This window comes from Peribacillus sp. NPDC097895 (assembly GCF_050277555.1).
Taxonomy (GTDB): domain Bacteria; phylum Bacillota; class Bacilli; order Bacillales; family DSM-1321; genus Peribacillus.
The window spans coordinates 1-115,343 of sequence record NZ_JBNNSH010000007.1; the positions used below are offsets into that span (position 1 = coordinate 1).

The window sequence follows — 115,343 nt, forward strand, 5'->3', positions numbered from 1 at the left end:
AAATGTTTGACTTGCTCATTTGCTTTTTTAATAGTGTGTGCTCACTTAAAATTTAACGTTGGCGCTTTGTTTTGTTCAGTTTTCAAAGAGCAATTGTTGTTGTTTTTTTCAACATATTCATCTTAACATAACGTTTGAACAGTTGTCAACTTCTACGAAGTATTTCTTTTGTTAAAATCGCTCATTAATTAGGCGACTTTATTATCATACTTCTATTTTACTTTAGTGTCAACATTTAATCCGCAAAATAAGAATCTCTAATAACACATCCTCTTGAAACCATCTTGTTAATGAATACAAAAAAACCACCGTACATGTTTCATCAACAAAACTCAGGCTTTGGCTATTCGCCCTTCCCTCTTTAACTGCTTCAAAGTAAATAGATAAATAACATTTCTATATTATTTCCTTAAAATTCATCTATATTTGATATTTGTTTAATCTCACATTGAGATATATAATGAAAAAAAGAAATCGCTTTCAAAATTTAAATACTTCGTTACTTCTCATACTATAAGGAGGATTTAAGATGAGCCAAGTAGAAAGAAATTCCAAAGTGCAGAAATTAATTGAGCAACAAAAATTCAATGAGAAAGACATTTCCAAGATGACAGATTCACAGATTGAATATTATCACTGGCTCTATTTTGATGACTCTGTTTATGATTATATGTAACTCAAATATAAAATGATAAAAAGCGGGAAAAACATTGATATTTCAGGGTTTCCCGCTTTTACTTTTATCACATTCAGAAATAATTTCTTACAAACCCTCTTTTTGGTAATAAGTATTTTGTACATGCAATTTTAAAAACCAGCTACCTTCATACGAGAAGATAAGCTGGGTTTCTTCATTCTTACTAATATGATTAGCTATATATAACAGTAAACCAAAACCCCCACCAACAAGTACCTTAAAACCTGAATCAGCAGCTACCCACTCCAAGGCGTAAAAAACTATCACACCGAGAAGAACATATGAAAAAACTGTATCAATCTTAATCAAAATCCAACCTTCTTCCTTTATTTAACTTACAATATAAATTCTATCTCAAATGCATTATCCCTTGTTGAACTAATCTGCCCCGTTAGTTCCATAAGAAAAGCTGCCTTAAAGGAAGATCCGACCTTCAGCTAAGGTAACCGTTAATTCATTAAGAATTGCAATTTACATAGAAGGAAGATACACTCTCCATTCTTTCCAAGCTTTAAGATAGCCACTTAAGTCATGCGGGTGAACTCTAATACAAACGCCTATACGTGTGTATAATTGAAAAAGAACTTCATCCAAAAGCCTTTCTGTATTAAAGGGGACATCTTGAGTCAATAATGAGAAAGATTGCAATAGTGTCCTTAAATTTAAATTGTCTGGAGAAGAGCAAAATGCATAAGTAAAATCATAAATCTTTGGACCGATTAAAGGCGAAGGGTCTATAACCCCATTTAATTTATTGCCCATATATACAAAATTATGAACACCAGCATCTCCATGTAAGTAATACTTTTCTTTTTGATGTTCGTAAGTTTTCAATTTATTAACCAATAACTCTACTTTTTTATGATCCTCACTTGGTAATAAATCGCCTATATCCTCTTTGGCAAATTCCAAACTACTTAGATTGAAGTCCGCCCAAGAATTTCTATGTATTCCATTTACTCTTCCCCAGTTATATTTGTTTACTTTTTTGTATTTATTTAATAGTTCCTCAATTAAAATAGTCATCCATTCTAATTTAGATCCACGATTAAAATGAGTTTCTCCAGAAATATAAGAGTATACAATAAATTCTTTTTTCTCGTCTGTATAAAGTACATTAGGCAACAAATTTACATCTTTATAAGTAAGGAGAAAATCCTCTGTTGTAGCTATAATTTTAGGTTGGTCTATTTTTATTACATATTTCGGTATTTCATTATTATGTAGAGTATATAAAATTCCATTTGTAGTACTACTTTTTAATTTTGTGAAGTCTGTATCCTCACTTTTTATTATGCCTTGGTTTACAAGACTATAAATAATTTCATTTATTTTCTCCATTTATTTAGTCCTCTCGATTAATCTTGGTAAGTCTTTATAAATATGTAAGTTCGCTCTTTTTATTGAACTAACCTGCCCCGATAGTTCCATAAGAAAAAGCTGCCTTACAGACAGCTCCGATCTTAAGCTAACGCACCCGTTAGTTCAACAAAACTGGGTCTTTGCCGTGTATTATGTTCTCTAAAAATCAGTTTATAGCTGCTTTTCTGCTTTTATGACAGCTCCGGTTTACCACTAGTGAGAAATCCGTTAGTTCCTTAACGCTTTTCTGACTTTCCTTGCAAAAACTAATGGGTCATCAACAGCTTCAATATTAACGTAAATCAAATTCGGATTATCAAAAAGCCACTCATTGTGTATGGAAGAAACTATTATTCCTTGTTTAAGAATGGAAGCAACAAAATTCTCAACTTCTTTTTGCAAGAGTGCTACCCTACCTAGACACAATGCTCGTCCAGTCTTATTATCTCTTGATTCAAATGAGAAAGAAGAGGTCACTCTAAAACGTTTTCCTGAAATTTTTGCTTCTATGTCATTTCGATTTATGGTTGTCACACATTTTCCACCCGCAAATCCTTCTTGGCCGCCGATAATTCTTGCAAACTCTTGACAAATTAATTCATCATTAGATGCCATCTATTCATCTCCTCCCTAGTATTAATAGGATATGAATTAATGAATAGATCCGAAACGGATACGCATCTATTTTGAAATAAAAATTATGAAAGTTATTTATATCTTATTCAAACTATCCTGCTCCCGTTAGCTCTATAAGAAAGGAACTGATCGTCACAGCTCTTTAAAGAACTAACGCACCCGTTAGTTTAAGTATTGCACTTCACAAACCAGTAACTGGTTTACCTGCTTGTTGAAAAAGACGATGAAACTATTATCTTTATCGATGGTCATCGTGAGTAGGTTTAAACAAGTCTTCATTTGAATTTCTAACAAGTGAAAAATTGTCTACATTATAGTGTCCGTGAAGAGTTTCATTGTGATGACGAATTATTTGCTCCGCAGATAAAATTTCCGAGTCTGATGTTGAATGTCCATCTCCAACTAGTGTTACATCAAAGTGATTAACAGTTGCAGTCCTAACGGCTGTATCAATACAATGTTCGGTCTTACATCCCATTATTACAATATGGTCTACATTGTTTTTACTTAAATGTTCGTGTAATGGAGTGCCATAAAACGAATTTGTGGCAGCTTTATCAAATATGATAGCAGTTGATGGTATTTTAATATCCCTGTGTATCTGGAATCCAGGTCCTTCTCCATTTGAAACATCTAAATCTCTTATAAAAACAACGGAGATACTTTCATTTATCGCTTTTTCAATTACAGTATTAATGTTATTAACGATTTTTTCTTTCTCAAAGACTCCTTGTTCTTCTTTATTACCTTCTATTAATTCCTGTTGAGCATCGATTATCAGTAATGTTTGTTTCAATATTTTCCCCCCTAAAGTTATTAGCAGTTAGTTTTTTCCTGTTTTTTATTAAATATCAGATAGTATTTAAGCACTTCTTACTAAGCTCTTTATATTTTCGTCAAAAGATTTACTAATACCTTCTTGAACTATCCTGCCCCTATAGTTGCATAAGAAAAGGAGCTGCTGATCAGCTCCTGATAATGAAGTAAAGCACCTGTTAAGTTGAACGAGACTATTATAATCTTCCATAGCTAACCAATCTTTCACCCACCTTGTCCTTGGAAAATTGATCTTTCTATTAGTAATGTTATGGTTTTACCTTGAACAAAAGGTAATGTGTAAATACTGCAATTATCACTCCATTTAAAATTCCCTCAACTACATCTAAAGGATAGTGAACACCTCCCCATATTCTTGAGAAAGCTACTATTATCGCAAGAATAAACCATGTATGTTTAAAACGATGCTTAAGCTATAATTAATTCTATTTAAATTTTAATAATGGTCTACTGGTGCTCCTAGGTTATCCAAGTCTTGTGAAATATTAAGAATGATTAAATATCTCCATTCGTTTTTAAGTTTCCTAAATCCACAACTTGATGAACCTCTACTTCATCATTTTCATACTCTTTACTAGTCCCGCAAATCTCAGATAAACTTTCTACTAACTCTGTATTATCCCAATTCCTTACGTCTAACTGTACGAACTTTTGGCTTTTTTTTATTTTCATTTTCCTCACTCCTAGTTTTTAAAGGATAAGGGATATTGAGTACTCCAAGTTGATTTAGTTTTGTTAATTACAACCCTATGGTTTTTTGTTGATGTATCCTTAGTGCTAATATTTGAATTCAGAACCGAACTAATACATATACAAACTAAAAATACGAATAAAACCATAATAAATGATTCCAAGTAATCCTGCCCCCCCAACAGTTTCACTTTATATTTTAACATAAAAACCCAATTCCTTTATGGAACTCTCCTGCCCCGTTAGTTCCATAAGAAAAAGCTGCCTTAAAGACAGCTCCGATCTTCAGCTAACGCACCCGTTAGTTCATTAAGAACACAGTAAAAAAAGTCCCTTATTGGGCTGTTTTTATTTAGATAATATTAAATTAAATAAAAGCCTATGACCAAAACAAAAAGGTAAATAAACATAGAGTATAGAGTTAAGATATAGTCCTTTTTTTCTCTTTTATATTTCCATTCCATGAAAGCACGAAAACTTAATGAAATAAGGAAGTAGCCAATAAGAAAGGGGATAGTATTATCAACAAACCATATTAAGATAAGAAAGGCGCTACCCCAATAACCTGTTAGCTTACCAAGTTAAAGAGATAACGCCTTTTGTTAAACTTTGTCCGATTATGTATAAAAGATACTAGCATTTACTAGTTGAATCCAGTGGACGTAGAGTTTATAATAGGTGTATCAAACTTAGCCCTGGTTGAGACAGGGCTAAAACTTTAACCAGTGGTGAGAACACTAGGTTATAGAAGAAGTCATTTCCGTTAGTGCCTGAGAAACGCTAACATATGGGAATGGCTTTTTTGTTGTCCGTTCGTATTAAGTGACCTTTATTTTAATCCTATCAATCTACATTAGCAATATATATTACTAGATTCTGCAAAGATTCTGAATGGTTAACGCTATACCGTAAAAAAGTCCAGCCCATTACAGGTTAAACTCCCCTTATTTTTTCAATATATCTTATTTCATTTGTAAAATTAATTCATATAAATATTTTTCTTAAAAGAACACTAAATATAATTTGATATTTAAATATTAGGAAAATTTTCTAAACTTGTAATGTTATAGTTTGAGTGACATAATTATATTATATTTACATAATTTAAATATATTTAGTTTTTTTATTATAAATATTGACATTTTGCACCCCCCCCTTATGGTTATAATTGTGTAATTTTACATGGTAAAAATAGGGAGGTTTTAATTTAAAAATACAATTTTGGTAGGTGAAAGAGATTGAATAAAAGATCAGAAGATATATTGAAAATATGGTTGAAAATACCTAGATGGTTCAGACTTTTCATAATTCAAGCTATTACAATTTATTTGATTTGTATTGCTTTATTTAAAGGAATACAAGTTTTATTTGATTTAGGATCTCTGGGATTAAAGGAATTGTTTATTTGTTTAATAGCATCGTTAATTATATTAATTGCATTTACGAAACTTTCTAAAAAGACATAAAGACATGTAATGCTATGTTAAAAATGAAATTTACAGTTTTTGCCCCGAGGGACTCTACCTATCTATCTGTATTTCTCATTATTTTTTTAGATAAGAAAGTATAATAGCCCTGCTGAAACGGCCATAGTTTTTTACTTCTAAGGCAGTAATAAATTAATTTATTTAAAAAGATTTTTTAAAGGGAGTTTGTCATATGAAAAAGAAAATGATTAAAGGCAGCCTTGTACTTTTATCTTCTGTCATTGTATTTACTGGAGTATCTCCTAGTATAACTAGTGCAGCAAGTACTAATTCACAAAGTAGTGTATCCCAGTCTCAATATCCTAGTGTTGGACAACTTACACCTGAGGAAGTAGAAATGTTTTTAAATAACGGGGCTACTTACGTAGATAGAAGTCAACAACCAGGTCAAATATCTACTCGAAACGTAGTGACTAGTATTGCAAAAAAATTGGCGGTTCAAGGTTTACGAAAATCTGGTACATATTTAGAGGGACCACTTTCTAAAGTAATTGGAAAGAACTATGCAAAAAAAGCTCATAATTCGTTTTATAAAATTGCTGATTATATTGAAAAAGTTCAGAATGTACAAGAGAAAGGTATTGCTACTATATTAATCTCTGGTGGATTACCACCAGACATTGCAATGGAAACAGCTAAATGGATTGTTCTATTCTTCGGGCTGTAAACAAATAAAAAAAGAGAGGGTGGCTTAAATGCCACCCTCCCTTTTTTGTTCGTGTTGTTACTTCTTCTTCTCTTCTTCATGATTAGTAAGAGGCCCCGCCAACATTTTGCAGAAAACATACGGCTAACACTATTAAAGTGTCGCCTCTTTCGCTTTAGCGTAAATAGTGGAACGTGGAACACCTGTCATTTTAGCTATCTCATTTACACTTAATCCATTAGATTCTCTTTCTTGATACAGCTTCAAAGCCTTTTTAACGGTCTTCTCGTCCTTTCCTTTACGTCCCATATGAGTGCCTTTAGCTTTTGCCCTTTCACGTCCCTCAGTGGTTCTATCCTTGATTAAATCACGTTCAAACTCAGCAATAGCACCCAGCATAGTAAACATTAGCTTTCCTGATGGGGTACTAAAATCAATCTGTTCTTTGATGAATACTAAAGCTATTCCACGTTCTTCTAAATCCTTAGCAATCTTTTGTAGGTCAAAAGTGGAACGTGCTAATCTATCCAGCTTGTAGACCACCAGTTTGTCACCTTCTCTTAAATAGTCCAATGCCTTAGCAAGTTCTTCCCTATCAGGTTTAGCACCACTCTGTTTCTCCATAAATATCTTCTCGCAACCATACTCTTTTAACTTCTCTTCCTGTAAAGCCAAGTCCTGATCTTTAGTTGAAGCACGTCCATATCCAATAATAGCCATTATGTATAACCTCTATTCATTTGTCTAAAAGTTAAATAACTTTTGTATTTAAATTTTAGACTAACTTTCGGATTCTGCAAAGGGTTATTTTGAGTGGGAAATGAGGTGTTTTTTCAATTCTCCAGAACTTATAACTTTAAGACACCCGATTTTAGGGTAGCGTCAGGAAAATGCGGATTTACAACGCTAAGGAAATGTCACCTATAAAAAAAGCCGATTTCCATCTCAAGGAATCGACTTTTTTAGTTATTCTTATTAAACTAACGCACCCGTTTGTTTAAGTGATTTCATTCACAATATTTCAGTGGAAAATTGAAATTCTTATATATTACTACTTCAAAACAAATGCGATAATCCCAATAATAATACACAGAATTCCACTCAAAAATTGCCCTAATCCTGAAGCTTCTCCCATTAGCAGTAAATTGAATATGTTTTTACTTTTTCGGTTTTTTCCAAATAAGCCATCATCTGTTTTCATACGATAAATACCCCAAACTAGTAAAACAGTCCCGAAAATAAATAATACAATAAGCATTTATTTTCCTCCGTTGTTTGTTTAATATGTGCATCCTGGTGAAATGTCTTATTAGTTATCCTCATCAAAAATAAAAGTTTCTTCAATTGATAAATTAAAAACTGAAGCTATTTTATACGCAAGTAGCACAGATGGATTATACTTTTGTTTTTCTAATGAGATGATTGTTCTAGAAGATACACTTACTTTATCAGCTAATTGTTGTTGCGTTATTCCATTCTCTATTCGCAATTCTTTTACTCTATTTTTCATAAATCCTCCGAATTAAAGGACAAGATTGTAATACTTTCTAGACCCAATTTGACTAATCATTAATGATACTACGACAACAAATAATGCAGTATTTGTTGGGATAACGACAAAATTAGTTATAAACATAAGAATAAAAATTTCGCACATCAGAATATGCAAGGAAAAGCGAGCAACTTTCCCATCAATTAAAGCATCTCTTTCGTCGTACTCCTTCGATAATTCCTCTTCTAGTGATTTATTCTTACGGGATGTAATGTAAGAAATTGTTGAGTACAACAAAATTATTCCACCTAGGAATACTATGATATAACCAAAATTAAATCTTAGTGATGTATCGAGAATTATTTGAATGATTCCCAATATAATTATCACAGTTGAGACTAAAAAACGCTGTATGAATAGATTTTTCAATCATACCTCTCCTAACCAATTTATTCACCTGGAGTGAAGTTTATTTAACGTGAAGTTAACTTCACATGAAGTTGATTTCATACTAGTCTTTTTCGAAACAAATGTCAATGGTATATAAAGATACTAGAAGTAGTAAAATATTTCATCATTTAAATAATTTTAGTTTTAATAGTGTTCAACTAACCTGCCCCGTTAGTTCCATAAAGAAAAAGCTGCCTTAAAGAGAGCTCCGATCTTCAGCTAACGCACCCGTTAGTTTAAGTAGAAACCCTCACACTCTCTTATGTGTATCATAAAAAAGGATGGAACCAATCCGATTCCATCCTAAAAATCTTTATTGGTTGTGTTGCTTTTCCTCTTGTTGTTTTTGTTTCTTCTCCTCTTGTTTTTGTTTCTTTTCCTCTTGTTGTTTATGCTTCTCTTCCTTTTGTTTGTGTTGCTTTTCCTCTTGTTGTTTAGGCTTCTCTTCCTCTTGTTTATGTTTTTTACCCTCTTTATTTCCACCAATATCCAATGATTTTTCTTTATTATTTTTTGTAACTGGTGGAGCTTCTTCAGGATTTGCACCTTTAATGAACAGTTCATTATTCACCCGGTATACATCACTAGGCTGCTGGAAGCTACTTTGGTCTGTTCCAAACGCTTCCAGCATGGCCTTAAACATTTGGTGCGAGATTTTAGTTGAATTTCCATCCATATAATTACCTGGACCATTTTTAGTATATCCAGTCCAAACCGCCATAGTGTATTGCGGTGTATAACCAGCGAACCAACTATCATTTACCGCACCGGGTGGATATCCATATTGTGCTCTGGTTTTACTGTCAAAATTGGTTGTGCCAGTTTTTCCAGCTACATCTAGTCCAAGGACATTTGCTGTTTTTCCTGTACCAGATTTTACGACTGTCCGTAACATATCCGTCACCAAATAAGCTGTGTAATCATGCATAGCACGTTTTGGCTTTGGAGTTAAATTAACAACTCTGCCATCAGGATAGGCAACTTTACGAACAAAATGTGGTGTATTGAATTCACCGTTATTTCCAAAAGCACTATATGCCCCTGCCAACTCTAATGGATTAACCGTATTACTTCCAATCGCATATGATTCGTACACCTTATTATTATTAAAAGTAATACCCAGATTTTCTGCAAAGTTTTGTGCTTTATCCATCCCTACATCTTGAAGGGAAAGAAGTGCTGGAATATTGTATGACCATTGAAGTGCTGTTCTAATCGACATCATTCCGTGATATTGATGATCCCAGTTAGAAATAGACTGACCATTTGAGTAGGTTATCTCATGATCATTAATTTGGTGTGCTGTAGACCATTTTGAATTTTCAATAGCCGGACCATAATCAAAGACTGGCTTGAAAGTAGATCCTGGCTGACGTTTAATATCAACCGCAAAGTTGTTGCCTCGGAAGGAAGCTTTATATTGGTTTCGACCGCTTCCAATAGCTCGAACTTCTCCTGTTTTTGTATCTGAAAATACGAAGGCTCCTTGAAAATTGTCATTTGGATAAGAAATAATCGTATCGGTGTTCATTATTTTGTCCGCAAAGGTCTGAGCTTTTGGGTCTAGCGTCGTATAAATAGATAATCCATCCGAACTGATATCTACATTTTTCAGCTTTCTTTCAACTTCTTTTACAACAGCGTCCAAAAACGCCTCGTACGGCATTCCTTGCTGTTTCGTTTTTGGAACAAGTCCTGCTGTAACTGAAACCTTCTTTGCATCCTCCAATTGCTTTTTCGTAATATACCCTTGTTTATACATAGCTTCTAAAACAATATTACGACGATTTGTTGCAGCCTTCACATGTTCGGGTTCAGTGGGATCGTAATTACTTGGACTCTGTGGGAGCCCCGCCAACATAGCGGCCTCCGGAAGCGTTAATTTATTTAGATGATCGGCATCGATTCCGTAGTAATTTTTGGCGGCAGCTGCTACACCATATGTCCCGTCTCCAAGGTATATCTTATTTAAATACATCATTAAGATTTGATGTTTGGAATACTTTTGCTCAAGCTGATAGGCCAAGCTCCATTCCTGTACCTTCCGCTTTATTGTTTTCTGAGGTGACAAAAAGGAGTTTTTAATGACCTGCTGTGTAATGGTACTTCCGCCTTGAGATCCGAAATCCCCTTTTAGGTTCTTGAAGATTGCTCTCGCAGTTCCTTTTATATCAATGCCATTGTGTTCATAAAAATGTGCATCCTCCGTGGCAATGAAAGCATGTTCCAACATTTTTGGAACTTGAGAATACTCAATTTTTGTCCGCTTTTCTTTACCATATTCGTAAAGGAAATTCCCGTTTTTATCGTATAATTTGGTAGAAAGCGGATCGACTAGTTTTGAAGCATCTATTTTAGGTGCATCCTTAATCATTGCTGCAACCGTAACTGCCCCTATTCCAATTGAAACAACACCTAACAGTAAAAACCAAAGTAAAACTTTATTCAAGAAAGACCTTCTTTTAGGGGGATTTTTATCTTTTTTTTGATCTTGTTTTGTTTTTTCCACTTGTTTTCGTTCCTGACGAGAACGATACATTTCTGACATTAATCTTCTCTCCCATATTCAAGTTATTCAACAAAATTTTAGAAAACTATGCAAAGAAATAACCTTTTATTTACTCACTAGTCATTGATGGTCAGTATGGTATTTATAACAATGCATTTCATGCAAAACCTGTATATAACGAATTAAGGAAGAATTTATCCTATACTCTCCTTGGTCGGTTTTCGCAATAAAGTAATCACTTCGTACTATCTCATCTAATGCATCTTGTAGAACGTATTCCTTCTTTACATCAGGCCCTTTTAATATTTTTTCTCGTTTAATATCATTATCCAAGGTGTAACAAACAATGACATATAGTGAACAAATAAAAAAAGACAGTGTACCACTCTGCCTCTTGTTGTATGGGTTAAAGAAAACAAAGAATTATTTAATCTTATCTAGTGAACAATTATTCTATGTTTTAATTCTGAATTCATATCTAAAACACCTATCACAATTTGATTATCTTCCGTCAATGTTATGTATCTGAAATAATCATCATCAGAAATCAACAAATCGGTGTCATTCGTCGTTTTTTCCATTTTGGCAAATACATCTACTGTGTACTCAAGGTGAAAAAAATCATCAAATCCCTTGCTTGAACTACCTACCCAGGTATACAGAAAATCTTTCAGTGTGTTTTGTTCAATCACCGATAATTGTTTCTTGAACTTTAACTTATCTACTGTGACGCTTATCATTTTTCAACACTCCTTAACGAGGATTAATTATATACAATGAATTCTCCTCCAACAATGCTATTTGTATAACAATCCGTTTACAGTTTAGTTACTATAGGGGTACCGCCACATCGCCATCAAGCTAAGTAAAAGGGTTATCCCCAAAACGAAAAAATATGCTATTCTTTGTAGACTAGTATCATCATTATCGATGACCATCAGCTTTTCCGTGAAGGCGTTAAGCGTATATTAGATTTTGAATCATCCTTTGATGTTGTTGCCGAAGGAGATGACGGAAGCGAGGCTATGGATCTTGTTAAAACACATAAACCAGATGTCGTTATCCTGGATATCAACATGCAGAGTATGAGTATGAACGGTGTCGAAGCAACTAAAATGCTTGTAAACCGTTCCCCTGAAACGAAAGTCATCATTTTATCGATTCATGATGATGAAAACTATGTACAGCATGCATTGAAAACAGGAGCACAAGGTTATCTGTTGAAAGAAATGGACGCAGATGCGTTAATTGATGCTGTTCGTGTAGTTGCAGAAGGTGGCTCATACCTTCATCCGAAGGTGACACATAATCTAGTCAAAGAATATCGCCGTTTAGCTACTGATCGTGATTCAGTGCATGCTGTAGAGATCAGAAGACCGCTTCACCTATTGACTTGACGCGAGTGTAAAGTTCTTCAAATTTCAGCATATGGAAAAAGCAACCGTGCCATCGGCGAAACTTTATACATCAGTGAAAAAACAGTAAAAAACCATGTGACTAACATTCTTCAAAAAATGATTGTAAACGACCGTACACAAGCTGTTGTTCTAGCTATTAAAAACGGATGGGTAGAAGTAAAATAATTTCAACTTATGTTAAGTCCGGCTCTTCAGTTTTCGCAATGCGTGCTGAAGAGGCGGGCTTTTCTCACGAAACGATCCTTAGAAACAAGAACTAGCAAAATATATAGAATACTATAAACACAAACGAATCAAGGCAAATTAAAAGGCATGAGCCCGGTACAATACCGAGCTCATGCCCAACGGGCTGCCTAACGAAATAACCTGTCTAACTTTATGGGGTCAGTTCAACGTTAAGGAATCGACTTTTTTTACTTTTTCTTAAGGAACTAACGCACCCGTTAGTTGATTAAGGATATTTTATTTTTTAACTGATTATTTAAAAATAAAAGAAATACTCTTTGAGATTTTTCCCTTTTTATAATTCTTTTTACACGCATTGTTTTTTGTAAATACTGCCTAACAGTTCTATTTACAAAAAACAATCGATGATATTTTTCATCTTCGTATATATCTTTAAACCAATTATGATTCTTCAGCATTTCTATATTTCGATCAATTTTTCGAGTATCCAAAGAATAATCACCGAATCCTGCGGAAAAAATGCCTAAAAGAAAATCTATCATAGCTTAATTATCCCCCTGTTATTGAAGTAAAGCACCCTAGTAAAGTTCTATTCAAATAATGTTACTTTTGGGTCTATCCCATAACAATGAACAAGCATAGAGTGTAATTGCCCTCTGTGATGATAAACGTGAGCTACGATCTCTAACAACCATTCATATCGTGAGTATGTAACACCCCAGTAAGAAGTAATTTCCTCTTGAAGTTCGACTTCTGTAAAATTCATAAATTTATCTTCTAAAAATTGATGATTTTTTATCAATGCTTCTTTCATCTCACTTAGACTCTTACATGAAACATTTGAATAAAATTTATTCATCGTGTCTTGAGATACCCCATCCGAAATAAGCGAATCAGCTTCACAAATAATAGCAATGTGTTCTAACAGCTCTCCTATGGAATGCTTATTGGGTGTAGGTCTTTTTTGCAAGTCATTTTCTGCTAACTTTTCTATCATCTCAACAATTGTCGTTACAGCGACTTTAATTTGATGCAATGCACTCTTACAATATGTATTCATCTTATCCTCCTTTACTTCAAATAAATAAGAATATAAATTCGTATTTCATTTTAGCTTAATCCTTAGTCAACTATCCTGCCCCGTTAGTTCCATAAGAAAAGAGCTGCCTTAAAGACAGCTCTTATCTCAGCTAACGCACCCGTTAGCTAGAAGGGCAGTTACGTACAATAGGAAGATGATATAAAGTGCATGGAATCAGAAAAGTTAGTTGTCAAATCTGTTTTCAACTCCAATTTAAAAGAATCATTCAGACACTTCCAATTTATCATGTCGTTAATATGAATTGTTAATAACCCCCTGTGCAGCAAGTTTTGCGCTGATCATTGCCGCATCGGCCAGCCGGCCTTCTAAGCCGACCCAATCCCCAGCAACATAAAGCCCATTTACTTCGGGAACGAATACACCCGGAGCCGAACCAGCTCCATCGTGGTGAATCGTACGCGAATCGTGGGCAACCATTATTTTAGGTAAGAAACGTATAGAGGCAACTTCCTTATCCCATCCAGGCTGTAAAAGATCCAGTAGATTAGTCAATTGCTTCTTGTCCTCTTTTGGATCTGTCTGACTCCGATTATCGTTATACTTCATGACATGAAGTACATGCGCTCCATTTTCACTTAATTTAGTCGATAGCGACTGAATCGAAAAATAGAATGGTTGATCCAAGCCAAGGGCGAAAGCTCTTTCCGAATTTGGCAGACGATTCAATGCTACATCTAGACATGCTGCATATAGGGGACGAGATTCATTCTTCCACCTTCCAAGCGACATATGATCTGCTCCCTCAACAAGCCGGCAAGCTTCATTTGGTCCTGCAGTAATGACAACTGAAGACGTTAAGACTGTATTACCATCTGATAGCGATAAGGCACGAACAGTACCAGAACTATGCAGAATTTGATTCACTTTACATCCGGTGGCAAAGGTTACCCCAGCTTTCACGGCTAGTCCATGCAGATCATCCACAACGGTTTGCCAGCCTCCATCAATATATTTGACACCCTGTCCAGCTAGCTGTCCTTGCTTGATCACAAAACCAGCACTTAAAACACTAGGATTGTCACAATACGACCATTGCCTGCACATTGCTAGAAAAAATAGACGGACACGATCATAAAATATGTGGTTTTGTGCCCAATCTATTAAGTTAATCGATCGAATCGAATCTGTATCGACTTGACCTAAACCACTCATGAGTTTACTCCACTCCATATTTTCTTCTTGAGACAAATCTGTTGGAATTTGGACCATACCCTCTTGCAAAATCCCAATTAATCTACCTTTGGAAGCATACCCTCCCTTTGGAATGCAGTTGAGTTCGTTAAGGATTTGAAGCGCTCCGCCTCCTTCATACATAGCATGCGGACCAAAGTTGAATAGGGCACCATATATATTTGTTGTTTGAGCCATTCCGCCCAGTTTTCTTGCTTTTTCAAAAACAATGACCGATTTGCCTGCCTTTGCTAGATAAATAGCCGCAGTCAATCCTGACAATCCTCCTCCAATTACGGCAGCATCATACTTTTTCTTTTCCAATGTCATTTACACCATCTCCATGTACCTTAATGTAATCCCATTAAACATATATTCCTCCAAGTGTTTTTTGAGCTAATACTTTGTTAATGGTCTTTCCAAACTACCGTATTGTCTATTGTTTTACTGTTGGGATTGATATTGATGCTGCTCTAACTAACGTTCCAATTGTTTATGTATTCTGTTTTGTCATCAGAAATCCTCTTGTTAAATTGACCGTTTTTTCTTGAACGACATGGGTCATTTTATAAAATTATCGAGTGAAGTCGATAGTCGTACTACTTTCAATGTATACATGCTCAGCCAATTATACGATATCACCTCAATTTCTTATTTGTTACAATGGAAATGAATAATAAGAATTTTCACAAAAAACAAGGAGGAACTTACTAATGTTTCCAGGAACTCTATATGAAACACATGTTCAAACAAAAAATTTAGAAGCAGCAATAGAATTTTATAATAAACTAAGATTAGATCTAGCTCATTATATTGAAGAACGCCGTGTAGCATTTTTTTGGTTTGATAAAAATAAAAAGAGAGAACAAATGCTGGGCGTTTGGGAGGTTTCAGAAGAAGAATTTCATAAAAGCCACTTTGCATTCAAGATTAACTATGAAGATATAATTAATGCAAGAGAATGGCTACTCAATAAAGGTATAAGTCCAAGATCGGCTTTTGGTCTTGAACCTACTGAGCCCATGGTACAAACCTGGACACCTACTGCTAATCTTTATTTTTACGATCCTGACGGCAATTCATTAGAGTTCCTTTGTTTACTTCCTGAAAAGAAAAAAAATGTGGTACAAGATGTCATGTATTTAAGTGAGTGGGAAAAGCTGTAAAACAAGGAATAAATTTGGTTTTTGACTTAGGGTGTTACTAGCAAAATAACTAAAGAACACTTTTACTGCTCCTTTACCATATTTCGATATTCCGCAATCGGACGCGATTGTTGAATAATTCCCAACTTCTCAGTGATATAAATGAGAAATTGGGAATTTTAATACTGGAATATACCTAACGTTGTAAATCCGCATTTTCCTGACGCTACCCCTTAATGAACTAACGCACCCGTTAGTTCATTAAGAAAATCGATTCTTATTAAAGAATTGCGCCCGATTGTTGAAGATCGTTATTAAAGTAAAGCACCCGATATTTCAATGAAATTTTTACCACTTGAAATGAAGTTAGGAATTCCCTTACCGAGCTCACATACTTATTTTTTTAGTTGGTTGTTTTCAATAATAGGATTAGAATAACGTTTCTTGCTACTTCAATCATGGCTTTTCCCAATTGTTCAGATGTAATGACACTGTTCAGTTTCAATTGTAATGGATTCAAAGGCTTCATTACATCATAAAAAAATTGGTACAATTTTGTTTTTGATTTCACACCATGCAATGGAATGATGACACTTGGACGAAACATAAGCCGACTTAAATGGAATAAGAGCTTTTTTGCATGCTTAGTTCCTCTAATGACTATTCAAGAAAGGCTGTGCAGGCTTTTTTTGAATAATCTACGAGACGGGGATAAGATAATTCCATAGGTTTTACCTTAATACTATTTATTATGGTAACTGAAACGCCTAATAGATACTATAAAATATACCAACAAAAATATCTCTATCTATTATTTTGAAAAGATTTCTTTTGCATTGTCCATGGCCATTTTATTTCCTAGTGCTGAATAGTCAAGCCATGGCTGATCCGGAACTACGTAAACATGTTTTCCTTTAACTGCTTTCAACCCTTTCCAAATGGGTGTATCTTCTAACTGTTTAAAAGCTGTCTGAGACTCATCGTCACTGTTGACAATGACAAATATAGCATCTGCATCGAAATCTGGAAGAACTTCTTGAGATATGACTTCGTAAGGCAGATTTTTATCAATGTCTTCAATACCATTGGCAGGTTTAAAACCTAAATCCTGAAATAAGATAGGTCCCATTGGTCGTTTTGTACTAAATACTCGTAACTCCTTTGCCGTAACGCGTATTGCCATTACTTTACTGTCTTCACCAAGTTTATTTTCAATCAAATATTTCACTTCTTTTGTTTGTTTTTCATAATCTAAAATGAATTTTTCTGCTTGCTGTTGACGATCGACAAGTTTACCTACGGACTTTAAATGATCTCTCCATGTTCCTTCATCAAGATTAAATACATGAGTCGGTGCAATTTTTTCATATTTTGATACATCTTGTCCTGAAAATTCCTTATCAAGATAAATCACAGAAGGGCTTAGTTCAATCAACGCTTCCATATCTGGATCTTTTACTGGCCCAAGCTTTTGCGTATCTTTTAATTGATCCTTCACATGTGGCAGAAAATCTTTTAAGTCTCCACCAATAACAGAACCAACTGGAGTTATACCTAATGCAAGTAAATCATTTGTTAGGTGGATGGAAAGTGAAGCGATTCTAGGTTCTTCACTGTCAGATTTATTTTTGTGTGCTGATTTATTATCATTTGAAGAAGTTTGTCCGCAAGCCGACAAAATAAGAATTAACATAATACTAAATAAAATAGTAAGTTTCTTGTTCATTTTTTCTCCTTATTGAAAAATTCATTTTGTTTTTGTGAGTAAATAAAGAAAATATGGAGCTCCTATAGCAGCGACTACTATACCAGCTGGAATAGCATTTGGCTGAAATATAGATCGACCAATGGTATCCGCAAGCACCAAAATAATGAGCCCTATAAGTCCTGCAACAGGAAGGAAATGTTGGTACATTGGGCCAACAAGGCGACGGGCAAGATGAGGGGCGACAAGACCAATAAATCCAATACCACCGGCCATCGCTACACTCGCACATGACAAACCCACAGCAGTTACCAGCATCAGCAAACGTTGTTTTTGAACAGAAGTACCAAGTCCAGCTGCTACGTCATCACCAAGTGATAAGGCATTTAATGTGTTAGATTGGAACCAAGCATAAGGTGCCAAAATAAGGATCCAAGGAAAAAGGGCAATAACATGAATCCAATCTCTTCCCCATACATTTCCAACTAACCATCTTGAAGCAAATGAGTAGGTTTCTTCATCAAGACGAAGAGACAGAAAAAGGGTAATAGCACTAAAACCAGCAGAAATTGCAATTCCAATGAGAATAAGTCGAATGGGCAGCATGCCTTTATAACGATCATAGGCAAGTAAAACAATAAGAAAAGCAGTTAAGACTCCGCCTAAAAAGGTAAATAACGGTATAAGAATTGACGCTTTTTCATCTAATGAATGAAAATATGTAACAAAGATAATGAGGCCAAAGGACGCACCTGCATGTAAGCCTAAAATTCCTGGATCTGCCAAAGGGTTACGTGATAATCCTTGTAAGATTGCACCAGAAATTCCTAATCCAACTCCCGCCAACATGGTAATCAAGATTCGTGGCATACGGTAATCAAACAGCACAGTTGAACTTTTAAAATCACCGTAGCCAAAAAGCGTTTGGATTACTTTAAAAGGTGAAAGTCGTAGTGTACCTGTATTCAAGCTTATTAATACTGCAACTATACTAATTAAAATAAATACCATAGTAACTGTATATGCCCTCTTGTTGTCTGCATTCATATGATATTTCACCTATAAGTCCCTCCCTACTTTACGAGCAATATAGAGAAAAAAAGGAACTCCGACAAGGGCTACCATTATACCAATAGCCAGCTCTCTAGGTGGGTTCAACGTTCGAGCTCCCAGATCAGCCAGTATTAACAGTATCGAACCCAAGAATGCTGACATTGGAATGATGAGCTGATAATATCCTCCAACCAATTTTCGTGAAATATGTGGGATTACAAGTCCAACGAAACCTATTGAACCAACGGCCGAAACAGAAACTCCTGCCAGAATAACGGCTATTATCATTCCAAGTATTCTAATACGAGTCGTATTCACACCAAGATTGGTGGCAATATCATTTCCCATCGAAATGAGTGACACAGATCGCCCTAACGATATTGCCCAAATAATTGCGATAAGAATAATAGGAACTAACACTTTCAAATGATTCCACTTTATCCCTGCAACACCTCCCGCATACCAAAATGCTAAATCTTGACTCAAATCATAATAAATAGCCACTCCTGAACTAAGTGAATGTAAGAGCGCTGCTATCACTGCACCTGAGATTGTTAGCCGTATAGGTGTTAATCCTCCCGGCACAGATGAGCCAATTATAAAAATGAATAATGTACTCAATACAGCTCCTATAAATGAAAAAACCATCAAGATAGAATATGGAATGTTTGGAAAGAAAGCAAAACTAAGGGCTACCACAAACATTGACCCTGCGTTAATACCAAGTATTCCTGCGTCAGCTAAGGGATTGTGGGTTACTCCTTGCATTAAAGCCCCTGCAACTGCAAAAGCTGCTCCTACTAATGCAGCGCCAATCACCCTTGGAAGCCGTAGTTCGTGGATAATCTGTTGCTGTGTCAGTGTAGGATCATAATTAAAAATCGCTGACCACACCGTATTGAAGGTAACCTCTTTCGCCCCAAATGTTACAGCCAAAAATAGGCACACCACTAATCCAAGAATCACCAGAATGAATAAACACATTAGCAGAAAAACATTTGAACGATTTTTGAGTCCCTTTAGAGAGGGATTATGTAACATTCTTAATTCATCCTTTACTTTTCAATAAATGAAATTGATAATCATTATCATGATGATTATATCTTTACTCTTTGTTGAAATCAATCTATTTTTTAATACGTTAATTTGAGAAGCGTAACGATGAGGAAGAACCTGAGAGGTATATAGATTTTGAGTAAACAAGGAAGTAAATACCTGTCGTAAGAGCTTGACAGCCGAATGATTAAATAGTTGATTGAGTCCTTTAGGACCTATCAAGACTCCCGTTGTAGATTCTAGAAAACTACATAACTCTGTTAGGGAAGTACTCACTACTTTTTGGCTAGCTCTTGGAGAGCTTGTGGAGATAAGATCGTTGTAGTTCCTGTGAAAAGAGGGTAAGTTCGTCTGAAATCTCGCGACACATAAAAAAACACCAGCATTTCCATGATATTACAGGAATAATAGCATTTTTTGCGTTTTGGAGGTAATGATTTGCCCTAGCTTGATGGGTATGTGGCGGGTACCCCTTATACAACTATCCTGCCCCTTTAGTTCCATAAGAAAAAGCTGCCTTAAAGACAGCTCCGATCTTCAGCTAACGCACCCGTTAGTTTACCCATTTATGAATTTCCCTAATGAATAAACCAATAAAATTAATAATTGATAAATAGTAAAGGGGATTAGTGTAAGGAATGGGATGTACTTCATCTTATGTTGTTCTTTCCTTATCACAGCGATAATCATACATATAATAGAAACACCATACAGGCTCAAACTACTAATTAGTAATATATCACTAAACTTAATTATTTCAATTGCAGCACATAAAAGTAATGGAGCCATAACTCCAACTATGGCTGACGTAAAACTAAACATATTTTTCTTCATTTCAATTTCCATCCTCAATTCATTTGATAATGGTGGTGGCAGCCACACATCTTGAACTAGAGCACAAGTTAGCTTAATAAAATTATCTCTGTTAATCACTCTTTTTTTCAATAATAGATTTATTTAATCCTACTTGTCTTATTCAACTAACCTGCCCCGTTAGTTCCATAAGAAAAAGCTGCCTTAAAGGCAGCTCCGATCTTCAGCTATCGCACCCGTTAATTTAAGTACATTTCTTCACAAACTTGTTCTGTATGAAAAAGTTCAAAAATTTCTATTGCTGATATGCCACTTGAATACATGGAAATCCGAAAAAATCATTGCATATGCAAAAATGAAATTAGGAAAGAATTTAAACGACTAAACAATCTTGTTGAAAATTATCAACACCAATTGCTCGAACTTTACCTTCTCGATAAAATTCTTCCATAGCCCGCCAAGCACCATAGTAATCATTATATGGTTGGTGAATCACATATAAATCAATATAATCTAGTCCTAAACGTCCAATGAATTTTGAAAACCTCTTTTTGCCCCTGCATAATTAGTATCTGTTATCACTAACTTAGTAGTAATGAATAACTCTTCATGTGGCACACTACTTCTTTTAATCGCCCTTCCCACGGTTTCTCTTTTTTTAGACAACAATAAATAGGCAGCCCAATTTTTTTGTCCATATAGGACACTAACCCCTCTTTGTACATAGCCTGAAAGGGTAAACAAAAAGGGAGGATCTCTTGAATGTATAACTATAATTACGCTTTTAACCCTTATAATGTGCCTTATTATATAGACGGAGAACGAATACCGGGCCCTGGCGGTGGTCAATGGGATGGACATGGCGGTGGTCAATGGGACGGACATGGCGGTGGTCAATGGGACGGACATGGCGGTGGTCAATGGGACGGACACGGTGGTGGTCATGGTGGCGGACATGGGGATGGACACGGTGGTGGTCATGGCGGTGGTCAATGGGACGGACACGGTGGTGGTCATGGCGGTGGTCATGGTGGCGGACATTGGGAACACGGGCAATGGGTTCCCCGCTGTAGGAGAGTATGGGTTCATGGATTTGGTTGGACTTGGATTTGTAGGTGGTGAAAAAAAGACAGCATATTGCTGTCTCTTTTTTTTCGCTTTTTCTTCGTATTGTACATTTCTTAAACCAACTCTAATTACCAGTAAATTTACATTTATTGAAGTGTTAAAATTATTATGAGGTGTTTTGAAATGTTTATATCACAAATGTTATTACAGAAATCTAATCATCCTTTCGATGATGATTCATATATAACGGTTATAGATATAAAATTAGTTGGTCGAAATTAATTTGTGCTTGTGCCTTGCAGGTTATTTTATATTTCGCCCATATCATCGTGGTCAAAATTATTATTTTTCTATCTGCAGACACACATTTCAAAGACATATATGTTCGCTATGAAATCCATTTGAGTTATTTCAGACGTTAAGTGAAAATAAAGTTTTTTCATTACTTATTAAGACCTAAATTGTAAAAAGTCATAAAAAATAAAGGGCGATACATATTAGACATAACTAATATGTATCGCCCTTTTACACAATATTCAACAATCGCGCCCTTTAATAGAATAACTAAAATATGGCCTCAGTCCTAAAATCACTTAATTCCTATTTCACTAACGGACCCGTTAGTTTAAGTACAATATATCACAATCTCTTCAGTAAAATATGCAAATAGAATATCTTCATAATAAAATTAGTCACCGTTAGACATTTTAAAATGCCTCTTTATTACATTGTATTTTGCATCTATTAACTATTCGTTTGATTCTGGAATATTGTTATAGCGTTTTTATTAATTATGACAAAAGATATCTTTGTTGTTTGGAAATCATCTCCCTATCGAATCCAGCTCATTTTGTTTAGTATCATTGGAGTGATACGCTTACAATATACCTTTTTAGGTGCAATTGAAGAGAGTAATTCAGTTGTTGCTACGTTATTCCAAATTTATACTTAACTTGTTTGGAATTGCTTCATAGTCCGAAATTAAACAGGCTACGTAGACTCTATGTCTCTATTAAATGATTATTACACCAGAACCAAAGTAAGCGTTATCAAAAAGGTCATAATTAAAAACACGATCAAAGTAGTGACTAAAGAGAACGATTACAATTTTAGTTTTATCTACACCGTAGTGTTCCTTTTTGATAATAAGGTAGACCTTTATGAATAATGTTAAATTTACTAGCTGACTTCTTTATCTGTTAATATTAAGTGTTTATTTTTTTTATAGTCAAATTGTTTCTCCCATTTGGTCATTACTACTACAGCTAGTGCATTTCCTACTACATTTACAGTAGCACGCCCCATATTTAATAGAAAATCAACCCCTGCGATAAATGCAAAGCCTTCAAGTGGTAGACCAGCAGCTCCTAAAGTGGCTAAAAGTACAACAAAAGATGCGCCAGCAATCCCAGCAATCCCTTTAGATGTCACCATAAGAAGTAAAACTAAAGTAATTTGTTCAGTTAAAGGCATATCAATTCCATAAAGTTGAGCAATAAATATTGCAGCAATTGCTTGGTATAAAGTAGAGCCGTCTAGATTGAAAGAATATCCTATTGGGACAACAAAAGAAACAATTGATTTCGGACATCCGAATCTCTCCATTTTTTCCATTAGTTTTGGAAGCACAGTTTCAGAACTAGCTGTAGAGAACACAAGGATTAATTCGTCCTTAAGAAATTTTAGCATCTTAATAAAATCAATTTTAAATAGCTTTGCTACTAAACCCAAACAAACTATAACAAAGAAGAACATGGCTCCATAAGTAACAAGAATCAATTTCCCCAAGGGGATAAGTGAACTGATACCAAATTTAGAAACAGTTACACCTATTAATCCAAAAACTCCAAATGGGGCTACTTTCATGACAAGACCCACTACATGAAACATTGCATGTGAAACACTTGTAAAGAAATGTAATACTGGTTCTCCTTTTTCACCGATAGCTGCGACTCCTAATCCAAATAATAAAGAAAAGAAGATAATAGATAATAACTGTCCGTTTGCCATAGCATCAAAAATATTGGTAGGAACTATATTAATTATAAAGTCTAAATTTCCACCTTGTTCAATTGTCTTTTCTGCTTCTACATAGCTTGAAATATCGCCTTTTGTAAGTTCGCTTAAATTGATGCCCGTCCCAGGCTGAAAGATGTTTGCAAAAAGGATTCCGAAAACTATGGCCAAAGTGGTAATGATTTCAAAGTAGAGTATGGTTTTAAAACCAAGGCTTCCAAGCTTTTTCGCATCACCAAATCCAGCTACCCCAACAATAATACTAGAAATAACAATGGGAACAACAACCATTTTAATTAAGTGTAGAAAGATATCACCTAAAGGTTTTAAATACGTTTCAACTCCAGGATTTTTATAGAAAACAGCACCTACAATAATACCCGAAAGAAGACCAGTTAAGATCTGGAGTGGCAATCCGAGTTTTTTCATTTTATTTTTTCCTCCCATTCCTACTCACTCGTATAGGGAACACTGAAACGACTGAACGAGAAATACAGATCCCGCCCAAACTCCTGCACTGATTTTTTTATGAAAATTTGCTATCCGCCCTTTCTTACCACAATATAAATAGGGGGGGTATGCCCCTATTTATATTCCATCCCCGTTAATCCTCTATTTGCTTAGCCGAACCAATCTTCTTCATAACTACTTTTCCATGGTAATTAAACACCTTTTCATCATTTATCTAGTGAGTTGGTAAGCTCCGCTAGCTTTCTTCTTAAATTTAACCGGACCGGAATCTGTTAATTCCGTCCCTAATATGTTGAGTTTTCAATTAAATGATTTCTCGAACGCATCGTGTAGAACGTCATGAATCTCTTAATGCAATCAACAACTCAGTCTCAATAGTTGCATTTCCAGGTAACGACTGGACTCCAATCGCACTTCTTGTATGCTGTCCTTTTTCACCAAAAACATCAATCAAGAGACTTGAGGCAGCATCAAGGATTTTTGGCATGTCCGGAAAGCTACCGACACAATTTACATAACCTACCAATTTAATGATCTGATCTACCTGATCTAGATTCTCAAGATGATTTCGTACAATACTAAGATGATTTAAAGTACATAATTGAGCTGCTTGTTGGGCATCCTCAATCGTTACTTGTTCTCCCAATTTTCCAGTCAGCATAAGTTGACCATTCATCTTACAAGTAACTCCACTCATATACAATAAATTCCCATATTTTTTTGCAAGGACATAATTACCTGCACTTTTCACCTGTTGAGGAAGGGTAAAACCTAACTCTTCTAATCTTTGCTCTATCTGACCTTTAGCCAAATTCATCTTCCCACCTCATTCAATACTTTTTCGCGCTTTTCCCTTATAGGGTTAGCGTCAGGATTTTGACAATTTACAACGTTAAGGTGAAACTCTTGTATCAATATTGTCTAATCTATTGATTTAGAATCAATTTCGTAAAATAAGGCTAGTCAGTGTTCCATCTGATGTCCCCAAATTTTTATCGTTATTAAGTCAGTAACAAAAATAGGCATTAATTTTGAACGGTCTTGTCGATCATTATCGTTTTATCTGATTCTATTACTGCTTGACCCATAATTTGAGTTTTTATTATTTCACTACCTTGTACGAAACTTTCCGCATAAATCACACTTGGCTTTTTCATTGAAAAACCTTGATTGATTTGCACTTTATGCCAACCAGATTCTTTTTCTTTGAAAACATGGTGCTCGACTAAATAAGATCCTAGTGCACAGGCAGCTACACCCGTTGCAGAATCTTCATTGTACCCGGCTCGCTTAGGAAATTGTCTTGCAGAAACTATTGGACTTTCTTCCCGGTGTTCAATGGAAAAAGGATAAAAACCAGTCGTTTCATATTGGTCACAAATTTCCCAAAGATATTCAAAATCAGGATTTAGACTGTTCAATACTTCCGAATCTTTTAGAGGTACCATAAGCTTAGCTCTGGATGTTGAGACTGACTGGACTGGTCCAACAGTAATATCTATATCGGAAACATTAATACCCAACGCTTTTGCCACTTGAGAAATGCTCGGATTATCCTGGGAAAACCGAGGAGGAAACTGCTCAACTATAATATTAAGAAGATTATCGGAAGACGTTTCAGAATTGGCAGAGATAATTCCCAGTGGTGTTTCTATTTGGACTGTAGTCTTGTTAAGAAACCCCTTCTGAATTAAAACAGTTGTACAACCTACTGTTGCATGAACACACATCTCCATTTCATGGTTTGGTACAAAATAACGTAATCGCACATCAGAACCATCGTTTTGAGGGCTACATACAAACACAGTTTCCTGCATGAACTGGGCTGCAATTGTGCACATTTCCTGCGAAGTGAGCTGGTCTGCATTAAATACAACCGGGCATGGATTTCCTCCGTAGGGAGAAGCAGAAAATACTCTTGTGTGAGTGACGGGTAAAATGATTTTTTTCATATTCATCTTGTTAATCCTCCTCTTTGGAATACTCAAATACATTTTTACTATACGTTCTTTTTGGTATTAAGTATAATGAACATAAAAGATACCAGATATCGATTTTACCAATACCAAAACACCAACAGGAGGTACTTTCTTTGGATATTCAGGATTTGAGAATTTTCCGTACCGTTGCTCATCAGGGAAGTATATCTAAAGCTGCATCTTTATTGAGCTATGTACAATCTAGCGTAACTACCCGGATTCAGCATCTGGAAAAAGAACTTCATACACCATTGCTTCACCGTCACAATAGAGGTATTTCTCTAACTTCAGCAGGACGAACTTTGCTTTCGTACGCCGATAAAATTCTTCCTTTATTTGACGAAGCTCAAAGGGCTTTCGAATATACTTCAACCCCTAGTGGTTCTTTAATAATTGGTGCAATTGAATCCACCGCAACCGTTCGACTTCCTCTCCTTTTTTCTACTTATCATGAGGAATACCCAGATGTAGACATAACCTTAGTAACAGACACAAGCGAAGAACTAATGCGAGCTTTGTTAAAATGCGAAATTGATTGCGCTTTTGTAGCCGGTAATGTAGATCATCCGGAAATTGTTCAAGAAACAGTTTTTCATGAACAACTTGTTTTTGTCACCCATCCACTTCACCCCCCGATAAAAGAGTTGAAGGATTTGTATGATTCGAAGTTGTATTTGTATCGGCCAGGCTGTTATTATCGATTAAAGTTTGAGTCCTGGTTACAAGATGAAGGAATTATTCCTACAAAAATTAATGAACTTGGAAACTTAGATATTATACTGAATTGTGTAAGAGCAGGGTTAGGTATTGCTTTAATGGTCAAAACCTATGCTGAACCATATGAGGCAAATGGATTGGTTCGTTGTCACCCTATTCCGAAAAAAGACGCTACTGTAACTACTTCATTCATCTATAGAAGAGATAACATTATGGAACCCATGCTAAAATTACTTGAGGATACAATAAAACATGAAGGTATAGAAAGTCAGCATTAATTTATTATATGAACTGAGGAAAAGCATAGCAGAATTTTGAGAAACACAAAGAATAAATCATGAAATTGAAACAGAGAAAGTCTCTTCACTACTTGAAAATCTATTGGTTAATTAGCAACCTGTTGGCCTGATGACAGGGTAGCTGTTTCTGGCTTGAGCCATCTTCTTTGGAAAACATGGAGAACTAAGAACGTGCTCTACAGGAACAATTGCAACGTGCGAGTGCTTTGAACATTTTGATTAATGCAATTAGTGTATGGAATACCGTTTATCTAAGCAAAGCTACCGAATTACTACAGAGTAATGGAATGTTACGAGTGGATTTATTAAAACATATATCACCATTAGGATGGGAACAAATCAACTTCCTTGGAGAATATCGCTTTGATCAAAAAGAAGTTACCGACTAAGAAACATTGAGGTCTTTAAATCAAGAATAGTTCTAAAGCCGATTACATCCTTAACATGGTGAAAATCGGCTTTTTTTGTATCCAGATCCCCTTAACGTTGAAAATCCGCGTTTTGCTGGCGGTACCCCTTATAGAACTATCCTGCCCCGTTAGTTCCATAAGAAAAAGCTGCCTTAGAGACAGCTCCGATCTTCAGCTAACGCACCCGTTAGTTCTATAAGCCTTTTTCTTTTCTTCCGGTCTGTCACTTAATTCGTTAAATTCTGAACTACCTCAAGTATTGATGATTTTTTTGCTAACTTACCAAAACTATGATCTTATCCCATTTTTCTAGTTTCCACGGTACTGTAAAAAAGCCCCGAAGTGGCTCCCTGGGGGCTTTTGTTTATATCCCAATCTTATGTATAACAAACGCAACAAAAAAGGCCTGGTAATCCCAGGACTCCTTCATATCCCATTTGATCCGTATTCCTGATGAATCCACGTTTGATACGATCCCTTTATTTACTCAACTACCTTTTGGATTTATCTTTTATAGTTTTTGCTATGGCTAAAAAAATGATGAATCCAAAAATACCCACGAAACCTAATATATTAATTATAGTAGACAATTTAATTCTTCCTTTCAATTCCCTTTGTTTACAAGTGCAGCTAAAAGGTCAATAAGATCTCCAAAGTATGTATATACCTGGTAAGCGATAACCCAAAGGCTTACTGCACAAACAACTAAAGCACCAACCTTAATTTGCTCGAGTAATTCGGGATCAATATCTAATTTCTTCAGTTTCTTCAACAAAACCATCTCCCTGTTTCCTATATTTATACATATTAACAAAAATTAGGAATAAATTCGTTAAAAAAGAGATTGGGGCCAGCCTTATACTTCGGCCAACCGTTCAACCTCAATCGTTTATGCGAATAAATCTACTTCTTCTGTTCCTTCTTGTTTTTCTTCAACTATCCTGCCCCGATAGTTGCATAAGAAAGGGCTGCCTTAAAGACAGCTCTGATCTTCAGCTAACGCACCCGTTAGTTCTATAAGAAGAATTAGAGATACAAAAAATATGAACTAATAACAAACAGAGCAAAAGTAATAGCTATTTTAATCCTTGTTATTTTATTGCTTATCCCTGCTTTTTTTCTAAGTAATATATGTAACTAATAGTTAAAGTAAAACCCAAGTATGTAAATATGTATCCTTCAAAATCAAAATCAGAAACGATTACTTGATACCTCAAAGCTCCTAATCCTACAAGGACTATACCTACCGTTCCAAAAAACATATATAAATACAAAATCTTATTTTCTTTAAACAATTTTTCTCTTTCCCCCTATTAAGTTCTGTACAATTTCTTATTTAATCATATCATTTAACACCTTTTCATTTGTGCGAAAACTGGAAGTTCCTTGTTGAACTAAACTGCCCCGTTAGTTCCATAAGAAAAAGCTGCCTTAAAGACAGCTCCGATCTTCAGCTAACGCACCCGTTTTGATTAAGGAACTTTATTTCATTTCAGGCTTAATTCTTTGTTCAAATTCCTCTTTGGTAATTTCCCAAACTTCATATTCTTCTCCAAATTTTTCTCTAACGTCCATAGACATTAAATCGGAAATTACGTTGTAGTCATCATTTATATCTTCGCTGAGAATTCCTTTTACTGTGTTCCACTTAATAAAATTATCATCATAAGGGCTAATAATGTAAAAATACCGGGTTTCAAACTTTGTTATCATTGTTTCCTCCAGGATGAATTTTGGTTTCAAATCTAAATTCCAGTTTACAATACAAGTTATGTCCTCCTAAACTATCCTGCCCCTTTAGTTCCATAAGAAAAAGCTGCCTTAAAGACAGCTCTGATTTTAAGATAACACACCTGTTGGTTCAATAAGAAAAGCGTCGTAGCTACTTTCTTAAGTAGAAAAAAACTGTCCAATTTTGGGACGGTTCTAAAATGAAATTAGAAATATAACTTTATGTTTCCTAAGTGAACTATAAAAATTTATTTATTTTTGAGAATTGAATTAATAAGGTTGATGTTTTCATTTTTGATTCCTTTATGGATTGAGAACCAAGAAGAAACAAACAATCGCTGCAGCAATCCTCGATACCCGTACAAGTAGCGATTCTTTCTTTCTTTTCATCCGTCCCTACCAAAGGATTCACATGGCGTTGAGTAGAGTGACAGTAAGCTATCCATCGTTTTACTATGTAGAGTTCTTCGCCCATCCTGCCATTCTTTCTCTCTTAATTTCGTCTTTAACTTAGTAACAGATTAACAGTCATTCCATACCCAGTTCTTTATTAAGTTAAACGCATTAAAAGCGACAGCCTTCGCACCCCCCAAAAGAAGGGGAAAGGTTTGTTTTAACAACTTTATTACTTTCCTCTTGATCGCCTTGTTCGTTAAACGAATGCAAGGCGATATACTGTGACCATAAGCCATACCCAAAATAAAAAAGCATGGACTTCCAGTCTTCCGAATCAGGAAAACCTACATTTGGATAAAACATAAGACGAAAACCTATCAACACTCCATTTAAAAATGAAAGTGTGGAAGCTACTATAAAAATCCCTTTGACTATTCTCTTACTCATTCCAATACCACCTTTTAATGCTAGGGGACAGCCATATGAAACAGGTCACCCCCAAAACGAAAAATGTTATAAGAAGTCAGTGTGCATAAAATTTAAAATTGAAGCGATATGGCGGTACCCGCATTAAGTAAAAGTCAATCGCCCCATAATCGTCACCAGCACCACGTTATTTTACGAAGAAGAACCACCACTTTTAGAAGAACTAGAAGAATTGGCTGATACTGCAACCGCACCACTTGAACTTGACCCACTAGAACTACTTGAAGAACCAGTAGAACTACTTCCTGAATCAACATTAGAAGAACTGGAACCATTGGTTGCTGTTGAATCCTCACCTGTACTACTTGAAATTGACTCAGATGAAACATCAGAACTACCTGAACCTATATTATGAGAGTTCGTTTTCTGTTTATCCTCCGACTTATATAGTAACCAACATACTAAAACAATAAATCCTATTCCAATTAAGAGTAATACTGCAAAACCGAATCCCGTATTTAAGAATTTCTGATAAAAAGCTGTATCATACATTTCATCACCCTTTTTAGTTTGTGTAAAACATGCATTAAAAATAGATGTAAAAATGTGTAAATTATTTATGGAGATTCATCGTGTATTTAAACCTTACTTGCTTGGGTTTTACGTTAAAATGTTGGATACTCCCTTAACATATGTTTTCCAAAAGTTTTGCTGGTAGGATCCCTTAAAGGGCTATGTAGCTTTGAAACAAAGTTTGGTCAAATTAATACAAGAAACCCTGATAAATGAATAAATAAAAGGGCATGTTTTGAAAAAAATTAATCAAAAATGCCCTTTTAATATATATTTGGATTAACCTTTTATAAAAAATATTGATCATTTTTGTGTTCCTTAATGATCTAACGCACCCGTTAGTTCATTAAGAAAAGCGAAAAAGCGAAATTTCTTTAAGAATCGCGCCCTTTAGTTGAAGAAGTTACATGACATTCTCTATTTCTTTTTTCTTAAATATGCCTACCAGTAGCATAATAAGTCCTATGATGAAACCGATTGGGAACAAGTACCACATAACCAAAGTTGCCCAAGGATCCTCAACAATAAATGCGTATGATAAACCAATCGCAAAAGATAAGAATGGTGAAATTGCCAACATAAGAGCGATGCCCCAAACAATACATTTCCCTTTTTTTCGACTTGCCTTTGCTAAGTTGATAAGCTACAAGTACTCCTATAAATGCAATTCCATACCCTACGGCAAATGCCATCTTTTGTTACTCCCCTTCCTAAATTTCACAGCTGATTTAGATTGATGTATACCTCCCTTATTTTAACATAAATTTCCAAGCGTCTTTAAGAAGTATCTTTAACAAACTGGCCCAATTGTTGAATAAAGATCAACAGCACTCTTCAACTAACCTGCCCCGATGGTTGTATAAGAAAAAGCTGCCTTAAGACAGCTCTAATCTTCAGCTAACGCACCCGTTAGTTTAAGTGTTATACTTCACAAATTATTAAAAAATATTTAATTCTAGAAATTCATCAGTTTCCATAAAACCAAACTTCTTATACACAGGTCTACCCATTTTTGAAGCCCCAAGCCATATTTGTGAAATACCTGAAATCTTAACTTCATCAACTAATTTAGTTAACAGCTTTGTTGCGATTCCTTGCCCACGATAATTTTCATTAGTATACATATTTGTGATATAAGCCTTTTTTCCAGTCTTATTGGTGTAACAAGGTGGAAATTCATAAAAAATTACTGCACCACAAGCTATAATTTCTTCATTATCTTCCACTAGCCATTGAATTAAAGTACCATCACTTAGTTTATTTTTAAAGAAAACATATAGTTCTCTATCAATATCTATATTAGGTTCTATCCCCTCATCAACTAATTGCTTTTTTCTTAACTCGACCAATTTATCAATATCATCGATATTTGCTTTACGATATTTCAACTTCTCACAACTCCTTTATAAAATTACAACTGACCAGCCCCATAGCATACCTTTTATATGTTGATCCAAAGAAAGTAACTGAATTATTGGTTTAAATCCATATGTTATTTTCAGCAGTTAGTTTTAAATTAGTTTCACCAGTGTTGACTACACCTTTAGGCTCTACCAGCATTATATGGCATTCCTTTTCAGCATAAGGCTTATGCTCCACACCTTTTGGTATCACATACATTTCTCCTTTGGAAAGTTTAACCTCTCCATCGCGGAATGCGATGGACATCTCACCGTCTATCACGATGAATGCCTCATCGGTGTCTTTATGATCGTGCCATACAAAATCCCCCAGAATCTTAACTAACTTAAACTGATAGTCATTCATTTCACCAATGACTTTGGGCGACCAGTGTTCACTGAATTTGGACAGTTTCTTGCTTAGATTAATAGCATTATAATTGATATAAATCCCCCCAGAACTATTCTTACCTTTATTTTACAACTTCGATAGATTAATTACTATTTTGATTAAGATCTCAAAATTTCTGCTGTCTTCCAAAAAAATGGCCCAATTGTTGAGCAAGATCAAACAGCACTCTTGAACTAAACTGCCCCTTTAGTTCCATAAGAAAAAGGCTGCCGCAGCACCCCCTGTTAATGAACTAAAGCACCCGTTAGTTCTATAAGAAAAGCGAAACTTCTTCAAGAATCGCTCCCTTTAATTAGCATTACAGCTGCAATCGATTTTATAGATTGAGCTTTATACAAACCCCATTTATTCACAGAGACTGACATGATTGATAAAACTGGAATTTTGATAAATTTATTTTAATAATGATAATATCATCGCTACAGAATTATCTACAAATGAACGCTCTGGACGGGATTTCATCAACACGGTAAGTCCGATTAATGAAACGACTAGTGTTTGTGCTAAAACTTTAGCATTAAGGCTGCTTTCGAGCTCACCTGAGCGAATACCTCGGACAATCGTTTCTTGAAATATGATCGAAAGATACATCTGATGCTCCCTTGTAAGGATTTCAAATTTTTCATCGTGAGGGGCAAGTTCCACCATTGTATTAATGCAAAAACATCCCTTGTTCGGACTTTCTTTATATTCCTCTTCCACCAAATCTTCAAAAAATGTGTGAAATGCTTCCTTTACAGATAGATTGTTTTGAAGTTTTGTTCGAATATGGGAAGCATGTATCTTTGTATATTTGCGTAATGCAGCCTCAAACAATTTCTCTTTGTCTCCAAAAGCTGAGTATAAGCTTGGTCGTTGTATCCCCATTTTGGCAGTCAAATCGCTTAGCGAAGTAGCCTTGTACCCCTTCTCCCAAAAAAGCAACATAGCACTATCCAACGCTTTTTCCTCATCAAATTCACGTTGTCGAACCATAATAAATCCCTCATTTCAAAAAACAAAATTTCTTCACTAGATTATTAATCTTGTTCTTGATTCTTTTTTATTTGCTCAATGATTCCGAATCTGTCCACTTGAATCCAGTATTCCACTATTTTTCGATCCTCTAATAGGTATACGGCACTACCTATTTCAATAACCTCTTTATTTGTAGGCAGATAACCCTCATACTCTCCAATATGCATTCCTGTCTGCTTCCATCTGACATGAACTTTTTGATTTTGAGAAATTAATTCTTGAATTTCAATTTTAAATTTCCCCCATGAATCTATCATTTCTCTTATATGATCAGCATAATTCTCAGGTGACCTTTTAATTGTCACCATGCTTTCTGAATTCACTTGATGTGCTCTTACCTCTTTCGCCATAAAAAACTTAGCTTGTTCGGGATTGCAACCTGATCTGACAACTTCAAAGAAGCTTTTTATAATTTGTTCGTTTGTCTGTAGGAATTTTGGAGATGGTGAATCGCCCCCAGATAATTCAGTTAATTCGTTATTCCCCGGTATTTGATTCATGGATAATTAATCCTCCTTTTAATACCAATCGGTATATTATGATTTTATTTAATTAAAGTTCTATTGTCAAATTGTGATGATTCTTTCAAGGACAGCATTCAAATAACTGCATAACTAACTTGACATCAAAACGTTTTGTTGGTTATCCTTATAAGGAATTATTTCATACCGAACGATATATTATACTGTTAAGTACAAAAGGGGATGTAAGTAATGGTAAAGGTGAAGGTTAAAGAAAAAACAACAATAAAAGTTGAAGATCATGATACGAAAACGGTTCAGTTACAAATAGTATCCGGATCAACCATGACTCGCTATATGGCACTATTGTTTGCAACAGCCTGTGGGATGGCTGTCGCCAACATATACTATGCACAACCGTTGCTAGACTCTCTGGCGACCGAGTTCGGTATCGCCCATTCATCCATCGGCATTGTCATTACCATTACTCAGCTTTGTTACGCGCTAGGACTGCTACTGCTGGTACCACTCGGTGATCTACTGAATCGTCGTCGGCTAATCATCGGTCAGATGCTTTTATCCGTGTTGTCTCTGATTGTGGTTGGCATTGCCCCCATCATCACAGTGCTTTTCACGGGGTTAGCTGCGGTCGGACTGCTTGCTGTGGTGACTCAGGTGCTCGTAGCGTTCGCGTCGACTTTGGCTGCCCCAGCCGAGCGTGGACGTATAGTCGGCTTGGTGCAAAGTGGAGTCGTGATTGGCATTCTGCTCGCACGAACATTCGCTGGTGTACTAACCGATCTCGCCGGTTGGCGTTCGGTCTATCTAGTTTCTGCAGCCATGATGCTCATCATGACTGGCGTGTTATTCCGAGTCCTCCCGCGTGATGAAAGCGAAAGAGAGTCACTATCCTATCCGCAGCTCCTTCGTTCGGTGCTCACATTGTTCATGCAAGAACGAATCCTACGCATCCGCGGAGTATTGGCTCTGCTGATTTTTACCTCGTTTAGTACATTGTGGACTTCGTTGGTGCTTCCTCTCAGTGCTCCACCATACTCTCTTTCACATACCGCTATTGGAGCGTTTGGTCTTGCTGGAGTTGCCGGAGCATTAGCTGCTGCTCGTGCTGGGGGTCTGGCTGATCGAGGTTTAGGGCAGCGAACAACCTGCATAGCCCTAGTTTTATTGCTAGCATCATGGTTCCTAATCAGCTATACCGAACACTCACTAATCGCATTAGTTATTGGTGTTATCTTTCTTGACCTCGCTGTGCAAGCAGTACATGTCACCAATCAGAGTATGATTTTCACAGTGCGTCCTGAAGCGAGAAGCCGACTTACTGCTGCTTACATGATTTTTTATTCCATCGGCAGTGCCATGGGTTCAATTGTTTCAACCAATATATACGCAAACTATGGATGGATCGGAGTATGTCTATTTGGTGCCTCTGTCAGCGCTTTGGCCCTTTTGTATTGGGTAATAACCTACCGTCTAACGGAGGAGATTAGAGAGAAATAATACCGATTTTTATGTTGGTTTGAAATTTTTCAAGACCTAAAATCATACAAAGTTACAAAAAGGGATGATACATATTAGTCATGTATAATATGTATCACCCCTTTTACTTCTTGTTCAACAAACGCACGCTTATATACAGAGTTTTTTCAAAGCAGTGCAGCTTTATTTCAAATATACACTTATTCGATTTAATGGCCCAATTGTTGAACAAAGATCAAACAGCGCTCTTAAACTAAACTGCCCCGTTAGTTTAAGTACAAATCTTCACAATTTAACAAGTTCAGGATTTAGAGGACCATTCATCACTTTTTTACTTTTATTTCCTCGGGTATAGTGGTCCAGAACTTTGGGTCTTCTAAGCCGAGCCGCCAAATCCCGATTCCCCGCAAGTTATATTTTTTTACTAGGTTTAACTTAAACCGCAGACTATCGCTATTCTCAAACCAAACTTGGTGGCTATGATGATTATGATCAACGTAACTGAAATGAGGTGTTTGCGAACGGGATTCCCATATAACTTTAGCTTTATATTTTGTTCTCTGATCCATTAACTGTGCGTAGGAGCTATACAAGGCTTTATCTGCTGTCGTATCCCAGTCCCATCCATACCCAGCGATACCGAGTAAAATTTTTGATGGTGGTACGCCATGTTTCAAAGCATAACGAATCGTTGCTTCTGTCCAATTGACTGATGCTGTTGACCCGGGTTTTGTTCTTGGGTTGTGTTCATCGTATGTCATAATCATTAACCCATCTGAATATAGACCAAGCTTTTCGTAATCAAACCACCGTGACCAGGGATTAGCACGGGAATCACCTGTGTTTGCAGGGACTGAAACCGTAACTACTTTTCCATCACGATGCACAGCATCAGACAATTTTTTTATCAGCAGACTAAAGGAATCTCGGTCAGTCAAATACAAATTTTCCATGTCAATATTAATACCGTCATATTCTAACTGATTCATTTCATTGCGTAAGTTCTGAATGAAAACATTGCGGTTCTTATCGTTTTCGAGTACATTACTCGCTACCTGCTTGCCCTTCTCCACGGTTTCATAGAAGAGGTTATGTACAACCATATATACCTTCAGGTGTTTTTTATGAGCACTCTGAATAACCTTTATCTTATGATCTTCTGTAACGGAAACTATAAGACTGCCTGGACGTTTATCATCAAGCTTATACCAAAAGGGTGCAATGATGCTTAAACTGGTGAATTGCGAGTTAACTGTAGGTTGAGACCCTGGATACGTTCCTTCCTGTTCTGTGTAGAAACCTAAAACTTCACGAGGAGTTTTATTCTTATTGTATTCCTCTTTTCGTTGTAATTGACTACAGGATGACATTATTAATAACGCCATGCTTAAAGAAATGATGGTGAATAACCGATAACAATTTTTCGCCATAATACACCTTCTTCTAATTTGTATATACCTTAAGTTGATAAGAAAATTTGTAACTTATTCACGAATTAACTTTCCCCCATATAAAAGGTCTCAGGAAAAAGACTTCCACAAGTTAATAAGTAGTTCGGTTTTAAAGTACAAAAACGCATTTAGAGAGCAAAATCGAAACAGATTTAGCAACCGAATTATCAATGTAAATAACATTACAATTGGCATAAAAAAACACTCAGAGTGAAAGATCTCTGAGTGTTTTGTTTATAATGTCCTATTCCATTAAATACCCCCTTTAGCTGAAGAGGACTACCAGCCAATAAATTGCCTCAATTGCTGATTAAACTTGTCACGTTCTTCCCAGAAAGGACCATGACCACTGTAATGAAACGGAACAAGCTGTGAATTTCTTATTTGTTGGTTTAATTCCTGAGCTTGTGCAAATGGAATAACTTTGTCGTGAAGGCAGATAAGCAAATCCAAGGTTATTCTCCACAAACATTAAAGACCTATAACGTCCAATTTAACTTGTTGGTGAATAGTTTTGGAAATATATCCATTCAAGAACTTTCAACTAATTCTCTTAAAGTTTATCTCGGTAAAGCAGCTGAAAAGCTTAAGCAGGTTGGTCAACAGCAGCAATCCCCCAGTTTACATAATATAAATATAGCTTAGAGTAAGCAAAGGACCATGATCCTAATAGAAATATTCCCTGTAGGCGTAGGATAGGACAGCAAAACACAAATTTACAAAGTTAAAACTTTTTAAAAATAAAAAGAGCCAAAAGGCTCTCTTAAATCATCGAATGGAGTTTAAACTCTAATGCTCCCCTCAATTTTATACCTAATTCAGGATACTCATTTTAACCGGTCCATACATTAACCCAACCCTCATTTTGTTCAAACAGTTTGCTTATTAGTGTATCATCATTTTCTTTCAAACCTTTTTTTAAACTTCATAGATTTATGCCCTCATTATCTACTATTTCAGTATAATCTTAATATCAGTTTCTTGATCATCCTCTACTTTTATATCTGTTGTAAATTTGCGCATGACCAAAATCCATACAAAATCCTCGAAATCATCAGGGGTAAGAATATCTATTCATCGATATTTACAACTACGTAAGACTAAAACTGTAACGCCTTAATGTTTGTACTTTGGTGTGTGCGTGGGAGGCTATTCGCCAGAAATTCTTCTCCCTATTAGTCTTGTTTAATTGATTTGTATGAAAGCCTTTCCACAAAATGATGTGCAATGATGGATCTAGGAGAAGTATCTCCAGTTTGTAACTTTTGTATTATGCTTTTAGCGGCCTGATATCCCAAATCGAAAATATTAATGTCTATAGAAGAAAAGGCAGGTAATGATAGTTAAGAGAAAAGAGCATGGTTGAAGCTGACAATCGATATTTCCTCAGGAGTCCGTACTCCGAAGAGATTGTACAATGCTAAATACCATAAGACATCACTGACGACTAAAGCAGTTGGTGGGTCACCCTAGTAATGACAATAATTTCTAATTTAGTTCTTCTTTTTTCGCCTGGATCATTTCTTTGATTTTCTCTCTAAATTTCTCATTCGTGAAAATATCCTGTGTGGTTGTTAAGTGTCGCTTGGCATGTCTCGAGAAGTTAGTCGCTGCCAACCACTGACCACAATATGGACATGGAAGCTGTGCGTGTACTTGCCATTGTGTCGTTACGAATCTATTTGTATTTGAATTACTTCTTTTTGCAACCTTTTTGACTACCTCTGTATTCAAATCGACTACATCATCATTCATTTTGTATTCGTCCGTGATTGCTAGTTCTCCAGATACCCTTTCACTCCCTTCTATTCCATTTTTTACCAGTAAACCCAGCCGCTTCACTGATAGATAAATTCAGTTCGTCACAGTAACCTTTGAAATCACCGTACAAGCTTTCTGGAATGCGTGCGGTTAATACCTCGGTCTTTTCTCTTCTTCTCCGATTACGTGCGAATTGTTCCAAGTATGTCATGCAATTCCCTCCTAAATCATCTTATTGACTTATTCTGTATTCATCACCATACTTCCTTCAACTCATCCTGTATACAATTCATATCATAATCAAATCACTTTGAAACATTTATTTTGGATCACCTTGTATACTTGCATATTAGAACGAAATATATATTCTATCGAGGTTATTTCTAAAATAATTTAAAAGCAAACTTCACTAGAGCAAGAAGATAAAGCCTATTTACTGTGACCGACACGAATACCAACCTTCGGCTCTCTGCTTATTCTTGTTAAGCTAACGGGCAGTTTTGTTGAACAAGTTGTAAATTTAACATTTTAAAGTAAGAGCATTTCTTTGTAATGAGAAGTGCTTTTTATTTTTGTCAAAATTAAAAGGATATTTCAATAACAATAATAATATAAATAAAAACAATATAAATTTATTGTTAAACGATAAATTATATGCTAAAATCATGTTGTCACTAAATAAGTGAGGTGTTTTAAATGAATGTTAAACGAGGTTCAACCACTTTCTTAAAGGTAATTATTTTTCTGGCTGGAATTGCAGTGCTTGCTTTGTGTATCTGGTTGCCTGAGATAGCCGTTAAAGATGCAAGGGTACATCCAGATACGGCTTACTTCCTAATCCCCTTTTTAGTATGTGCATACGGATTCTGTATTGCGTTTTCTGTTGCGTTGTATCAAGCATATAAACTATTAACCTACATCGAAAAGAACAATGCTTTCTCTGAATTATCCCTTAAATCTTTGAAGATTATAAAGAAATGTGCTTTTACAGTCATTTTCCTCATTTTGTTAGGAATAGTAAGCTTAAGGGTGCTTGCTAAAGTTACAGGTAGTGATGATGCAGCGGGTCCTACATCATTATGTCTAATGGGGATTTTAGCAACAAGTATCATCGCAGCCATTGTGGACGCACTTCAAAAGCCATTAAAAAATGTCCCAGATATAAAGTCAAAAAATGAATGATTAATGGATATGTAAGACTTTGGATTGTTAGCCAGGTGATTTTTGGAGTACAAAAGCGACGAAGACACTCAATAAAAACAGACACAACTAACTTATTTAACTACGGGGACGATAGCTCAATTATCCGTCTTTTCACCAAGGCGGTTTTCTTATGAAATCCATTTGGGGGGATAAAACATGCAAGACTTAATGGGGAAAGTGGTTTTAATTACTGGTGCAAGTTCTGGTATTGGTCGTGCGACAGCTGAATTACTTGCATCTAAAGGAGCAAGAATCGTCGTTAATTTCCGTTCAAATGAGAAAAGTGCTTTAGAAGTTATAAAAAATATTCATGAAAATGGTGGACAAGCAATATCAATTCAGGCTGATGTTACAAATAAAGAACAAGTAAATGCAATGGTTAAAAAAGCCGTAGATTACTTTGGATCAATTGATGTGTTAGTAAATAATGCTGCTGGTGGCATTCGACAGAGCACATTTCTAGATGCAAGTGAAGAATTGTGGGAAGAAACATACAAGCTAAACATTACGAGTGTCCTTTTGTGTTCACAAGCTGTCTTAAAGTATATGATCCCTAGAAAAAAAGGGAGAATTATTAATATCTCTTCAACAGCTGCAAGAATTGGTGGTGCCGGCGAAAGTATTCATTACGCGGCGACGAAAGGTGCTTTAAATACGATGACGATTGGCATGTCCAGGGAACTAATCGAACACGGAATCATTGTAAATGGAGTGGCTCCTGGCGTAGTGGAAACTCCTTTCCATGAAAAATTCGCACCAAATGATGACCGTCTTGCCCGTATGTCTGAAGCGATTCCAATTAAACGAATAGCAAAACCAATTGAGATAGCAGAAAGTATAGCTTTCCTTTCATCCGATGCTTCAAACTACATATTAGGAGAGATAATAAATGTTAGTGGTGGAAGATAATTCCCTGCTAACGAAGAAACATTTAACCTGTGATAAAAAATTCTTTTTTTCTCATACGGGATACTGTAATATCGATAAGGGCACCCCTAAAATTGAGAGAGGTGCATAATATGTATGGAGTAATAAATTATGAGGTATTTTTATTAACTGGAATTTTAATAAATTTAATTCCAGGTGCAGACACAATGTATATAGTCGGGAGAAGTATTTCTCAAGGCAGAAAAGCAGGTGTTTATTCTGTTTTAGGTATTATTACTGGATCTTTGACTCACACGTTGTTCGTTGCGTTTGGTTTATCAATCATACTTGTAAAATCCATTCTCTTATTTAATATCATCAAAATTGTTGGTGTAATTTATTTAGTGTATTTAGGGATTAGAATGTTGTTTGATAAAACAAATTTAGCTTTTCAGGATGCCGCTACCAACCAGCTAAACATAAGGAAAATATACATACAAGGGCTTTTGACAAGTCTTACAAATCCAAAAGTTTCTTTGTTTTTTATTGCGTTTCTTCCGCAATTTATCGATACAAAGGCTTCAGGACCAGTCCCATTTATCATTCTAGGACTGACCTTTACGATCACTGGCCTGTTATGGTGTCTATTTATTGCTTATTTTTCTTCCTACGTTACAAAAAAACTAAGAGGAAACCAAAAGATAGGAACTATTTTAAACAAAATTACAGGAATGATATTTATCGTAATGGGGATAAAGCTGCTGCAAACAAAAGCTCCTCATTAAACTAGAATAAATCAACAATGCCCCCCTTCATATATTCAATTTGGTTGAAGTCATTTCATATATGATGTGAAGCCCTTCAGATTTTATCCTGAAGGGCTTCTTGTTTGTTCTAAATCATTATCTAATAGGGAATGCCCAAGAATCCGTCGGATAAGATACGTATCTTGAAGGAGCAGATTTACTTGCAATGGCAGATTTGTCATTGTTGGGAGTTGCCCCTAATCCCTATCCATATATTATTTAAAATGCAGCAAAACCTCATTTATTAAATGTGCTGCCAATGTAACGGTTTTATTATTTTCGTCCAACGAAGGGTTCACTTCCGAGACATCAAAGGAAAGGATCTTTTCATTTGATACGACATGCCTAATTATGGAACGGACCAATTTCGGATTCAGTCCAAACGGCGATGGTGCACTTACGCCAGGTGCGTAGGCTGAATCAATAACATCCGTACACAAAGTAAGGATAATGAAGTCGTTTTTACTAATAAATTCATTTATCCGTTGCGTAGTATCATTCATTTCGTTCAATGACAATTCTTCTTCCAATATGTATTCTACCTTACTTCTTTTGGCCGTTTCAAAGAGTGCTTTCGTATTGCCTTGTTTTTGGATTCCAACACATAAATATCCACAACTGTGATCTTCGTCCAAAATCTGTTTAAACATTGTTCCTGACGAACTTTCCATTTCATAAGGTCTCATATCAAAGTGAGCGTCTATATTAATAATTCCTAATCTAGCATTTGGTCCAATGTATTTTCTAATCCCAAGATAATGGCCATAAAATGTTTCGTGTCCTCCGCCCAAAATGATAGGTATCGTTTTACTCTCCAATAACTGGGCAACAGCTGCTCCAAGTTGAGCTTGTGCGGCCTCCATCTCTTTACCTTCACACACCACATTTCCAGCATCTACCAGTTCTGTTTGCGAAGATAAATGACAAGGTAATTTTGCCAGCGCTTGCCTTATATGTTCAGGGCCCTCTGCAGCACCAATCCTGCCTTTATTCCGTTTGACACCTTCATCACATTTGAAGCCTATCATACCAAAGGTCCTGGAAGCTTTGTCAGAGATGGTTAAATCGGATATCTGTGCCAAGCGGACTCTTTGGTGGTATCTGAAGCTGTCCATATCAGTCTGGGAATCCACTCTTCCATTCCAATATTCTAAAGTCGGTTTAATATACATAATTTCTCCTTTATAAAAAATTCTGAAATATCTTTTTTTAAAATTATAATTGAGATAATATATAATTACCAATACAAAATTTTAATATATCCATAGTTTAAAACTATAGAAAGGAGAATATATGGATCTTCGCCAACTTAGGTATTTTATTACGATCGTTCATGAAAAGAGCTACTCTAAAGCGGCTAAAATACTTCATATCTCTCAACCTTCCTTAAGTAATGCCATCATGAAATTAGAAAAAGAAGTTAGTTTTCAGCTTTTGGAACGTAATACAAGAGGATTGGAGTTGACGGAAGCAGGCGGTATTTTTTATACAAGATCTGTGGATTTACTTAGAAGATTCAATAATATGCAAGTGGAACTTGAGGAAATGAAGCAGGTTGGAAGTGGAACAATATCTATAGGCTCCATTGAATCTTTCAAATTTTGGTTCCCCAAGATCATCAGGAAGTTTAAAATCCTATATCCTAATATTCATATAAAAGTTAAAGAAATCTTGGGGGAAGAGAAAGTTATCGATTTCTTGAATCAGTATAATGGACATTTCACCATCACGAACCAGCCAATTAACAACGATGAAATCATATCTATTCCCCTCTATAATGAAAAATTCATGCTTTTGGTTCATAAAGATGATGACTTAAATGAAAAAGGTTCCATCACTTTCAAAGACCTTGCTGAGAAAGAATTGATCATCAGTACAACTGGTTTTCAAACAAGAGATGATATTTTGAAAGCTTTTAAAGAGGAAAACGTAAATCCCAATATTTTTTACGAAATAGAAAGACTTGAAACAGCTTGCAGTTTGGTGGAAGAGGGACTTGGGGTTACAATTTTACCGGAAAGCTATATAAAATCCGCTGTAACACCCAATACTGTAATTCGTGCAATCGATTCGAATTTTTTGGAAAGAACGGTTTACCTGGCCTATTTGAAAGATCGATATCTGTCTCCTGCAGTATGTAAATTAGTTGAAGAGATACGTAGCTTTTTTAAGATGTAATTTAATGAATAATACACCGTTCCATCCCTTATTGAATGAAAGGAAAACACTTTAGGCTTCCTGCCAATTATGAAGGTTTCCCACCCCTAATTTGTCGGAGTTTCATGTGTTTTCTTTTATTCATTCAAACTTCCACGCCAAGTATGAATATCGTATTGATTAAAAACATGGCTGTTCCATTTCTTCTCCTATGAATAACGGGCTGATAGAATAACTCGAGAACCATGTAAAAACTCTTTAAGTATAAAAATTCAATCCTCCGAGCAAGACCCGTTTTAAGAACTTCTTCGTTTTTACTTCTTTTGGGTTCACAAATTTTTTTCGGTGTTCCCTCTTCCACTACATCATGTTCGCCAAAAAACGTTCAAATATGTGTCCTTTATAATTGTGGCTAATCAAAGCATGCAATACATTGAAATGCTTAGCCAGCCACTACTAATAAGGTTGGTTCGCACATTGGAACGTTTTATATACGTTATCAAATTTCTTAAAACTCAATCCAGTGGCCTTCCCCCACTATAAAATCTCAGTGTCATAAATGAAAGATTGGACTTTTATGCTTCATGGGTAAAACCTTTACTTCTGAAACTCCCTTAATCGAGAACGGCGCTAGACTATGTCTGAATAGGTTTGTCAAACACATAAATCGTCATCGCAGTATCAATGTCTATATTAATATCAGTAAAGATGCTTAGAATTTTCGCATCCATCATTACCTCAATCTTTCTCAGAACTTCAGGATCCTTATAAATTTGCTTGACTAATTTAGTTCGTGCTTCATGAACCATCCGCTGTCCTTCTGTGGAGCCCATCATAAACTTTTCAACATTCGTCAGATTACCTTTCATCTCACTAATTACCCAAGGACCTACAAGACGAGTAGTGATTTCCTTTGGTCCATTCCCAACATACTCCTTGCGTATTTCACGAAGTAACATATTGAATTGATGTTCTCTATTTTTTTTCATTCCATTTCTCCTATCTATCCTTTAATCATTTTTAGTTTCCGGGTGAGGTAACATTAGATAACTTATTGTAAGTACAAATACCACCGCAGCTAACCATAAAGTCTGGATTGAATTTGCATTATTTACTATGATAAATCGAATGGTAGCTGTAATCCCAATATAAATAAGATATCTTAATGGGAAATGGTAATCTTCCCTGAAATATTGTACGATCATGGAAATGAATCCGAAATATAAGAAAAATATTAATATTTTACTGAAAGTACCATGAACATCCTTATTTCCCCAATAAACATCATTCAAAATGTAGTAAAGTTGCCGAAAAAGAAAATATATAAGAATAAAACTAAGTATAATCAATGATGTATTCAACACCGTTTGATACAGTTTTATCAGCCACTTAGCTTTTTTAAACTTGTATGGCCCAAACATCAGTATCCTCCATTTTTATCATATCTCCTTATCTAAATGAAATTGCCCTAAAAAATAATTTAGCTCGATTTCTACCTTCCACTGCAAATCATGCAAAAAAGCATGCGCTAATAAAGAACATACTCACAGCGATCGATAATAAGATAGTCCATGAGTACGAACAGTTGAAAAGTTTTCCTTTGAGTACAAAACACTTACTTTGATTGACCCTTTAATCCTTCGCCTAACCCTTTTAACAAATCAAGAGAAAACCTCATAACACGATTAACATCAGGATCTCTCATTAATTTTACTAAATCGAAAACACTCACTTTTTTATTTAACTGAAATCCTTCTTCTGCTTTTTGAAGACCTTTTGACAGTCCTCCCACCAGTTTTTTCGTCATTTCAGGATTAAGTTCAGTCAATACTCCAGCCGCTTCCATTGCATTGTTAACAGCATTTGTTACAGGTGGACGCAGCAATTGTCCCACTGCAATTTTTGCCACTTTCTCTTTTGCCTCAACGAGATTATTGATAGCTCCAAGAATTCCACTTTCGTGAAGTTCTTGGAGAAGCTTAATTGTTTCTTTAATCCCATCTGCATTTTCGGATAAATCTTGTAAAACCTTTTCAAGCGTTTGATCTTGCTTTTCTTTTTCGGTAAAGGTTGGTTCATCTATCTTCGTAATTGGTTTTGCCATTATTTTTTACCTCCCGGTGTATTCAAATCTGCGAGAGCTTCAAGAATGCTCATTTTATTGAGTCTTTGGAGAAGTAGTAGAATAGTTTTGCCAATAACATCTGCTTTTTCGGATAAATCTTGAACGACTTGTTTAAGCATTTGATCCCGTATTTCTTCTTCTGTCAGAATTAATAAATCTAAAGTCTTCTTCGGTGTTTCCATTACTTTTTAACTCCTGATATATTCAAGTCTGCAATTGGCTCGTAATCTTTCCGTGCCCATTTTCGTTCCACTTGTACGCCTAACTGGGGATTACGCGTTGCATAACGAGGGTTATACATTGGAAGTGGTCTGTTTCCTTTTGCTTTCATTAACTCCATTTTTACTTTTATCTGTTTATATGCAGGAGTCTGTGTATTAACATCGCCAACACTTCCTGTTAAAAGGTTGATTGCATTTTCATGACTTACTGAGTGCATGGGAACATACAGTTCTTTTCCTGTAACTCGATCTGTTACGACTGCATGAAGCTTAATTGCACCATAAGGAGAAATGAGACGTACTAATGACCCATCTTCTACCTTACGTTCTTTTGCAAGTTCAGGCGAAACTTCTACGAATACCTCAGGTAATTTATACTGAAGTCCTTTTGATTTATTTGTCATATTCCCTACGTGAAAATGCTCCAAGAGTCGTCCATTGTTCAATGTAAGATCGAAATCTTGTGTGAATTCAATAGGCGGAACATATTCTGCAAGAGAAAAACGCGCTTTTCTATCAGGAAAGTTAAAACGCTTTGTATAAAGAAGTGGCTCATCTGTGCCGTCTTTTTGCACGGGCCACAATAAACTGTTCCATCCTTCAAGTCTCTCGTATGATACACCCGCAAAAGTTGGACAAAGACTTGAAATTTCGTCCATAATATCGCTTGGGTGTTCATAGTTCCAATCCGCACCCATATATTTAGCAATTTGCTGAATAATCCACCAGTCTGGCTTTGATTCTTCTAGTGGCTCAAGTGCTTGATACAGTCGTTGAATGCGACGCTCTGTATTGGTGAATGTTCCATCTTTTTCAAGAGACGGGGCTGCCGGCAAAACAACATCTGCAAATTGTGCAGTTTTTGTTAAGAACACATCTTGTACAACAAAGAACTCTAGCTTACCGAGCGTGTCATGCACATGATTGGAGTTTGAATCTACCCATGCCATGTCTTCCCCCATGAGATACATGGCTTTCAGTTTACCTTTCTCTGATGCTTCTAGCATATCAATGTTCGTAAATCCTGACTTTTCAGAGATTTTTACGCCATAAGCTTTTTCAAAATTAGCACGTGCGACATTGTCTGTTAAACGCTGATTGCCAGCGAGCCATTGTGGAAGAGCTCCCATATCACATGAACCTTGCACATTATTATGACCGCGAAGTGGGTAGGCTCCCGTCCCAGTGCGACCGAAATTACCCGTTACAAGTAGAAGGTTAGCGATGGCTCCTGATGTATAGGAACCTGCAATATTTTGGGTAACACCCATTCCCCATAAAATACATGTTCCTTTTGATTCATGAATCATTTTAGCTGTTTTAACCAGTTGTTCTTTTGGAAGGCCAGTCACTTTCACAGCAAAGTCTAGCGTATATTTATTAAGAAGTTGCAGATACTCTTCGTAGTTATTTACACGAGCTTTTATGAATTTTTCATCATGCCAACCTTTATCAATCAAATATTTTGCAACAGCAGTCAACCATACAAAGTCTGTTCCTTGCTTTGGATGTAAAAATAAATCAGAACGCTCTGCCAGTTCATGTTTACGAAGATCTGACACAATCAATTTTTGTCCGTGTAATTTCTTCGCACGCTTAACTCGTGTCGCTAGAACAGGATGTCCTTCAGTTGGGTTTGCCCCAATCGTGATAACAAGACCTGCACTTGCAATATCCTGAATGGTACCTGAATCCCCACCATATCCAACAGTGGCAAGTAACCCATCTGTCGCAGGTGATTGACAGTAACGAGAACAGTTATCCACATTGTTTGTTTCAAACACTTGACGAGCCAATTTTTGCATGAGATATGATTCTTCGTTCGTCGTTTTCGAAGAACTTACAAAGCCGAGTGCATCTCCTCCGTACGTTTCTTTAATGGCACCCATTTTTTCTGTAATTAAAGTAAGTGCTTCATCCCAAGTAGCAGGAACAAATGCATCTCCTTTCCGAATTAAAGGAGTAGTAAGGCGTTGTTCACTATTAACAAAGTCCCAACCGAATTTCCCTTTCACACAGGTTGAAACACTGTTTACAGGACTATTTTCAGTTGGCTCAACTTTTAAAATTTCACGCCCTTTAGTCCATACTTCAAATGAACATCCTACCCCACAGAATGTACATACTGTTTTCGTTTTTTTCGTACGAGTATCCCGCGCGGCTGCTTCTACTTCTGATAGGGCAAAGATTGTTTTATAGTCCGGTTCTACTTCTTTAATGAGATCAACCATTGGATTTAACAAATCCTTCGGAATGGCTGTCATAAGCCCCGCTTCACCCAACATTGATTTTTCCATTAAGGCGTTACATGGACAAACTGTGGCACACTGTCCGCAAGATACACAAGAAGAGTCATTGATGGATTTACCATCATCCCACATTACACGTGGGATTTCACGTTCCCAATCGATAGATAGGGTTTCATTCACCTGTAGGTCTTGACATACTTCTACGCAGCGTCCGCAAAGGATACATTGGTCCGGATCGTATCTGTAAAAAGGATGTGACATATCCACTTCGTATCCTTTTTCACGATAAGGACGAGTTTGATGTTCAATTTCCAACAACTCTGCTGTGTTATGAACACGACAATTTCCATTGTTATTGTCACAAACCGTACAATACAGTAAGTGATTCTCCAAAATACGGTCCATCGCTTCTGTTTGGGCAGTTTTGGCCAGTTCTGAGGAAGTCAAAATATTCATTCCTTCCTCAATTTCTGTCGAGCACGCCCTCATAATTTTCCCATTAATTTCACACATACAGGTATCACAGGTTTGGATGGGACCTAAAACTCCTGAATAACAAATATGTGGGTGCTCTACTCCTTGTTCCAGGAGATAATCAAGAATTCGAGTCCCCTGCTCTACTTCATGTTGCTGTCCATTAATTTTCACTAGGACTGTTGCCATTTTACATTCTCCTTTTTTTAAAAATCAAAAAAGCCCGCCATAAAATAGATTGTGCAAATACAACACACATTCTATTTTATGGCGGGCTAATAACTAAGCAGTTTTTATCCTACTAGTGATCCTTCTCACCACATCATATAATAAAAAAAACAGGACATTAAGGCAATTCGTCAGTACCCAATGTCAATGACTTTTTTATATTCGAGTCTATATTCCTATTATAATACTCTATACGTTTAACCTCAACAATAATATGTGATTTAAACGCTAAAATCATCTTTTTTATTTATACAACATAAAAAATACCGTTCTCTTTATCCTCCGCTTACTGGAGGGATAAAGGCAATTATATCTTGATCTTTTATTATTTCATCGTCTGTTACAAAGCTTTCGTTTATAGACGTCATCATTTGATTAAAAGAAGATAGAGTATATTTACTATGAAGATATTGTTTTAGTTGCTGAACAGTTATATGATCTTTTTCTACTATTTTTAATTCATCTAATCCAATTTCTTCACGTATTCCCGCAAAAAATAAAACCGTAATCATTCCTTATTCCTCCTTGTCCGGATTTCCTTCTAGGTATTCAGTAGTCTCTAGTTGATCTCCAACCCACATCGTTCCGTCTTCCCAAAATTCTTTTTTCCAAATGGGCACAATTTGTTTAATTCGTTCAATCGCATATTCATTTGCCACGTATGCTGTTTTACGATGTGGTGAGGATACAGCGATAACAACAGCGATCTCTGAAATGTCTAATTTACCTACCCTATGGGTAATAGCTACCCTTGTATCCGGCCATTTTTTCTTAATTTCATCACCTATTTGACTCAGCATTTTTACAGCCATTGATTCGTAAGCTTGATATTCAAGAAATAACGTCTTCTTTCCTTTTGAAAATTCCCTCACAGTTCCAATGAATGTTGTAATGGCACCTGCTTTTTTTCGTGAAACTTGTTTGGTTACTTCCTTTACTGAAATAGGATCACTTACCAATTTAAATAAACATTGCTTCACCTTTTTTCACCACACTTACATTAAAAAGTCCAAATAGCACTTTTCTTTAATTATTCCTTCAATTAGCCTAATAAACGATAATAAAAATTTTTAGCAAGCTGTATGTTATTTGTTCCATGAATAAAAACACGCCCGTCCTTAAATATAACCACGCGATAATCATGAAGCTGACAAGATAATAAATAAGGATTTCTAATTACTTCACCATTAGCTTTTAGTTGTTTTTCTAACTGATCAAAACTATATTCCATATTTCTTGCAGGTCTAATTTGAACTGTATTTCTCCCGCATAATACTTCTGTTTTTGTCTGATTTTCATACGATAAATATGGATACGTTCTATCTAATCCACAAGATGGGCAACTTTCTGTTTTAATTTTGTCTAATTTAATGGAGTAATGCTGATTGCTCCATACATCAAATGTCAAAAAGGTGTTTCTTAGCGTTGAAAAATCATCTACCAATATTTTGAATGTCTCTGCTACTTGATAAGCAGAAACTATTTGAACTGAAGGATTGATAATTCCTGTTGTATCACATGTTGCCCCGCCGAAAGGAATACTTTTTAAAATACAATGCACACACGGTGTTTTTCCCGGGAGAATTGTATAGGTAGCCCCATAACTTCCTACACAGGATCCATAAATCCATGGAATGTTATATTTATGCGAAAGATCATTTAAAATAAATCGAATGTCAAAATTATCTGTAGCATCTATCAGAACATCGACATTACCGAGTAAATTTTCCATATTATCAGCTCTCGCGTCCATAACCAGTGCTTCAATTTCAACTTCCGAATTAATCCGTTTCAAATGCTTTCCAGCAGCTATCGCTTTTGGTAGTTTATCTTCAACATCTTTCTCGTTGTAAAGCTGCTGGCGCTGCAAGTTACTCCATTCAACATAATCACGATCAATAATAGTCAATTTCCCAATACCTGCCCGGACAAAGGCTTCGGCCCCAGCACTTCCCAATGCTCCAGCTCCTATAATGAGTACATGCTTATGCCTGATTTTTTCTTGTCCTTCAAAACCTATTTGTTTGAACTGCTGTTGCCGTGAATAACGATCATTCAACAAACTCTCTTCCTTTCTTTCGAAAATTATCTATACCATTTCCGTTTACACCAGCCATATCCATTTGTTAGATTAATGCATAATTTTCATGACACATACATTAAGAGAACGTAATTATTGGTTATGAAGAAAGTCTCCACTTTTCCCGCCAGTTTTTTGTACTAACAATGTTTCTTTAATAACCATTGTTTTATCAACTGCTTTACACATGTCATAAAAAGTTAGTGCAGCAACGGATACCGCGGTTAATGCTTCCATTTCAACTCCGGTTTTTCCACTACACTTAACCTTGGCATGAATAATTAAGTCGTATCCATTTTCTTTTTTTTCATATTTAAACGTAAAGTCGCTTCCTTGGAGCATGACTGGATGACACATTGGAATGACATCCGCGGTTTTTTTTGCTGCCATAATACCCGCAATCTGTGCTACTTGGAGCGGGTCCCCTTTTTTTATTAATCCATCTTCAATTGCTTCGAATAATTCATTGGATAAGGAAAGAGTGCATTTTGCAATTGCTGTCCGAGTTGTAATGTCTTTCGGAGAAATATCGACCATCTTTGGCCTTCCTTCTTCATTCCAGTGCGAGAAATTGCTCATCATTTGCCACCTTCATATGCTTAAGATATTTAACTACAGTAATTGTATAGCTTCGTCATAGAAGATTTAGTCCAGAAAAAGGGACTGACTCACAAAGGTTATTAACATACTTTGAAAGTCAGTCTCTTTTTCTAAAATCATTTATTTTTTTAATCAGATTCCTCCTATTTGCACAGAACAGAAACACTAGGTGACTTAAATAAACATTCCTTATCCATCATATTATTTCTAGTGCAAACCACAATGTTTCCAAAGCATATTTGAGAATACTTCCAATCTTTCAATGTTAGCCACCAATATGAGACATTTCTACTTTAGTGCTGTTTCTTGAACCATGCCCATTTTTTCTTTCATCAGAATAGCGATCGCTGCGATGATTCCAAATATCCGAAATTTTATTTGTAATCACAACATCCGACTCTTCTGAGCGAAGTAATTGACGAAGATCATAACCTTTTGATGCAAATAAACATGTATATAATTTCCCTTCAGCAGATACTCTAGCCCTGGAACAGGTAGAGCAAAATGAATCGGTCACAGATGAAATGATTCCAATTTCTTGATCACTGTCTATATACCGATATCTAGTTGCCACCTCTCCTACATAATTTGGCTTAATTTGTTCTAATGGCATGACTTCTTCAATTCGATTTAAAATCTCTTGCTTGGTCATTACTTCAGTCATTCTCCAGCCATTTGAATTTCCGACATCCATATACTCAATAAACCGAAGAGTATGTTTATGTTCTTTAAAATATTTCGCCATTGGAATGATATCTTGATCGTTTTTCCCTTTTTGAACAACCATGTTCATTTTCACTTTTAAGCCTGCATTAGAAGCTGCCTCTACTCCCTCTAAAACTCTCGCAACTTTGCTTCTATTCCCATTTAACTGATTAAAACGTTCATCATCTAAGGAATCAAGACTAACTGTTACCCGTCTTAACCCAGCATTAAATAACTCAGGCGCAAACTTTTTAAGAAGAGATCCATTTGTCGTAATAGCAATGTCCTCTACTCCATTAATTAAATTCAAACGATGAATCAATTCAGGAAGGTTCTTGCGTAATAAAGGTTCCCCCCCTGTAATACGTATTTTACTGACACCTAATGAAACAAATATACGGCTCAATCGCTCCATTTCATCAAAAGAGAGGATTTTATCAGAGGATAAAAAAGGATAGTCAGACCCAAATATTTCCTCAGGCATACAATAACGACAGCGAAAATTACAACGATCGGTCACAGATAAACGCAAATCTCTTAATGGGCGTTCTAATTTATCCAAAATATCATTTTCCATATTTTTCGTGTCTCCTCCTATTTTGATAACCAACTAACATTAATTGCATATTATTTCTTACTGTTTCTGTTGAATTCGCTCTGGACATGTATAAATATTCAAAGATTGATTACGAATAAAACCTACTGTCGTAATCCCTAATCCTTCTGCCAACTGTAAGGCCAATTCAGTCGGCGCCGATTTTGAAAGTACTACCTCACAACCAATTTTTGCTACTTTCAATAAGATTTCTGAAGATATCCGACCGCTAAAAACAATGATTTTATTTCCAATCGAGATATCATTTTTTAAACAATATCCGTATATTTTATCCAACGCATTATGTCTTCCTATGTCCATTCGACTTAGCATAAAACCGTTTAAATCACAGAGAGAGGCATTATGAACCCCTCCTGTATCTTGAAAAATAGTCGCGGAAATTTGTAAATTATTCATTAAACGAAAACAATCATCCGGGGTGAGCTTGACTCGGATTTCATTCATCTTCTTAGCGGTTAATGCATCGTTAACGAAGACAAACCCTTGTCTGCTCATTCCACAGCACGATGTAATATAACGCTTGTTTTGGAAATTTTGGTAATAAGGATTCAATTTATCTATTTTCACATGTACATATCCTTCTTTTTCTTGAACCCAAATGTCTTTGATTTCTTCATATTTCCGTATAATTCCTTCAGATGCTAAGTAACCGATAACCATATCTTGAATATATTCAGGTGTACAAACCATCGTAACAAATTCTTGTTCGTTAATTTTTACTGTAACTGGAAACTCTGTAACAATTATATCTTCAGCATTTTCAATATGTCCGTTTGTGAATCTAAGAATTCCCCTTTTCTCCACTGCTGGTTTCATATAGCACTACTTCCTTTATATTTTTTGACGAAAATTTCTACCTTCTTCATTTAACTTGGGTAATGCCTTATCTATTTCTATAAAGGGATACCTACATATACACCTTTAATCATTTTAGTTGTGTTCGATGAATTATATCTATCATTTTAAGTCTCCTAAAATAAAAGTTTCAGTTAGCATAAGTACCCAATATAATGAAGGAAAAAAACACTTCTGCATCATTATGAGAAATATTTGGATACCGACTTACTTCATTGAAAAGAATGATTCTTGATGAAAAACTACCCTCTATGAACCAGGTCTTGAGCTAGAGATGTAAACATCTCTCCAGTAAGCGAATCGTCATCGTATACACATGAACCTTTATTTTCCTCACGTTTGGCAAAAGGGATTCTTGCGATTACTTCGGATTGCAGCTGTTGAGCTAGCATATCTCCGCCACCCTTCCCAAAAAGATAGTTCCTCGACCCATCTTGTTCTTCGTAATATGCCATATTCTCAACGATACCTAAGATGTCATGATTGGTATGTTTCGCCATGGCACCTGCTCTTGAAGCAACAAAAGAAGCGACATTGTGAGGTGTCGTTACGATAATTTCCTTTGCCTGAGGAATCATGGCAGCTACATCTATGGCTACATCTCCTGTACCAGGAGGTAAATCTAGAAGGAGGTAATCCAGTTCTCCCCAATGCGTGTTGGCAAGGAAGTTTTGAATCCATTTGTTTAGCATCGGCCCTCGCCACATAACGGGGTTATTATTGTCTGTAAAAAATCCCATGGACATGACCTTAACGCCCTGACTTACAATTGGAATGACCGTCTGGTCAATCATGGTCGGCTTTTCTCCAACTCCCATCATCGCAGGGATACTAAATCCATAAATATCAGCATCTAACACTCCGACTTTTTTCCCCATACGGGCCAAAGCAGTAGCCAGATTAACGGTAACCGTTGATTTTCCCACTCCACCTTTTCCGCTTGTCACTGTAATAAATTGTACACCTGAATCAGGGCGCAACATGTTAGGCATTCCGGTCTCTGTTGTAGCACTTTTCTTTAAAGTTTGCGTTAATGCAGCTCGTTCTTCTGGTGTCATAGATCCAAAGGTTAACGAAACACTTGAGGCTCCAATATTTCGAAGCGAATTTTCAACATCTTCTTTTATTTTTGCTTTTAATGGACAGCCTTGGATCGTTAAAACCACTTCAAGTTGAACACGTGTACCATCCATTTCAATATTTCTCACCATGTTCAAATCCACGATACTTTTATGCAGCTCGGGATCTTGAACATGTTTTAAAGCGTTCATTATTTGTTCATGTGTCAACATAACTCTCAGTCCTTCTTTATTTAGTAGTTTCCTTCTCATTATTGGTTAATTGCCTCAGAGAAAAAATTGAAAAGATTATAGAGATCATGGCAAAATGCCTATCATTAAATATCACAGAATAACTGATAAGTTGAGCTACTTTTATGATTCACTGTTTGAATGATCTGTTCTATTTCATGATATTCTCCATTAATCTACTTGGGTTATTCATTGCCTATTGAACTCTCCTTTTTTATAAACAAAAAGCCCACCATAAAATAGAATGTGTACATGCACATGCAATACACAGTCAATTTTATGATGGGCTAATTACTAAGCAGTTTTCCTACTAGCGATCCATCTCATCACGTATAACAAAAATAAAAAACAGGACATTATGGCAATTTTTCATTACCTAATATCAATGATTTTTAATATATTTTTATTATAATACTTTAAATGTCCCACCTCAATAGCAAATTACAAGTAAAGCTACAAAAACTATCCTTAAATAAGTGGTTTAGAGTAACGATATCTCAAAAAATGTTTCCCCAATTTTTTTTGTTGATGACCTTCTACTAACTATTAAAAGCAATGGTATCTTAAAATATCCCCTAATCAATTTTAAGACTATGGCTGAATAAGCTTATCGAACACAAAAATCGTCATCGCCGTATCAATCTCTATATTAATATCCGTATAGATGCTCAAAATGCTCGCTTGCATCAACTCCTCAAGCTTTTTCATCACGGCAGGATCCTGATAGATATCCTTTACTAATTTAGTTCGTGCTTCATGAACCATTTTTTGCCCTTCTGTGGAGCCAATCATAAACTTTTCCACATTCGTCAGATTACCTTTCATCTCACTAACTACCCAGGGACCTACAAAACGAGTGGTGATTTCCTTTGGTCCATTTCCAACGTATTGCTTGCGTATTTCACGAAGTAATGTATTAAATTGATGCTCCATGTTCTTTGTCATTCCATTTCCCCTATCTCATCATTTAATCTGTTTAGCTTTGGGTTTCATATTAAATAATCGGCTCTAGTGAACCTCTATTTTGTCAAATTGTTCATCTTTTACTCCAAAAGATAAATTGCTTGTTGGGTAGGCACTATTAGTTGGATCGGCAAAGTGAGTCTTTCAGCGCAAAAACCTTGTTCATATATATTATGTATTCAAACTCACTATTTGTCTCCTTGAAAAAATAATAATGGGGAAGGACCTCTGTATTGAGTTTTAAGAAATTCGATAACGTATATAAAACGTTTCAATGTGCGCACCAACCTTAATAGTAGTGGCTGGCTAAGCATTTCAATGTATTACATGCTTTGATTAAGAAAATATAAATACTCTATTCCAGCAGCAGTTATCTTCGTGCCGGCCCGCCCTCTGCCTTTGACGACAAATCCTTCGCTTTCTAAAATATCCAAGCGGCGACGGATCTGTTGAGGGGACAAGCCAAAGTCCGTTTCTTTACTTTGACTTGAAATCAGATCTCTGCTTGCAGCTTTTCCTTTTTCGTTGCACTGCTTGATTACTTCCAAAATGAAAGTGCGTTCCCGCCTTTCGAGCATACTTTCACACGCGGAATATTCCGACGCCACACTGCCTTCCGCTTGTCCATGCATGAACGGTAGGTCACTTTTCGTCATGACATTTCCCTCACAAACAGTCAGCATGTAATCAATTGTGCTTTTCAGTTCTCGTATGTTGCCAGGCCATTCATATTTAATGAAATACTCCAGAACGTCTTGCTCTACCTTTACCCACTTCCCGCTCTTTGTGATGAGATGCTTTATTAAAAGAGGGATATCCGCTCTTCTCTCCTTGAGTGATGGAATGTAGAGATTGAGGACATTCAACCGGTAAAACAAGTCTGTTCTGAATGAACCGTCCCGAATTTTCACTTGAAGATCTTTATTCGTTGCGGTAATCACCCTAACATTTATAGGAATGATTCTTCTGCCGCCAATTCTGCGAATTTCCCCCTCCTGCAGAACTCGCAGCAGATGTGATTGAACTGTGAGACTTATGTCGCCAATTTCATCCAAAAAGATCGTCCCGTTATCAGCCAATTCAAACAAACCTTTCTTGCCTCCCCTTGTTGCTCCTGTAAATGTCCCTTCTTCGTAGCCAAACAATTCACTTTCAAGTAAAGTTTCTGTTAATGCGCTACAGTTCACAGCCAGGAACGGCCCGTTTTTTCGCAATGAATGTTCATGAATTGCATGTGCAAACAATTCTTTTCCTGTTCCAGTCTCGCCTTGAATCAATATCGGATGCTCTGACAAAGCAAGCTTCTTGGCAATCTGCTTCCGCTCTTTCATTACATCTTCCTCGCCGATAATATCATCAAAGCAGTATTTCGTATAAAACCCTTTATTTCGCAGTTCCCTTTGTGCTGTCTTTTCTATTTCAAAGGCTTGATGTACACTTTTGAAGGTTGCGACAATTGTATTTTCTTTCATCATTTGCAAGCGAAAAATGACCACATCCACGCCGTCTATGTCGAAGAACTTACTCTCATCCCTACCTTCCATGATGAATTCGGTAATATCCCTGCGATTAACAATATGCTCTATATACTTATTTACCACATCTTGCGCATCAACATGAAACAATGCCGCAAGACGATCATTGAATACCGTAATCCGCCCTTCCTCGTTAACGACCAATATTCCATCATCCACAGTTCCCAACACATTTTGGATGTGCTCGCTCATCTGCAAGGCATCCCGCTCTGCATCTAACAGCTTACGTTGTAATTCAATGATATTGCTAATATACCTTTCTGAAATCTTAGAGGATATATCCTTGTTCAAACCGCAGCATTCTACAACTTCCAGAATAGTGGTTATATCAAAAAGACGCACACCTATATCGATAACTTCTTTTATGTATGAGGGGCACAGATGAGTTTCCCCTGGTGAAACGGCAACTTGGACATCCTCATAAAACAATATCCCCTTCCGAAAAGGGATAAATTTAACATGATCGATACCAAGCTGATATAAGGTTTCAATAAGACTTATAGTGGCATCATCATCATCATTTACCAGCAGAACTGCTGTACCATCAGGTATTCTTAAAAGTTTGTCAATGTATTCATGATTAACTGTTCTCGTTCCCACAATTATTTTTTCGGCATTTACGCTATACATACCCCTTTTATTCTCATAAGCGGCATCTGATGAATACAAGATCATTCTATCTTCCAGAGAAAGAGGTATTCCTTCATCAGCAGCATAGCTTGTGACATGAACATAGTCTCCAAGCAATTGTTCCAGTTGTTCCTGCAAGGCTTGCTTTGTTTTTGAGCTTCCCGCTATAAGTGTAAGTGAGGATTTTGACATAAAAACACCTACCTCTTCCTTCAAATTGGTTCTATTATACCACCAAAAAGAACCAATAAAGACCTTAAACTTCAATCCAACCATAAAGATTTCATAAAAATCAATCTTTACATATTGGCACAGATTTTGCTTGATGTCTGTATAAAGGAGGAAAAGCGTTTTAATTCTATGCATGTATGTTAAAGACAAAGGAGAGATACTTATGAGCCAAATAGAAGAGAAGGTTGTTTCACTGAAAACATCAGGAAAAAAAGAGAGAAAAATCAATGTGTTTGTATTGCTGCTCTGCATTCTTGCAATAGCAACTCTATTCACTTACATTTTGCCTGCAGGGGAATATGTACGGATTGAAGCGGACGGACGGACAACTGTTGACGCCAATTCTTTCAAATGGATAGAATCCGCACCGGTCGGATTTTTCGAAATGATGAAAGCTATTCACACAGGCATGGTAGAAGCCGGAAATATTATCTTCTTCTTATTGATCATCGGAGGTTTTTTCGGTGTTTTAAGAGCAACAGGTACGGTCGATGTACTGATCGCCACAATGGCTCGGAAGTTAGCGACGCGTGAAAAGTTATTGATTCCTGTCGTGATGCTGTTTTTCGCTGTAGGCGGCTCCTTAATGGGGATGGCGGAAGAAACACTTGCTTATCTCCCTCTTATCATTCCACTGGCATTGGCTCTGGGATTCGACACTATTACAGGAACCGCCATTGTCATAGTAGGAGTAATGTCAGGGTTTACAACTGCCGTCATGAATCCATTCACAGTTGGGCTTGCCCAAGGAATCGCAGAATTGCCGATGTTCTCAGGCATAGGCTTCCGCCTTATTTTATTTGTTATCGTCTACCTGGTTTCCGTTCTTTATATCTATCGGTACGCAATGAAGGTAAAGAAAAATCCTTCTCTAGGAATCTACGGAAAATATACAAAAGAAGAATCGAAAAAACTTCTGCAATCAAGTGCGAAGTTAACAGCGGGGCATAAGTTCATCTTAGGTGCTTTTTTAATTAACTATATCGTCTTGGCGTTTGGAGTCATCAAGTTTCAATGGTACATGACAGAAATCGCTGCCTTATTCATCGTATTGACTATCGTAATTGGAGTCATCGGAAAATTGTCAGCAGATCACATCGTCAACTCCTTTATCAATGGATCAGCAGCCTTGCTCGGCGGTGCTTTGATAATCGGCGTATCACGCGCCATTCTGGTCGTATTGAATGAAGGACATATCGTTGACCCTATGCTTCATCAAGTATCTGAATATATCCAGCATATCCCAGCCTATTTAAGCGTTGCCGGCATGTACAGTTTCCAAACTCTTATTCATTTCATTCTAGCGTCCGGCACCGGTCATGCGATGCTGACCATGCCAATTATGGTGCCGCTCGCAGACATATTGGAAATTACACGCCAAACCGCAGTGTTGTCTTTCTCTTTTGCGGACGGAATCGGAAATATGATTTTCCCGACCGCTACCACCTTGATGGCGGGCTTGGCAATCGCAGGCATTCCTTGGACAAAGTGGGCGAAGTGGATTCTCCCGCTGGTGCTCATTCAATATCTCATCGGATTGATAGCTGTCATCACAGCTCACTTCATCGGATATGGTCCATTCTGATTTTATAGGTTACTAATTATACACAGGAGGAGAAACTCATTGCTTACTTTAATCAAAAATGGCGAAATATACTCACCCAATTACTTAGGACGGAAAGACATATTGATTACAAATGATAAAATCGCATTCATAGATGACAGGATCGAGATTCCTGACAACTTTGCTCCTATTCAAATCATTGATGCGACTGATCTTTTGGTTGTTCCAGGTTTTATAGATTCACATGTTCATATAATCGGCGGGGGCGGCGAGGGCGGATTCAAAACCCGCACCCCCGAGCTAAAGCTCACTGATATTACAACTTCAGGAATTACAACACTGGTCGGCTTACTTGGCACGGACGGAACTACGCGTAGAATGGAGAGTCTTCTTGCCAAGGCGCGTGCGCTTGAAGAAGAGGGTATTTCCTGTTTCATTCATACTGGCTCCTATCAAGTGCCAGTTAAAACATTGACAGGTAAAATCGAAGACGACATTATTTTAATCGACAAAATTATCGGTGTCGGGGAGATTGCCATCTCAGACCATAGATCATCAGAACCCATATTTGAAGAATTAACTAAAATCGCCGCAGCGGCTCGCAACGGCGGTATTCTGTCAGGAAAGGCCGGTATTATAGAAGTTCATGTAGGGGACGGAGATGGAGAACTCTCATTGTTACATGAAATTGCTGATAAAACCAACATTCCGATTCGGCAGCTCCATCCGACACATATCAACCGAAATGAAGGATTATTCAGGGCGGGAATTGATTACGCTAAGAAAGGCGGATACGTTGACTTTACTACAAGTACCATTCCTCAGTTTTTAGAAGAAGGCGAAGTGAAGTGCAGCATGGCCTTGCGGATGATGCTTGAAGAAGGCGTTCCAGTCGGTCACATCACCTTCTCTTCAGACGGGCAAGCAAGCCTTCCCTTTTTTAACTCCCATGGGGAGTATGCCGGCCTTCAAGTAGGAAAAGTATCATCGCTCTATCAAGAAGTGCGTGATGCTATTTTAGAGGAAGGCATCCCTCTGGAAACCGCACTGAAGGTCATCACCACAAATCCCGCACAAGTGCTGAAGCTTTCAAGCAAGGGCAGCATACAATCCGGGAAGGATGCTGATATCGTATTGTTACATAAAGAAACATTGATAATTGACACTGTAATGGCAAGAGGACAAGTTATGGTAGAAAAGGGGGTTACGTTGATAAAAGGAACATTTGAATGAATAACAGACAGGGTACACGTTATCGGAAAATTGTCATGTCTTGCATTGTTTGGATTCCTATAGGCATCGCCTGGTATTTACCTTTCTTCTAAAAAATCTTGTTCTAACTTTACATGGTCCGTATTATCGGATATTTGTTACAGGCGTCTTCCTTAAAACAATCTAAAAAGTCGAATTCCTAGCTGTGAAGGAATTCGACTTTTTGCTATACAAAAATTTCTCGTATTGAATCCAATACATGTTTTAACTTTTGGGCAGTCCCCATATAATGAGGACAATTAAACAGATAATTTTTCAGTCATCATAATTTGAACAATATCCACTTACCCTTCATTACATTTAAATCAGTTTAGTTAGAAGCCATATCTGTCACTTTTTAATTAGGGGTCTCGCACAGCCTCGTTGTAGCTAGAGGTCAACTAAATAAGGAAGTACTATGCATCGGCTGGACTTTCGCTTTAGGATCAATATAGGCTTTAGCATTATTGACTGCCGTTGGACCTTCACCGAATCCGGAAGCAATTAATTTAACCTTTCCATCATACGTACAAATATCCCCGGCTGCGTAAATGCCTGAAATATTTGTTTCTTGTTTTGAGTTAACGATAATTGCATTTTTATTGATGTTTAGACCCCATTCTTTAATCGCACCAAGAGAAGAGACAAAGCCGTAATTAATAATTAAATCATCTATGTCCACCACTTCTTTTTGTTGAGTCTTAGTGTGTTCTAAAACAATTTGAGTAATCTGATCTGCTCCTACCAGTTCTGCTGGAATATAAGGTGTTTTCACCTCAACAGAGGAATTCACTAATTTATCGACACTATGTTCATGAGCACGGAATTTATCTCTTCTGTGTATCAATGTTACTTTTTCAGCAATCGGTTCTAACATTAGGGCCCAATCAACAGCAGAATCTCCACCGCCTAGAATCGCCACTTTCCTTCCTTTAAAGCGGTTCATATCATTCACAAAATAATGTAAATTCTTATTTTCGAACTGTGTTGAATCTTCTAATTCTAGTTTACGAGGCTGAAAAGCTCCATTTCCAGCAGTAATGATTACTGATTTTGAGAAATGAGTTTCACGGTTTGTTGTGATCTTAAATGTTCCGTCTGCTTGTTTTTCCAACTGTTCAACTGCTTCTTCAAGACAAATTGTTGGTTCGAACACTTTCATTTGTTCTTTTAAATTCTCTACCAATTCCTGAGCCCTTACTTTTGGAAATCCAGCTATATCATAAATGAATTTTTCGGGATAAAGAGCAGAGAGCTGTCCTCCCAATTGAGGAAGACTTTCAAGGATTTTCACCTTTGCTTGCCTCATTCCCCCATAAAACGCCGTAAATAAACCAACTGGACCTCCGCCAATTATTGTTATGTCATAGACCTTCTTTTCTTCTGTCATTGTAATCACTCCTTGTCATTCTATGTTGGTTGCTCCTACTGAAAATGATTTGCCGATTGTAAGGGATAGATTTGTAAAGCTTCTACAATGAATAAACTAGAGGTGTCAATTTCTTTAATTCATATAAATCTATAATCCGTTACAAACGTCCTCAACATTTATAAATATTATTCAAATTTATTAGGATTACCATCAAAAGATATTTGAGCTACTTTAATAGAATCGGTTGGACATCCTTCTGAAGCATCTATCATATCTTCCTCAAGTTCATCAGGTATGATGGCTGCCCCAACATTATTATCCAATATAACAAACGCAATACCTTCTTCATCGTAATCATAAATATCAGGAGCTGAAGCACCACAAGCTCCGCATGCAATACAAGTTTCTTTATCCACGATTGTATAGTTAGCCATTTTTACTATCCATTCCCCTCTCTAATATAAGCCCTGTTTTTTTACTAAAGCATTTATAAGGTTTTGAAACCTTAGGCAATTCCTATTCTTTATTTCCTTACTCAATATCGTTTAAAAATTCCAGGATGCTTGAATTAAACTTTCTGGGATTCTCCTGGTAACACAAATGACCGCCATCTGGAATGATCACTAGCGCTGAATTTATTAATTCTTCATGAATTGCTTCCGATTCCTTTATAGGGGTTACAGTATCCAACTCACCACAAATTACAAGGACAGGAACATCTATATGAGATAACGTACTCATTTGATTTAGATGATAAAGTGAATAGGCTACCGAACGGTATCCTGCCGGTCTTATCTGTGTCATGATCTCTTTTACTCGCTTATAAACGTTTTCTGAAGCATGGGGAGATAGCAAGGCATGTATCCTCTTTTCCGCTATCTCCTCAGTAGAAAGGTTTTCAATCGAAAATAATCGATTTTTCAATTTCGTCTCGTTCTCTTCTGGGGTTAGAGCAGCAGCCCCTCTTGTCGAATCGGCTAATATAAGTTTATTAATCTTATTTGGGTACAAGCTACAGTACTCTATTGCAATTGCCGCTCCCATTGAATGGCCGAGCAGATGGATTTTTTCCAAATTCAGCTGATCTAGCATGCCGTTCAGAATCCGTGCAAACTCTTTAAAATTTCTAAATTCCTCTGCTGGATCTGAACTTTTCCCATAACCCGGAGCATCCCATGCAATTACTGTATAATTCTCCTTTAATTCCTGGATTTGCTCCTTCCAGGACTGTGAATTATTACTCATACCATGTAACAATACTAAAGGTTCTCCATTACCTTCTATTTCATAATGAATCCTTAAATCTTCCACTTTTACGTATGGCATAATATCATTCCCCCTTATGTGTATTTGGCATATCTTTTCTTAAAGTAGCCAATGATTCACCTCATTTAGTTACTCTTGACGGAAATAGCTTTCGTTTTGATTCGATATGGAAAGTGCTTCCTTATCTGCAATGAGCAGAACTTGACCTGTTTATCGATACGTTTCCCTGACACTGTCGTAAAGCATCAACATCATTAGCGTTACGGGTTTCCAAAGAACCACGACCTGTCTGCTAAAAAATAGGGATTAAGCACACGCCGACAAATTGCGGACTGATACAGGGATTTTTTTATGTAACAATACACGAAACTTAAGCAGCAGAAATTCCATTTCAGTTCCGGTCTTACAAATAAAGCAAAATACAGTATTCCAAAACCTGTGCCAACCTAGCCAAGTCCTCGCACTGACAATCCGCCATCGCTGGAAATGACTTCACCGGTAATCGCGCGTGATTCGTCAGAAGCTAACAGTACATACGCCCCAACGTGATCTTCCGGCACCTGGGCAAGTTGAAGAGGATTTCTTTTTTTTATGCTGCTTGCTTTCGTATCATTATCGACGATTTTCACAAATGGACGCAGTGGCGGGATCACCGAAAGTGCTGTCAATGTGCCCCCAGGAGCTACCGCATTTACCCGGATAGAAGGCGAGAGCTCGAACGCAAGCTGGCGCATCAATCCAATTTGGGCGTGTTTGCTCGCTGTGTACCAAACACCGCCGCCATCTGGATAAAAACTTGCACCGGACACAGTGAAAATTATAGTGCCATTTGTTTTTTGCAGTTCTTCAAGAGCTGCTTTCGCTCCGAAAAAAGACCCTTTTACGTTAATATTGAAAAGGGAATCATACGCTTCGGAAAGCGCCTCAGGAGTCACATCGGCAAATTTAGCAAATCCATCGAACACGCCGGCATTCGCAATGAAAACATCTAACTTCCCGTATTGCTCAACCGTAGCTTGGACCGCTCGTTCATTGTCTTCGTATTTGCTTACATCTCCCTGATAAGTAAGGATATTTTTACCAAATTCTTCTTTCATTTTCGCTAATGTGTCTTTAGAGCGGCCGATAATGCTCACTCTTGCCCCTTCTTGTATAAAACGGCGTGTGACAGCTTCCCCTATTCCTGAAGCTCCCCCTGTAATCATTACGACTTTATCTTTTAAGGTCATTCCCATGGTCTCCACCCCTTTAATTATCTTTTATTCATGATGAACGATTATACAAAGATCTAGGTTAGAATCAAGTATACGGTCTTGTTAGCGAGCACATATTTTTTCAAATTCCTTACGGGTCATTAATCTTCTCTTAATTCACGATATTTAGTTTCTTATATAAAACAACGTTTTAATATAAACGATTTTAGTAGTCTGTAAAAAAAATGAAACCACCTTTTGGAATACCCTACTTGATTCGCAACTCGTGATTCCAAAATATATTAATCTGTGGTTATCCTTACTCCTATGTACTCTTTTAAAAGGTCTACAAGATTTGACTCTTGACGACTTCATTGTAGCTTCTCAGTAAGATTCCACCTCGTATTCTTACTGAGAAACCACTTCTAAAAAACGCATGATCTTAAACTTTTAGCCTTTTATCGATTATCGAACACCCATTCCGCTTGAACCGCTTGAGGCTTTACTTCATTTGCCAAGTGGGTTGCTGCTGTCCGCTAGATTCACCCATTTAAAAAGTTACTTTATTTCCTGTCGTATTACTTAGGTGATATTCAAGAGCTTCTTGTTTAATCATAAACAAATACGCGACAAACCCGAAAGTGGCTGCTACAATGAGCATGGCAATGGAAGGACCAAAATCACCGCCAGACAAATCGCGGCTCCACCCCATAATATAGCTTGAAAATCCACCCATAATATTTGTGAATCCCATTAAACCGGCTGCACGGCCCGCTGTTTCAGGTGTTGAAAATTTAATGATGAAAAAATTGGTTAGATGAAACATTCCTCCCTGGGATCCCATAGCGAGCCCCATGGAAACGCCAGCCAAAATAGGGCTTGGTGCAATAACGGCAATTGTCAAAAATACTGCTGTCAGTATGAAAAGAATCGTCGCCAGTAAACTCGGGCGCTTCGTTTTGTCCGCCAGAAATCCCCCAGCCAGGACAAACCCAAGTGCGAATAGCCACGATAATGAAGTAATCCCAGTCATCGCTTCCCTTTCAAAGCCTTTGGCCTCAACAAGATATGTAGGCAGCCAAATACTGATTCCAAAGAAAAGAAAGGACGACATCAAATTGCCAAACCAGACAATCCAATAACGATAATCCTTAGCGAAGAATTGCTTCGACTGCACATCATTTGTTTCGTCTTTTTGGCGAATATAGGAGACTTCTTCTTTACTGATGCGTGGATGTTCTTCTGGCGTGTTACGAGTCAATAACAGGAACATTGGAATATTGATAAATAAGTTAAAGGCGGCGAGGGCAAAGAATGCTGCCTGCCAATGAAACGTTGAAATAATCAGAATGAGCATAACGGTACCCAATGCCGGGCCAAGATAGTTGCCCGTAATCCAGAATGACTGTGCCCTGCCAAGTTCTCGTTTATTAAACCAATTCGAAATAAATTTACCAGATATCGGAATCATCATACCTTCCCCAATTCCGAGGATGACCCTGCTGATTAAAAACATTTCGTATGAAGTTGACAGCCCCCCCATCACAATGGTCGCTGTCCATACCAGTAAACCTAAAACTGCTGTTTTCCGTGCGCCTAACTTGTCAATAATAACGCCCCAAAAAATGTTGGAACAGGAATATGAAATCATGAATATAAAGGAGATCAAACCAATTTTTGCATTTTTATCCGGGCCGGTTAGTCCAAGATCGCTTAAAAATCCCGGATCCGTTTGGATAACGGAGATACCCACTTTATCAATCTGACCGAAAAACCAGAAGAAAAAAATAGGGATTGCAATGTACAACCATCTTTTTTGACCTTGTAACATGTTATTTCCCCCTTATAAATAGGCTCCTTTGAATGCGCTTTCATGATTTCCAACAAAGAAAATGTCTATCATACTATTAAACTTGACCTACTCCTCCTTTCAAAAAAATAGCAGCAACGCATTGTTTTATATAAAAAACAATGTTACCGATATTTAATGTTATATCGAATTTTCATAATAGTCAATAATATTCAAATTATTTTTTCTAAGACAAAAAATAGTTTTGTATACAAAACGAAATAAAGTATTGTTTCGTTGAAAACAACACGAAACAATACTTTCATCAGCAATGCAGATTGCTAACGATATTAACAAAGGTGTACCCTCTTGAATGGTTTCTCGTTTGCGTCTTGGCCGAGTGAGTCTTTACTCTCCCAAGAACGATGACGTTCATTGAAAATGTTGCTGATAAGCCCTTCCAAAAGTAGCTGCCGAATCACACCAGTTACAGCAGAGTATGCCAAATGACAAGAAACCACCATAAGCGGTGGCTTTGCAGATTATGCCCTTTTCATTGCTTTATCGAAGATGCCCACTTTTTAGGAATCAACTATCTTATGTAAGGAAACTAATCGATTTCGTAAATGTTGATTGTTTCGAAAACATGTTATTTCTATTTTCCTTAATGAGTTTGTGAACCTAGTTTCATGGAAATCTCTTTGGCAGCTTTCGTTACCTTGTCTATCAATTCAGGCAAACGATCTTCCTGAAATCTTGCTTCAATCCCAGCCACACTAATACCAGCTACAATTTGATTTTTGCCGTTTAATATCGGAGCACTCACCGCTTTTGTGTAATTCTCCAGTTCTGATGAAGTTATCGTATATCCTTTCATTCTCGCTTCATCCAAAGCATGACGGAGGATGTTTTTATCCGTTATCGTTCCAATCGCAATTGGATTTAATTCTACACTGTCCATATAAGCTTCACGCTCTTCTTCCGGCAAATGCGCGAGGATGATTCGGGAGTCGCCAGCGTACAGTGGAGAGCGCCTTCCAATAGAGGTATATAGACGCACAGGATGCAGGGTGTCCACCTTTTCAATGTACATGGCTTCGTCCTTATCCCTCACAATTAAATTCACTGCCTCTTCAACATCATCCCGAAGGTCTTTCATGATGGGATAGGCAATTGATCTGATATCCAAACGCTCTCCCACCAGTTGACCAAACTGCAGGAATATAAGCCCAAGTGAATAATATCCATCATCATCCCTAGTTAGAAACCCCATTTCTTCCAATGACCCCAGCATTCGGTGCAATGAGGTTTTTGGCAGGTTGGAAAGTACCATCATTTCATTAAAGCTGAGTTTCGGATGATTGATGAAAAGGGTAAGGATTTGCATGGATTTAACGACGGTTTTGTTATGTGCTTGCATACATTGTCTCCTTTCATGATACAAGTTTTCCTGGATGTACTCACATACTATCATTCTATAATAAAACAAGGAAAAAAGGATAGAATGGTATACAGTAAAAAATACATATAAGGGAAAAGGAAAAAGAAAGTACTCTAAAAAGAGTACTTTCTCATCGTTTACGGCTTCTTGCTGAAGGAACTATATGACAAACCATTTTTTCAGGGCTAATGAAATCGAAACCTGTAATTCTTTCAATTGCACCTCTTTTTGAAGGAAAAGCCGTTCTGCCTCTTTTAAGGTCACCCGTGAGAATTGAATGGATTCCCCTGGTTTAACTTGTGCGATTATTGGTAAATCTGCTGTAATCACCTGTGCTATTTTAGGATATCCTCCTGTTGTTTGGCTATCTGCAAGGAGTATGATCGGGTTTCCATCAGGAGGAACCTGTACGGACCCATTTGTAACCGCTTCTGATAATAGATCCCCGTTATCCTGTAACTCTAGGTTAGGGCCTGATATTCTATAACCCATACGGTCAGATTGATTGGAAACTTTAAATGAACCTTCTACAAAACTACCTTTACTTGAGTTTGTGAAATATTCGTACTGGCTTCCTTCGATGAAACGGATGAAAGGCTTTCGATCTGGAAAAAACTCCTTATGATTAACAAACCACTTTGGGAAGGCAAATGAACCTTCGACCTCCCATTCACCAAGATTTCTGGTAGGTTCATTACATTCCAACACATCGTCAGTTCTTATTGCCCTGCCCTTATAGCCGCCAATCCCTCCCCGTAAATAGGTGCTTTTACTACCCATAACTTCAGAAATGGCGAAACCTCCCGCCACAGATAAATAAGCCCTGCAACCTGATTTACACCCTTCAAATCGAAGAATCGATCCTTTTTTCACATATATGGGCTTCCACATCGGTGCAATCCGACTGTCGATCGTAGGTGATAAATCGCCACCCGTTATCGAGATCAAGCAATTTTTCTCCACTTTAATAGTCGGACCCATTAATGTTATTTCCAAGGCCGCTTCTCCTTCTTCATTACCAACCAACATATTGGCAATTCGTAAAGAATATCCATCCATTGCCCCGCTTACTATCACCCCATGTTGCTGAAATCCTTTTCTTCCAAGATCTTGTATACTAGTCAATAATCCCGGCTTGATTACACGCAGGCTCACTGTAACCCCTCCTTAAGGACCATTTCTTCATACTCTTTATTAGAAATCGGATGGAATTTTACAATGTCTCCTGCTTGTAATAAACTTGGCGGATTTATATTTGGCAAAAATAGTTTCGTTGGCGTTTGTCCGATTAACTGCCATCCTCCAGGTGTTGATATGGGATATACACCCGTTTGCATACCGGCAATTCCAACTGCCCCTGTTGGTATCGTCATTCTGGGAGAAGAACGCCTAGGTGTCGCTATTTCTTCAGATAGCCCCCCTAGAAACGGAAAACCAGGTGCAAATCCGATCATATAGGCCAAATACTCACCGGTTGAATGAATATGAATGACTTCATCCGTGGTCAAATTATTATAACGAGCTACATATTCCAAATCCGGTCCATATTTCCCTCCATAACAGACGGGAATGGAAACCGTTCGATGTGTCAGCTTTTTACCTTCTTGTATACCCTGTAATTTCATGTCCAAGATGCAACGAACCACTTCATAGGGAGAAATGTCTTCCCTTCCATTGCTTTGTTTTTGATTCTTATAGATAATCAGCGGATCATAGAATACCGTCAAATTCGTAAATGCCGGTACACATTCTATAAATCCTACAAAGGGTTCATCTTCCAGTGAATCCATAAACAATTTTATTTTTTTGTGAATGCTGTATTCCATTCCATTCCCAAATGTAATCACGATTGCGGAATCGCCCAAGGGAGACAGTTTACATGCAGTTTTATTCAAAATCTTTTCCGGCATAGAACTCATCTCTTTCTGTCCATTATAAAACGCCTAATTTTTCATCACGAATGTCCGTTATAAACATATGTCCAGGTGCATGTGTGATCATGATTTCAGGTTTGGTTTCCATAGCAATGGATTGAGGCGTGACACCACATGCCCAAAAGACCGGGACTTCCCCTTCACGAATCGTTACTGCATCACCAAAATCGGGATTCTCTATACTGGACACCCCTATTGCTTCAGGATCGCCGATATGAATCGGACCACCATGAACTGCCGGGAAACGCGATGTCACTTGAGCTGCCCTGACTACATCTTTTTGGGGAATCGGCCGCATGCTTGCTACCATATTCCCATGAAAAATTCCCGCTTCGATACACGGAATATTAGTTTTATACATTGGTACATTGCATCCCTCATCAATGTGACGAATCGATATATCATTATTTAAAAGAGCGTGTTCGAATGTAAAGCTGCATCCGATTAAAAATCCTACCATATCGTCTTCCCAGTAATCTGAAATATCCGTTACTTCTTCCACTAATTCACCATATTTATATACCCTATATTTAGGAATATCGGTGCGTATATCTGCAGACTTGGCAGCAAATGCAGGTATAGGTGAACCCATTTCCGTTACATCCAGCAATGGGCACGATTTAGGGTTGCGCTGACAGAATAATAAAAAATCAAAAGCATGCTCTTTTTTTAAGATGGCTAAGTTCGCTTGTGCATAACCGTTAGCCATGCCAGCAGTCGGTTTAATCCATTCATTATTTCGAATCATGGAACGTAATTCTGCCGGGGTTGCTTGGGAAAGATCGATCATTAATCATTCATCTCCTATTGACGGCTGGCAGTTAGCAGTAAACTGCCAGTCGCATTCATTGATTTGCATTCATTATCATCAAAAAAATCTGGGTATTTGTGTCACTAATGTATATGCGCCCATTAACGCCATAACGATTACTACAAATACACCGGAAATCGTCAACCATAAAGGATGCTTGTAATCACCTACAATATTTTTCTTATAGGCGGCAACCAATAGCGTACCAAGGGCAATTGGTAAAATCAGACCATTTATCGCTCCAACTACAAGCAGAACTTTAACCGGTTCGCCAATTAACAAAAAGCAAATGGTTGAAACGACAATAAAGCCAATAATAATCCAGTTAGCCTTTTTATTTATTTTTTCGCTGAATGTTCTGATGAATGAAACAGAAGTATATGCAGCACCAACAACAGATGTGATAGCAGCGGCCCACATAACGATACCAAAGATTTTATATCCTATATCACCGGCAGCGAGTTGAAAAACGGATGCAGCAGGGTTATCTGAATCGATTTGTAAACCTTTCGATACGACACCAAGTACTGCCAGAAATAAAGCAACCCTCATTACCGTCGTTATCAATATCCCCATTACCGAACTCTTTGTGACTTGTGGTAATGCGTCAACACCTTTCACGCCTGCATCCAATAGACGATGTCCTCCAGCAAAAGTTATATAGCCGCCTACAGATCCTCCTACTAATGTTACGATGGCGATAATATCGATTTTATCCGGCACAAAAGTTCTCACTACCGCTTCCCCTACAGGAGGTGAGGTTGTCCATGCAACATAAATCATTAAACAGATCATAAAAAAACCGGCAATTTGCGTAAAACGGTCCATGGCCTTTCCTGCTTCTTTCACGACAAATATCAAAACGGCGATGACGGCGCTTATTGCCGCACCTACAGTTGGGGATATTCCCGTCATTGCATTTAGACCAAGCCCAGCTCCTGCGATATTTCCGATATTAAATGCGAGACCACCCATAACGATAAGTGCCGCAAGGACATAACCGAGTCCAGGAAGTACCATGTTTGCAATCTCTTGCCCTCGTTTTTCAGAAACAGCTATTATGCGCCAAACATTTGTTTGGGCAAAAATATCAAGAATAACAGAGATAAGAATAACGAAGCCGAAACTTGCCGCAAGACTTTGGGTGTAAACGGTTGTTTGCATTAAAAAACCTGGTCCTATTGCGGATGTTGCCATTAGGAATGCTGCACCTAACAATAAAGTACGGTTTATTTTTGGCTTAGTGGGAGTCTTTCCCTGTGGTGTTATATTTTTAATTGGCTCCAATGGAATCTGCCTCCTGATTGTTTTGATTTTTATTTGAATGACTTGACTGTTATTTCTGATAATTGTAAAGATTTTTTCACATGGCGAGCAAAGGTTAAAGCATGTGCGCCATCCCCATGTATACAAATGGTATCTGCTTTTAAAGACACATCGGAGCCTTGTTGAGACAAGACCCTTCCTTCTTTTACCATGCGAATGACTTGCGCAACGGCATCATCATCATTTTCTATCAGTGCATCCTTCTCCAAGCGAGAGGTCAATGAACCATCTTTTTGATAGGTCCGATCAGCAAATACTTCACTGGCCGTTTGTAATCCGATAGCCTGTCCAGCATCTATTAACTCACTTCCCGACAAACCAAATAAAATTAACTCAGGATTCACGTTATATACCGCTTCAGCTATGGCCCTGGATAACTCTTTGTTCTTTGCGGCCATATTATACAAAGCTCCATGCGGTTTCACATGCTGCATACTGCCACCTTCTGATTGCAAGAAGCCATTTAAAGCGCCAATTTGATAGACGACAAGATCATAAGCTTCCTGTGGTGTTACATTCATATTCCGTCTGCCAAAACCAATTAAATCCTGGAAACCTGGGTGTGCCCCGATTTTGACAGCCTTCCCCATTGCAAGTTGTACCGTTTTTCTCATGACCGTCGGATCACCGGCATGAAATCCACAAGCAATATTGACTGAAGTTACATAATCTAAAATCTCTTTGTCATTTCCAATTTGATAAGCACCAAAACTTTCGCCTAAATCACAATTCAAATCAACCGTTTTCATTTTACCCTCTCCTTTTTACCGGAAATTTCTGTTTATTTTTCGCGTAAATATGTAAGAATGCTTCATTTCACTTAAACCATATGAATATACCGAAATTCGGAACTTTAGTTTCATATTTCGGAATATTCATATTCTATCATAATTTAATTATTTCGACAATACTTTGTTAGATAACCTAACATATAGTTTAGCTACTATCATGTTTCAGGTGAATTATTAACTACTAATATAAAAAAGCCGTTGTTCCCTTTGATTAGGAAACAACGGCCTTGATTACAATATTTAGGGCGCATATAATGACATTCGATGTTTGAGACAGGACTTTTCTTAGTTAAATCGATTTATTGAAAATAATGATATATCTTCTTTGCTCGTACCGGAAATGATCAGATCACTCAGGATCTCTCCCATGACACTGCTGAATTTAAACCCGTGTCCAGAGAATCCTGCTGCAATAGCAATGTGTGGATAATAAGGATGTTTATCCACTATAAAGTTCTCGTCAGGGGTCATGGTGTAGATGCAAGTTTTCCCATATTTCATTTTTTGATCAGACGGCATATATTGCCGTAAAAACTCCACCAAATCTCCTTCATCTTCTTCCAATTCACCAAAACCCTTTATGCTACCATCAGGATTTATGCGGTCTCCACCATCATGTCTTCCTATTTTCATTCCAGAACCATTTATGCTTGGAAAGCCATAATATGTACCAATAGAAGTATCGAAAGTAAAAGCTGGAAAGTTATGATGATTATACAATTTTTCATTTGCCTGAAACCATGCAAATGTTTTTCTGATAGGTTCTAGAGGCAGATTTAAATCTAACATCGCTAATATTTTTGGAGCCCATGCTCCAACTGTAACCACTAAAGATTCTGAGTGGAATGTCTGTTCATCCGTTTTAATCGTGACCCCATCACTATGAACTTCTATCTTCCTTACATGACTGTTTACAAGGAAGTCAGCACCATGAGATTTCGCAAGTTGTTGATACGCTCGGATGCACTCTTCACTATTTAACACGCCCGAAGTCGATTCAAAACACCCAATAAAGTCTTCTGGCAGTTTAATACCTGGCCATCTATCATGAATTTGATTTGAATCCAAGATTTCCATTGGTAAACCATATTCCTTCGAACCAGCTTTCACTTGTTTAATGAAAGCGGAATTTTGACTTCCAGCATTCAGGACCCCCGTTGGAAGGAACAATTGTTTTCCCGTATCTTTTTCCAACTCCCCCCATAGCTTTTGGGATTTAAGAGCCAAAGAAACATACTCCCTGCCTTCACCATAAGCATGTCTAATAATTCTTGTTTCCCCGTGATGGCTGCCTTTATTATGAGGAGGAACAAAGGAATCCAATAATAGTACTTTTTGTCCTTTTTTTGATAGAAAATATCCTGAAGACATTCCCATGGATCCAGCTCCAATTACAATTACATCATAGTGCATCTTGCTTCCCTCCTTTTTAGATGAATCATACAATCATTCTAGTTTAACAGCAATCATTCATATGATCCTTAATGAAAAAGGAAGCCCCTTTACTCTATAAAATAAAGTAAAACAGCTTCCATCTTTTTTTAAAACTCCATTTCCCCGATCGCCTTTTCAACTAGCATAACTATTTCCCCTTCATGAATTTGTCTATAAATCGATTCAATGTCAGGGTGAAAAAAGCGATCTTCTTCCACCATAGGGACTTGGCTCCGAACTAAATGATATACGCCCTCCGTAACCGGTGACGGTTTCAATGGTAGATGAAAATCCATTGCTTGCGTTGCCGTCATCACTTCAATGGCTAAAATATATTCAAGTTTCTTTGAGATTTGATAGGCTTTCTTCGAAGCGAAATAAGCAAAACTTATCAAATCTTCTTGATTGGCGCATGTAGGGGTATTATCTACTGTGGCTGGATGCGAGAGCACCCTTATCTCGTTTAATAGTCCGGCGGCTGTATATTGTGGGATCATGTAGCCACTATTTAAACCAGGATTGACCACTAAGAAATTAGGTAATTCACTAAGGTGATGGTTTACTAGTCGATCTATTCTGCGTTCAGTTATTTTCGCTAGGTTTGCTAACGCTATGGCTATCGTATCCGCGTATATCCCTATATATGAACCATCAAAATTTCCAGCCATGAGTGCTATCCCATCTTCCTCTTCCGGGAAAATCAATGGATTGTCACTAACAGAGTTCATTTCATTCTCAATTGAAACAGCAGCGTCTTTCAAAACTCTTTTGATGGCTCCATGGACTTGTGGAATGCATCGTAAACTAAGCGCATCTTGTAATCTATGTTCCTTGTATGTATCAATGATTTGGCTGTCTTCCAGTATCCTTGTAACGTTTCTGGCTGTCTTGGCCTGTTCCTCATGCTTTTTTATTGCATGGGGACGGGGATCAAATGCCTTAATTGTACCTTTTAGCACTTCTAAGGACATAGCACCTGTAATGTCTGCGGTTTTAGCTGCTTGCATGCTATTGTATAAAGCCAGAGCAGCCAGGGCAGTGACGGAAGGAGTTCCGCTTATGAGAGCCAGTCCTTCTTTACACCCAAGCGTTACAGGCTTTAATCCAGATTTGGCTAGCGCATCCTTTCCCGATAGAAGCTCATCGTTGTACCACGCCCGTCCCTCCCCGATCAACAACAAGGCCATGTGTGCTTCAGGAGACAAATATCCCACTGACCCATCACCTGGAACATAGGGAAATACATCGTGATTTAAAGATGAAGCAATAAGTTTTAATACTTGTAAACGGACACCTGAATAGCCTTGACCTAAGTTTACAAGTATCATCAATTGAATGGCTCTTACTACTTCTTTTTCAAGAGGTTCCCCAACCGAAACAGCATGAGAACGAACAATATTCCGTTGAAGGGTTTCTGCGTCTTCTGGAGAAATCACCTCCGTCATATTACTGCCAAACCCTGTCGTCACACCGTAAATCAATCTATTATCATCTAAAAACTTTTCTATTAAGCTTCGTGATTGATCCACCCTTTCACAATACGCCTGTGTGAAGGTAACGATTGCACCATATCTTGCAACCGCTATCAACTCATTGATTGAGATTGCACCGTCACCTAGTACAACCTCTTTAATATCTTTAGGATGTAAACAATCGGTCGTTATCATCCTTACCCATCTCCTCTCTTATGACTCATCAAGAAGGAGAAAAAAGTTTTGGTCCTTCTCATTTAGAAATTAATCTTATGTTATTTTCTTATTTTCTGTAAAGGGAATATCGGTTCCCTTCGAAAAGTTCCCCGCTTCTAGTAATGGGTCACTCGCTTCATGCAAGGAAAGATTCTTCGTTTCAGGTGCCCAGGCAATCGATGCAATCAAACCGATTAGCAGAACCACAGCCATACCAATCATTGATGTACTTAATCCGAATGAATTTAGACTAATAGGCAGCAGAAATGTACCAATTGCAGAACCAATCCGACTAATGGCCGTAACCATACCTATTCCAGATCCACGAATCTCAGTTGGAAAAAGCTCTGCTGGGTATACTAATGTAAGGTTTGATGCTGCTGACATGAAAAATGTAAAAATCAAGAAGGCTGTCAACATTAAGAATTGAGAACCATTGTGTAAGAAGCTGAGTGAAAACAATGAAACAGTAAGGATCGTAAAAGCCCCGATCGTAAATCCTCTACGAGAAAATTTCGCGAGCAACCAAAGTCCGAAAATTGCCCCAACAAGCAAGAATAGATTTAACATGGTATCGGCAAAAAAGTTTTGTTCAAAACCCATTGTACTTAGTATCGATGGAAGGAAAGTGTAGATTGCAAAGTACGGAATAACAAGAGTTAATTTGAATATTCCACCAAAAGCCGTACGTTTACGAAGCTTTTTGCTGAAAAGTCCACTAAACCCTAGAGTCTTTTGATTTTCCGTACCAGTAAACGTTTCTCCCATTTCAACGTTCAATCCAAGGTGTTTTTTTACTATCTGGCGAGCTTCTTCGACACGTCCCATGCTGACAAGCCATCTTGGTGATTCTGGCGTTCCTATTCGTAAGACCAAAACCACAATAGCGGGAATAGCAGCACTAATAAGCATCCAACGCCATGAGTCTGGCCCAACCTGTCCCAGGTAATGACCAACAAAGTTTGAAGCTACATATCCAAGCGTCCATACTACGTTTATAGATGCGAGAAGCGAGGAGCGATACTTTTTTGGTGAAAACTCGGCGAGTAGAGTCGTACCGACAGCATAATCGCCTCCAAGTCCAAAACCAATTAGTAACCGTAAAATGAGAAGTTCTTCTGGACCACTAACAAAAAATTGTAAAATAGTAGCAATCGTGATCAGTAAAAAGTTTACGAGAAAGATTTTCTGTCTGCCAATACGATCAGAAAGTCTTCCAAGTACCAACGCTCCCCCAAAAAGACCGATTAATGCAGAACTTCCGATCAATCCAGTCCACATTGCATTTAACTCCAATTGAGGACCAAGTACTGTCAGAGCCATCGCAATGATTCCAAGTGAGTAACCATCACAGAAGCTTGATCCAAAGGTAAGGCCAGCAATACGAAAATGAAACTTATTAAATGGGGCATCGTCCATAGTGATCTTTTGTTCGTTCAAAGAATCCCCTCCATTTTTTGACTATTCAGATATATTAACTTAAAAAAATACTTTAAAATGAAATACACTCAGGCAGGACCTCCGTCCTCTATCAACTAATTCAACCTGAATAAGCTAAACACAAATTGCCCACTCCAGCATGCATTACTTTACATTCACTATTTCACCAATTGTTTTCGCTTGAAAATACTTTTACCTCCTAACTATTAACCTAATTTTATTATGATAATCTCACAAAAAACATTATAAATTAATGATTCTCTTATAATTTATATTACTATATTATATATCTATTGTATTTTTATAAAAAAAATATTAAACATTTATAAATATTAACACTTATAAAAAAAGTCTTTTCGATATGTTGCCAAATTAATACAGCTCAAGAATAGTAGATTTCAGATAGTTGCACTATCCTCATTCACCTGTATTTTCTATAAAAGAGTCTCAATCATTGAAATAAATGACTTCACTAAGGATTTTACATCCTTGTAATTCCTCAAATTTTGCCCTTGCTTCCTTTTCAGTGTCATACTCAAACATTCTTATCCTGTTCTTCGCATGAATAGTGATTATCCACATGAAAATTTCCTCCCCTCAGAAGGATTTATTCTTAAGCCTTATTTCCATTAGAGATTATTACATATTAACCCAGCCACGGAAACACGAAGCATCAGCTCTATATAAATATGTGATTCTCTTGAAACATCCTCTCACGAAAAAGGAGCAATCGCCGTAACCATTGCTCATCATAAGCTGTAACTTTCTATTTATTGGTCTAATTAGCTTCTTTCCAATCTACTATCTTTCCTAAAAAAAATTATATTTTTAACTCACCATATTATTGGTTGATGTAGACGAGTCTCCTTGTTTACCGGGTTTCACAAAAACCATCGCGATCATTCCTATTGTTACCGCAACGGATGCTGCAATAAACATTGCATTATATCCATGTTTTGCTACAAGACTCCCTGTCAGGGTCGGAGCAATAATAGTCGCTAGATTCGCAATGAAATGAGTTACTCCCCCAAAAGTTCCTGCTTTATTTGGTTCTGTATCAAGAACAACAATCCAATAGATGGAATTTGGTAAATAATTGAAGGCATTACCTATACACATTAATGCAAGTACTGCTGCAGCACTCTCGACAGTTGGGATCAACATAAAACAAACAGCTGTACAAAATAAGGATGCTACTGTGAACCAAGATCTGGCAATACGTAAATTCCCTGTTTTTCTACGTAATATATCCGAGATTTTACCACCTAATAATCCAGTGATAATAGCTCCTATCCAGGGAATCATACCAATATATGAAAGAGAAGAAAGTGAATAATTAAATTCATCTTGCAGATATTTTGGGGTCCATGTAAGTAATAAAATATTTACATATAAAAAGGCAAAATATCCAATGGCATTAAATACTAACGTAGGGTTTTTAAAAAAATGGTACCATGGTACATTTATCTGTTCGTCTAATTTCGTCTCACCTTTAATTAAAATATCTGCTCTTCGAATTTCTTCAAGTTCGGTTTTCGAGACTCTTGGATGATCTTCAGGTAAGTTTGTAAATACTTTGTTCCAAATTGCTACCCAAATAAAGCCTAATATACCGAGAATAACAAATGTTACTTTCCAGTTAGTGAAAGTTAGAAGACCTACTACGATGGGTGCAGTAATTAATGCTCCAATTGGCGTTCCAACTAATCCAAGTGCTACAGCAAACCCTTTTTCTTTAGGGGATACCCAGTTTGCCATCGTTCGATTCATCGTTGATAAGGTAGGTCCTTCAGCTAAACCAAATAAAACACGAAATACTGCAAATCCTGCCAAGGCAGAGCCTCCAAATAATGCTGCACCTATGTGACCTGCGAATATTGTCCCAATTTCAAAAAAAGACCATGTAGTTCCGGCAATGATCCACATGAATTTAGGACCTTTCTTATCTGCTAAAGCACCACCAAATAGTGCACCGAATATATAACCATATCCAAAATACCCCAGGATTGCTCCCCAACTTACAGGATCTAAATTGAACTCCTTGATTATTTCAGCTTGGGCATATGAAAGTGCACCTCTATCAATATAATTTATGATTGTAATAACAATAATCATAAAAATGATAAAGTAACGATAGTTATTTCTCAACATGTAATCACTCCTTGATGTTTGTTAGAGAGCAGCAATACTGACTGACTTTAAACATAAAAACAGTCATCCTAAAACCCTAAATCTAGTTTGCATTATGCAGCCTGTAATAAATTGCAGCCATGAACACCCTGATTCTGACTGTATTGACCCCCATAGAGTAGCTCGGATCAAGACAGACAATATCAATTTGCATGACAAACGGATACTGGCCAATTTCTAGTAAAATATCAAAAAACCCATTAGCAGGCATTCCACCATGGGTAGAAGCATGTATACCAGTGCAACTGAAGTATCAGATACTTCACCTGCTTTGGCAACTTGGAATTCTGTTAGATCATGTTGTACGTATCAAAGCCTTTTTACATCCGCCAAAATTCCAGCGGATATAAAGAGGCTCCTGATACATAGATTGAAGTTCATTAAATGTGCATTTCATGAGAGATACGGTCAACCTAATGATGGGTCGATGGGTATAGTCTCTCTTCTTTTAGTGAATTTTATAGACCAGTCAGGCTTTTAGATTCAGTCTTCACCCTATCATTCACTACTTGCACACCATTTTTCCATACAGACTTAACGTGATTGACCCCAAATAAATATTGCAACTCCTGATAGTTTTCAACATTCCATAAAACGACATCAGCTTGTTTTCCGACTTCAAGCGATCCGACCTTTTCTTGCCTGTTGATTGCACAAGCAGCATTGTATGTCGCCGCCGTAAGAGCTTCTGCAGGGGTAAGCCGCATCGAAATGCATGCCAGATTCATGACAAGCGGCATGGAAGTCGTCGGTGAAGATCCGGGATTGCAATCGGTCGAAATGGCAACAGCTACGCCTTCATCAACCATTCGTCTTCCAGGGGCCGCTTCTTCCCGTAAATACAAGGCTGTGGCTGGAAGCAAGCAGGCAATGGTACCTGACTTAGCCATAGCAGTAATCCCCTCATCGGAAGCTTTTAACAAATGCTCAGCTGAAATGGCCCCTATCTTCGCAGCTAATTCAGCTCCACCGTATGGCTCAATTTCATCAGCATGAATTTTAGGAATCAAGCCATATTTTTTTCCGGCCGTTAAAATCCGCTCCGATTGTTCAGGGGTAAAGACCCCCTTTTCACAAAATACATCATTGAATTCAGCCAGCTTCTCTTCAGACACGATTGGAAGCATATCATTTATCAGATGATCGACAAATTCATCCTCACGGCCTTTATAATCCTTTGGAACCGCATGGGCTCCCATAAATGTAGGAACAAGGTCAATCGGATGCTCCTCCTGTAATTTCTTCATCACCCGTAACTGCTTCAATTCGGTTTCCAAGTTCATTCCGTAACCGCTTTTACCCTCTACTGTGGTCACGCCATGAGCGAGAAACGAATCAAGGCGTCGGGTGGTTTGCTCCATCAATTCTTCTTCACTTGCTTCCCTGGTCATGCGGGTGGTAGCATGAATGCCACCACCTGCGTTCATAATGTCCATATATGTTGCGCCTTCAAGACGCATTTCAAATTCACGTTCCCGGCTCCCGCCATATACAACATGCGTATGTGGATCAACTAGCCCAGGTGTCACCAAATGGCCAGTTGCATCAAAGACTTCCGCTTCATGCATTCTATCTGCATAAAGTTCTTCCAATTCTTTGGTCGTACCTATCGCTTGAATCAAACCAGATTCCATCCATATGCTTCCATCTTCAATCAACCCAAGCTCCGACATTGCCTCTTTGGAACGAGGACCTTTCCTATCAGAGGTAAGGGTAGCAAGTTGAGTGGCATGTTTTATCCAAATTGGTTTTGTCATTGTTTATCAATTCCTTTATCAAGCATCGGGATATTAATTCCTCTTTCACGAGCTGTTTCCTCTGCCAGTTCATAACCTGCATCAACATGACGCACTACCCCCATCCCAGGGTCCGTTGTCAACACTCGCTCAATCCTTGCTCCTGCTTCTTTTGTGCCGTCTGCTACAATTACAACGCCTGCATGCATGGAGTAACCCATTCCTACGCCGCCGCCATGATGTACGGAAACCCAGGTTGCACCGCCCACTGCATTCACCATTGCATTTAAGATCGGCCAGTCAGCCACTACATCCGAACCATCCTTCATGGCTTCCGTTTCACGATTCGGCGAAGCAACAGATCCTGAATCCAAATGGTCACGCCCAATCACTATCGGAGCCTTCAATTCACCGCTTGCAACCATATCATTGAGGATTTTACCAAAACGGGCGCGCTCCCCATAACCAAGCCAGCATATGCGGGATGGCAGACCTTGGAACTGGATTTTTTCTTGAGCCATTTTGATCCAGTTACATAAATGTTCATTATCAGCGAATTCACGTAAAATCGCTTGGTCTGTTTTATAAATGTCTTCTGGATCACCAGATAAAGCCACCCAGCGGAATGGACCTTTACCTTCACAAAATTGTGGACGGATATAAGCTGGAACGAAGCCCGGGAAGTCAAAAGCATTCTCTACCCCTTCATCTTTAGCAACTTGACGGATATTGTTACCATAATCAAACGTCACGGCTCCTTTTTCCATCATTTCAAGCATCGCTTTTACATGTTTGGCCATTGAAGCTTTAGAAAGTTTAATATACTCTTCTGGATTTGCATTCCGTAATTCTGCAGCCTCTTCCATTGACAGGCCTGAAGGAGTATATCCATTTAGTGGATCATGGGCGGACGTCTGATCCGTCAAGACATCCGGAATAAAGTTCCTTGCGATCATTTCAGGAAGAAGATCAGAAGCATTCCCAATCAGACCAATGGATAATGCTTTCCCTTCATGTTTGGCTTCTGTTGCTAAACGAATGGCTTCATCCAAAGAATCCGTTTTCACATCGGTATAGCGCGTCTCAATTCTCCTGTCAATTCTTGTCTCATCAACATCGATCCCGATACAGACACCACCGTTCATCGTAACTGCTAGCGGCTGTGCCCCTCCCATTCCGCCTAAACCTGCCGTTAGTGTAATGGTGCCTTTTAACGAGTTATTGAAATGTTGTTTTGCAAGCTCGGCAAAGGTCTCGTATGTACCCTGTACGATTCCTTGAGAACCAATATATATCCAGCTACCAGCTGTCATCTGCCCATACATCATCAATCCCTTTTTATCAAGTTCATGGAATGTTTCCCAGTTCGCGTATGCAGGGACGATATTTGAATTTGCAAGAAGGACACGTGGTGCATCCGTATGCGTTTTAAAAATGGCCACCGGTTTACCTGATTGGACCAATAAAGTTTCATCTTCTTCAAGCTCTTTTAGTGATTTGACGATTGCATCAAAGCATTCCCAGTTACGAGCTGCTTTCCCAATCCCTCCGTATACCACTAAATCTTCTGGACGTTCAGCGACTTCAGGATCCAAATTATTCATTAACATTCTAAGCACTGCTTCTTGTTGCCATCCTTTTGTATGCAATTCTGTTCCTGTATAACGGATAACCTTGTTTGTAATCGTGTTCATTTTTGTTGCCTCCTTGTTTTGTTATGTTGTTTTCTTATATTTTCATTGTATAGGAAAAATTCAGATAATTAATTATAATTTAATGATTATTTTATAAATTATTTCAACATTTTACAGTTAACTTTAGTTTTTTATGAATTATATTAGAACTTTCAATTTAATGAAATATAATAACGATTCAGCATAAACCGAACCGTCGAGTTGAACTTCTTTAACCTCTTGGTTTCTTTCTTGATACATTTATCTGGTGGAAAAAGGCTTCTTTCCACTGTTTTACGATCTTGATTTGTTTCTTCTTGAATGTGTCTTTGATAGGTCCCGTGTTTCCTTACGAACGATCTACATTTCAAAACAAAGTTAATTGGAAGGGTTGTTCGAGACTCCTGCGGGAATACGCGTCCAAGGGAGGGCCCCGCAGGTGCAAGCAGCGCCGAGGGCGGACCGCCCGCGGAAAGCGGGTGCCTGAAGTGGAAATCAACGGTCATATTTTAAAAACCTAAAAAAAACTGTAGACAAACTCATGATTATCGAGTTTGTCTACAGTTTTTTTTATAATCCAGACCGATAAGCTGATGGAGTACAGGCTTCAAGCAGTTTGAATTTGGCATTAAAATAAGTTTGATGAGAATAACCTGCTAGTTGCGCGATTTCTTCCAATGATAAATCCGTTTCTTTTAATAGTCGTTTAGCCTCTCTAATTCGAACTTGATGAAGTGTTTGGCGAAATGACTCGCCGGATTCAGCTGCAAAACGTCGGCTGAGAGTACTTTTATTGATCCGCAGAACATCAGCGCATGTCGATAAATTCCACTGGGCATCCCAATAGTTGGACTCAATCAGTTCCCTTGCTTTTTCGCTAAGAGTGCGTGCTCCTTCTTGTAATTGTTCATGATCCTGAAGAAGCAAATGAGTGGTAAACGAATGCAGCTCTTTAACGATTTGATGAATGACTGGTTTATGCACGATTTGCTGAAAGACGTCATAGTATATGGCTTCTAGAGAAGCATGTTGCAAGTTGTACGATTTCATATGCCTTCGGATTTGCGCAAGTACACTTGTAAGACGGATACGAACTATTTCCGGGTCAGGATATGGTTGTTGAAAAGTAAGAAATTCGCGTTCGATCCAGTTCCTGATGGCTTTCGCATCACGCCTTTCGAGCATTTCTATCCAAAGCCTTTGTTCAAGAGGTGTGAGGAATGGATCCATCTCTTGATGGGACGTTTGTTGGCTTTCCGCTAAAATGATATCATAACCATCGAAAAAGATTTGCCTCGTGAATTCACGAGTTTGCTGGTATATCCTTTTTAATGACTCACCTGAAGCTCCCACTTTGATAATGATGGCAAGAGGCTCATCCATTTTTTCTTTCCATTGAGCAAGGAACGCTTGGTATTCTTCTTTATATACCTCAACCTCCTTTGTTTCCTGGACGCATAGAATAAAATCCGATAAAGCGAATATTTGGTTTTTCCCAGTAAAAGAATATCCTTGCAGTTCATCATAAACCAAAGGAAGGGTCTTATTATCAGGTGTCAAAAAGGCCACCATGGTTATCCGAATATCATGCCTCCGCTCGGTCAAGAAGAAATCGGGATAACCGATATCCAATGTATTCTCCTCACCTATTGTGTTTGTTGAGTGAAACCCCTGTCCATTTCTCAATCGAAAACGCAATTGTTGAATATGTTTTACCAAATCCGCTGAAGAAAAAGGACGGAATAGCACATCTTCGGCACGAAAACGCAAGGCCCGATAAGCGGTTTGAAAGATTCGCTCAGATGAGATGCCTAACCATCGGATTCCCCTCCGCTTTAACGAAGCACCCATCGCTTCACTTTCATTCGTCCATATATCCATATCCAAAATGACGAATTCCGGTTGCTGATTACTCATATCCTTTTCAAATTCCTCAATTGTTTTCCACAAGATCAGTTTGACTCCCGTAAGGTGGGACTCCACTATCCAACGAATTCCTTGAGCTTCTATCTCATCTTTTGCCACCAAATGAATTTCCACATCATCACCCCATCTCTTGCTGCATTCCATTTTCGAACAAATATTAGTACTGTCTTTCCTCCATTTTATTCGAAAGCGAAAGCTTCGGACAAGCCATGTCCAGAAAATCCAGCGATAGGATTAACTATTTTGACATGTTCAAACGGTATTTTTTCTAAATAAGAAGTCCCTCGATTAAAAACCATTCCATTTTTACTTTATGTACGATATAACTATATGAAAATATAAATAGAAACACCAGAGAAAAATTTACGCTTCCAGTGATGTTTCTATTTATAGTCCTTATATGGCACCATTAAAAATGATATTATAATTGATTAATATGGGCTTCAACCTCCTTGACGATGTTTTCACCTGAAGAACTAGTTAATTTTAATGATAATAGAGTGATGACACCTATCACGAGTAATCCAGATAAAATAAACATACCTTGCGTAAATGCAACAGTTCCAAGTATCATCGGTCCTACAAAACCACCTAAAGCGGCAAATGAATTAACTAGTGCTATGCCAACAGGTGCCGTGGACTCAGTGAAGAAAAATGTCATATAGGCAAAAAAGCATCCAGTAAACCCATACAACCCGAAAGATGTAATCGTTAACATTAGCACCATCATAAAGACACTATTTGAGAAGCCGCATCCGATAAACCCGATCACGGCTATCATGAGGCAAACGAGTAAATGTGATTTGTGTGCATTCGTCCGATCTGAATTCCAGCCAACAAAAATAATCGCAGGTATACCAACTAACGAAGGTATCATTGCTAACCAGCCTATTTCTAAATTGGATGTTGCATTTTCCGATAATGATTTTATGATGGTGGGCATCCAAAAAGACAATCCATAGATTGCTGTGTATCCTGCGAAATAAAATAGAGCCAGCTTCCAAATCTTCGAGTCCTTCAGCATATCAAGCTTGGTAACTTTATTTATTTTCGAGCTTACTTGTCTTTCAGCACTCAATTCAGTTTCTAGCCAATCGCTTTCTTCCTTTGTTAACCACTTTGCATTAGTTGGTCTATTAGTTAAATAAAAAACAACCACAATTCCAATCATAATCGCTGGAATTCCTTCCAAGATGAACATCCATCTCCACCCTGCCATATCGAACCAGGATATATTATCAAGAATCCAAGTCGAAACAGGAGCTCCAATTAATCCACCAACCGGTAATGCTAGAAGTAATACGGCTGTTGCCCGTCCTCTTTCACGGGCTCGAAACCAATAAGTTAAATACAAAATGATCCCGGGGAAAAATCCAGCTTCAGCGACACCTAATAAAAAACGGAGCATATATAAATGCATCGTCGTTTGCGCAAAACCGGTTAATATAACCACGATTCCCCATGAAATCATGATTCGGGCAATCCATATCCGAGCCCCAACTTTATGCATGATCATGTTGCTTGGAACTTCAAAAAAGAAATAACCTATAAAGAAAATACCAGAAAGCAGCCCAAATACTTCAGCTGATAAGGCTAATTCTGCATTCATTTGTAAAGCTGCATAGCCTAAATTAACCCTATCCAAGTAAGCGATAATATATAGAATCAAGATAAATGGAAGAATGCGTTTCATCGTTTTACTGATCGTCCTCTTCTCTATTTCACCAATAGATCGATTCATCATTATTTCCTCCCTTTTCAAGCAAGCTACTATTTACTGCATTAAACAAATACGCTGTCCGCTAATCCTTTTCATTTCTTTTTTGCGATTCTTTACAACCTGGATTTCATAAAGTCATTTACTAAGTTTAATGGGACCATAAAAAAGCCTAGAACCACCTCCCCTCCATTTGCGTTTACTGTTTCACTAGCATTTTTATCAGTGTCGGAGATTAAGCAGCAAATGTCACAACATTTTAAACGGCATCATTTCATCAAGGCTTTTAAAAGGGATATTCCTTTTCAAACATCCTATTAACCGATTAGATAGAAACTTTTGATAACAAACACCACGAACAGGTAAGTTTTTTGATTCATTCAGGCGTTCTTAGTGGAGCGAATAAGGAATTTAATGTGGAAGCGTTTATAATTGTGAATAGAGCAGTGGGAGGAGCTAAGAAGGTGATTGCAGCCAAATCGTTGTCTATACTGATAATCTAGGTTAGATTGAAAAGACCATTAACTTTCTAACTAGACTGTAGTCTGATAGTAAACCATGCGTGAATATTCTGTCAATTATTACCTGGAGGTTTTTTTGAATGATTGAACCTAGAAAAAAGCAACTTAGGGGAGAAAAAACTCGTGAAAAAATTTTAAAAATAGCATTAAAGCTTTTTAGTGAAAAAGGTTATGATAAAGTTACAGTAGATGAAATCGTAAAAAAAAGCGGTACATCAAAGGGGTCATTTTACCAACACTTTTCTGCGAAATCAGACATCTTCTTAGTGAGGTTCAAAGAAGTTGATGATTATTATCAAAAAGTCTATCAATCGTTTCCAATTGATATGGCCGCCTTTGATAAATTAGCTATTTTCATTCGTAAATTGATGCGTTTTCTAGAAGAAGAAATGGGCAAAGATTTAATGAAAGTCATATATAGTTCCGCATTGGATTCAAAAGAACATACATACTTTTTAAATTCAAATCGCTCACTATTCAAAATTATTCGGTTCTTAATTGAAGAGGCAAAAGAACAAAACGGGATTAGATCAGACCAAACCGTTGATGAAATTTCTACTCTTATCACACAAAGCCTGATGGGAATCATCTATCATTGGGGATTAAACAACTCCGAACGAACACTGGAATCATTATCCATGCCACTAACCGAAACAATCATTAATGGCTTGAAAATGAAGTCCTAATACACTCCTGTATAAATGGAAAGTTCATTGAATGTTCGTCGACTCCCACTGTGCAGTGAGGGTGACTCCATTATTGTTTTTACTATTGGAATAGAGTGTCAGACAAATTAATAGAGGAGCCGAAAACTATTTATCATGAAACGATTTTTCTTTGTCATCCTATATGCTATATTATTCGGTTTATCACTACAGGCTTTTCATTTCAAACTTGACCATCCTATTGCAGAAGATATCAGCCGGCTGATGCCGGTTAAAATGAAAGCGATACAAGCAGAAGATAATGAGGAAGCAATCAAAAGAATCATTTTAGAAGCAAACGAAAACGATGATCCCATCTCCATCGGCGGAATGCAGCACAGCCAAGGTGGACAGACATTATATCCAAATGGAATCCTGCTCGATATGAAGCGTTATGATAAAGTCCTCGATTTAGATGTAAAAGGTAAACGCATCACCGTTCAAAGCGGGGCAACCTGGGCTGATTTGCAAGAATATATCAACCCCTATGGACTTGCATTGAAAGTGAGCCAATCTCAAAATATTTTTACAATAGGCGGTTCTTTGAGCGTTAATGTTCATGGCCGCGATATCCGTCACCATGCCTTGATAGAAACCGTGGAATCATTTAGATTGCTTAATGCGAAAGGACAAATCCTTACAGTTAGCCGCAAAGAAAATTCGGAGCTCTTCTCTTCGGTCATCGGCGGATATGGTCTATTTGGCGTAATACTTGATGTGACTCTCCAGCTTACCGATGACGAACTTTATAAAATCAAAACTAAATCACTCCATTATGATGAATATACGTCGTATTTTAAAAAAGAGGTTTTGGAAAACGATGATGTAAAGATGCATCTAGCAAGAATATCCGTTGCTCCCGGCTCCTATTTAGACGAAATGTATGTAACGGATTATTATAGGGCAAATGACCAAGCACAATTATCAAACTATGACACTCTCAAACGTGAAACGATCATTGCCGTGCCTAAATTATTTCTTGGTCTATCGCGTTATAATGACTGGGGTAAAGAGAGGTTTTGGGAAACTCAAGAGACCTATAGCGCCAATATAAATGACCATTTGATTTCCAGGAATAATGCGATGCGGTCGGACTCAGCCTTTATGGATTACAGCAATCCCTCTAAAACGGAAGTACTTCAAGAATATTTCGTTCCGATCGATCAATTTGCTGATTATATCGATGATCTAAGAAAAACTTTATCTGACGAAAAGGATTTTAATTTATTAAACATTACCATTCGTTATGTGGAGCAAAATGATGAATCCATGATGTCTTATGCCAAGGAAGATATGTTCGCTCTTGTTATGCTCATCAATCAAGGAACTGATAGGGAGAACAAGGAAACTTCGGGCAGGGTCATCCGGAACATGATTGATGTGACGCTTAACCATAACGGCAGCTACTATTTGCCCTATTATGGTTATCCCACTAAGAGGCAATTATATGAAGCCTATCCGCGTACTGAGGACTTCTTTCAATTAAAAAAGAAATATGATCCCGATAATCGCTTCATGAATCTTTTCTATGAGGAGTATCATCCATGAATTATAAACGTTTCATTGTTTACCAAGGCACTGTAGGAATGGCTGCCAGCATGATTTTCCCATTTTATATTTTGCTAATTAAAAATGTAGGTACCAGCTATTCGCAATTTGGCTGGGCATATGGAATATTCTCACTTACAGCAGCACTAAGTTATCCTTTAATCGGAAAATTAACGGACAGAGCAGGTGACAAAGTATTTCTCCTTATTTATTCATGGGGAATGGCTCTAATCCTTCTTGCTTTTCCTCTCGCATATGAAATCTGGCATGTCTATCTCTTGCAGATTGTAATGGGGATTCTTGGCGCTATGCAAAAAAACACTGAAAAAACAGCTCTTGCAAGATATGTTACGAAAACGACGGCGGGGAAGGAAATTGGAAATTACCATGTTTGGACATCCATTGGTGCAGCAGCGGCCGTTATAGCAACTGGATATTTAGTGGATTTTTTAACGATCGGAAGCATTTTTTATCTTGCATCCCTCATGTTTGCCTGGAGTGGTTTTATTATGATGAAGATGGGGAAAACCACAACGCTTTCCCTCGATGAATAATTTAAACACCTTTTTCTTTTTTGCAAAGAAGCATCTGCTTTCACCCAAAGCTGATGCTTCTTTTAATATATCAATCTTGAAGTCAAGATACACTAGAACGAAAAAACAGCAAACTAGTTGCCAGCTTCTTTTAAAAGTCTTTCAAATCCAGCCATACCATGCAATGCATCATCCTTTACCGTAGCTAAAATCGTTCTTTTAGGTCGCTTCCTCATGTCTCTTTCACTTTATTTACTTCAATTTTCAACATGATACTTCTATAGAAATAGGGTTCACCGTCATCATTTCGGAATCTAAAGATTCAAAATCCGTTTTTAAATCGTTTGAGCTACGCGAGATTCCTTTGCATCGTTCGCTTATGCCAGCAACCTTCTAATGTTTTCCTTAGCTACAAACCATACCTTTTTGTATATATATTCTAGCGTGGTGTATTCCTGGATATATAATATTTTGTTTGTCACTATTATACTTTCCCTTCTTCCGCAATACTTTCGTTACATTCCAGTACAAGAAGTTAATCAGCTAAAATTCCATTTTCCAATCGGTATAATTCCCATAGATTCACCTCAAATTAATTCCTTTTAGTGAGGGTTTTGAGCAGTTGAAAAACATCAGGCCATTCAATCTTTTCATCTTCTGCAGCAGTCAATATTTAAGTAACCTGCAATCCATAGGAAATATACGGCCTCGCGTTGTAGTGTATGTCAATGTGGGAATCACAGCATTTTCCCTGGGACATTTCTGATGGAAATCTTCTTCCGTTTTTTTTAAAAAAGTTTGACATACTGGTGCTCCCGATACTTCGGCAGACTTTTTCCAACTTGATTTATCTTTTGTTTTTATCATCCGCTGAATTCCCGGATTATCATAAATTGTTGAATTCTCCATTCTTCCTATCTGGTGGCAGGATGTCATCCATTTTTGTTTTTGCATGCCGACGGTATAAAACTGTCCAGGCAATGGTCGCCCCTAGAATCGAATAGAAAACAACTGGTGATACAGCCAAAAAGGATGCTACTGACAAGCGGAGCAACAAGAGCATTTTAACAACTGCTTCCCCGACCAAAGCGATTCCCCACACAGTGGTCATCAACCTGACAACAAAACGAAAATACGCTACATCCCAATTCTGTTCAAATTTACCCTTCTTGTTATTTTCCCCACTCTCACTAAAGCGAATGCCGAAGTGATAAATTAACGGTTTGTTGAACAATAAAGAACCGATAAAAATAAGCCCCAAAAATCCGGTAACCATTGATTCTCTCATTAAAATCCACTTTTCACTTCCACCAAATAAAAAGGCCGAAAGACTAAGGACGAACCCAGTCAGCATAAACAAACCAAACGCATCGGCCTTTCGGTGTATCATAAAATGATACAGATTATCCGCCAAAGGGATAATTGTTGCGAATAACAAAGAAGTAAAACTGGAGAAATGTGTTAATAAGAGATTATAAACCACCAGCGGCATAATTCCGTTCATTATGATGCTGAATGCAATCGATTTAACCAACTTTACTTTTCCTGATAATTCCATTTTTACCCCTCCCAAATTTCCCCTCACTTATCTCATTCATTATTTATATACTGACAGTGTCTTTGTCGTTCTGTAAATATTATTTTACCATTTTTTTCTTGTTTTCTTGTTCATCAATAATTTTGCAATAGTAATACTCCGTTATTTCTTCCATTAATTTAACATTATTAATTTAACATTATAAAAGGTGGAAAGAATGTAGAACTAACCTGCCCCGCTAGTTGACTAAAGCTGCCTTAAGACAGCTCCGATCTTCAGCTATAACCTGTTGGTTCATACGATTTACATTTTACAACTATGCTTTTAATGGATTCTACAATTTATTTGTAATTTTAACTGTATGTCTTGTTGATGCTGCAAATAATATTCCGATTGGTAATCAAAATATTCTATTACATATTATATAATCACTTAATTTTATGTATTAAATTAAAGTTAGTTTGCTTTTGAACTAAGCCAATTATCTTGTGTAATATTTTCATCACAGGACCACTACAAAATCTTAGTGCCTTTTGATTATCTCAAATATAGAGTTAAAAATTTCTCGTACCGAATCCAACTCCGAAGGATTTGAAAGACATACCTTCAAATTGTCTCGACAATCCGGTCATCGAAAACTTCTTTGACTTATTAAAATCCGAATTACTCTATCTTCAAGATTTTTCCAGAAGAATATATCCGTTACTACAATCATCGATGAATCAAGCTAAAATTAAAAGGCATGAGCCCGGTAGATTACCGGGTTCATGCCCTCAAGGCTGCCTAATTAAATGAAGTGTCTAACTTTTTGGGTTCACTTCAAGCTTGGCTCTTTTAAGACTCTTTATCATTTCAACTCATTTATAAAATTTAATACGATCCTCAAGTGGTTGGAATTCTTTCTCACCTGCTGGGGCTGTTGGTTGTCCAAATGGCATTTGGGCAATTAATTTCCAATTAGATGGAACATCCCATTCTTTTTTCACCTCATCATCAATTAGAGGGTTATAATGCTGCAAGGTCGCTCCTAATCCTTCTCCTTCGAGCGCAGTCCAAACAACTAATTGGTGCATACCGGATGTTTGTTGGGACCAGATTGGAAAATTATCGGCATATGTGGCAAATTGTTCTTGCAGTGATTTCACAACAGATTCATCTTCAAAGAATAATACTGTCCCATATCCAGCTTTAAAGGAATCCATTTTTTGTTGAGTGCCTGTGAAATCTCTCTCACCAACTGCTTTTTTTAAGGCTTGCGTCGTAATGTCCCATAATTTATCATGTGCTGCGCCTGTTAATACAATAAGGCGGGAAGATTGTGAATTAAAAGCCGATGGCGTATGCTTTACGGCAAATTCAACAATTTCCTTAATTTTCTCATCGGATACTTGTATCTCTTTATTGATTCCATAATATGAACGTCTCTCTTTAATAGCGGTGTAAAAATCTTTTGTCATCATTCGTTCCTCCTGTATATCTGGATATATATCAAACCATTTTTTATTTCTACCTGTTTTAGTATGGGCATTAACCTATATATCATTCACTAATCGTTTTCCAGTTATTCTTTAACTAATTCTTTGGTACTTCTTACTGTATCAATGGGACGAACCATTTTTTCAATTTGATCTCTTTTCGGTTCTAAGAAAGGTGGTAAAGATAACTTTTCTCCAAGTGTTTCATACGGCTCATCCCTCATAAATCCAGGACCATCCGTGGCAAACTCGAATAAAATTTGTGGCGCCACTCGTACGTAAAGTGACTCAAAAAAGTGACGATCAACATAGCCAGACGTATGAAATTGGAAGCTTTCCATTCGTTTGATCCATTCTTCTAAAACGGAACGGTCTTCTACACGGAATGCTGTATGGTGAACAGTACCAAAACCTTGACGCGCCTGAGGAAGGTCCGAATTATGTTCGACAATCACCTGGGCTCCATTCCCACCCTCACCTACTTCAAATAGATGGAATGATCCTTCATTGTCTATTTCTTTGAACAATAGAACTTTTTCCATCATTTCTTTAAAATAATCGAAGTTTGCGATACGAATGAAAATGGGTCCTAATCCTGTTATGGCGTATTCCAGAGGAATCGGTCCGTTTTGCCAAGGGATTCCGGCTGCTACCCCTTCATTGTTTTCATCGGATATCAATTGATATTGCTGATCATCAAAATCAACAAAAGAAATGACCTTTTTACCAAATTGTTTCTGAATTCCTGTGTTCTCCACTTCTAAACGGTCAAAACGTTTAACCCAATATTCTAATGCGGCATCATTCGGTACACGGAAAGATGTTTTTGAAATCTCATTTGTTCCATGTACTCCTTTTGGAATGCCAGGAAAGTCGAAGAAAGTCATGTCCGTGCCTGGACCGCCAACATCATCTGCAAAAAATAGGTGATAAGTTTGGATATCATCTTGGTTCACTGTTTTCTTGACTAAACGCATACCTAATATATAAGTGAAGAATTCATAATTTTTTTCTGCGCTGCTAGTTATGGCCGTTACATGGTGTATTCCTTTTAATCCATTCATTCATTATTCCTCCTCTAAACGATTCAAATTTTTGTTTGTTAGCTTTTAAAATTAATTCCCTACATTTTCCCTTCAATATGAGTAGCCTATTCATGAAAGGTAAACATATAAAGATTTTTTCAAGGAGCAACATTATCTCGAATTAATATATCTTTAATTAAAGGTAATTTACCATGGATAACAATTGCTGTCAATGATTAAGAAATGTTCAAGAGCATGAAATGGAATCCACTTTACCTCGAATTAATATATCTCAATTTAAAAGTAATTTTACACAAATAAAACACCTTTGTCAACATTCCTATTTTGTTTTAGGATTGTAAAAGGTGCATGTTTTCTTATTGTTTTTAAGAGAATCTCGGTATCCATACCCCAAGAATCACCGTTTCCTTGTTACACACACAGCCAAGAAGTTAATAAATTTCAGTCGCATTTGCGGGTAGGTCCTGGATATGTTTCAGGTAACTATACACACGCCGATCATTTTGATAAGGATAATCATAATTCAAATGTTTACCCACATATGCGGCAGTACGGTCAAAATGATCACACATTGCAAATAATGCATTCCATATACCATCAATGCTTCCATCTGCATAGGTGGCAAGTAATTGCTCCCAGCTCTTTTCCGATAAAAATTTCTCAAGGTATTTACCTGACTTACCTGCACTTACTGAAAAATCCGTATCAATGCCCACCTTCCATTCCAGCATTTGAATGTGCATCGACCGTATATGAGTAAGATGCTCCTGTGCGTAAAGAATTTCCTTTCTCCATAAGCCCTTTGCTACATACGTGGAAATCCACCAGTATTCATTGCAACAATCATCAAAAAATTCAACTGTAGGCTTTTTCACCCAGTGATCCTCATCAGACGGAGAGGGAATGGAAGGAAGGCACGAATCTTTGTCCATTAAAATGATCGTTAGCTTATCCTCTTTACAATATCTATCCTTTTCACTTAAAGGGACTAATTGTAAATCAATTCGGTTTCCGTCAGTAAACTGCATCAAATAAGAGAAACGTCCTCCTAATTCTTGTGGGAACAAATGACTGTCTTCTGGCTTTTGCATGATGATCCGTTTACCGAAGTCATCTATCCAATCAGGGGTCTGCAGAAAAGACTTCAAATCCGTAACAAGATACACGATATCATAATCTTGAAACACATCCTTTTGGACATTTGAATTCGTCCGTGACCCATTCATTCCAACGGCTCGAATCCGGTCATCATTTTCTGCGATATGTAATATTAATGAAAACATCTCTTCTTCTGTTCGCATTCAACATATACCTCCCGTAAATGGAACCGGCCTTGCATGATGTCTCAATATATGTTTGTACCCTCTTGAAAGGACGTTTCAATGATTTCTTTTATTCTGGCCAAAAATTTACCGCAAACCAACCCATCAAGGACCCGATGGTCGATCGATAAACAGAGATTTACCATATTCCTTACGGCAATCATATCATCAATGATTACGGGACGTTTGACGATTGACTCAACTTGAAGGATGGCTGCCTGTGGATGATTGATAATCCCCATTGACTGAATGGACCCGAAGGCACCTATGTTATTAATCGTAAATGTACCATCCTGCATTTCTTCAGGCTTCAATTTACCCGTTCGCGCTTTCAGGGCTAGTTCATGGATATCCCTTGCTATTCCCTTAATTGATTTTTCATCCACCTGCTTGATCACGGGAACAAATAAAGCGTTACTAGAAGCAATGGCAATTGAAATATTGATATCTTTCTTTTCTATGATTTTATCATCAGCCCACATCGAGTTCATTTCCGGGAATTCCGTTATTGCTTGAGAAATGGCTTTGATGAAAAAAGAAAAGTAAGTTAAATTATAGCCTTCTTTTTGTTTGAATTCAGCTTTTAATGAATCACGAAGCTTAACAAGCTCCGTTGCATCGACTTCGACCATCATCCAAGCATGAGGGATTTCGGTTTTACTTTTCACCATATTGGCAGCAATTTTTTTTCTCATGCCCGTAATTGGAATCTCTAGATCGCCAACTGAAGTGATTGATTTTTCAAAATGTGAGCTCAGCTTTTCATTAGTCTCGTAAAAAGCAGTAACTGAAGGGACAGAATTCGCGTCATACGTATCCATTCTTCCTTCTAGGAGTTTGACTAAATCTTTCCGGGTTATTCTTCCAGCTCTCCCAGACCCTTTGACACTCGATAAATCAATCCCATTTTCCTGGGAAATTTTCAAAACGGCTGGTGAGTACCTTGGTTTAATCGGTTCAGGGTTAGTAACTGTTTCTAACATTTTCTCATTTTCTGTTGAATGTTGGTCACCGGTTTCATTTTTTTCACTACCGCCCTCTGCTTCAATCGTACAAATCACTTCATCAACGAGAATTGTTTCATTTTCCCTTGCAACTATTTTTAAGATCCGTCCTGTGAAGGATGAGGGAATTTCTGCTGACACCTTATCCGTCATCACTTCTGCAATTGGATCGTATTTATTCACATGGTCCCCAGGCTTAATGAGCCACTTTAAAATCGTTCCTTCCGTTACACTTTCCCCCAGCTGGGGCATTTTCATATCTTCTATTTTCAAGGGTCCTTCCCTCCATGCCGCTCGATTAATAGGCAGCTAGGTCACGCAGTGCCTTTTCCACTTTTTCAGGATTCACCATGAAGGATTTTTCCAATGATGGGGAGTATGGCATCGCTGGAACATCTGGTCCTGCCAGTCTCATGATTGGAGCATCCAAATCGAAGAGGCAGTTTTCTGCAATAATCGCCGATACTTCACTTATGATGCTTCCTTCCTTATTATCTTCAGTAATCAATAGCACTTTTCCAGTTTTCGATGCTGCTTCAATGATGGCCTCTTGGTCTAGTGGATAAACCGTTCGTAGATCAAGGATATGAACAGAAATGCCATCACTGGCCAGCTTTTCCGCTGCTTGAAGTGCAAAATGGACACAAAGTCCGTAAGTAATCACTGTAACATCCTCACCGTTACGCTTAACATCCGCTTTACCAATGGGTAAAACATAATCATCATTCGGCACTTCTTCTTTAATCAGGCGATAGGCACGTTTATGCTCAAAGAAAAGTACTGGGTCCTCATCACGGATGGCTGCTTTCAACAACCCTTTCACATCATAGGGCGTGGAAGGCATGACTATTTTCAGTCCCGGTTGATTGGCAAAAATGGCTTCAACGGACTGTGAATGATATAGCGCCCCATGAACACCCCCACCGTATGGCGCCCTAATCACGATCGGACATTGCCAATCATTATTGGAGCGATAACGGATTTTTGCAGCTTCTGAAATGATTTGGTTAATTGCAGGCATGATGAAATCAGCAAATTGCATCTCCGCAATCGGCCTCATTCCATACATGGCCGCTCCTATGCCAACCCCGGCAATTGCCGATTCAGCAAGTGGAGTGTCAATGACACGTTGCTCCCCAAATTGTTCGTACAGCCCTGATGTCGCTTTAAAAACCCCGCCCTTCTTTCCTACGTCCTCACCTAATACAAATACACGGGAATCACGTTCCATTTCTTCACGTATTGCCATTATCACGGCATCTATATAAGATATCACTGCCATCTTCTTTCCTCCTTACTTACCTGCATAAACATATTTTGCGAGCGTGTCTTCATTTGGATATGGAGCGTTTTCCGCATAATCCGTCGCTTCATTCACTATGTTCATTATTTCCTCATTCATTTGTTTTTCCAATTGATCATCCATGACCCCCGTTGCTTTTAAATAGGCACCAAATGTAATGATCGAATCGATTTTCTTTGCCTCCGATACTTCCTCAGGGGACCTGTATTGACTATCATCATCATCGCTTGAGTGAGGTGTCAGCCTATATGAAACCGTTTCAATTAAGCTTGGTCCTTCACCACGCCTTCCTCTCTCAGCCGCTTCCTTGACCACTCGGTATACTTCAATCGGATCATTTCCATCAACAGTTACCCCTGGCATGCCGTAACCAATGGCCCGGTCCGACACTTTCCCACAAGCCAACTGTTTTTCAATCGGGACGGAAATGGCATACTGATTATTCTCGCACATCAAGATAACTGGAAGTTTATGAACACCTGCAAAATTCGCCCCTTCATGGAAATCACCTTGGTTCGATGATCCCTCTCCAAATGTAACGAATGAAACGATATCTTTTCCTTCCATTTTTGCTGCTAGTGCAATCCCCACAGCATGTGGCACTTGAGTGGTAACTGGCGAAGAACCCGTCACGATACGATTCTTTTTTTGCCCAAAATGCCCAGGCATTTGCCGTCCCCCTGAATTCGGATCTTCTGCTTTTGCAAAGCTGGATAACATTAAATCTCTAGCGGTCATCCCAAACGCAAGCACTACCCCAAGATCCCGATAATAAGGAAGAACGTAATCCCTTTCACGATTTAATGCAAACGCAGCCCCCACTTGAGCAGCTTCCTGACCTTGACAAGAAACGACAAACGGAATTTTCCCAGATCTGTTCAACAACCACATACGTTCATCTATACGTCTTGCCAACAACATCACTTTATACATCTCAAGCACTTTTTCATCACTTAGGCCTGCCTGTAGATGACGGTTTTCTACCATACGTCATCATCCTCCTTAGGTATTCTAATTTCGATATAAAACCATTTAAAACTTATCAATTAACTATACTATCTGCTGTTATTACCTGGTACTAATTTATCGCAATTTTATCCTAACACTTTTTCTATCACTTTTACAACTATTTAACGATGTTAACAAGATCGTTTTTCTGACTATTCGAAATAAGAGCATGACATGAAAGCTCTTTATCTGTTAGAACCTTTACTTAACAATAAAGAAAAATAACGAGCATCTAGAATCTTCTTATCTATTTACTTCCTTTCCTGTGCTGGATTTTACACTTTTTTATGCAAGGACCAAAGGCAAATATAAATCGAACTGTTTAAATTATTTTTTTGCTTGACTATGTGGGAAAATAGTTGTAAATTTTAATGATTCAAAAAAATAACTGTTCATTTTGGAACAGTTCAAAAAAGAAAGAATGTGATGTCCTTTGGAGACTGAAAATCAAAAATTAATGCGTTCCGCACAACTTTTACGTTCATTTTGGTACGTGCAGAAAAATATCATGCGGATCGTTCAAAAAACAGCAGTAGAATACGGATTATCAGTTCCGCAATATTCTATTTTGATGACCATTATCCTTTACAAAGAGATGACGCAAAAAAATGTTGGGGAGAAAACATTTCTTCCAAAAAGCACACTGAGCCAATCGGTCGATGGTCTTGTTCGTGCAGGCCTGCTCCATCGTGAGCCAGTGGAGGGCAACCGTCGTGAGATTCAGCTGACCATCACCGAAAAGGGAAATAATCTATTGAAAACGATTCATTTGCATGAAGGCAGCATTCACCAATCCTTTCAAGCGGTCATTGAAATGCTTACTGAAGAACAATTTGAAGGATTGATTGAAACACACCTTCAAATTACAAACTTTTTAGAAGCACAAGCAACAGAACAAGGAGAGTGTTCAAAATGATAAAAATACTGAAAAATTTATCCGTTTATAAATGGATTATTTTAGCAGTTTTCGGACTCGTCTTTATCCAATCGATGTCCGACCTATTTTTACCGACACTAATGGCCGATATTATTGACAAAGGTGTCGTCCCTGGAGACACTCCCTACATCTGGAAAATCGGTGGATTAATGCTGTTAGTTTCAGCACTTGGCGCATGTGCTTCCATTATCGCAAGTTACTTTTCTTCCAAAGCCGCAATGGGAATGGGACGCGATATCCGCTTAAAAGTCTTTAATCATGTTGAAAAATTTTCATTACAAGAATTTGACAAAGTCGGTACCGCTTCTCTCATTACACGAACGACCAATGATATAACACAAGTCCAGCAAGTGGTTATTATGATGCTGCGTATGGTTATCAGTGCACCCATTATGTTAATAGGCGGAGTGATTATGGCCGTTTCGAAGGATGCCAAATTATCACTTGTCATTGTCGTCACAATGCCTGTGTTGATTGGTTCGATCCTGCTCATTCTATATAAGGGTGTCCCTCTTTTTCAGTTGGTCCAAAAACGTTTGGACCGTTTGAACCTTGTATTACGAGAAAATTTAACTGGGATTCGCGTAGTTCGTGCCTTTAATCGTGAAACCCAAGAAAAGGAACGTCTTAAGAAAGCGAATAAAGATTTGACAGATGTCTCGATAAAAGTCAATAAAATCATGGCATTTATGATGCCTATAATGATGCTTGTCATGAACTTGACGGTTGTTGGTGTCATTTGGTTTGGTGGAGTTCGGATTGATAACGGCGGTATGCAGATTGGGGACTTAATGGCCTTTATCCAATACGTGATGCAAATTATGTTCGCTCTCGTCATGGCATCCATGATGTTCGTGATGGTTCCACGTGCGGCCGTGTCGGCGACTCGGATCAACGAAGTCCTTGATATGGAACCTTCATTCCTAGATGAAGGAACGGAAAAGGCAGATCGTGACCAAGGTACCCTTGAATTTGAACATGTGACGTTCAGTTACCCAGGAGCAGAGGAACCTGCCTTATCGGATATTAGTTTTTCTGCAAGACCTGGTGAAACCACCGCAATCATCGGGGGAACAGGCTCAGGGAAATCAACGCTCGTAAATTTGATCCCCCGCTTTTATGATATTTCAAGTGGATCCATTCGCGTCAATGGTGTTGATATTCGTAATGCCTCACAAGATGAAGTTCGTTCTAAAATTGGCTTTGTGCCACAAAAAGCCATACTCTTTACGGGTACCATTGCTGACAACATTCGCTTTGGAAAACAAACTGCATCCCAGGAGGAAATTGAGCATGCGGCCCGTATTGCGCAGGCAGAAGATTTTATAAGTCAATTGAAAGACGGCTATGATGCAGAAATCGAACAAGGCGGATCAAACCTTTCAGGTGGCCAAAAACAACGGCTCTCGATTGCACGGGCACTCATTCGAAAACCGGACATTTATATATTCGATGATAGCTTTTCTGCTCTTGATTTCAAGACAGATGCCAACCTTCGTGCAGCTTTGAAAGATGAAACGAAGAATGCGACCGTATTACTCGTCGCACAGCGTGTTAGTACAGTCGTGGACGCTGACCGAATCATCGTTTTAGACGAAGGCCACATTGTAGGCATTGGTACACACCAAGAGTTGCTTAGCACAAACGACGTATATCGTGAAATCGCCTTATCACAGCTCTCAGAGGAGGAAATTGCATGAGTAATCGAAAAAAACCTCAAAGCGGCGGTCAGATGGGGCACGGTCCTGGTGGCGGTAACATGATGATGATGGGTCAAAAAGCAAAGGATTTTAAAGGAACACTAAGACGTCTCTTGGCCTATTTAAAACCGCGGCGCAACAAATTGATTGCCGTGTTCTTCGCTGCCATCATGAGTACGATTTTCATGATTGTCGGACCAAAAATCATGGGAACGGCGATTACGGAATTATTCGAAGGGGCTTACGGTAAATTCCAAGGAATACCGGGAGCTGCTATTAACTTTGATAAAATTGGCCAGATCCTTCTACTACTTGCTGGCCTGTATGTCTTAAGCAGCCTTTTCAACTATGTACAACAATACATTATGTCCAGTGTTGCCCAAGATACGGTATATGATTTACGGGAAGATGTTAATAAAAAGCTTGAGAAACTTCCCCTTAAATATTTTGAAGGCCGTCCAAACGGAGAAACACTAAGCAGAATGACGAATGATATTGATACAATCGGGAGCACCCTTCAACAAAGCTTAACCCAGTTTATCACATCCATTGTAACAATATTGGGTATTATCATTATGATGCTTTCAATCAGCCCACTATTGACACTAATATCCATTGTGAGCTTACCTTTGTCAATATTTGCAATCCGGCCCATTTTAAAAAGATCCCAAAAACATTTTGCCGATCAACAGCGTACACTCGGAGAATTGAATGGGCACATTGAAGAGATGTATACTGGTCATCAAGTCGTTAAAGCATTTGGACATGAAAAAAAGGCAAGTGCCCAGTTTACTAAGGTTAATGAAGAATTATATAAAGCGGGACGCAAGGCACAGTTTATATCTGGTATTATCATGCCCATGATGTTTTTTATCGGAAATTTGAGCTATGTCCTCATCAGCGTTGTCGGCGGAATATTGGTAACGCAACGTTCCATCTCAATTGGTGATATTCAAGCATTCATCACATATTCAAAGCAGTTCACCCAGCCGATCACCCAAACGGCAAACATCGCAAACATTATTCAGTCTACTGTTGCAGCAGCTGAGCGTGTTTTTGAGCTACTTGATGAAGAAGAGGAAATAAAAGAAAAAACCACAGTTAATTTAAATAGAGCAAATGGTGCTGTCACTTTTGAACATGTAGACTTTGGGTATGGTGACGACTTGTTAATTAAAGATATGAACATCGATGTATTGCCTGGACAGACGGTCGCAATTGTAGGACCGACCGGTGCTGGAAAAACGACTATGATAAATCTTTTGATGAGATTTTATGAACTCAATGGCGGAAAGATCAAGATCGATGGTCTTGATACACGGAATATGTCCCGGAGTGATCTTCGTAGGAACTTTGGGATGGTGCTTCAAGATACCTGGCTCTTTAATGGTACCATCAAGGACAATATCGCTTATGGAAAAAATGGAGCAACAGATGAAGAGATTTTTACAGCTGCTCGCATGGCACATGCCGATCATTTCATTCGAACACTGCCAGATGGATATGAGACAGTTTTAAACGAAGAAGCTTCAAACATCTCACAAGGACAAAAGCAGCTTTTGACAATCGCTCGAGCTGTGCTTGCAGATCCACCAATCATGATATTGGATGAAGCGACATCAAGTGTGGACACTCGGACAGAAGTCTTTATCCAAAAGGCGATGAACCGGCTGATGGAAGGACGAACCAGTTTTGTTATTGCCCATCGTCTTTCTACCATTAAAGATGCTGATTTGATTCTTGTTATGGATCAAGGGAAAGTAATTGAACAAGGAACACATTCACAACTTTTAGAGGCATCTGGTTTCTACGCAGACCTTTACAATAGCCAGTTTTCTGAAAGTGTAGCAGGATAATAAGAAAGAGGCTCAATTTCAAACTGAAATCGAGCCTCTTTTTATATATGTATTTCCACTACCAGCTTAAGCATTTTAACCAATGCTTCGGTCATCCATGAAGCGGATAAGTTATAAACAGTATCAATACCCTCTATTATTAACCTTTTTCACAAATTCCCAATCTACCTCAATATTTTTTCTGACGTCTTGAAGAAGATGAAAACCCGTTTCCGTTTTGCCTCAAGAAAATTCGGATAATGCAACTTTATACTCTCCTTCTTTTTTCAAAAAGGATAATCCTTTCACCTTTATCAGTAGGATATAACCTTTAATTTTTTTTGTTTTCATCATCATTTTTTTTGAATTTCAAGTTTTTAAATTGACAAGCAATTTTTCATACATCAACATTGGGTAGCATTGACTAAGCACAAACAAAACGGCTTCGCTTTTTATTTTCACTACACAACAGGTGCTTTTTCATGAACAAGCGGGTGAAGGGCTTGAGTCTCGTCAATGTAAACAAAAGCATCATATCTATCTGACATTACAGAAGGTACATAGTTTCCATGTTGTTCATATTCCGGTCTGTATACAACCCCGATCGCCCGATGTCCAACCCTATCTCTGAATAGTTGACGATTTTCATCGGTGAAAATGAGCATCTTATCATATGCTCCTGAAAGGTGCATAGCCTCCTCCCAACTTCCATTCATTGCCGGCGGTACTGTTTTTATTTCAAGATTCATGCCCCATTCATCTGCCGCAATAACAGTTCCACTATAGGTTCCGAATCCTATGATATATACATGTTCAGGTGGATTTTGCTCACGAATTACCTGGCCAACGTTAATCATCCCGGCATCTCTCATATCCGTTGCGCTGGCATCGCCGACATGTGTATTATGTTCCCATACTATCGCCTTTCCTTCCGAACCGTAAAAATCCATGATTGCATTAAGTGCATCCACCATATGCATATCTCGAATATTCCATGATCTATCGTCATGAACCACCATGGTCCTGTAATAATTTTCTGCATTATACGCTACCAATGCATTCACTTGAAGGTTCAAATTCAATTCTTCGTGATGGGGATATTTTTCTTTTTTTCGCTGAATCGTTGTCAGTAATTCGGCAACTTCCTTTATACAATCTTCCGAAAAAATGCCCGCGGAAACTGCATACTCCTCATTATTCCGATTGAATGGCTCAAAACATGTGAACGCCTGTCTGGCAGCTTCAAGGTCAGGTGAATCAATTTCTTTTAAGTAATGGATAACTTCATCCATGGATTCCCAAAGACTATAGATATCTATCCCATAAAATCCAACTTTTGTTTGATTTTGACCAGACTCATTGTATTCTTTCATCCATTCAATCAGGTCGGTCATTTCCTCGTTTGCCCACATCCAGGTCGGCCAGCGGTTAAAACTTTTGAGAACATCCTGTGCGGATTTAGTTACTAGGTCATACCCTTTAACATATCTATTAATTGCCTGGCATGCGGGCCAATCGCCTTCAACGGCAACAAAGGTGAACCCTTTTTCTTTAATCAGTTTTTTTGTCATTTCAACACGTGCCGTGTAAAACTCTGATGTTCCATGTGATGCCTCTCCCAGCAGTACAAATTTTGAATTTTCAACTTGCTGAACGAGCTTATCCCAATCAGCTTCACTTGTAAAAGGTACTGAATGTTCGATTATTGACTGAACCAGATTATGATGCACTGATTTTTCCTCCCATTCTTCTTACGACCATCATCGTTTGTACTCAGCATTATAAGAATTTGAACCTGCGTGTACTGACAGGAGTGTATCAGCATATCCCACCAGTCGATTTACAAGTTCATCACAAATGGAGTAAAGCAGCTGAAAATTTCCATCTTCAAAAAGAGCTTGGTCATCTATAATGACCGTTGTGTTAATAAACATATCTTTGTTTCCATATAGATTGTAGTGAACAATAGCCTTTCCAGCAGCGCCTCCAGTATTTGGATCCTTAAAGCCGGGAATAAAAACAAACCATTCTTCAGCAGTAGCAGACCTGAAGTTTTTTGTGAAAGACATTCCCTTGATTACAGTCTGTATCTTTTTTACATTTTCCGGAGTTATATCCTTGATCTTATTCAATTCCATAGTCACCCTTAACACCCTTGTTAATAATCTTCCGTTATAGATTTTCCTTATGCGACCAATCCTATAAATATTAATATGAAAAAGGATTTTCCCCGAAAAAAAAGCAAGCCTGATCCGCCTGGATCGGCCTAAGTATAGTTTGGGTATCAAAAGAGAGAAGATAATTCCCAGATAAGGTGGACTGGTCTGGAGTGAGGAGTGCTCATGGAAAAGGTGAATCGGGGAATTTTTAATGTGCTGTCGTACCAACGGCATTACGAAAGGGCTGAAAATTTCAACTCATAATAAGTTGACGGGAAGGCTTTCACTACAGGTGGCAGCCAACAAGCCTATCATACTTCACCTCTCCAAATAAAGAATGTAGATAATGGGGTTTTTATTGAATTACTTGACTTGTGTTTTTAATCCGTTCAAGTTCATCAATCATCCATCTATAAATACTATAGAACCGAAAACGACCTAAGCCTCCCTACTAGAAGCCTAGGTCACTTTAAGCGTCGGAAAAGCAAAATCAATTGTTCTTTCTCGACATTTTCATAGCAAAAGAATACATGTCAGATCGGAATAAACCTTTATAGTACTCTACCAAATTTCCCTCGGAATCAAAAATCATACGTTCCGTAATCAGTAAGCACATCGTTTCGTTCACGCCTAAATGCTCTGCATCTTCTTTTGTTGGGAATCCACAGGTAATGATCTGTTCCGCTTCACAAAAGTTAATGTTTAAATCTCCTTCGAGTGCATCATACAATACTGTGGTACTTAAATCGAATTGGGTCAATTTTTTTCCTAGTTCCATAGAATAATAATGTAATTCAATGGCTATGGGGATATCCCCCTGTAAGCGCAACCTTTTGATATGGTATGATCCATCCTCAAACCCATTTGCATCAGCTATATTTTCAGGTGTCAATACACGGCCATGATCAAGTAATTTAATTCCCATGCTTTTTGTAGTTTCAGTGAAACTTATCATCTTAAGCCATTCCTGTACAGGTTTTAGGGATACGAACGTTCCCTTGCCATGCCTTTTTTCCAATATTCCCTCACGGACCAGGATGGAAACGGCTTCCCGTACAGTGCTCCTGCTGACAGAATACATATCCATGAGTTCCCTTTCACTCGGGATTTTGTCCTTATAATACCCTTCCAAAATCTGATTTTCCAATATAGTTTTTAATTGAGCATGTAAAGGGAGTGGATTATTAAAGTCTAACTCCATAAAATTTCCTCCAAACAGATAAAGACATTGTAATGTTCGTATCAGTTCTTTTATTGTAAACCAAATAGTTATAATATTCAAACACGGCAACACTTCACATTTCCTTACCATTCTTTTCAAATACAACTCTTGTTCAGGTGTAAATAACCGTTTTATTTGTATGTAGTCGAAAGCCCCGAATAGCATCGCCTATTCAGGGTAGATCTTTATCCGGTATCAAGTGGGACAACAATGGAAAGCCTCCATACATATATTAAACGATAAAGTACGATATGATGGAAAGAAGCAAAGAAGTAATGGTCATGGCTATAAGGGGACGCATGGCTTTTGTGCGAAGTGCCTGCAGGCTTACATTCAGTCCTAGACCGATCATGGCCATTGTCAAAACAAATGTAGTCGTTTTAGAAATACCATCCATTACGGCTGGTGACACTGTAATATAGGTTCCAAACACATAGCTTCCGATTAAACTCATGATAATAAAACCAACGAGGAACCACGGAAAATCAATTTTTGCATCATGGCCCATTTTTTCCTTTGTGCGCTTTTTCATCCAATACATAAATATGAAACACAATGGGATAAGTAAAAAGACACGGCCCAATTTTGCAAGGAGTGCAATCGCTAGCGCATCTTCACCTGCCGGAGCCCCTGCCAATGCAACATGGGCGATTTCATGAAGACTGATCCCTGACCATATACCATAATCCACATTCGATAGCGGAAGAATCGGGCGAATTAGGGTGTATATAATAGAAAATAGTGTTCCCATTAAAGCGATTATCCCGACGCCTATGGCTGTATCTTCTTCCTTAGCTCTCACGATTGGAGAAATTGCCGCGATGGCTGCTGCGCCGCATACCCCTGTTCCTACCGCAAGTAGAAGGGAAATGGATGTATCTGCCTTTAACCACTTCGCAATCAGGACCATTACGACGATGGCAAATGTTACTGTCCCTATGTCACGGACCAACAATGGCAAACCCTGATTGAAAATCACATCGATATTTAATTTCAACCCGTATAAAATAATGGCCAAACGCAATAGTTTTTTAGCGGAAAATTCAATTCCAGTCCGGAATTTTTCTGGATATCCCGCGATTTGACGATAAATAACGGCAATGATGATCGAGCACGCAAGAGGACCAATTCGATTGAATCCTGAAATTTTAGATAGCCCCAAGCCTAAAAGGGCAATAAAAAAAGTGAAGGCGATACCGCTTAACCACAAAAGTTTGCTATTTTGAAGCGGTGATTTCGATTTTTTTGGCTCCTCAATGACTTCTTCCAGTGGCTCATATTTTTCTAATTCCATACATTCCTTCCCCCTTTCCATATACTAAAGACTTTTAACAGCTAATATATGGGTCATCCCATCCTTTCAATCGTTTGAAAAAGATCAGTTTCTTCTATATTAGAAGGAGAATATCCTTTGATGAAATACTCGAATTTCTTTAAAAAAGGCAAGCTCGGATTTTGGTTCCCCCACAATTCCGGAACGGCTAAAGTTTGGGAACGATGGGACCTTAGGGCACGGATCTTTTTCTGTAAAGTCCCTGTTATATTCACTCTTGTGATACTGCTCTGACCATTTTTATTTAGCCAATCCTCATAAAAAGCGTGCCAAAGGACAAAGTACAGACTATGAATCCTAAAAGCGGGAAAAACGGGATCTGGATAAAAATCGGGATCACCGGATTTTAGAAAAGCAAATTCGGTAGCACGGCCAATCGCACAATGGTCGGGGTGTCCCCCATATTTCTCATGGAATGTTACGAGTGCATCCGGTTGAACTTCACGAATCACCTTTATGATTCTCTCCGCCAATAAATCGATGGATTCAAATTCAATCGTTTTATCCCTTACATGTAAAAATCGCAGGTCTTTGATCCCTAATTCTTCACAAGCGCTTTTCAACTCCCTTACCCTAAGTCCAGGCAATGCCTCCCTTGTTGTAAGAATGGGATTTCCCATGCGCCTGCCCATTTCGCCTTTGGTCGCACATAGTAAAGTTATTTGAATACCCCGCTCTGACATTTTGGCAATGGTTCCGCCACACAGAAATGATTCATCATCGGGATGTGCAAGTACCACCAATAACCTGCGTTGTGTTTGCATAGTTCCTCCTACTTCGTATTGTCCAGATCCCACACAGTTAGACCCAACATAAAAAAATGGACATGGATGTCAAAACAGGTAGACATATCATGCCCATCTTTCTTAATCGGTTACGATATGTCTCTAAAGGCCAATCACCTTTTATCGATTAGCATAATTCATATAAAACGGATTTTACTGTTTCAATGACAAAATCTAAATCTTCATTTGTTGAAGATAAAGGGGGTGCAATGATCAATACATTCCCATATCCAGGAACTGTATCACCGTTACGGCCGATGATAAGCCCTTTAGCCTTACATGATCCTATTACTTTTCCCATGAACTCATCGGAAACGGGCGTTTTTGATTTTTTATCTTCCACTAATTCAATTCCATATAAGAATCCAACCCCGCGTACCTCCCCGACTTTATCAAGAGCTGTCAATTCAAAGAGCTCACTTAGCTTTGTTTCACTTAGTTCAGCTACTCTTTGAACAATTTTTTCTTTTTCGATGATTTCAATATTCTTAAGAGCTACTGCGCATGATGCAGGATGTCCTCCATATGTTGACACATGCCTAAAGTGATTTAAATGACCATCACCTTTGAATTTCTCATAAATCCTTGAGTTCACCGCTGTTGCCCCAAGTGGAAGATATCCACTGGTCAAACCCTTTGCCATCGTTACAATATCTGGCTGAACCCCATCTGAATGCATGAACCCAAACATTTTTCCGGTTCTTCCAAAACCTGAAACCACTTCATCCACAATTAAAAGTACATCATGTTTCTTACAGATTTCAGCAACTTTTGTTAAGTATTCTTTTGAAGGAATAAGGACCCCTCCACCAGAGATGAATGGTTCAAGAATAACGCCAGCTACCGTTTCGGATCCTTCAAAGTTAATAACCTGATCGATATAATCAGCTGCAAGAAGATCGGAGTTTTCAACGTTTTCCCCAAACGAGCTACGATAACTGTACGGCGGCGGCACATGGAGGAAACCAGGAACACCTGGGTCATATTTCACTCTCCGATTCGCTTGTGCCGTTGCGCTTAATGAGCCAAACGTATTACCATGATAAGCTCGATACCGAGAGATGAATTTATATTTCCCAGGGTTTCCATTTTGAGAATGATATTGACGAGCGATCTTGAATGCGGTCTCATTCGCCTCGGATCCGCTGTTCGTGAAAAAAGTTGTATAGGAACCCTTTAAGTGTTCACTTATTTTTGCCGATAATTCGATGGCCGGCTTATGGCTTAACGTTAAAGGGAAATAAGATAAGTTAATCATTTGTTCATAGGCTGCCTGGGCGATTTCTTTCCGCCCGTGGCCCAGGTTCAAGCACCATAATCCGGAAACTCCATCTAAATATTTATCTCCTTTAGTATCCGTGAACCATGAGCCGGTTCCTTCCGTAGCCATCATGGGAGCATCCTTTTCATTATAGCGATGCATTGCATGCCATAAATGATCTTTATCCTTTTGAACAAGGTCTTTCGTTTCAGTTTCCAACTTCACAATTGAAACCCCCTTATTATTCATTGAACGCTATTAAGTTACGTTCCCATGCAGTAACAGACTCTTAATAAACTAGAACCAAGTGGTGAATGGCGACGACTAAATTACATCATAAAGTCATCGCTTCACCGTTATACTCTTTTCACACCATCATTTATCCCAGTTTTTGTGATCTAAATGAGAATATTTTTCTAATAATCTAGTAGGCATTTTTAATGCATCTTTTCTAAATGGAGGAGCTAACTGTGTTCCATCCACTTGTATGTCAATGACAGTCGGTTTGTTTGATTTTATTGCTTTTTCTATAACAGACCCTAATTCCTCCGGTTTTTCCACTCTAATACCAACTGCACCCATTGATCGTGCAACTTCTGCAAAATCAGGATTTTGGATATCCGCCCCTACAAAACGGTTATTATAAAAATCTACTTGGTTCTTTTTCTCTGCGCACCATGCGTTATTATTGAAGACGCACGCGATGACTGGTATGTTTTCTTCAACGGCCGTACTCACTTCATGTAAGCTCATCCCCCATGCCCCATCTCCAACAATGGCTAAAACAGGCGTATTCGGCTCAGCTAACTTGGCACCTAGTGCGGATGGGTAAGCAAATCCTGTATTCCCGAATGTAAGCGCAGCGATATGTCTTCTGCTCTGGTTGAATTTCAAGTAAGCGTTTGCAGTTGACGATACATTACCGATATCTGTAGTGACGATGGCATTTTCAGGCAACACCTTAGTCAATTCCAAAAGGGCTCGACGCGGATTAATCGGTGTTCCATCGATCATCGCAAGTTTCACCAATTCTTCTTCCCATTTTTGTTTTTCATTCGTTACTTCGACTATCCGATTTTTTTCTTGTTTTACGTTAGGTTTATTAGCCTTCAACCGTTTCAAGATTTCACGACTCGCTTCACGGGCATCTCCGATGATTCCAACTTCCACTGGATGTGTTCTGGCAATTTGCCTTGGGTTAATATCTATTTGGATGATTTGCGCATCTTTAGGGAAATAATCAATGTCATAGCATGGTAACGTTCCAAATACTGATAATCTTGTACCGACCGCTAATATGACGTCCGCTTTCTTAAGTGTATTCATAGCCGCCTTTGAACCCATGTAACCGATTGGGCCGACTGATAAGGGATGATCAGAAGGAAAAGCATCATTATGCATATAGGAGACAGCTACCGGAGCTGTTAAATATTCTGCAATATTCTTAATTTCCTCAATGCCATCTGAATCAACCGTTCCCCTGCCGGATATTATCACAGGATACTCAGCCTCAGCCAAAATTTCTGCCGCTCTATCCAAGGATGCAGAAGACCCGCAACCTCTTTCATCTACACGATATTGATGAGGTTGTAGTATTTGATCTTCCACTTCACCATAGAAGTAATCACGGGGGATATCGAATAAAACCGGTCCCCTCTCGGCATAGGCAATCCGAAATGCTGTCCTAAGGCAATCAGCGACCCGGCCTGGGTGTGTCACTCTAACCGTTTCTTTCGTGATGGCCTTGAAGATGGAAACTTGATCACATTCCTGAAAACCATCCCATCCAACCGTTGGTGTACCAGCTGAAGGAGAGATGACCACCATAGGAGTATGAGCTTGATTGGCCGCTGCAACAGAGGTGACCATATTGGTCATTCCAGGTCCGTTTTGCCCGATGACAACCCCGGCCACACCTGAGACACGACAATAGGCATCTTCCATATGTGCTGCACTTTGTTCATGGCGGACACCAATAAAACGGATGCCTGCAGTTGGCAATAAATCAAGCATATCCATGAAGGCAGATCCCAGAATTCCCGAGATATGTTTAACTCCCTCGGCCACTAACGTCTCAACGATGGCTTCACTTGGTGTCATTTTAACTTTCGTTCCTCTTACCGTTTTTGTTTCGACCATAGCACATTCTCCTTAATTTATATTTATTTCTGATAACGACGTTGTGACGTCCGTACCAGTTATAAGATGTATAATACTACCATTAGATTAAACAGTCAATTAATAAATTGAATTTTTTGAATTTTTTAGTTTCACCATTAAGAGACAGCAGCTTTATTATATGAACAAACGTCTAATTAACTAATAAAGGTATCCTTTTTTTCGGTCAATCTGTAGTTGATCCTATCAATGATCTCCAATAAATCGCCTATTTCATCAATCACGAAATCGGCACCTGCATTCAGAAAACGGTTTTCAGCAGTTTTCATACGGGATTGCAGTTCATAAGGGTCCATTTCGTTGATTTCTGCTTCTGAAAGGCCAATTTCACTGCCGCCTTTCAATACGGCAACCGTCCACATTCCCGCAGAAATGCCTTCTTTGATGTCACTGATCGTATCGCCGACTTTAACGATTTTGCTGAGTGGATACACTTGGAGATTCATCGCCGTCTTAAAGCACATCCAAGGTGCAGGCCTTCCTGTAGGCACTTCGGTAGACGTAACAATGGAATCTGGTTGAAAACCCCATATTTTCGCCTCTTCTTTAACAATATTAATCATTTCACGAGTATACCCTGTTGTCGAACCGATTTTTATTCCTTGCTGCCTTAAACGCCTGACTAATTCAATTACGCCAGGTATAGGTTTGGCGTTCTCCTTGAGAACCTTAAAAAGCAAAGCCTCAAAGTCCTTGTATAATGATTCTAGATCTCTTTCGTCCGGCTCTTTCCCGAATTTAACAATCCATAAATTCCGGATTCGAGTCATTTTCAGGAGTTCCCTTATATGATCCAATTTCAATAAACCCATGGGCTCCCTTGCTTCCTCAATGGTGATTTCAATTTCCCTTATCCTGAATATCTCGACAAATGACTCGACCGGCGCAAAACAACCATAATCCACCGTCGTTCCTGCCCAATCAAATATTACTGCCTGTACCTCGTTCCATTCTTTTGCACTTTCCAAGCCAATCTCCTCTCCCTTCTCCATCTCTTTCCCCCCTCAAAAAAACGGTTAAAAACCGAAAAAAAGTCTCATTTTGTGTTGGATCCGAATATAACGTAGATTCATTTCACTTCTTTCAAAAATAACCGTAAATCTTCTTTCGTTGCTTTAGAGAGTTCCTGGATTTTTTCTGTGTCTTTTTCTGGATTTCCTGACTCCCCGATTAATGGGTAAAGATTTTTCTCAATTCGTTCATACCAGTCGGGATAATCATCTTCCACTTGCTTCTCTATCGAATCCCAGTTAGAACTGACCTTTTCGCCAAGTTCTTGAATTTTCTCTGGATCTGCCTCGGCATTTACTTCTGTTACCAAAGCATCTATTGATTGAACCACTTCGTCGACACCAGTTTTAATAACTTCTGCATCTTGGGTCTCTGCTGCATTTTTATCGGACTTTTCATTTGTAACCGGATTTTTTTCTTGGTTGTGTTCGTCCGATTGTATTGTATTGTTACAGGCTGACAGCATCAATATGGTGCCAAAGATGAGCCCATTGGTAAATAAACGGGAAACATTCAAGGTAATCCCTCCATAATGAATTAAAAAGACAATGCCACCTCGTGCTTGTTGGTACATTACACTCTTTTTTCTATGGGAATCATATTCTAGTTGAAAAGTGCTTGAAGAATTTTATCTGAGGAATATCATAGAAGTATACGAAACAATCTATTCTTAAGTTAAATTGAGTCGAAAAACATAGTAGAATTTTTAATATGGTTTAGTGCCAATGCTAAAAGCTATAATTTTTCGGAATTAGGGGAACCAGGAACAATATTTAATTCACTCTCCATATATTTCGCTTTTCTTCGTCGAATGAAAAAGAAAGAACAGATAACGATCAAGCTAAATAGCATGGTAAAGATAAACTGAGGACGCTGGGAATCGATAAATGCCATTAATATGATCACGGAAATCATGGAAAGAATGGTTGCATACGTTAAATACGGGAATAACCACATCTTGATCTTGAAAACTCCGGGATTTTCTTTCTCCATCCTCTTCCTTAATCGGAGATGGGAAACCGCAATCGATAAATAGACAAGTATTCCGACCCCTCCCGAGGAATTCACTAAAAAGAAAAAGATTTTATCTGGTGATACGTAACTGAAAATGGTGCTGATAAAGGCAAATAATGTAGAGCCGATTACAGCAAGGATAGGGACACCGTTCTTGCTCACCCTTGAGAATAGTTTTGGTGCATCACCCTTTTGTGCAAGGGAGAATAACATACGGGAGCTTGTATATAATCCGGAATTCAAACAGGAAAGCAATGCAATGAGAATCACTATATTCATGATCAGGGCAGCAGAAGGAATTCCTAGCATTTCAAGAACGGCAACAAACGGACTCTTAAGCAAGGAAGCCGAATTCCATGGTAAAAGGGTCACTAGTACGGCGATGGATCCAATATAGAAAATCAGGATTCGCCAAACCACACTGTTCAATGCACTTCTTACTGATTTAACCGGATCACTCGTTTCACCAGCCGCAATTGCAGGAATCTCCACTCCTACAAAAGCATGGAAAACAATGGCGACCCCGACAAGTACTGAACTTATCCCGTTTGGAATAAAACCGCCAAAGTTCAAAAGGTTAGAGGTGCCAGGTGGTTTTATTGATGGGATAAAACCTAAAATCACTGCAACGCCCAGACACAAAAATAGGATGATACTGATTATTTTAATGATCGAAAACCAGTATTCAAACTCACCAAACGATTTAACGGAAAATATATTCGTCAGCTTCAAAAGGATAATCAGCGAGAGACTTATGACCCAGACCGGAACGGAAGGAACCCAGCCATGTATGATTGCAGCTCCTGCCGTCGCTTCCAATGCAATTACGATGACCCAAAAGAACCAATATAACCAACCTGTGGTGAAACCGGCCCATTCACCGATTCCTTCTCTTGCATAAACCGCAAATGATCCAGTATTGGGATTTACTGTAGCCATTTCCCCAAGCATTCTCATGACTAAAACAACGA

Annotated in this window: 105 protein-coding genes and 6 pseudogenes (1 of these 111 running past the window's edge); 23 read left to right on the forward strand and 88 right to left on the reverse strand. The window is 37.9% G+C overall.

Annotated features, from left to right (window positions below; all coding sequences use genetic code 11):
- Window positions 1-529 precede the first annotated feature (529 nt).
- Window positions 530-676 (forward strand): BH0509 family protein, encoded by a 147-nt coding sequence (locus ACQKMH_RS23580; RefSeq protein ID WP_133352832.1) that lies wholly within the window; start codon window positions 530-532, stop codon window positions 674-676.
- A gap of 87 nt (window positions 677-763) precedes the next feature.
- Here ACQKMH_RS23580 and ACQKMH_RS23585 read toward each other — a convergent pair whose 3' ends face one another.
- The 7 genes from ACQKMH_RS23585 to ACQKMH_RS23615 all read right to left on the reverse strand — a co-directional run bounded on the left by ACQKMH_RS23585 (window position 764) and on the right by ACQKMH_RS23615 (window position 4,764).
- Window positions 764-1,006, reverse strand: a complete 243-nt coding sequence (locus ACQKMH_RS23585) for a hypothetical protein (protein WP_427589789.1) — start codon at window positions 1,004-1,006, stop codon at window positions 764-766.
- Window positions 1,007-1,168: 162 nt separating this feature from the next.
- Complete coding sequence (locus ACQKMH_RS23590) at window positions 1,169-2,038, reverse strand: phosphotransferase (RefSeq protein ID WP_427589790.1); 870 nt, start codon at window positions 2,036-2,038, stop codon at window positions 1,169-1,171.
- A gap of 249 nt (window positions 2,039-2,287) precedes the next feature.
- A complete protein-coding gene (locus ACQKMH_RS23595) occupies window positions 2,288-2,674 on the reverse strand; it encodes a DUF1259 domain-containing protein (protein WP_427589791.1) in 387 nt (128 codons plus the stop codon).
- 259 nt (window positions 2,675-2,933) lie between these two features.
- Window positions 2,934-3,491, reverse strand: a complete 558-nt coding sequence (locus ACQKMH_RS23600; protein ID WP_427589792.1) for a cysteine hydrolase family protein — start codon at window positions 3,489-3,491, stop codon at window positions 2,934-2,936.
- A gap of 289 nt (window positions 3,492-3,780) precedes the next feature.
- Window positions 3,781-3,915 carry a phosphatase PAP2 family protein gene (locus ACQKMH_RS23605; protein ID WP_427589957.1) on the reverse strand — a complete coding sequence of 45 codons (135 nt, stop codon included), beginning with the start codon at window positions 3,913-3,915 and terminating at the stop codon, window positions 3,781-3,783.
- A 112-nt stretch (window positions 3,916-4,027) separates the two neighbouring features.
- Window positions 4,028-4,204: a hypothetical protein gene (locus ACQKMH_RS23610; RefSeq protein WP_427589793.1), complete on the reverse strand. Its 177-nt coding sequence runs from the start codon at window positions 4,202-4,204 to the stop codon at window positions 4,028-4,030.
- 380 nt (window positions 4,205-4,584) lie between these two features.
- Window positions 4,585-4,764, reverse strand: a complete 180-nt coding sequence (locus ACQKMH_RS23615) for a DUF4181 domain-containing protein (RefSeq protein ID WP_427589958.1) — start codon at window positions 4,762-4,764, stop codon at window positions 4,585-4,587.
- 1,117 nt (window positions 4,765-5,881) lie between these two features.
- Here ACQKMH_RS23615 and ACQKMH_RS23620 point away from each other — a divergent pair.
- Entirely contained in the window at window positions 5,882-6,376 is a 495-nt protein-coding gene (locus ACQKMH_RS23620; RefSeq protein WP_427589794.1) for a hypothetical protein, read from the forward strand.
- 132 nt (window positions 6,377-6,508) lie between these two features.
- Here ACQKMH_RS23620 and ACQKMH_RS23625 read toward each other — a convergent pair whose 3' ends face one another.
- From ACQKMH_RS23625 to ACQKMH_RS23645, 5 genes are all read right to left on the reverse strand, one after another.
- Window positions 6,509-7,075 carry a recombinase family protein gene (locus tag ACQKMH_RS23625; protein WP_427589795.1) on the reverse strand — a complete coding sequence of 189 codons (567 nt, stop codon included), beginning with the start codon at window positions 7,073-7,075 and terminating at the stop codon, window positions 6,509-6,511.
- A 331-nt stretch (window positions 7,076-7,406) separates the two neighbouring features.
- Entirely contained in the window at window positions 7,407-7,613 is a 207-nt protein-coding gene (locus tag ACQKMH_RS23630) for a hypothetical protein (RefSeq protein ID WP_427589796.1), read from the reverse strand.
- 51 nt (window positions 7,614-7,664) lie between these two features.
- Window positions 7,665-7,865, reverse strand: a complete 201-nt coding sequence (locus ACQKMH_RS23635; protein ID WP_427589797.1) for a helix-turn-helix transcriptional regulator — start codon at window positions 7,863-7,865, stop codon at window positions 7,665-7,667.
- 745 nt (window positions 7,866-8,610) lie between these two features.
- A complete protein-coding gene (locus tag ACQKMH_RS23640; RefSeq protein WP_427589798.1) occupies window positions 8,611-10,845 on the reverse strand; it encodes a transglycosylase domain-containing protein in 2,235 nt (744 codons plus the stop codon).
- Between the two features lie 398 nt (window positions 10,846-11,243).
- Window positions 11,244-11,546 (reverse strand): hypothetical protein, encoded by a 303-nt coding sequence (locus tag ACQKMH_RS23645; protein ID WP_427589799.1) that lies wholly within the window; start codon window positions 11,544-11,546, stop codon window positions 11,244-11,246.
- A gap of 177 nt (window positions 11,547-11,723) precedes the next feature.
- On the opposite strand from ACQKMH_RS23645, the pseudogene ACQKMH_RS23650 reads away from it, so the two are divergent.
- Both ACQKMH_RS23650 and ACQKMH_RS23655 read left to right on the forward strand, forming a co-directional pair.
- Window positions 11,724-12,389 (forward strand): annotated as a pseudogene (locus ACQKMH_RS23650) (response regulator).
- An 82-nt stretch (window positions 12,390-12,471) separates the two neighbouring features.
- A pseudogene (locus ACQKMH_RS23655) lies at window positions 12,472-12,581 on the forward strand (IS3 family transposase); the annotation flags it as partial.
- Window positions 12,582-12,667: 86 nt separating this feature from the next.
- Here the strand turns inward: ACQKMH_RS23655 and ACQKMH_RS23660 are convergent.
- The 3 genes from ACQKMH_RS23660 to ACQKMH_RS23670 form a co-directional block, all read right to left on the reverse strand.
- Window positions 12,668-12,952: a hypothetical protein gene (locus ACQKMH_RS23660; RefSeq protein ID WP_427589800.1), complete on the reverse strand. Its 285-nt coding sequence runs from the start codon at window positions 12,950-12,952 to the stop codon at window positions 12,668-12,670.
- 47 nt (window positions 12,953-12,999) lie between these two features.
- On the reverse strand, window positions 13,000-13,470 hold the full coding sequence (locus tag ACQKMH_RS23665; protein WP_427589801.1) for a DinB family protein: 471 nt from the start codon (window positions 13,468-13,470) through the stop codon (window positions 13,000-13,002).
- Window positions 13,471-13,743: 273 nt separating this feature from the next.
- A complete protein-coding gene (locus ACQKMH_RS23670; protein WP_427589802.1) occupies window positions 13,744-15,012 on the reverse strand; it encodes a phytoene desaturase family protein in 1,269 nt (422 codons plus the stop codon).
- Window positions 15,013-15,395: 383 nt separating this feature from the next.
- On the opposite strand from ACQKMH_RS23670, the gene ACQKMH_RS23675 reads away from it, so the two are divergent.
- Window positions 15,396-15,848, forward strand: a complete 453-nt coding sequence (locus tag ACQKMH_RS23675; RefSeq protein ID WP_427589803.1) for a VOC family protein — start codon at window positions 15,396-15,398, stop codon at window positions 15,846-15,848.
- Window positions 15,849-16,638: 790 nt separating this feature from the next.
- On the opposite strand, the gene ACQKMH_RS23680 is transcribed toward ACQKMH_RS23675, so the two are convergent.
- The 4 genes and pseudogenes from ACQKMH_RS23680 to ACQKMH_RS23695 form a co-directional block, all read right to left on the reverse strand.
- Window positions 16,639-17,553, reverse strand: a complete 915-nt coding sequence (locus ACQKMH_RS23680; RefSeq protein WP_427589804.1) for an ABC transporter substrate-binding protein — start codon at window positions 17,551-17,553, stop codon at window positions 16,639-16,641.
- Window positions 17,554-17,574: 21 nt separating this feature from the next.
- Window positions 17,575-18,579: a FecCD family ABC transporter permease gene (locus ACQKMH_RS23685; RefSeq protein WP_427589959.1), complete on the reverse strand. Its 1,005-nt coding sequence runs from the start codon at window positions 18,577-18,579 to the stop codon at window positions 17,575-17,577.
- A gap of 12 nt (window positions 18,580-18,591) precedes the next feature.
- A complete protein-coding gene (locus tag ACQKMH_RS23690; RefSeq protein ID WP_427589805.1) occupies window positions 18,592-19,626 on the reverse strand; it encodes a FecCD family ABC transporter permease in 1,035 nt (344 codons plus the stop codon).
- A gap of 1,207 nt (window positions 19,627-20,833) precedes the next feature.
- Window positions 20,834-21,105 (reverse strand): annotated as a pseudogene (locus ACQKMH_RS23695) (aldo/keto reductase); the annotation flags it as partial.
- A gap of 111 nt (window positions 21,106-21,216) precedes the next feature.
- On the opposite strand from ACQKMH_RS23695, the gene ACQKMH_RS23700 reads away from it, so the two are divergent.
- Window positions 21,217-21,576, forward strand: a complete 360-nt coding sequence (locus tag ACQKMH_RS23700; protein ID WP_427589806.1) for a hypothetical protein — start codon at window positions 21,217-21,219, stop codon at window positions 21,574-21,576.
- Window positions 21,577-22,701: 1,125 nt separating this feature from the next.
- Here ACQKMH_RS23700 and ACQKMH_RS23705 read toward each other — a convergent pair.
- The 3 genes from ACQKMH_RS23705 to ACQKMH_RS23715 form a co-directional block, all read right to left on the reverse strand.
- Window positions 22,702-23,967, reverse strand: coding sequence for a cation:dicarboxylate symporter family transporter (locus ACQKMH_RS23705; RefSeq protein WP_427589807.1), 1,266 nt, complete (start codon window positions 23,965-23,967; stop codon window positions 22,702-22,704).
- A 379-nt stretch (window positions 23,968-24,346) separates the two neighbouring features.
- Window positions 24,347-24,820, reverse strand: coding sequence for a RidA family protein (locus ACQKMH_RS23710; RefSeq protein ID WP_427589808.1), 474 nt, complete (start codon window positions 24,818-24,820; stop codon window positions 24,347-24,349).
- Window positions 24,821-25,034: 214 nt separating this feature from the next.
- Entirely contained in the window at window positions 25,035-25,967 is a 933-nt protein-coding gene (locus tag ACQKMH_RS23715) for a PhzF family phenazine biosynthesis protein (RefSeq protein WP_427589809.1), read from the reverse strand.
- A 134-nt stretch (window positions 25,968-26,101) separates the two neighbouring features.
- Here ACQKMH_RS23715 and ACQKMH_RS23720 point away from each other — a divergent pair, with 134 nt between their 5' ends.
- Window positions 26,102-26,983, forward strand: coding sequence for a LysR family transcriptional regulator (locus ACQKMH_RS23720; RefSeq protein ID WP_185150971.1), 882 nt, complete (start codon window positions 26,102-26,104; stop codon window positions 26,981-26,983).
- 157 nt (window positions 26,984-27,140) lie between these two features.
- Window positions 27,141-27,393, forward strand: a pseudogene (locus tag ACQKMH_RS23725) (Tn3 family transposase); the annotation flags it as partial.
- 625 nt (window positions 27,394-28,018) lie between these two features.
- Here the strand turns inward: ACQKMH_RS23725 and ACQKMH_RS23730 are convergent.
- The 10 genes from ACQKMH_RS23730 to ACQKMH_RS23775 form a co-directional block, all read right to left on the reverse strand.
- Window positions 28,019-28,186, reverse strand: a complete 168-nt coding sequence (locus ACQKMH_RS23730) for a hypothetical protein (protein ID WP_284469609.1) — start codon at window positions 28,184-28,186, stop codon at window positions 28,019-28,021.
- Between the two features lie 331 nt (window positions 28,187-28,517).
- Complete coding sequence (locus ACQKMH_RS23735; protein ID WP_427589810.1) at window positions 28,518-28,709, reverse strand: hypothetical protein; 192 nt, start codon at window positions 28,707-28,709, stop codon at window positions 28,518-28,520.
- Window positions 28,710-28,896: 187 nt separating this feature from the next.
- The gene (locus tag ACQKMH_RS23740; RefSeq protein ID WP_427589811.1) at window positions 28,897-29,127 is read right to left on the reverse strand and encodes a hypothetical protein; all 231 of its coding nucleotides are present in this window, start codon (window positions 29,125-29,127) and stop codon (window positions 28,897-28,899) included.
- 582 nt (window positions 29,128-29,709) lie between these two features.
- On the reverse strand, window positions 29,710-29,988 hold the full coding sequence (locus tag ACQKMH_RS23745; RefSeq protein WP_427589812.1) for a hypothetical protein: 279 nt from the start codon (window positions 29,986-29,988) through the stop codon (window positions 29,710-29,712).
- 171 nt (window positions 29,989-30,159) lie between these two features.
- The gene (locus ACQKMH_RS23750; RefSeq protein WP_427589813.1) at window positions 30,160-30,519 is read right to left on the reverse strand and encodes a hypothetical protein; all 360 of its coding nucleotides are present in this window, start codon (window positions 30,517-30,519) and stop codon (window positions 30,160-30,162) included.
- Window positions 30,520-30,943: 424 nt separating this feature from the next.
- Window positions 30,944-31,120, reverse strand: a complete 177-nt coding sequence (locus ACQKMH_RS23755) for a hypothetical protein (protein ID WP_427589814.1) — start codon at window positions 31,118-31,120, stop codon at window positions 30,944-30,946.
- A gap of 358 nt (window positions 31,121-31,478) precedes the next feature.
- Entirely contained in the window at window positions 31,479-31,928 is a 450-nt protein-coding gene (locus ACQKMH_RS23760; RefSeq protein WP_201183769.1) for a GNAT family N-acetyltransferase, read from the reverse strand.
- A gap of 91 nt (window positions 31,929-32,019) precedes the next feature.
- The gene (locus ACQKMH_RS23765; protein ID WP_377387456.1) at window positions 32,020-32,385 is read right to left on the reverse strand and encodes a cupin domain-containing protein; all 366 of its coding nucleotides are present in this window, start codon (window positions 32,383-32,385) and stop codon (window positions 32,020-32,022) included.
- A gap of 360 nt (window positions 32,386-32,745) precedes the next feature.
- Window positions 32,746-33,327 carry a TetR/AcrR family transcriptional regulator gene (locus ACQKMH_RS23770; protein WP_427589815.1) on the reverse strand — a complete coding sequence of 194 codons (582 nt, stop codon included), beginning with the start codon at window positions 33,325-33,327 and terminating at the stop codon, window positions 32,746-32,748.
- Between the two features lie 44 nt (window positions 33,328-33,371).
- Window positions 33,372-33,869, reverse strand: coding sequence for an ester cyclase (locus ACQKMH_RS23775; RefSeq protein ID WP_427589816.1), 498 nt, complete (start codon window positions 33,867-33,869; stop codon window positions 33,372-33,374).
- A 306-nt stretch (window positions 33,870-34,175) separates the two neighbouring features.
- Between ACQKMH_RS23775 and ACQKMH_RS23780 the strand changes: the two genes are divergently transcribed.
- The gene (locus tag ACQKMH_RS23780) at window positions 34,176-35,348 is read left to right on the forward strand and encodes an MFS transporter (RefSeq protein ID WP_427589960.1); all 1,173 of its coding nucleotides are present in this window, start codon (window positions 34,176-34,178) and stop codon (window positions 35,346-35,348) included.
- 302 nt (window positions 35,349-35,650) lie between these two features.
- Here ACQKMH_RS23780 and ACQKMH_RS23785 read toward each other — a convergent pair whose 3' ends face one another.
- Window positions 35,651-36,757: a glycosyl hydrolase family 18 protein gene (locus ACQKMH_RS23785; protein WP_427589817.1), complete on the reverse strand. Its 1,107-nt coding sequence runs from the start codon at window positions 36,755-36,757 to the stop codon at window positions 35,651-35,653.
- Window positions 36,758-37,057: 300 nt separating this feature from the next.
- Window positions 37,058-37,213 (reverse strand): annotated as a pseudogene (locus ACQKMH_RS23790) (alpha/beta fold hydrolase); the annotation flags it as partial.
- Between ACQKMH_RS23790 and ACQKMH_RS23795 the strand changes: the two are divergent.
- The gene (locus ACQKMH_RS23795; RefSeq protein ID WP_427589969.1) at window positions 37,208-37,423 is read left to right on the forward strand and encodes a hypothetical protein; all 216 of its coding nucleotides are present in this window, start codon (window positions 37,208-37,210) and stop codon (window positions 37,421-37,423) included. The pseudogene ACQKMH_RS23790 and the gene ACQKMH_RS23795 sit on opposite strands and share 6 nt — an antisense overlap.
- 843 nt (window positions 37,424-38,266) lie before the next feature.
- On the opposite strand, the gene ACQKMH_RS23800 is transcribed toward ACQKMH_RS23795, so the two are convergent.
- Complete coding sequence (locus ACQKMH_RS23800) at window positions 38,267-38,533, reverse strand: hypothetical protein (RefSeq protein ID WP_427589818.1); 267 nt, start codon at window positions 38,531-38,533, stop codon at window positions 38,267-38,269.
- Window positions 38,534-38,573: 40 nt separating this feature from the next.
- Window positions 38,574-38,750, reverse strand: coding sequence for a hypothetical protein (locus ACQKMH_RS23805; RefSeq protein ID WP_427589819.1), 177 nt, complete (start codon window positions 38,748-38,750; stop codon window positions 38,574-38,576).
- 485 nt (window positions 38,751-39,235) lie between these two features.
- On the opposite strand from ACQKMH_RS23805, the gene ACQKMH_RS23810 reads away from it, so the two are divergent.
- From ACQKMH_RS23810 to ACQKMH_RS23820, 3 genes are all read left to right on the forward strand, one after another.
- Window positions 39,236-39,721 (forward strand): DUF2975 domain-containing protein, encoded by a 486-nt coding sequence (locus ACQKMH_RS23810; RefSeq protein ID WP_427589820.1) that lies wholly within the window; start codon window positions 39,236-39,238, stop codon window positions 39,719-39,721.
- Between the two features lie 177 nt (window positions 39,722-39,898).
- On the forward strand, window positions 39,899-40,651 hold the full coding sequence (locus ACQKMH_RS23815; protein WP_427589821.1) for an SDR family NAD(P)-dependent oxidoreductase: 753 nt from the start codon (window positions 39,899-39,901) through the stop codon (window positions 40,649-40,651).
- A 110-nt stretch (window positions 40,652-40,761) separates the two neighbouring features.
- Window positions 40,762-41,394 carry a LysE family translocator gene (locus ACQKMH_RS23820; protein ID WP_427589822.1) on the forward strand — a complete coding sequence of 211 codons (633 nt, stop codon included), beginning with the start codon at window positions 40,762-40,764 and terminating at the stop codon, window positions 41,392-41,394.
- A 236-nt stretch (window positions 41,395-41,630) separates the two neighbouring features.
- Here the strand turns inward: ACQKMH_RS23820 and hutG are convergent, their stop codons facing one another.
- The gene (hutG, locus tag ACQKMH_RS23825; protein WP_427589823.1) at window positions 41,631-42,587 is read right to left on the reverse strand and encodes a formimidoylglutamase; all 957 of its coding nucleotides are present in this window, start codon (window positions 42,585-42,587) and stop codon (window positions 41,631-41,633) included.
- A 121-nt stretch (window positions 42,588-42,708) separates the two neighbouring features.
- On the opposite strand from hutG, the gene ACQKMH_RS23830 reads away from it, so the two are divergent.
- Window positions 42,709-43,593: a LysR family transcriptional regulator gene (locus ACQKMH_RS23830; protein WP_427589824.1), complete on the forward strand. Its 885-nt coding sequence runs from the start codon at window positions 42,709-42,711 to the stop codon at window positions 43,591-43,593.
- Between the two features lie 614 nt (window positions 43,594-44,207).
- Here ACQKMH_RS23830 and ACQKMH_RS23835 read toward each other — a convergent pair.
- From ACQKMH_RS23835 to ACQKMH_RS23900, 14 genes are all read right to left on the reverse strand, one after another.
- Window positions 44,208-44,561, reverse strand: a complete 354-nt coding sequence (locus ACQKMH_RS23835) for a DUF2294 domain-containing protein (RefSeq protein ID WP_427589825.1) — start codon at window positions 44,559-44,561, stop codon at window positions 44,208-44,210.
- 21 nt (window positions 44,562-44,582) lie between these two features.
- Window positions 44,583-44,993 (reverse strand): phosphate-starvation-inducible protein PsiE, encoded by a 411-nt coding sequence (locus ACQKMH_RS23840; RefSeq protein ID WP_427589826.1) that lies wholly within the window; start codon window positions 44,991-44,993, stop codon window positions 44,583-44,585.
- Window positions 44,994-45,187: 194 nt separating this feature from the next.
- Complete coding sequence (locus tag ACQKMH_RS23845) at window positions 45,188-45,676, reverse strand: DUF1641 domain-containing protein (protein ID WP_057216912.1); 489 nt, start codon at window positions 45,674-45,676, stop codon at window positions 45,188-45,190.
- Entirely contained in the window at window positions 45,676-45,879 is a 204-nt protein-coding gene (locus ACQKMH_RS23850; protein WP_427589827.1) for a hypothetical protein, read from the reverse strand. Before ACQKMH_RS23850 ends, ACQKMH_RS23845 begins: the two co-directional genes overlap by 1 nt.
- The gene (gene fdhF / locus ACQKMH_RS23855) at window positions 45,879-48,830 is read right to left on the reverse strand and encodes a formate dehydrogenase subunit alpha (protein WP_427589828.1); all 2,952 of its coding nucleotides are present in this window, start codon (window positions 48,828-48,830) and stop codon (window positions 45,879-45,881) included. The genes ACQKMH_RS23850 and fdhF overlap by 1 nt, the downstream gene beginning before the upstream one ends.
- Window positions 48,831-49,144: 314 nt before the next feature.
- Window positions 49,145-49,381 (reverse strand): molybdopterin converting factor subunit 1, encoded by a 237-nt coding sequence (gene moaD, locus ACQKMH_RS23860; protein WP_427589829.1) that lies wholly within the window; start codon window positions 49,379-49,381, stop codon window positions 49,145-49,147.
- 3 nt (window positions 49,382-49,384) lie between these two features.
- Window positions 49,385-49,849 carry a molybdenum cofactor biosynthesis protein MoaE gene (locus tag ACQKMH_RS23865; protein WP_427589830.1) on the reverse strand — a complete coding sequence of 155 codons (465 nt, stop codon included), beginning with the start codon at window positions 49,847-49,849 and terminating at the stop codon, window positions 49,385-49,387.
- Between the two features lie 62 nt (window positions 49,850-49,911).
- Complete coding sequence (locus ACQKMH_RS23870; RefSeq protein WP_427589831.1) at window positions 49,912-50,928, reverse strand: MoeB/ThiF family adenylyltransferase; 1,017 nt, start codon at window positions 50,926-50,928, stop codon at window positions 49,912-49,914.
- A 114-nt stretch (window positions 50,929-51,042) separates the two neighbouring features.
- On the reverse strand, window positions 51,043-51,528 hold the full coding sequence (gene moaC / locus ACQKMH_RS23875; protein WP_427589832.1) for a cyclic pyranopterin monophosphate synthase MoaC: 486 nt from the start codon (window positions 51,526-51,528) through the stop codon (window positions 51,043-51,045).
- Window positions 51,529-51,814: 286 nt separating this feature from the next.
- The gene (gene moaA / locus ACQKMH_RS23880) at window positions 51,815-52,831 is read right to left on the reverse strand and encodes a GTP 3',8-cyclase MoaA (protein ID WP_427589833.1); all 1,017 of its coding nucleotides are present in this window, start codon (window positions 52,829-52,831) and stop codon (window positions 51,815-51,817) included.
- 57 nt (window positions 52,832-52,888) lie between these two features.
- A complete protein-coding gene (gene fdhD, locus ACQKMH_RS23885) occupies window positions 52,889-53,686 on the reverse strand; it encodes a formate dehydrogenase accessory sulfurtransferase FdhD (RefSeq protein WP_141994765.1) in 798 nt (265 codons plus the stop codon).
- A 281-nt stretch (window positions 53,687-53,967) separates the two neighbouring features.
- A complete protein-coding gene (locus tag ACQKMH_RS23890) occupies window positions 53,968-55,017 on the reverse strand; it encodes a P-loop NTPase (RefSeq protein ID WP_427589834.1) in 1,050 nt (349 codons plus the stop codon).
- A gap of 609 nt (window positions 55,018-55,626) precedes the next feature.
- The gene (locus ACQKMH_RS23895; RefSeq protein WP_427589835.1) at window positions 55,627-55,980 is read right to left on the reverse strand and encodes a DUF2294 domain-containing protein; all 354 of its coding nucleotides are present in this window, start codon (window positions 55,978-55,980) and stop codon (window positions 55,627-55,629) included.
- Between the two features lie 341 nt (window positions 55,981-56,321).
- A complete protein-coding gene (locus ACQKMH_RS23900) occupies window positions 56,322-58,355 on the reverse strand; it encodes a sigma-54 interaction domain-containing protein (protein WP_427589836.1) in 2,034 nt (677 codons plus the stop codon).
- 202 nt (window positions 58,356-58,557) lie between these two features.
- On the opposite strand from ACQKMH_RS23900, the gene ACQKMH_RS23905 reads away from it, so the two are divergent.
- Both ACQKMH_RS23905 and iadA read left to right on the forward strand, forming a co-directional pair.
- Window positions 58,558-59,979, forward strand: a complete 1,422-nt coding sequence (locus tag ACQKMH_RS23905; protein WP_427589837.1) for a YfcC family protein — start codon at window positions 58,558-58,560, stop codon at window positions 59,977-59,979.
- Between the two features lie 39 nt (window positions 59,980-60,018).
- Window positions 60,019-61,191, forward strand: a complete 1,173-nt coding sequence (gene iadA, locus ACQKMH_RS23910) for a beta-aspartyl-peptidase (protein WP_427589838.1) — start codon at window positions 60,019-60,021, stop codon at window positions 61,189-61,191.
- Between the two features lie 415 nt (window positions 61,192-61,606).
- Here the strand turns inward: iadA and ACQKMH_RS23915 are convergent, their stop codons facing one another.
- The 20 genes from ACQKMH_RS23915 to ACQKMH_RS24010 all read right to left on the reverse strand — a co-directional run bounded on the left by ACQKMH_RS23915 (window position 61,607) and on the right by ACQKMH_RS24010 (window position 86,963).
- Window positions 61,607-62,599 carry an NAD(P)/FAD-dependent oxidoreductase gene (locus ACQKMH_RS23915; RefSeq protein WP_427589839.1) on the reverse strand — a complete coding sequence of 331 codons (993 nt, stop codon included), beginning with the start codon at window positions 62,597-62,599 and terminating at the stop codon, window positions 61,607-61,609.
- A 167-nt stretch (window positions 62,600-62,766) separates the two neighbouring features.
- The gene (locus ACQKMH_RS23920) at window positions 62,767-63,015 is read right to left on the reverse strand and encodes a ferredoxin (protein ID WP_427589840.1); all 249 of its coding nucleotides are present in this window, start codon (window positions 63,013-63,015) and stop codon (window positions 62,767-62,769) included.
- A 97-nt stretch (window positions 63,016-63,112) separates the two neighbouring features.
- Window positions 63,113-63,907 carry an alpha/beta fold hydrolase gene (locus ACQKMH_RS23925; RefSeq protein WP_427589841.1) on the reverse strand — a complete coding sequence of 265 codons (795 nt, stop codon included), beginning with the start codon at window positions 63,905-63,907 and terminating at the stop codon, window positions 63,113-63,115.
- A 386-nt stretch (window positions 63,908-64,293) separates the two neighbouring features.
- Window positions 64,294-65,082 carry an SDR family NAD(P)-dependent oxidoreductase gene (locus ACQKMH_RS23930; RefSeq protein ID WP_427589842.1) on the reverse strand — a complete coding sequence of 263 codons (789 nt, stop codon included), beginning with the start codon at window positions 65,080-65,082 and terminating at the stop codon, window positions 64,294-64,296.
- A gap of 508 nt (window positions 65,083-65,590) precedes the next feature.
- Window positions 65,591-66,871 (reverse strand): MFS transporter, encoded by a 1,281-nt coding sequence (locus tag ACQKMH_RS23935; protein ID WP_427589843.1) that lies wholly within the window; start codon window positions 66,869-66,871, stop codon window positions 65,591-65,593.
- Window positions 66,872-67,493: 622 nt separating this feature from the next.
- Complete coding sequence (locus ACQKMH_RS23940; protein ID WP_427589844.1) at window positions 67,494-68,249, reverse strand: IclR family transcriptional regulator; 756 nt, start codon at window positions 68,247-68,249, stop codon at window positions 67,494-67,496.
- Window positions 68,250-68,429: 180 nt separating this feature from the next.
- Window positions 68,430-69,425, reverse strand: a complete 996-nt coding sequence (locus ACQKMH_RS23945; protein ID WP_427589845.1) for a biotin-dependent carboxyltransferase family protein — start codon at window positions 69,423-69,425, stop codon at window positions 68,430-68,432.
- Window positions 69,422-70,180, reverse strand: a complete 759-nt coding sequence (pxpB, locus tag ACQKMH_RS23950; protein WP_427589846.1) for a 5-oxoprolinase subunit PxpB — start codon at window positions 70,178-70,180, stop codon at window positions 69,422-69,424. Before pxpB ends, ACQKMH_RS23945 begins: the two co-directional genes overlap by 4 nt.
- A gap of 22 nt (window positions 70,181-70,202) precedes the next feature.
- Window positions 70,203-70,994 (reverse strand): putative hydro-lyase, encoded by a 792-nt coding sequence (locus ACQKMH_RS23955; protein ID WP_427589847.1) that lies wholly within the window; start codon window positions 70,992-70,994, stop codon window positions 70,203-70,205.
- Between the two features lie 78 nt (window positions 70,995-71,072).
- Window positions 71,073-72,284 (reverse strand): NRAMP family divalent metal transporter, encoded by a 1,212-nt coding sequence (locus ACQKMH_RS23960; protein WP_427589961.1) that lies wholly within the window; start codon window positions 72,282-72,284, stop codon window positions 71,073-71,075.
- A gap of 47 nt (window positions 72,285-72,331) precedes the next feature.
- The gene (pxpA, locus tag ACQKMH_RS23965; RefSeq protein ID WP_427589848.1) at window positions 72,332-73,090 is read right to left on the reverse strand and encodes a 5-oxoprolinase subunit PxpA; all 759 of its coding nucleotides are present in this window, start codon (window positions 73,088-73,090) and stop codon (window positions 72,332-72,334) included.
- Between the two features lie 327 nt (window positions 73,091-73,417).
- Window positions 73,418-74,545 (reverse strand): N-methyl-L-tryptophan oxidase, encoded by a 1,128-nt coding sequence (gene solA / locus ACQKMH_RS23970; protein WP_427589849.1) that lies wholly within the window; start codon window positions 74,543-74,545, stop codon window positions 73,418-73,420.
- 128 nt (window positions 74,546-74,673) lie between these two features.
- Complete coding sequence (gene hutH / locus ACQKMH_RS23975) at window positions 74,674-76,233, reverse strand: histidine ammonia-lyase (RefSeq protein ID WP_427589850.1); 1,560 nt, start codon at window positions 76,231-76,233, stop codon at window positions 74,674-74,676.
- A 75-nt stretch (window positions 76,234-76,308) separates the two neighbouring features.
- Window positions 76,309-77,694, reverse strand: a complete 1,386-nt coding sequence (locus ACQKMH_RS23980; protein WP_427589851.1) for an MFS transporter — start codon at window positions 77,692-77,694, stop codon at window positions 76,309-76,311.
- Between the two features lie 447 nt (window positions 77,695-78,141).
- The gene (locus ACQKMH_RS23985) at window positions 78,142-78,276 is read right to left on the reverse strand and encodes a hypothetical protein (protein ID WP_427589852.1); all 135 of its coding nucleotides are present in this window, start codon (window positions 78,274-78,276) and stop codon (window positions 78,142-78,144) included.
- A gap of 246 nt (window positions 78,277-78,522) precedes the next feature.
- Complete coding sequence (locus tag ACQKMH_RS23990; protein ID WP_427589853.1) at window positions 78,523-79,845, reverse strand: MFS transporter; 1,323 nt, start codon at window positions 79,843-79,845, stop codon at window positions 78,523-78,525.
- A gap of 497 nt (window positions 79,846-80,342) precedes the next feature.
- Entirely contained in the window at window positions 80,343-81,641 is a 1,299-nt protein-coding gene (gene hutI / locus ACQKMH_RS23995) for an imidazolonepropionase (RefSeq protein WP_230156496.1), read from the reverse strand.
- Window positions 81,638-83,314, reverse strand: coding sequence for a urocanate hydratase (gene hutU / locus ACQKMH_RS24000; protein ID WP_427589854.1), 1,677 nt, complete (start codon window positions 83,312-83,314; stop codon window positions 81,638-81,640). Before hutU ends, hutI begins: the two co-directional genes overlap by 4 nt.
- Before the next feature lie 549 nt (window positions 83,315-83,863).
- Window positions 83,864-85,333: a helix-turn-helix transcriptional regulator gene (locus ACQKMH_RS24005; protein ID WP_427589855.1), complete on the reverse strand. Its 1,470-nt coding sequence runs from the start codon at window positions 85,331-85,333 to the stop codon at window positions 83,864-83,866.
- 307 nt (window positions 85,334-85,640) lie between these two features.
- The gene (locus ACQKMH_RS24010) at window positions 85,641-86,963 is read right to left on the reverse strand and encodes an MFS transporter (RefSeq protein ID WP_427589856.1); all 1,323 of its coding nucleotides are present in this window, start codon (window positions 86,961-86,963) and stop codon (window positions 85,641-85,643) included.
- Between the two features lie 574 nt (window positions 86,964-87,537).
- Between ACQKMH_RS24010 and ACQKMH_RS24015 the strand changes: the two genes are divergently transcribed.
- From ACQKMH_RS24015 to ACQKMH_RS24025, 3 genes are all read left to right on the forward strand, one after another.
- Entirely contained in the window at window positions 87,538-88,143 is a 606-nt protein-coding gene (locus tag ACQKMH_RS24015) for a TetR/AcrR family transcriptional regulator (RefSeq protein WP_427589857.1), read from the forward strand.
- Between the two features lie 135 nt (window positions 88,144-88,278).
- Window positions 88,279-89,709, forward strand: coding sequence for an FAD-binding protein (locus ACQKMH_RS24020; RefSeq protein WP_427589858.1), 1,431 nt, complete (start codon window positions 88,279-88,281; stop codon window positions 89,707-89,709).
- Complete coding sequence (locus tag ACQKMH_RS24025) at window positions 89,706-90,263, forward strand: MFS transporter (protein WP_427589859.1); 558 nt, start codon at window positions 89,706-89,708, stop codon at window positions 90,261-90,263. The genes ACQKMH_RS24020 and ACQKMH_RS24025 overlap by 4 nt, the downstream gene beginning before the upstream one ends.
- An 865-nt stretch (window positions 90,264-91,128) precedes the next feature.
- Here the strand turns inward: ACQKMH_RS24025 and ACQKMH_RS24030 are convergent.
- The gene (locus ACQKMH_RS24030) at window positions 91,129-91,800 is read right to left on the reverse strand and encodes a VC0807 family protein (protein ID WP_427589860.1); all 672 of its coding nucleotides are present in this window, start codon (window positions 91,798-91,800) and stop codon (window positions 91,129-91,131) included.
- 588 nt (window positions 91,801-92,388) lie between these two features.
- On the opposite strand from ACQKMH_RS24030, the pseudogene ACQKMH_RS24035 reads away from it, so the two are divergent.
- Window positions 92,389-92,566: pseudogene (locus ACQKMH_RS24035) on the forward strand (IS3 family transposase); the annotation flags it as partial.
- Between the two features lie 70 nt (window positions 92,567-92,636).
- Here ACQKMH_RS24035 and ACQKMH_RS24040 read toward each other — a convergent pair.
- From ACQKMH_RS24040 to ACQKMH_RS24065, 6 genes are all read right to left on the reverse strand, one after another.
- Complete coding sequence (locus ACQKMH_RS24040; protein ID WP_427589962.1) at window positions 92,637-93,236, reverse strand: nitroreductase family protein; 600 nt, start codon at window positions 93,234-93,236, stop codon at window positions 92,637-92,639.
- Between the two features lie 104 nt (window positions 93,237-93,340).
- Complete coding sequence (locus ACQKMH_RS24045; protein WP_427589861.1) at window positions 93,341-94,318, reverse strand: ring-cleaving dioxygenase; 978 nt, start codon at window positions 94,316-94,318, stop codon at window positions 93,341-93,343.
- 413 nt (window positions 94,319-94,731) lie between these two features.
- A complete protein-coding gene (locus tag ACQKMH_RS24050; protein ID WP_427589862.1) occupies window positions 94,732-95,601 on the reverse strand; it encodes an aminoglycoside 6-adenylyltransferase in 870 nt (289 codons plus the stop codon).
- Between the two features lie 44 nt (window positions 95,602-95,645).
- On the reverse strand, window positions 95,646-96,899 hold the full coding sequence (locus ACQKMH_RS24055; protein ID WP_427589863.1) for a dihydrolipoamide acetyltransferase family protein: 1,254 nt from the start codon (window positions 96,897-96,899) through the stop codon (window positions 95,646-95,648).
- Window positions 96,900-96,924: 25 nt separating this feature from the next.
- Window positions 96,925-97,908, reverse strand: a complete 984-nt coding sequence (locus ACQKMH_RS24060) for an alpha-ketoacid dehydrogenase subunit beta (RefSeq protein WP_427589864.1) — start codon at window positions 97,906-97,908, stop codon at window positions 96,925-96,927.
- A gap of 12 nt (window positions 97,909-97,920) precedes the next feature.
- Window positions 97,921-98,916, reverse strand: a complete 996-nt coding sequence (locus ACQKMH_RS24065) for a thiamine pyrophosphate-dependent dehydrogenase E1 component subunit alpha (protein ID WP_427589865.1) — start codon at window positions 98,914-98,916, stop codon at window positions 97,921-97,923.
- A 454-nt stretch (window positions 98,917-99,370) separates the two neighbouring features.
- On the opposite strand from ACQKMH_RS24065, the gene ACQKMH_RS24070 reads away from it, so the two are divergent.
- Genes ACQKMH_RS24070 through ACQKMH_RS24080 form a run of 3 tightly spaced genes read left to right on the forward strand, consistent with a single transcriptional unit; the run spans window position 99,371 to window position 103,430 of the window.
- On the forward strand, window positions 99,371-99,853 hold the full coding sequence (locus ACQKMH_RS24070) for a MarR family winged helix-turn-helix transcriptional regulator (protein ID WP_427589866.1): 483 nt from the start codon (window positions 99,371-99,373) through the stop codon (window positions 99,851-99,853).
- Entirely contained in the window at window positions 99,850-101,574 is a 1,725-nt protein-coding gene (locus ACQKMH_RS24075; protein WP_427589867.1) for an ABC transporter ATP-binding protein, read from the forward strand. Before ACQKMH_RS24070 ends, ACQKMH_RS24075 begins: the two co-directional genes overlap by 4 nt.
- The gene (locus ACQKMH_RS24080; protein WP_427589868.1) at window positions 101,571-103,430 is read left to right on the forward strand and encodes an ABC transporter ATP-binding protein; all 1,860 of its coding nucleotides are present in this window, start codon (window positions 101,571-101,573) and stop codon (window positions 103,428-103,430) included. Before ACQKMH_RS24075 ends, ACQKMH_RS24080 begins: the two co-directional genes overlap by 4 nt.
- Before the next feature lie 440 nt (window positions 103,431-103,870).
- On the opposite strand, the gene ACQKMH_RS24085 is transcribed toward ACQKMH_RS24080, so the two are convergent.
- From ACQKMH_RS24085 to ACQKMH_RS24130, 10 genes are all read right to left on the reverse strand, one after another.
- Window positions 103,871-105,139 carry an erythromycin esterase family protein gene (locus tag ACQKMH_RS24085; RefSeq protein ID WP_427589869.1) on the reverse strand — a complete coding sequence of 423 codons (1,269 nt, stop codon included), beginning with the start codon at window positions 105,137-105,139 and terminating at the stop codon, window positions 103,871-103,873.
- A 30-nt stretch (window positions 105,140-105,169) separates the two neighbouring features.
- Window positions 105,170-105,547, reverse strand: a complete 378-nt coding sequence (locus tag ACQKMH_RS24090) for a hypothetical protein (RefSeq protein ID WP_427589963.1) — start codon at window positions 105,545-105,547, stop codon at window positions 105,170-105,172.
- Window positions 105,548-106,058: 511 nt separating this feature from the next.
- Window positions 106,059-106,769 carry a GntR family transcriptional regulator gene (locus ACQKMH_RS24095; RefSeq protein ID WP_427589870.1) on the reverse strand — a complete coding sequence of 237 codons (711 nt, stop codon included), beginning with the start codon at window positions 106,767-106,769 and terminating at the stop codon, window positions 106,059-106,061.
- A 253-nt stretch (window positions 106,770-107,022) separates the two neighbouring features.
- The gene (locus tag ACQKMH_RS24100; RefSeq protein WP_427589871.1) at window positions 107,023-108,084 is read right to left on the reverse strand and encodes a YeiH family protein; all 1,062 of its coding nucleotides are present in this window, start codon (window positions 108,082-108,084) and stop codon (window positions 107,023-107,025) included.
- 53 nt (window positions 108,085-108,137) lie between these two features.
- Window positions 108,138-108,887 carry a PIG-L family deacetylase gene (locus ACQKMH_RS24105; RefSeq protein ID WP_427589872.1) on the reverse strand — a complete coding sequence of 250 codons (750 nt, stop codon included), beginning with the start codon at window positions 108,885-108,887 and terminating at the stop codon, window positions 108,138-108,140.
- Window positions 108,888-109,035: 148 nt separating this feature from the next.
- Window positions 109,036-110,394, reverse strand: coding sequence for an aminotransferase (locus tag ACQKMH_RS24110; protein WP_427589873.1), 1,359 nt, complete (start codon window positions 110,392-110,394; stop codon window positions 109,036-109,038).
- 150 nt (window positions 110,395-110,544) lie between these two features.
- A complete protein-coding gene (gene xsc, locus ACQKMH_RS24115; protein ID WP_427589874.1) occupies window positions 110,545-112,308 on the reverse strand; it encodes a sulfoacetaldehyde acetyltransferase in 1,764 nt (587 codons plus the stop codon).
- A gap of 176 nt (window positions 112,309-112,484) precedes the next feature.
- Window positions 112,485-113,339 (reverse strand): phosphonoacetaldehyde hydrolase, encoded by an 855-nt coding sequence (gene phnX / locus ACQKMH_RS24120; protein WP_427589875.1) that lies wholly within the window; start codon window positions 113,337-113,339, stop codon window positions 112,485-112,487.
- 77 nt (window positions 113,340-113,416) lie between these two features.
- Window positions 113,417-113,875: a hypothetical protein gene (locus ACQKMH_RS24125; RefSeq protein WP_427589876.1), complete on the reverse strand. Its 459-nt coding sequence runs from the start codon at window positions 113,873-113,875 to the stop codon at window positions 113,417-113,419.
- Window positions 113,876-114,093: 218 nt separating this feature from the next.
- Window positions 114,094-115,343 carry the 3' portion of an amino acid permease gene (locus ACQKMH_RS24130; protein WP_427589877.1) on the reverse strand. It continues 163 nt past the right edge of the window, so 1,250 of the gene's 1,413 nt are visible here — the last part of the coding sequence; its start codon lies off the right edge, out of view — the gene reads right to left on this strand; it ends in the stop codon at window positions 114,094-114,096.

Bases quoted from the DNA above. Each gene is read 5' to 3' on its own strand.
- ACQKMH_RS23580 (WP_133352832.1), top strand. From the start codon at position 530: ATGAGCCAAGTAGAAAGAAATTCCAAAGTGCAGAAATTAATTGAGCAA.
- ACQKMH_RS23590 (WP_427589790.1), bottom strand. From the start codon at position 2,038: ATGGAGAAAATAAATGAAATTATTTATAGTCTTGTAAACCAAGGCATA.
- ACQKMH_RS23595 (WP_427589791.1), bottom strand. From the start codon at position 2,674: ATGGCATCTAATGATGAATTAATTTGTCAAGAGTTTGCAAGAATTATC.
- ACQKMH_RS23610 (WP_427589793.1), bottom strand. From the start codon at position 4,204: ATGAAAATAAAAAAAAGCCAAAAGTTCGTACAGTTAGACGTAAGGAAT.
- ACQKMH_RS23620 (WP_427589794.1), top strand. From the start codon at position 5,882: ATGAAAAAGAAAATGATTAAAGGCAGCCTTGTACTTTTATCTTCTGTC.
- ACQKMH_RS23625 (WP_427589795.1), bottom strand. From the start codon at position 7,075: ATGGCTATTATTGGATATGGACGTGCTTCAACTAAAGATCAGGACTTG.
- ACQKMH_RS23630 (WP_427589796.1), bottom strand. From the start codon at position 7,613: ATGCTTATTGTATTATTTATTTTCGGGACTGTTTTACTAGTTTGGGGT.
- ACQKMH_RS23635 (WP_427589797.1), bottom strand. From the start codon at position 7,865: ATGAAAAATAGAGTAAAAGAATTGCGAATAGAGAATGGAATAACGCAA.
- ACQKMH_RS23640 (WP_427589798.1), bottom strand. From the start codon at position 10,845: ATGTCAGAAATGTATCGTTCTCGTCAGGAACGAAAACAAGTGGAAAAA.
- ACQKMH_RS23645 (WP_427589799.1), bottom strand. From the start codon at position 11,546: ATGATAAGCGTCACAGTAGATAAGTTAAAGTTCAAGAAACAATTATCG.
- ACQKMH_RS23660 (WP_427589800.1), bottom strand. From the start codon at position 12,952: ATGATAGATTTTCTTTTAGGCATTTTTTCCGCAGGATTCGGTGATTAT.
- ACQKMH_RS23665 (WP_427589801.1), bottom strand. From the start codon at position 13,470: ATGAATACATATTGTAAGAGTGCATTGCATCAAATTAAAGTCGCTGTA.
- ACQKMH_RS23670 (WP_427589802.1), bottom strand. From the start codon at position 15,012: ATGACATTGGAAAAGAAAAAGTATGATGCTGCCGTAATTGGAGGAGGA.
- ACQKMH_RS23675 (WP_427589803.1), top strand. From the start codon at position 15,396: ATGTTTCCAGGAACTCTATATGAAACACATGTTCAAACAAAAAATTTA.
- ACQKMH_RS23680 (WP_427589804.1), bottom strand. From the start codon at position 17,553: ATGAACAAGAAACTTACTATTTTATTTAGTATTATGTTAATTCTTATT.
- ACQKMH_RS23685 (WP_427589959.1), bottom strand. From the start codon at position 18,579: ATGAATGCAGACAACAAGAGGGCATATACAGTTACTATGGTATTTATT.
- ACQKMH_RS23690 (WP_427589805.1), bottom strand. From the start codon at position 19,626: ATGTTACATAATCCCTCTCTAAAGGGACTCAAAAATCGTTCAAATGTT.
- ACQKMH_RS23700 (WP_427589806.1), top strand. From the start codon at position 21,217: ATGTATAACTATAATTACGCTTTTAACCCTTATAATGTGCCTTATTAT.
- ACQKMH_RS23705 (WP_427589807.1), bottom strand. From the start codon at position 23,967: ATGAAAAAACTCGGATTGCCACTCCAGATCTTAACTGGTCTTCTTTCG.
- ACQKMH_RS23715 (WP_427589809.1), bottom strand. From the start codon at position 25,967: ATGAATATGAAAAAAATCATTTTACCCGTCACTCACACAAGAGTATTT.
- ACQKMH_RS23740 (WP_427589811.1), bottom strand. From the start codon at position 29,127: ATGATAACAAAGTTTGAAACCCGGTATTTTTACATTATTAGCCCTTAT.
- ACQKMH_RS23745 (WP_427589812.1), bottom strand. From the start codon at position 29,988: ATGAGTAAGAGAATAGTCAAAGGGATTTTTATAGTAGCTTCCACACTT.
- ACQKMH_RS23750 (WP_427589813.1), bottom strand. From the start codon at position 30,519: ATGTATGATACAGCTTTTTATCAGAAATTCTTAAATACGGGATTCGGT.
- ACQKMH_RS23755 (WP_427589814.1), bottom strand. From the start codon at position 31,120: ATGTTGGCAATTTCACCATTCTTATCTTTTGCGATTGGTTTATCATAC.
- ACQKMH_RS23770 (WP_427589815.1), bottom strand. From the start codon at position 33,327: ATGGTTCGACAACGTGAATTTGATGAGGAAAAAGCGTTGGATAGTGCT.
- ACQKMH_RS23775 (WP_427589816.1), bottom strand. From the start codon at position 33,869: ATGAATCAAATACCGGGGAATAACGAATTAACTGAATTATCTGGGGGC.
- ACQKMH_RS23780 (WP_427589960.1), top strand. From the start codon at position 34,176: ATGACTCGCTATATGGCACTATTGTTTGCAACAGCCTGTGGGATGGCT.
- ACQKMH_RS23785 (WP_427589817.1), bottom strand. From the start codon at position 36,757: ATGGCGAAAAATTGTTATCGGTTATTCACCATCATTTCTTTAAGCATG.
- ACQKMH_RS23800 (WP_427589818.1), bottom strand. From the start codon at position 38,533: ATGAATGATGATGTAGTCGATTTGAATACAGAGGTAGTCAAAAAGGTT.
- ACQKMH_RS23805 (WP_427589819.1), bottom strand. From the start codon at position 38,750: ATGACATACTTGGAACAATTCGCACGTAATCGGAGAAGAAGAGAAAAG.
- ACQKMH_RS23810 (WP_427589820.1), top strand. From the start codon at position 39,236: ATGAATGTTAAACGAGGTTCAACCACTTTCTTAAAGGTAATTATTTTT.
- ACQKMH_RS23815 (WP_427589821.1), top strand. From the start codon at position 39,899: ATGCAAGACTTAATGGGGAAAGTGGTTTTAATTACTGGTGCAAGTTCT.
- ACQKMH_RS23820 (WP_427589822.1), top strand. From the start codon at position 40,762: ATGTATGGAGTAATAAATTATGAGGTATTTTTATTAACTGGAATTTTA.
- hutG (WP_427589823.1), bottom strand. From the start codon at position 42,587: ATGTATATTAAACCGACTTTAGAATATTGGAATGGAAGAGTGGATTCC.
- ACQKMH_RS23830 (WP_427589824.1), top strand. From the start codon at position 42,709: ATGGATCTTCGCCAACTTAGGTATTTTATTACGATCGTTCATGAAAAG.
- ACQKMH_RS23835 (WP_427589825.1), bottom strand. From the start codon at position 44,561: ATGAAAAAAAATAGAGAACATCAATTCAATATGTTACTTCGTGAAATA.
- ACQKMH_RS23840 (WP_427589826.1), bottom strand. From the start codon at position 44,993: ATGTTTGGGCCATACAAGTTTAAAAAAGCTAAGTGGCTGATAAAACTG.
- ACQKMH_RS23845 (WP_057216912.1), bottom strand. From the start codon at position 45,676: ATGGCAAAACCAATTACGAAGATAGATGAACCAACCTTTACCGAAAAA.
- ACQKMH_RS23850 (WP_427589827.1), bottom strand. From the start codon at position 45,879: ATGGAAACACCGAAGAAGACTTTAGATTTATTAATTCTGACAGAAGAA.
- fdhF (WP_427589828.1), bottom strand. From the start codon at position 48,830: ATGGCAACAGTCCTAGTGAAAATTAATGGACAGCAACATGAAGTAGAG.
- moaD (WP_427589829.1), bottom strand. From the start codon at position 49,381: ATGATTACGGTTTTATTTTTTGCGGGAATACGTGAAGAAATTGGATTA.
- moaC (WP_427589832.1), bottom strand. From the start codon at position 51,528: ATGAGCAATTTCTCGCACTGGAATGAAGAAGGAAGGCCAAAGATGGTC.
- moaA (WP_427589833.1), bottom strand. From the start codon at position 52,831: ATGGAAAATGATATTTTGGATAAATTAGAACGCCCATTAAGAGATTTG.
- fdhD (WP_141994765.1), bottom strand. From the start codon at position 53,686: ATGAAACCAGCAGTGGAGAAAAGGGGAATTCTTAGATTCACAAACGGA.
- ACQKMH_RS23890 (WP_427589834.1), bottom strand. From the start codon at position 55,017: ATGTTGACACATGAACAAATAATGAACGCTTTAAAACATGTTCAAGAT.
- ACQKMH_RS23895 (WP_427589835.1), bottom strand. From the start codon at position 55,980: ATGACAAAGAACATGGAGCATCAATTTAATACATTACTTCGTGAAATA.
- ACQKMH_RS23900 (WP_427589836.1), bottom strand. From the start codon at position 58,355: ATGTCAAAATCCTCACTTACACTTATAGCGGGAAGCTCAAAAACAAAG.
- ACQKMH_RS23905 (WP_427589837.1), top strand. From the start codon at position 58,558: ATGAGCCAAATAGAAGAGAAGGTTGTTTCACTGAAAACATCAGGAAAA.
- ACQKMH_RS23915 (WP_427589839.1), bottom strand. From the start codon at position 62,599: ATGACAGAAGAAAAGAAGGTCTATGACATAACAATAATTGGCGGAGGT.
- ACQKMH_RS23920 (WP_427589840.1), bottom strand. From the start codon at position 63,015: ATGGCTAACTATACAATCGTGGATAAAGAAACTTGTATTGCATGCGGA.
- ACQKMH_RS23925 (WP_427589841.1), bottom strand. From the start codon at position 63,907: ATGCCATACGTAAAAGTGGAAGATTTAAGGATTCATTATGAAATAGAA.
- ACQKMH_RS23930 (WP_427589842.1), bottom strand. From the start codon at position 65,082: ATGGGAATGACCTTAAAAGATAAAGTCGTAATGATTACAGGGGGAGCT.
- ACQKMH_RS23935 (WP_427589843.1), bottom strand. From the start codon at position 66,871: ATGTTACAAGGTCAAAAAAGATGGTTGTACATTGCAATCCCTATTTTT.
- ACQKMH_RS23940 (WP_427589844.1), bottom strand. From the start codon at position 68,249: ATGCAAGCACATAACAAAACCGTCGTTAAATCCATGCAAATCCTTACC.
- pxpB (WP_427589846.1), bottom strand. From the start codon at position 70,180: ATGCCGGAAAAGATTTTGAATAAAACTGCATGTAAACTGTCTCCCTTG.
- ACQKMH_RS23955 (WP_427589847.1), bottom strand. From the start codon at position 70,994: ATGATCGATCTTTCCCAAGCAACCCCGGCAGAATTACGTTCCATGATT.
- pxpA (WP_427589848.1), bottom strand. From the start codon at position 73,090: ATGAAAACGGTTGATTTGAATTGTGATTTAGGCGAAAGTTTTGGTGCT.
- solA (WP_427589849.1), bottom strand. From the start codon at position 74,545: ATGCACTATGATGTAATTGTAATTGGAGCTGGATCCATGGGAATGTCT.
- hutH (WP_427589850.1), bottom strand. From the start codon at position 76,233: ATGATAACGACCGATTGTTTACATCCTAAAGATATTAAAGAGGTTGTA.
- ACQKMH_RS23985 (WP_427589852.1), bottom strand. From the start codon at position 78,276: ATGTGGATAATCACTATTCATGCGAAGAACAGGATAAGAATGTTTGAG.
- ACQKMH_RS23990 (WP_427589853.1), bottom strand. From the start codon at position 79,845: ATGTTGAGAAATAACTATCGTTACTTTATCATTTTTATGATTATTGTT.
- hutI (WP_230156496.1), bottom strand. From the start codon at position 81,641: ATGACAAAACCAATTTGGATAAAACATGCCACTCAACTTGCTACCCTT.
- hutU (WP_427589854.1), bottom strand. From the start codon at position 83,314: ATGAACACGATTACAAACAAGGTTATCCGTTATACAGGAACAGAATTG.
- ACQKMH_RS24010 (WP_427589856.1), bottom strand. From the start codon at position 86,963: ATGATGAATCGATCTATTGGTGAAATAGAGAAGAGGACGATCAGTAAA.
- ACQKMH_RS24015 (WP_427589857.1), top strand. From the start codon at position 87,538: ATGATTGAACCTAGAAAAAAGCAACTTAGGGGAGAAAAAACTCGTGAA.
- ACQKMH_RS24020 (WP_427589858.1), top strand. From the start codon at position 88,279: ATGAAACGATTTTTCTTTGTCATCCTATATGCTATATTATTCGGTTTA.
- ACQKMH_RS24025 (WP_427589859.1), top strand. From the start codon at position 89,706: ATGAATTATAAACGTTTCATTGTTTACCAAGGCACTGTAGGAATGGCT.
- ACQKMH_RS24030 (WP_427589860.1), bottom strand. From the start codon at position 91,800: ATGGAATTATCAGGAAAAGTAAAGTTGGTTAAATCGATTGCATTCAGC.
- ACQKMH_RS24040 (WP_427589962.1), bottom strand. From the start codon at position 93,236: ATGACAAAAGATTTTTACACCGCTATTAAAGAGAGACGTTCATATTAT.
- ACQKMH_RS24045 (WP_427589861.1), bottom strand. From the start codon at position 94,318: ATGAATGGATTAAAAGGAATACACCATGTAACGGCCATAACTAGCAGC.
- ACQKMH_RS24050 (WP_427589862.1), bottom strand. From the start codon at position 95,601: ATGCGAACAGAAGAAGAGATGTTTTCATTAATATTACATATCGCAGAA.
- ACQKMH_RS24060 (WP_427589864.1), bottom strand. From the start codon at position 97,908: ATGGCAGTGATATCTTATATAGATGCCGTGATAATGGCAATACGTGAA.
- ACQKMH_RS24065 (WP_427589865.1), bottom strand. From the start codon at position 98,916: ATGGTAGAAAACCGTCATCTACAGGCAGGCCTAAGTGATGAAAAAGTG.
- ACQKMH_RS24075 (WP_427589867.1), top strand. From the start codon at position 99,850: ATGATAAAAATACTGAAAAATTTATCCGTTTATAAATGGATTATTTTA.
- ACQKMH_RS24080 (WP_427589868.1), top strand. From the start codon at position 101,571: ATGAGTAATCGAAAAAAACCTCAAAGCGGCGGTCAGATGGGGCACGGT.
- ACQKMH_RS24090 (WP_427589963.1), bottom strand. From the start codon at position 105,547: ATGGAATTGAATAAGATCAAGGATATAACTCCGGAAAATGTAAAAAAG.
- ACQKMH_RS24095 (WP_427589870.1), bottom strand. From the start codon at position 106,769: ATGGAGTTAGACTTTAATAATCCACTCCCTTTACATGCTCAATTAAAA.
- ACQKMH_RS24100 (WP_427589871.1), bottom strand. From the start codon at position 108,084: ATGGAATTAGAAAAATATGAGCCACTGGAAGAAGTCATTGAGGAGCCA.
- ACQKMH_RS24105 (WP_427589872.1), bottom strand. From the start codon at position 108,887: ATGCAAACACAACGCAGGTTATTGGTGGTACTTGCACATCCCGATGAT.
- xsc (WP_427589874.1), bottom strand. From the start codon at position 112,308: ATGGTCGAAACAAAAACGGTAAGAGGAACGAAAGTTAAAATGACACCA.
- phnX (WP_427589875.1), bottom strand. From the start codon at position 113,339: ATGGAGAAGGGAGAGGAGATTGGCTTGGAAAGTGCAAAAGAATGGAAC.